Raw genomic sequence first — 114,448 nt, forward strand, 5'->3', positions numbered from 1 at the left:
ACGCGATACGGCCTCGCCCCTGCTGTTCCACCATTCCAGCCGCGTGTTCTACTTCGCCGCCCTGGCGGGCCAGAAGCGCGGCCTGAAGTTCGACGCCGAGCTGCTGTACTGCGGCTGCATGTTCCACGACATGGGCCTGACCCATCAGCACAGCAGCGCCTGCGAGCGTTTCGAAGTGGATGGCGCCAATGCCGCACGCGACTTCCTGTGCGGCCACGGCATCGCCCAGCAGGACATCGATACGGTATGGACCGCCATCGCTCTGCACACCACCCCAGGCATACCCGAGCACATGCACCCGGTGGTGGCGCTGGTGACGGCAGGGGTCGAGATGGACGTGCTGGGGCTGACCCACGGCCAGTACGGCGCTGCCGAGCGCGAAGCCATCGTCAGCGCCCACCCGCGGGGCGAGCACTTCAAGGAAGACATCATCCAGGCCTTCTACGACGGCATCCGCCACAAGCCGCAGACCACCTTCGGCAACGTCAAGGCGGATGTGCTGGCCGACAAGGACCCCGCCTTCAAGCCCGGGAATTTCTGTGCGGTGATTCGCAGCTCGAAGTGGGCGAGCTAGGCACCTGCTCTACAGCGTCACCAGCATGCAGGCCACGGTGATGGCCATGACCCCGGTGGCAATCCACCCAAGCCAGCGCAACCGCGGCGTGATCACGTGCTCGCCCATCGTTTGCGGCCGCGATGCCAGCAGCATCATGACCACCATGATGGGCACGGCGATCACGCCGTTGAGCACTGCCGACCAGAACAGCTCCTTCACAGGGTCGGTGGGCGTGAAGCACAGGATCACCCCACCGCTTCGGCCACGGCACCGTATCGACCCGGATGCGCAGCAGGTGCCGGCGCACCTCGCGCCTTGCCGGCACCTGCTGGCCCGTGGTGGCGTCTTCCATTTCCTGCTCGGCCTGCCAGAAGAACAGGTAGGGGCTGATGGTGGTACCCAGTACCGCCACCACCATCAGCAGGGTGTCATGGTTGAATGCGATATCGGGGAACACGATACCCCGCGCTACCGCGCTCCAGTCCACGTGCACCATGAACGCCACCGCCACGTACGACAGCAGCGCCAGGGTCAGCCATTTGAGCCAGCTGACGTAGGCGCGGTACGGCATGAACACCTGCAGCACCAGGCACAGCAGGCCGAACGTGACGGCATAGATATGCGCCGACCCGCCCACCAGCAAGCGAAGGGCCTCGGCCATGGCTGCGATGTCCGCCAGGTTCAGCGTATTGGCCACCAGCAGCATGCTCACCACGGCCCACAGCATGGAGAAGCCAAACTGTGCGCCGGCTTGCGAATAGGTGGCGATACCGCTCGGATCGTCGTCGGCAGCGCCGGTGATCAACCCGGGCCCAAGCCATCGCAGGCTGCGGCGCAATTTAATTTTCCTGACAGGCTTCATGGCCGCGCCTCGATTCACCTGCGGGGGGTGGGTAAAGTAGGCATAGGCCATGTTATCCTCTACATGATTACTGTTAAAGCGCAAGCATATTTTTGCAAGGAAAACGGGAATGACCTCTTTAGATGACGCGACTCCTTCTTCACATAACGAAAATAAAGAAAAAGTAAAAGTTCTTTTTTTTGGAAGAAGCAAATGCGACGCCACTGACAAAGCTATAAACTTTTTAAATCGTCTAGATTTTGAGGTAACTACTGTTAAGTCAAATGGCAGAGGTGAATCCTTACCTGAAGATATAGATCGGTGGACAGGCGACTACATATTCTGCTTTAGAAGTTTGTTTGTACTTCCTAAAAGGATATTGGAGAGGGCCAAGATAGCGGCGATAAATTTTCACCCGGGCTCAGCAGAATATCCAGGCAGTGGATGCCTTAACTTCGCGCTGTACGAAAACGCGAAGGAGTATGGAGTTACAGCCCATCTTATGAGTGAGAAAGTAGATGATGGCAGCATAATTGAATGTCGCCGATTTCCAATTGTCGCGGGCGACACAGTTGACTCCCTTCTCGAACGTACTCATTTAAAATTGCTGGACTTGTTTCTTGACACGGTAGGGGGCATAGGGACGCTGGGCGATAGCTACATAAAAAGCTCATTGATTAAATCAGGGAATGAAAAATGGAGAGGGGAGGCTCGCCGCATGAAGGAGCTAGATAGACTCTCAACCATAGACATTGGAGTGTCAGCACTTGAACTTGAGCGAATTATCAGAGCGACCCATACTGATTTATTCCCACCAAGAATAATGCTTCACGGGTACGAGTTCGCCCTGCGCTCCCCCAAAAAGAAAACATCTTAACACATCGAAACGAGCCCTATCGTGACCACTACAATCTCCGAAATCCATTTTATCGGCATGCTAAACACACTTTTAATGAGAGGGTACGAGGCATACCAGAATTATCAAAAAAATGGCAAGACCTTCTTGTATGCAAAAATAATCAAAGCCAATAATGAAGCAACCCTAAACCTTATTCTTTCCCATTGCCACCTTATGCCTCCAGAGCAACAAAAAGACTTAATAAAGTTAGTTTCTCATCTGGATGTATGGATTTGCCAGTGGGATGACCTGTATACAAAAAACAACCCTAACCTGACAGATGCCTTCATCTTTGATACCGCCCTAAACTTCCCAAAAGAATCAATGGATCGTTTGGATGCGTACTTTGATTCAAGACTACAAAACAAAAACATCATTTAATCAAAACTGGCGGACATTAGTTATGAACCACACAATAGTGATAGCCGAGGCCGGCGTCAATCATAATGGCGATATGAATATCGCCAAGCGCTTAATTGAAGTTGCAGCCGACGCCGGCGCTGACTATGTAAAATTCCAAACATTCACTGCCAGTGAACTCGTTACAAGCGAAGCGAAACAAGCTGACTATCAAATTAAAAATACTGGCATCAAAGAAACGCAACAAGAGATGATTAGGCGCTTAGAACTTAAACGTGAAGATCACAGCATGCTAATAGAGCACGCTGAAAAATGCGGAACCAAATTTCTTTCCACAGGCTTTGATATAGCCAGCTTAGATTTTCTCAACAGCCTGGGAACCCCATTGTTCAAAATACCATCAGGCGAGATAACCAACCTCCCATACCTCAAGGTAGTTGCAGGCTACAAAAAGCCAATAATTTTGTCGACCGGCATGTCGACGATTGGTGAAATTGAAAATGCGATAGAGGTATTAGAAAAAAACGGGACCAACCTATCGGACATCACGGTTCTGCACTGCACCACTGAATACCCTGCTCCTATTTCAGAAGTCAACTTGAACGTCATGCATACTATCCGCAGGGCCTTTGGAGTAAACGTTGGGTATTCCGATCACACCATGGGCATTGAGGTCCCTATTGCGGCCGTCGCTTTAGGTGCCAGCATCATTGAAAAGCATTTTACGCTAGACCGTACTATGCAAGGGCCAGATCATCCTGCCAGTTTGGAACCGGAAGAACTGAAGCAAATGATCGCGTCTATCCGAAATATAGAGAAAGCACTGGGCGATGGTGTGAAGAGAGTAACGCTTAGCGAACAGAAAAACATTTCTGTCGCTAGAAAATCTCTGGTCGCAGCGTGCGCGATCAAAGAAGGTGAATATTTCACAGAGCAAAACCTAACCGTCAAGAGGCCAGGTATCGGAATTAGCCCGATGCGCTTTGAAGAAGCCCTGTCGAGAAAGGCCAATAGAAATTTTCTACCAGATGAGATTATCGAATTCTAATGCCAATTTTTAAACGTAAAATCTGCGTAGTAACTGGCACTCGTGCGGAGTATGGGTTGCTGCGACACTTGATAAAAGCAATCGACAACTCGAGCGAGTTTGAACTTCAACTAATAGCAACTGGAACTCACCTATCCGAACTATTTGGTTATACCTATAAAGAAATTGAAGCCGATGGGATCACTATAGATTGCACAGTTGATATCGAGCTTGTTGGAGACACCTCACGCGATATTGCTCGATCCACGGCATTGGGTATCACTGGGTTCTCGGAAGCTTATGAGAAATTAAAACCTGATTTAGTGGTAGTTCTCGGAGACAGATTCGAAATACTGTCAGCCTCCGTTTCAGCTATGCTTGCGAGAATCCCAATTGCTCACCTTCACGGCGGTGAGGTAACGGAAGGGGCGATGGACGAGGGCATTCGGCACTCTATTACCAAATTCTCCCAACTCCATTTTGTTGCCAATGAAGAATATAGAAATAGAGTAATTCAACTAGGCGAAGACCCAAAGCACACATTCAATGTAGGCGGTCTTGGTGTGGACGCGATACGTAGAATTAAACTATTAACAAGAAACCAGCTTGAGCATGATTTAGGCTTTACCTTCAAAAAAAGAAACCTCCTAATCACTTTCCACCCTGTTACGCTTGAGGATTCAACTTCTTCGCAGCAGATGAAAGAACTATTATCCGCCCTTTCAAAGCTAAGCGATACACAGCTTATATTTACCATGCCGAACGCCGACACTGATAGTCGAATTCTATTTACGATGATAGAAGACTTTGTTCGGTCAAATGCAAATTCCTGCGTATTTACTTCGCTCGGCCAAGTACGATATTTTTCTTGTGTTTCAGAAGTTGACGGCGTTATCGGAAACTCGTCCAGCGGACTACTCGAAGTGCCATCTTTCAAGAAAGCCACAGTAAATATTGGTGACAGACAGAAAGGCAGGCTTAAAGCATCGAGCATTATTGATTGCGAGCCAAGCGCCGCAGAGATCGGACTTGCCATCAATACCATTTACAGTCCCGACTTCCAGCGAACCCTCAAGCTTGCGGAAAATCCTTATGGTGATGGGGGCGCTGTCGACAAGATCATGGATACGCTTAAAAGCATGTCTTTCAAAGGTCTTATCAAGAAAAAATTCTATGACCTGCCCCCACAAAGCTGAAGACGAGTTACGGACCAATAGCTCGGCCGTGCGCCTGGCACGCCTTCAGCGCAATCAATCCTTGGTCGCCATCGTCGGTAACGGTGACAATGCGTTGAGCGTACGCCGGGTCAAGTCGGGCGCGCGCTCCTCCATGAACCACGCCGATGGCAGAAAACGCCCCGTCAGTGCGGGGCGTTATGCGTCTGGTGAGTGGCGGACTGCGCACTAGTCGGAAGTTGGCTTACTAAGACAAAGTCCGTAGCGTCATACACAATGCCCGCGGCCTGACCGGCAGCTATAGCCCCAGTAGCTTTTTGTCGACTTTGTCGTATTGCTCAATCAACGCTGCGACTAGGCTGGATGTTCCGATGGCTGGCGCTACGGTGCTGGCTACATGGAACGTTATCGGCCGAGCTTCTCCATTTCATTCAGGTAGCGGGTGATCATGTCTTTGACCATGACGCCCTTTCGGTTCGCCTGCCCAAGTGCGCCAGACTCATCCAGCTCCGCACCGCGCTTTCGCGCCTAGGCCTGAGCCGACTGTTTTCGGGCGAAGGTCTGACTCTCTTGGTAGACTTGCACTCCGTAGCGCTTGATGCGGATCTGAGCCGTGTAGCTCATCGTCCCATCCGCCAGTTTTCTTGCCCTGATAGTCGCCATATCGAAAGTGGTACGCGTCAGTTTTGAAGTGGTACACCGTACCACCGACATTCAAAAAACGCCCGAAAACACCCGAAAACATGCCGAACACACGTAGAGCAAAATGGTACAGAACACCCACTCCAGACCAGTAAATTCAAGCCCTGCGTTGTCCCGCCGGTTCAGCGTTGCACCCATGATGGACTGGACCGACCGCCACTGTCGCTTCTTCCTGCGCCTGCTGTCGCGCAATGCCTTGCTCTACACCGAAATGGTCACCACCGGCGCCCTGCTGCATGGCGACGCCGAGCGTTTTCTGCGCCATGACGAAGCCGAGTACCCGCTGGCCCTGCAACTGGGTGGCAGCGTGCCGGCGGACTTGGCCGCCTGCGCCGTACTCGCGCAAAACGCCGGCTACAACGAAGTGAACCTCAACGTCGGCTGCCCCAGCGACCGCGTGCAGAACAACATGATCGGCGCCTGCCTGATGGGCCATCCGGGGTTGGTGGGCGATTGTGTCAAGGCCATGCTCGACGCAGTGCAGATCCCGGTCACGGTCAAGCACCGCATCGGCATCAACGGCCGCGACAGCTACGCCGAACTCTGCGACTTCGTCGGCCAGGTACGCGACGCAGGCTGCCGCAGCTTCACCGTACACGCGCGCATCGCCATCCTCGAGGGCCTCTCGCCCAAGGAGAACCGCGAGATCCCGCCACTGCGCTATGACGTCGCCGCGCAGCTCAAGGCCGACTTCCCGGACCTGGAGTTCATTCTCAATGGCGGCATCAAGACCCTCGCCGAATGCCAGCAGCACCTGCAGACCTTCGACGGCGTGATGCTCGGCCGCGAGGCGTACCACAACCCTTATGTACTGGCCGAAGTCGACCAGCAGCTGTTCGGCAGCGACGCCCCGGCGATCAGCCGCAGCGAAGCGCTGGCCAGGCTGCGCCCGTACATCGCCCAGCACCTGCAGAACGGCGGCGCCATGCACCATGTCACCCGGCATATCCTCGGCCTGGGCCAGGGCTTCCCCGGCGCTCGCAAGTTCCGCCAGCTGCTGTCGGTGGACATCCACAAGAGCACCGACCCCCTGGGCCTGCTCGACCAGGCGGGGCTGCTGCTGGAAGGACGCTAGGAACCTGCGCGCGGCTGGACACTCCAATCGTTACCCTCCCCCGATAGCCTGCCGCACAGCCCTTGAGCGGCCGGCAGCGCTCGGGTAATGTCGTCCAACCGCACAGGACAGAGCACGCTCATGACTTCCAAGCTGGAACAACTCAAGCAGTTCACCACGGTCGTCGCCGACACCGGCGATATCGATGCGATCAGCCGGCTCAAGCCGGTCGACGCCACCACCAACCCGTCCCTGTTGCTCAAGGCCGCCGCCATGCCCGGCTATGCCGAGCTGCTCGATGACGCGCTCAAGCACAGCAAGGGCGACCTGGGCCTTGCCTGCGATGCATTCGCGGTATCGGTGGGCAGCGGAATTCTCAAGGTGATCCCGGGCCGTATTTCCACGGAAGTGGACGCCCGACTGTCCTTCGACCAACCTGCCCTGCTGTCCAAGGCGCGCCAATTGATCGAGTTGTACGACAAGGCCGGCATCGGCCGCGACCGCGTGCTGATCAAGCTGGCCTCCACCTGGGAGGGCATCCGCGCCGCCGAGGTGCTGGAAAAGGAAGGCATCCAGACCAACCTGACCCTGCTGTTTTCCTTCGCCCAGGCGGCTGCCTGTGCCGATGCTGGGGTGTTCCTGATTTCGCCGTTCGTGGGCCGTATCTACGACTGGTACAAGAAATCGACCGGCAAGGAGTATGTCGGGGCCGAAGACCCGGGCGTGAAGTCGGTCACGCGTATTTACGATTACTACAAGGCCAACGGCTACGACACCGTGGTCATGGGCGCCAGCTTCCGCAACATCGGCCAGATCGAGCAGTTGGCCGGCTGCGACCGCCTGACCATCAGCCCTGAGTTGCTGCAGCAGCTCAGCGATGACCAGGGCACCCTGGCGCGCAAGCTCACCCCGGGCAAGGCTGGCGAGCCACGCCTGACACTCGACGAAAGCCAGTTCCGCTGGCTCTCCAACGAAGATGCCATGGCCACCGAGAAACTCGCCGAGGGCATCCGCCAATTTGCGCGGGATCAGGAGAAACTCGAGGCGTTGTTGGCTGCAAAGGCCTGATACAAATATGGTTTGCCAGGCAAGGTGTGAAGGCGGAGCATTAACGGTTTTGCACGCTGGATCTTGCAGACCTCTTCGCCGGCAACGCCGACTCCTACAGGGCTGCACGATACTGTAGGAGCCGGCATTGCCGGCGAAGCGCCGAAGGCGCACCCATCCATCTTCGAGTAATCAATGCCCGAAAACACCCCGCTGCCCCTGGTACTGGCCGGCCCGTTGCTGCGCCGCCTGGAGCCTGCGCGCGTGGTCCTGTGGCTGGTCGGCTCACAGCCGTTGCAGCCCGAACTGCACCTGCAACACTCCACCGAATACACCCTGAGCTGTCAGGTCATCCCCATCGGCCAGCACGCCTTCGTGCACCTGCTCGATATCCAGCTGCACACCCCACTGCCCACCGACGTGCAGATCGACTACGACGTGCTGGTCGGCGGCCAGGGCATCGCCACCTGGGCCCCACACCTGCTGTATGAAGGCGCCCGCCTGCCCAACTTCGTGATACGCGAGCGCCTCGACCAGTTGTTGCATGGCTCGTGCCGCAAGCCGCACCACCCCGCCGCCGATGGCCTGTTGTGCGCCGACCGCCTGCTGGCCGCGCCCCACGCACCCGCCGAGCGCCCGGCACTGCTGATGATGAGCGGCGACCAGGTGTACGCCGACGATGTCGCCGGCCCCATGCTGCGGGCCATCCACGGGCTGATCGAACGGCTGGGCCTGTACCACGAGCACCTGGAAGGCGCCGTGGTGCAGAACAGCGCCGAGCTGTACCGCCACCCGGCCAGCTACTATCACCGTGCCGACCTGCTGCCAGCCCTGGAGAGCAACGAAACCCTGCGCGAGCGCTTTTTCGGCGGCACGCGCAAACCCATCTTCACCAGCAGCAACGCCGACAACCACCTGGTAACCCTGGCCGAGATCATGGCCATGTACCTGCTGGTCTGGTCGCCTGTGCCCTGGACCTTGGTCGACACCCCCATGCCATCAGGCCTGACCACCCAGCGCCAGGCCCGCTACCAGCGCGAACAGCACTGCCTGAAGGGCTTCGTCGAAGGGCTGGATGGCGTGGCGCGGGTACTGGCGCACCTGCCCAGCCTGATGATCTTCGATGACCACGACATCACCGACGACTGGAACCTCTCGGCCCAATGGGAAGAAACCGCCTACGGGCACGCCTTCTCGCGGCGCATCATCGGCAACGCGCTGATCGGCTACATGCTCTGCCAGGGCTGGGGCAACAACCCGGACGTGTTTGGCGAGCTGCTGCAAAGCTGCCAGGCCCTGAGCCACAGCGCCGATGACGACGGCTATTTCGACCGCGCTGCGCAAGATGGCCTGATCAAACAGCTGCTGCGCTTTCAGGAATGGCACTTCGTGCTGCCCACCCAGCCTGCGCTGCTGGTACTCGATACCCGCACACGTCGCTGGCGCAGCGAGAGCAAGCTGCAAAAGCCCTCCGGGCTGCTGGACTGGGAAGCGCTGTGCGAACTACAGCAGGCCTTGCTGGACCACCCCTCGGCCATCATCGTCTCCCCCGCCCCGCTGTTTGGCGTGAAGCTGATCGAAACCATCCAGCGTGTGTTCAGCTGGTGCGGCTATCCGCTGCTGGTGGACGCCGAGAACTGGATGGCGCACCGGGGAGCGGCGCAGGTGATCCTGAATATCTTCCGTCACTCGCGCACGCCAGGGCATTACGTGATCCTCTCGGGCGACGTGCACTATTCCTTCGTTTACGAGGTAATGATTCGTCACAAACGCGGCGCCCCGCACCTGTGGCAGATCACCAGCAGCGGCATCAAGAACGAATTCCCGCGCCGACTGCTCGATGTGTTCGACCGACTCAATCGCTGGCTCTACGCCCCACGATCACCGTTGAACTGGTTCACCAAGCGCCGCCTGATGCAGGTGGTGCCGCGTACACCCGCGCACAGCAAGGCCGGCGAGCGCCTGTGGAACAGCGCCGGGCTGGGCCAGGTGTTCTTCAACGCGCAGGGGCAGCCCGAGCGCATCTTCCAGCTCAACGCCAACGGCGCCCCGCCCACGGAGTTTCCCCGCGAGGCTGAATGAAAAGGTGAGTTCGGCGCCCGCTACAGGGCGCCAGGATCGATCAGGTCCGCTCCAGGGCGTTGACCAGGTCGTGGAAGGCTTCGCGGTTGGAGTCGTTCAGGCCCATGAGGATCTTGTGCGCTTCCAACACCTTGGCGCGCACTACCTCTTCGTTCTGGTCCTGGGACGGCAGATCGGTCAGGCACTCAGGGCACGGGATTGGACGATCGACGATGTTGAACACCTGATCGAAGCCCATCGACTGCAGAAGCCGGGTGATATCGGCATGGGTAGTCACCACCGTGGGCAGCAGGCCGACCTTCTGCCGCGACAGGATCGACAACTTGGCCAGCAGGCCCAGAGTGGTGCTGTCGATACTGTTGGTTTCGGTAAGATCGATGACGATCGCCGAGAAATTCAGCGCCGTGAAGATCTTTTCAATCGTTGCATCCAGCGCCGAACACAGGGTCAGACGCACTTCACCGACGAACTTCAGAACAAAGGTGCCATTCTGCTCGGCAAACTGGATTCTTCCAGTACTCATTGAAGGTTCCTGCTCAACACCATTAGGGCGATATCATCCGGCATCTCCCCAAGCGTAGCCAATTCGAATCGTTGGCGCAGCCCATCCAGGCTGCCACCTGCTGCCTTGATGATTTCAGGCAAGGCAGCCTCCTTATCTTTGAGTGTGTCGCCAGGCAAAAGGTCCAGAATGCCATCAGACAGCAATGTGAGGCTGAACTGCGGCGGCAACTCCAGAACGTGATCCTGGTAGGTGGCCTCGTCGAACAGCCCCACCGGCAGGCCGCGCCCTTCGAGGTACCGGGTGTCGTCCGGGGTGTACAGCACCGGCAACGGCAGATGGCCGCCGATGCTGTAGGTCATCAGGCCGGTATGCTCGTCGATCACGCCGCCCACCATGGTCACGTGCTTGCCCAGCCTGCAATTGATCAGGCCGCGGTTGATATGCCCGAGCACCTCGGACGGCTTGAACTCGGGCAAGGTGCCGGCGCGCTTGAATTCGAACAGCAGGCGCGTGGTCATGAACTTGAGCAGCACAGTCACGAACGCCGAGGAGGCACCATGGCCGGACACATCGGCCAGGTAGAACGCCACGCGTCGCTCGTCGACACGAAAGTAATCGGTGAAATCGCCAGACAGGTACAGAGACGGAATGATCTGGTGTTCGAAACGCAGGTCTCCGGCCTTCCAGGGGTTCTCCGGCAGCATGTTCATCTGCACCTGGCGCCCGGCAGTCTGGTCTTCCTGCAGCAGGTGCAGGCTGGCCTCCAGCTCACGGTTGGCGGTTTCGAGCTTGTCGCGGTAACGCTGGTTTTCCAGTACCAGATGCGCCCGATCCAACGCCCGGCGAACCGAGTGCTCCAGCACTGCCAGGTCTTCCAGGGGCTTGATCAGGTAGTCGGCAGCACCCAGGCGCAACGCTTCGACGGCATCGTTCATCACGCCCGCGCCCGACACCACGATCACCGGCAGGTCGGGGGCACGCTCGGTAACCTGGCGAATCAGCTCCAGGCCGCCCATTTGCGGCATGCGCAGATCGCAGATCACCAGATCAGGCTGTTCCTGCTCGAAGACCTGGAGACCCTGCTGGCCGTTGCTTGCCTGCAGGACGCTGAAGCCGCTGTCTTCCAGGTAGGCGGCGAGGCTCGCACGCACTACATCGTCATCATCGATTATCAGCAGCGTTGCACTGTTTTTCTGCATGTGGGCAAACGGCGCCAGAAATAGGTTGGGGTAGGCGGCCAGGCAAAACGAGGCCCGCTTACTGGATTCACTTCTAGCCACTCTTGCATTTCAGGTGTAGGACAAAAGGCCTGCCCGGCAAATGTCAGAGGTGCCCTGTAAGGCGCAGACGGTACTCCCATCCGCCGGGGGTTTCAAGCATGCACCGATGGTCGCCTGTGCTCTTTACAGCACAAATCACCGGGAGTTATAAAAACCCCTTCTATCGCAACCCAATGGAAGGATGCAGGCATGAGCCAGAACCACGCCGACTATAGCGAGAAGCGTGATTTCATCAGGATGCGGGTAGATACCGACGTTACCCTGATACATGCCGAACAAGTGATTGCGGCGGTGTGCCTGGACCTCTCGAGCAGCGGCATGCAGGTACAGGCAGCGAAAACCTTTCAGGTTGGAGACAACCTCAGCGTCAGCATCGATTCGGACCACCCTTCACTCAAGGGCCTGCACGCCACAACGCAAGTGGTGTGGATTGCCGATCAGCCCCAGGGCCAGCAGAAGCTGGGCCTCAAGATCCTTGCGATGAGCTGAACAGCAGGCATGAAAAAGGCGGCCATGGCCGCCTTTTTCATGCATCACGATCAGAAATCGTCTTTTACATCCCCGTCCTTGACCTTGAACTCGCGGTTCTGCAGGTAGGCGTTGCGGATGAAGCTGTACTTGTCGCCACGGATCATCTTCTCGGCCGACAGCAGGCTGGCACGGGTGTCCACCACGTCCACCGCGATTGCGGTATTGCGGGTGGGCACATGGTCCATGTAACGGTAGGGTTCGGTGTAGGTATCCGGGTACTTGGCGATCGCATCGCGCACGGTGCTCGGCCCAAGCAGCGGCAGCATCACGTACGGGCCACTGCCTACACCCCAATAGCCGAGGGTCTGGCCGAAGTCCTCGTCGCTGCGCTGCAGGCCCATCTTGGTACCCACATCGAAGAAGCCGGCCAGGCCGAAGGTGGTGTTGACGATCAACCGCGCGGTATCCACGCCGGCTGCGTGGGGCTTGAGCTGCAACACGTTGTTGGCAAGGTTGGTCACGTCACCAAGGTTGCGGAACATGTTGTGGATGCCGTCCTCGAGAAACTGCGGCGTCACCCACTGGTAGCCCTGGGCCAGCGGCTTGAGCGCGTAGGTATCGATCGTGTCGTTGAACCGGAAGATCGGCCGGTTGATGCTCTCCCACGGGTCTTCCTCGGTCGCCGCCTGGGCCAGTACCGGCGCCAGCAGCAGGCTCGCGCAGACACAGGCACGGGTCATACGATCGATCACGCCAGCACCGATCCCACGCATAAAATTTCTCCTAGGCAAACATTGCACTGCGCCGGCATCAGGCCGTCGACAGCCAAAAGGAAACAAGTATAAAGCCTCTCTGGCAGATTAGGCAGCTTCCTCCAACCTGCGTCGATATTTTGTGAAAGCCGCCTGAAGGTCATCAAAGTGTCACGCCACGGTCACACCCCGACGTTAGCCTTGCTGGTTATTTCAGGGACGTTGCCATGCCCCATTCCCCCGCCTTCACCGCCGTGCTGTTCGGCCTGCGCGGCTGCCTGGTCGACTTCGGCGCACGATGCCAGGCGCCCGGCAACGCACCGGCCAGGCCTACACCAGGCGCCCTGCCCGCCCTGCACTGGCTGCGGGAACACGGCGTGCCCTGTGCCTGGCTCGACGAACTGCCGGCTGCCCTGGGCCAGCACCTGAGCCAGGCGCTGCCCGCCTGGGTGCGCCGACCGGATACCACCGGCCACGCGCCCTGGCCCGCGCCGGATGCCTGCTGGCACGCCCTGATGCAGCTCAAGGCCGACCGGCTCGATGGCTGCGTGCTGGTCAGCGGCGAGCCGCGCCTGCTGCAGGCCGGGCTCAACGCCGGGCTGTGGACCGTGGGCCTGGCCTCGTGCGGCTCGCTGTGCGGGCTGGACGAGGCTACCTGGCAGGCACTGGAGGAACGCGAGCGCGAACTCAAGCGAGGCAAGGCTACCGTTCACCTGTTCGGGCTGGGGGTGCATTCGGTGATCGACCAGCTGGAACAACTGGCCGATTGCCTGGCCGATATCGGCCTGCGCCGCCTCAAGGGCGAAAAACCCTGATACAGGCACATTGATCAGGGTCATGCAAAGCGGCGCCGGGTGGATTAACCTGAACAGCGAGGCACGGACCTTTCGCCCGCGCGCGGGGTCCATGTCTGAGCCTATTCATAGAGGGAGAACACCCATGCCTGCCCGCGAACTTCAAGCGCAACTCGACGCCCTGCGCGAGCAACTGGAGCAAAACCCACCGCTCTCGGAACAGGAGCGTGTCGAGCTGCACGAACTGATGGCGCAGATCCAAGCGAAAATCGAACTGGAGGCCGTAACCCCGGACAACAACCTGGTCGACGGCGTCAACCTCGCCGTCGAACGTTTCGAAGTCGAGCACCCGGGCCTGACCGCCACCCTGCGCAACATCGTTCAGAGCCTGCAAAGCATGGGCATCTGAACCCTGCGGCAAAAACGAAAGCCCCGTCACACTGGACGGGGCTTTTTCGTTACTGGCGAACCAGGCGCAGGTTCTTCAGGGTGACCGGCCCGGTGCTGCGGTACGGGTTGATGTCCAGCCCGCCCCGGCGCACGTAGCGCGCATACACCGTGAGGGTTTCGGGGTTGAGCAGGCGCTTGAGGTCCAGGTAGATACGTTCCACGCATTGCTCGTGGAAGTCGGCATGCTGACGGAAGCTGATCAGGTAGGTCAGCAGGCTGGCATGATCCAGCGCCGCGCCACGGTAATGGACGGTCACGCTGCCCCAGTCCGGCTGCCCGGTCACCGGGCAGTTGGATTTAAGCAGATGGCTGTGCAGGGTCTCTTCCACCACACGCTCGGCATCGCAGCGCAGCAGCTCCGGTTGCGGCTGCTCGTAGTTGCTGATGCTGACCTCCAGATCATCGATGCAGGTGCCCGGCAGCGCCATCACCCCTTCGCGCTGAACCTCGGCCAGGCTGCGGATACGCACCCCTACCGGCTTGCCGGCTGCCGCAGACAGGTCCTTGACCAGACAAGCCTGCACCGCCTGCGCCGAGGCGAACTCGGTCTGGTTCAGCGAGTTCAGGTACAGCTTGAACGACTTGGACTCGATGATGGCCGGCGAATCGGCCGGGATGGCGAACTCGCCGATGGCCACCACCGGCTTGCCCGAAGGCAGCAGCCAGGACAGCTCGAAGCAGTTCCAGTAATCCACACCCGACCACGGCAACGTTTGCGCGGTGACCCCAAGCTCGGCCCATTTGGCTGCACGCGGGATAGGGAACAGCAGCGACGGCGTGTAGGTGCTGATGTATTCACTGGACTTGCCCAGTGGCGAATGTTCGGCGGCGGGATGCATGGCTCAAACCTGAAGGACGAAATTGGTCTAGTTTATCGGGTTTGCGCGCTGCATTGGTCATTTGGCGATAGTCAGCTTGCCCACCATGCCGGCCTGGTAATGCCCCGGCACGTTGCAGGCGAACTCGATCGGCGTGCTCTGGCTGAAGGTCCAGGTCAGTTCGGCGCGCTTGCCCGGCGCCACCATCACCATGTTCGGGTCGTCATGCTGCATGCCGCCGCTACCCATCGCACCATGATCATCACCGCCATGATTCATGCCGCCATGTCCCATTGCCGAATGATCCATCTGCCCCTGCATGGCGAGCATCTCCTGCTGGTGCCGGGCGTGCATGGCCGCATCCCCCAGGTTGAACTCGTGGGGCACCTGGCCGTTGTTCACCAGCACGAAACGCACCGTTTCGCCGGCCTTGACCTGCAGCGCGCGCGGCTCGAAGTACATGTCGCCCATCACGACCTCCACCGTGCGCGTGGCCTGCGCCGCCGCAGCCGGCTTGCCGAAGGCGTACTCGTGCCCGGGTGCCGCCAGCAGCGGCAGGCTCCACAGCGCCAGGGCGCTCGCGATCATCAAGCGTTTCATCGTGCATCCTCTATCATGTGCAAGCTCATGCCCCGCACTGTAGAAAACTGCCGCTGGCAACCACCTGACGAAAACATTACAACTTTGTCAGCTTTGCCCCGCGCACCCTGCCACAGGGTATAAACCCAGCCCCCAACGCTGCCGAGAAGCCCATGAAACTGTTGATCGTCGAAGACCAGCCCAAGACCGGCCTCTACCTGCGCCAGGGCCTCAACGAAGCCGGCTTCAGCACCGAACTGGCCACCGACGGCGATACCGGTCAGCACCTGGCCCTGAGCGGCGACTACGACCTGCTGATTCTCGACGTGATGCTCCCCGGGCGTGACGGCTGGCAGATTCTGCAGGCCGTGCGCGAGGCCGGCTTCGACACCCCGGTGCTGTTCCTCACGGCCCGCGATGCGGTAGAGGACCGCGTGCATGGCCTGGAACTGGGCGCCGACGACTACCTGATCAAACCCTTTGCGTTCTCCGAACTGCTGGCGCGGGTCCGCACCCTGCTGCGCCGCGGCGCCAGCCCGCCCCAGGAAACCACCCTGAACCTGGCCGACCTGCGCCTGGACCTGATTCGCCGCCGGGTGGAACGTGCCGGGGCACGCATCGACCTCACCGCCAAGGAGTTCGCCCTGCTCGAACTGCTGCTGCGCCGCCAGGGCGAGGTGCTGCCCAAATCGCTTATCGCTTCGCAGGTGTGGGACATGAACTTCGACAGCGACACCAACGTGATCGAAGTGGCGATCCGGCGCCTGCGCCTGAAGGTCGACGATGGCCACGACAACAAGCTGATCCACACCGTGCGCGGCATGGGCTACGTGCTCGAGGAGCGTCCGGCGTGATGCGCAGATTGTCCCTGGGCGCACGCCTGGCGCTGTTGTTCGCCGCCTGCACGGCGGCGGTGTCACTGACGGCGGGGCTCCTGTTCAGCCGGGCCAGCGAGGCGCACTTCATCGAGCTCGATCAGCAGTTGCTCGACAGTCGCCTGTCGGTACTGCGCCAGGCGCTCGTTGGCGTGCACGACCGCCCGAGCCTGGCAGCGCGGCTACCGCTGCTGCGCGGCGAACTGAGCCACCAGGCCGACCTTGCACTGCGCATTCGTGGCAGCGACGGGGCGCAGTGGTTTGCCAGCCGCCCCGGCCTGCCTGACGCACCCGACACACCGGGCCTGAGCACCCTGCGCAGCGAGGGCATGGATTTTCGCAGCCTGTGCGTGGTGCTTGAAGGAGGCAGCCGGCTCACTCTGTTTCTGGATATCACCCACCACCAGCACTTTCTGCAACGCATGCAGCGCCTGATCTGGCTGACGATGGGCCTTTCGGCGCTGGCCACCGCGCTGCTCGGTGCCTGGGCCGTGCGCCGTGGCTTGCGTCCGCTGCGCCGGATGGGCGAGGTGGCAGCCGGCGTTTCGGCGCGCTCGCTGACCACACGCCTGCCCCAGGCCCAGATGCCGCCAGAGCTGGCGCAACTGGCCGGCACCATGAATGCCATGCTCGAACGTCTGGACGATGCCTTCCAGCGCCTGTCGGCCTTCTCGGCCGACATTGCCCACGAGCTGCGCACGCCGCTGTCCAACCTGCTGACCCACACCCAGGTCACCCTCACCCGCCCGCGCAGCCTGGAGGAGTATCGCGAGGCATTGCACGGCAACCTCGAGGAACTGCAATGGATGGCGCAACTGGTCAACGACATGCTGTACCTGGCCAAGGCCGACCACGGCCTGCTGATGCCCAATCGCGAGCCCCTGGCGCTGGACCAGGAGGCCGATGCCTTGATCGAGTACTACGCGCCATTGGCCGAGGATGCACAGATCAGCCTGAGCCGCGAAGGGCTGGCCGAGCTGACGGGAGACCGCAACATGCTGCGACGGGCCCTGTCCAACCTGCTGGACAACGCGCTGCGCTTTACCCCGGCACAGGGCGAGATACGGGTCGAGATTGCGCAGGGTGATGGCAGGGTTCGCCTGGTGGTGGCCAATCGCGGGGCGCCGATCGATGCAGCGCTATTGCCGCGGCTGTTCGACCGGTTCTACCGGGCCGACCCGGCACGCCGGGAAGGCAGCAGCGAACATGCGGGGCTGGGGCTGGCGATCACCCGTTCGATCGTGCAGGCGCACGGTGGGGTGATCAGTGCCGAATCGGCGCAGGGGTGGACGCGGTTCCTGATCGACTTGCCGGAACACAACGCAGCCCTGTAGGAGCCGGCGTTGCCGGCGAATCGGCGCATGCGACATGCCTGAACATGGCCAGGCAGTGTGTCCGCTTCGCCGGAAACGCCGGCTCCTACAAGAGCGGTGGCATCACTCGTACCGCAAGGCGTACGCCGGCTCGACCTGCGAAGCACGCCACGCCGGATACAGGGTGGCCAGAAAGCTCATCACCAACCCCGCCGTGCAGATCAGCGCCACATCGCCCCATTGCAGTTCCGATGGCAGCGTACTGATGAAGTACACGTCCGAGGTAAAGATATGCTGCCCGCTGACCCGCTCCAGCCAGCCGACGATCTGGCTCACATTGAGCGCCGCGATCACGCCGAGCACACCACCGATCAAGGTGCCCACCACACCGATCAGGCTGCCCTGCACCATGAACGTGCCCATGATCTGCGCCGGCGTCGCGCCGATGGTACGCAGGATGGCGATGTCCGCGCCCTTGTCGTTCACCACCATGATCAGGGTGGCAATGATGTTGAACGCCGCCACCGCAATGATCATCATCAGCAGCAGGCCGATCATGGTCTTTTCCATCTTCATGGCACTGAACAGGCTGCCCTGGGTGTGGGTCCAGTCATCGGCACGGTACTGCTCGCCCAGTTCGCCCACTATCGCCCTGGACACCTGCGGCGCGGCATACAGGTCCTTGACCTTGAGCCGCACGCCCTGCACCTGGTTCGGCGCCCAGCGCTGCATGCTCGCCGCATCGGCCATGTGGATCAGGCCCATGGAGCCATCCAGCTCGGCGCCCACCTTGAACACACCGACCACGTTGAGGCGCTGCATGCGCGGGGTGATGCCGCCGGGAGCGGTGCTCACCTCGGGCACGATCAGGGTCAGCTTGTCACCGACCCTGAGGCCAAACCGACGCGCCGTCATCTCGCCTACCACCACGCCGAACTCGCCCGGCTTTAGGTCGTCGAGCCGGCCCTGAACGATGTGGTCGGCCACGATCGAGACCTTGCCTTCCTGCGCAGGGTCGATGCCGCTGATCTGGATCGGCTGCATCGCGCCCTTGTAGGAGAGCATGCCTTCCATCTCGGTCAGCGGCGCAGCGGCCAGCACTTCGGGGTTCTTCAACGCGGCATCGGCCACCGCCTGCCAGTTGTCCAGCGGCTGGGCGCCCAGCACGGCGGCATGCGGCACCATGCCCAGGATCCGCGCACTCATTTCACGCTGGAAGCCGTTCATCACCGATAGCACCACGATCATCGCCAGCACGCCCAGGGACAGGCCGATCATCGAGGTCATCGAGATGAACGAGATGAAGTGGTTGCGGCGCTTGGCACGGGTGTAACGCGCACCGATGAAAATTGACAAGGGTCTGAACATGAACTGAAGCACCCAGGTAAAGAAAAGAGACAAGGGGCCCGCCATGCACGGCGGGCCACCTGTACTGCCAGGTCAGATCGAAACCAGACGCCCGTCTTCCAGGCGCAGCACACGGTCCATCTGCCGCGCCAGGTTGAGGTCGTGGGTCACCACCAGGAACGCGGTCTGCGAGGAGCTGCTCAGCTCCTGCATCAGGTCCTGGATGCCCTGTGCGGTGTGGTGGTCGAGGTTGCCGGTAGGCTCGTCGAGCATCACCAGCCCGGGCCGGTTGACCAGCGCCCGGGCAATCGCCACGCGCTGGCGCTCGCCGCCGGACAGCTCGGATGGCTTGTGCGTCAGGCGATGGCCCAGGCCGACACGCGTGAGCAGCGCCTCGGCACGTTCGCGCGCCTCGGGGATCGGCGTGCGGCCGATCAGCAGCGGCATGCACACGTTCTCCAGCGCGGTGAACTCCGGCAGCAGGTGGTGGAACTGGTAGACGAAGCCCAGTGCGCGGTTGCGCAGCAGGCCACGTGCACGCTCGCCCAGCGCCGACAGCTCTTCACCGGCCAGCCATACGCTGCCCTGGGTCGGGGTATCGAGGCCACCCAGCAGGTTGAGCAAGGTACTCTTGCCCGACCCTGAACTGCCGACGATCGCCACACGCTCACCCGGGTGCAGCTCCAGCTGCAGGCCCGACAACACTTGCACCGACTCCGGGCCTTCCTCGTAGGACTTGCCCAGGTTGCGGCAACTCAGCACTGCTTTATCACTCATGCCCAACTCACTCATAACGTAGCGCCTCCGCAGGCTGGGTGCGCGCCGCACGCCAGGCCGGATACAGGGTGGCGAGGAAACTCAGGACCAGCGCCGCACCGCAGACCATCCACACGTCTTCGGCCATGACCTGGGACGGCAGGTAGTCGATGAAGTACACGTCGGCGTTGAGGAACTTGTGCCCCATCAACCGCTCGAGGCCTGCAATCGCTGCACTCACGTTGAGCGCGGCGGCGATGCCGACCACGGCGCCGATCAGGGTGCCGACCACGCCGATCACGGTGCCCTGCACCATGAAGATGGCCATGATCTGACCCGGCGTGGAGCCCAGCGTGCGCAGGATGGCGATGTCGCCCTTCTTGTCGTTGACCACCATCACCAGGGTGGAAATGATGTTGAACGCCGCCACCGCGACAATCAGCAGCAACAGCAGGCCGATCATGGCTTTTTCCATGCGGATGGCCTGGTACAGGTTGCCGTGGCTGCGGGTCCAGTCACGGGCGTAGAACTCGTGCTCGCCCAGCTTCTGGGCGATGTTCCAGGCCTCGCGGGGTGCCTGGAACAGGTCGTCGAACTTCAGGCGCAGGCCCTGCACCTGGTCGGCCTTCCAGCGGTGCAGGCGCGACAGGTCCGACAGGTTGGTCAGGCCCAGGTAGCCGTCGATCTCGCCGGCGCCCACGTGGAAGATGCCGATCACGGTGAAGCGCTTCATGCGCGGGAACATGCCGGCCGGGGTCACGGTGACCTCGGGGGCGACGAAGGTCAGCTTGTCGCCGATGCCCACGCCCAGCTTGGCTGCGGCCTTGTCGCCGATCATGATGCCGAAGCTGCCCGGCGCCAGCGCGTCGAGCTTACCCTCGCGCACGAAGTCGTCGATGATCGACACCTTGCGCTCTTGCGCCGGGTCAATACCGTTGAGCAGCACCTTCTGTACCTTGCCGTCATGGGTCAGCAGGCCCTGCATCTGGGTGAACGGCGCCACCGCCAGCACCGCCGGGTTCTGCTTTACTGTATCGGCAAGGGCTGGCCAGTCGCTGATCGGCTGTCCGGTCTCGAGAGTGGCATGGGGCACCATGCCCAATACGCGGGTACGCATTTCATGATCGAAGCCATTCATCACCGACAGCACCACGATCATCACCACCACGCCCAGGGCGAGGCCGATCATCGAGGTCAGCGAAATGAACGAGACGAAGTGATTGCGACGTTTGGCACGGGTGTAACGCGTACCGATAAATACGAAAAGAGGTCTGAACATGTCGGGGCTTGTTCGGAGGAAAGAGGAACGTCCTTGTGGCGGGGCTTGAATAGCAGCTTTACACTCAGACCACCGCCGCTACCATGGGTTCGCCATGTCGACATTAGATGAAGAAGATCGCCGCGAATACTACCGTATCGAGGACAGGATCGCACTGGAAATTACCCCTCTGAGCGCCGCCGAGGCCTTGGGCGGCGAGTTGTTGCAAGATGCTTCACCACTCTTCAACCTGCTCAGCGAACTGCACCTGAGCGAGTTCGAGTCCCAGCACCTGCTGCGCCAGCTCAGTGACAAGGACCGCACCCTGGCAGCTTTTCTCAAGGCCCAGAACAAACGCATCGACCTGCTCAGCGCCGTGGTTGCGCAAACCCTGCTGGGGCAGATCGGCGAGGCGCGCCCGGTGACTCTCTCCGAAGGTGGCGTCGAGGTGCACCAGGCCCAGGCCATCACCGCCGGCAGCCGCGTCTCGGTGAAGATGGTGCTGATGCCCCAGGCCCTGGGCCTGCTGCTGCGGGCCAAGGTGACCCACTGCGACAAGGCCGCTGATGGCCTGTTCGACATCGGCGCCGAATTCGTCGAGATGACCGACGCCCAGCGCCAGTTGCTGGCGCGCTATATCCTGCAGAAACAGGCACTGCAACGCCGCCAGGCACTGGAACAGAACACCCCGCCTGCCTCCTGATTTTCCGTCTTGCTTGAAGGAACGAACGTGACCCTGATTTACGGCCACCGCGGCGCCAAGGGCGAAGCCCCCGAGAATACCCTGACCAGTTTCCAGCAATGCCTGAGCCACGGCGTTCGCCGTTGCGAGCTGGACCTGCACCTGTCCTCCGACAACGAGCTGATGGTCATTCATGACCCCAGCCTCAAGCGCACCACCGGCCGTGGCGGCAAGGTGGTGGAGCACAGCGCCGCCGACCTGGTGACCTACGATGCGCGCAAGGGCGGCCCGGGCTGGGTCAACCCCTGCCCGATTCCACGCCTGGAAGAGCTGTTCGAGAAATGTGATTTCGACCACTGGCAGCTGGAGGTCAAGAGTGCCTCGCGCACCCGCGCTGCCACCACGGTGCTGGCGATTCGCGAAATGGCCCAGCGCTTCGGCCTGCTGGACAAGGTCACCATCACCTCAAGCTCGCGGGAGGTGCTGGGCGCCGCCCTGGAGCTGACCCCGGACGTGTCCCGCGGGCTGGTCGCGGAATACACCTGGCTCGACCCGTTGAAGGTCGCGCAGAACTACGGTTGCGAACTGCTGGCGCTGAACTGGACGCACTGCACCCCCGAGCGCCTGGCCAAGGCCCAGCGTCAGGGGTTGCATGTGTCGGTGTGGACAGTCAACGAGCCGGCGCTGATGCTCCGACTCGCCGACTTCGGCGTAGACAGCCTGATTACAGACTTTCCCGGTTTGGCCAGCGCCACCCTCGAGAATCGCTGAAATCGGTCTCCCCGGCCGGCTCAGGCCACCGGCCGGAGCCGCTCAAAAAAGCCGGTTGAGACCGTCGTAGGCGGCAACCCGATAGGCTTCGGCCATGGTCGGGTAGTTGAAGGTGGTGTTGACGAAGTACTTCAACGTGTTCTGCTCGCCCGGCTGGCCCATGATCGCCTGACCGATGTGCACGATCTCCGAGGCCTGGTAGCCGAAGCAGTGCACGCCGAGGATCTGCAGCGTCTCGCGGTGGAACAGGATCTTGAGCATGCCTTGCGGCTCGCCGGCGATCTGCGCCCGGGCCATGCCCTTGAAGAACGCCTTGCCCACTTCGTACGGCACCTTGGCCTGGGTCAGCTCCTGCTCGTTCTTGCCGATCGAGCTGATCTCCGGAATGGTGTAGATGCCGGTCGGCACGTCGTTGACGAAGCGCCAGCTGCCATTGTCGACGATGCTGCCGGCGGCCGAGCGGCCCTGGTCGTGGGCGGCACTGGCCAGGCTTGGCCAGCCGATCACGTCACCGGCACCATAGATGTTCGGCACGCAGGTGCGGTAGGCCTCGTCCACTTCGATCTGGCCACGGCTGTTGACCTTCACGCCGATGTTTTCCAGGCCCAGGCGGTCGGTGTTGCCGGTACGCCCGTTGCACCACAGCAAAGCGTCGGCCTTGATCTTCTTGCCCGACTTCAGGTGCAAGATCACACCGTTGTCCAGGCCTTCGACGCGCTCGTACTCTTCGTTGTGGCGCACGGTGATGTTGTTGTTGCTGAAGTGATAGCTCAGGGCCTGGGAGATTTCCGAGTCCAGGAAGCTCAGCAGCTGGCCGCGGTTGTCCACCAGCTCCACCAGCACGCCCAGGCCGCTGAAGATCGAGGCGTACTCGCAGCCGATGACGCCGGCGCCGTACACGATCAGTTTGCGCGGGGTGTGGCCCAGGCTCAGGATGGTGTCGCTATCGTAGATGCGCGGGTGATGGAAATCGATATCGGCCGGGCGATACGGGCGCGAGCCGGTGGCGATGATGATGTGCTTGGCTACCAGCTTCTCGACCACACCGTTGGCGCAGACCACTTCGATGGTCTGCTCGTCGGCGAAGCTGCCGGTGCCGAAGAACACGTCAACGCGGTTGCGGGCGTAGTAGCCAGTGCGCGAGGCGACCTGCTTGGAGATGACCTTCTCGGCGCTTTTGAGCACGTCGGGGAAGGAGAACCAGCGCGGCTCACCGATGGCCCGGAACATCGGGTTGGTGTTGAACTGCATGATCTGGCGCACCGAGTGACGCAGGGCCTTGGACGGGATGGTGCCCAGATGGGTGCAGTTACCGCCGACCTGGCGACGGCTATCGACCATCGCTACCTTGCGTCCTGCTTTGGCGGCGTTCATTGCCGCCCCTTCTCCTGCCGGGCCGGAACCCAGCACCACTACGTCGTAGTTGTAGACAGCCATGCGTACTCCTTCAGAACAGGCCCGGACGCCAGATTGACCTCCGGGGCTACATCATGCCGCCATCGGCGCCATGCAAAAATTCGGGTGCAGTCTAATCAAGCTTGAACGCCGCGCACATTAACCCTTGGTCGCGTCGTAGGCTATTTTTCTCTGCACTACATGTAGGCCGCCTTGCTGGCGAAGCCTTTCATTTCCCCGCAATGCTGTTGAATGCTGGCGTGGCCCGGGAAACGAACCCACCCTCGACCCGATTCACGAACACTGCCGCAATCCGATGCTCGAGCGCGAAGCGCCAACCCTGCTCCGGGCCCAGGATCAGCAACAGGGTCGAGTACCCGTCAGCCATCAGCGCAGTGGGCGCCAGCACCGTCACCGCCGCCAACGCATGGGCCACCGGGGTGCCCAGGCGCGCATCGAAGGTATGCGAATAACGTTGGCCATTCTCCTCGAAATAATTGCGGTAGTCACCCGACGTGGACACCCCGTACCCCTCCAGCGGCAACACCTGTTGGGCTATCTGCAGATCGTCGCGCGGCAGTTCGAGTGCAATGCGCCAGGCACTGCCATCTGGCTTGCGCCCCATTGCCTTGAGCTCACCGGTAGCTTCCACCAGAAAGCTTTCGACCCCCAGGGCTTGCATCCGTGCCACGATCAGGTCGACCGCATGCCCGGCGGCGATGCTGTTGAAGTCGACCTCGACGCCAGCGTCCTTGCACAGTTGCTGGCCTTCGATACGCAAGTGGGTATACCCCACCCGCTCGCGCACCTGCGCCAGCCGCCGGGCATCGGGCACCTTCTCTTCACGCGCCTGGGGCCCGAAGCCCCACAGGTCGAGCAGCGGCTCCACCGTGAGATCGAAGGCCCCGTCACTCTGGCGCGAGAGCTGCTCACCTACCCGCACAAGCTGCAGCACGTCGGCCGGCATCGCCTGGCAGCGGTTGGCGGGCAACTGGTTGAACTGCCCCACCAGTGAATCGCTGCGGTAGGTGGAGAAGCGCTGGTCGATGCCCTGCAGGATCGCCTCGACCTCCTGCTGCACCTGCCCAGGCGTCGGGCCGCCGGCCTTGCGCACGTACTGCACGGTGTAGCTGCTGCCCATGGTCGGGCCACTGATGCGCTCGATCGAATCCCTGTGCTCGCAACCGGCCAGCAATGCCACCAGGGCAGGCAGCGCAGCCCATCCCTTTTTCACACGACGCCTCCTTTTCTGAAGCCAAAAAAAACGGGAACCCGCAGGCTCCCGTTCTTTCAACGCAACGTAATGCTTAGCGTGGGAACGCTGGCGGGTTGACCCCGGCCATGTCTTCCATCACGCGCACTACCTGACAGCTGTAACCGAACTCGTTGTCGTACCAAACGTACAGTACAACGCGGTTGTCGTTGCAGATGGTGGCCTCGGCATCGACCACACCGGCGTGACGCGAGCCGACGAAGTCGCTGGAAACCACTTCCTGCGAGCTGACGAAGTCGATCTGCTTGTGCAGGTCCGAGTGCATGGCCATCTGGCGCAGGTACTCGTTGATCTCGTCGCGGCTGGTGGCCTTTTCCAGGTTCAGGTTCAGGATCGCCATCGAGACGTTCGGCGTCGGAACGCGGATCGCGTTACCGGTCAGCTTGCCCTTGAGCACTGGCAGCGCCTTGGCGGCGGCAGTGGCGGCGCCGGTCTCGGTGATGACCATGTTCAGCGCAGCGGAACGACCACGGCGGCTGCCCTTGTGGAAGTTGTCGATCAGGTTCTGGTCGTTGGTGTACGAGTGAACGGTTTCGACGTGACCGTTGACGATGCCGAACTTGTCGTTGACTGCCTTGAGCACCGGCACGATGGCGTTGGTGGTGCAGGAAGCCGCCGAGATGATCTTGTCGTCAGGGCTGATGTCGGCGTGGTTGATGCCGTGCACGATGTTCTTCAGCGCGCCCTTGCCCGGTGCGGTGAGGATAACGCGTGCGGCACCCGGGCAGGCCAGGTGCTGGCCCAGGCCGTCGGCATCGCGCCAGACGCCGGTGTTGTCGACCACCAGGGCGTTCTCGATACCGTACTGGGTATAGTCGACTTCGCTCGGGTTCTTCGCGTAGATAACCTGGATCAGGTTGCCGTTGGCGGTGATGGTGTTGTTTTCTTCGTCGATGGTGATGGTGCCATCGAACGGACCGTGCACCGAGTCGCGACGCAGCAGGCTGGCACGCTTGATCAGGTCGTTCTCGGCGCCCTTGCGCACAACGATGGCACGCAGGCGCAGGCCGTCGCCACCACCGGTCTTCTCGATCAGGATACGCGCCAGCAGACGGCCGATACGACCGAAGCCGTACAGGACCACGTCGGTGCCCTTGCGTGCGGAGGCGTTCTGCTGGCCAACCACGTCGGCCATTTCTTCACGCACGAACTGCTCGGCGCTGCGGCCGTTGCCTTCTTGCTTGAACTTGTTGGCCAGCTTGCCCAGGTCGACCGAAGCGGCGCCCAGCTTGAGCTCGCTCATGGCCTTGAGCAGCGGGAATGTCTCGTGGACAGACAGTTCGGTTTCGTCGGTCTGGCGATGACGGGCAAAGCGGTGGGCTTTGAGGATCGCGATCACCGAACGGTTGATCAGGCTACGGCCATAGATCGAGCTCACCACATTGTTATTGCGGTAGAGCTGACCGATAAGCGGGATCATCGCTTCTGCAAGCGCTTCACGATCGATCCACTCACCAAGACACTGGTCGGGCTTCTGAGTCACGGGAACCTTCCACATGTAGGGACAGAAAAAAGGGGCTACATTATGACGCCCCGCGTCGCTTCGAGCAATGAGCGCCTGTCGCCGGCGCCGCACGGCATGATCCGGGCCCCACATTCAGGCGGCTGAAACCTGACAGCAATGCCCCGCGCCCGGTACAATCGGCGTTTTGTCGCAACGCTTGGAGCTCGACCTCCCGTGCCTGTTCTGCGTCTACCTCACCTGCCGGCCAGTGCCGGCAAACACACCTGGGGCAACCTGCCCGGTGCCGCCCTGAGCCTGGCCATCGCCGAGGCCGCCAGCGCCGCGAAGCGCTTCACCCTGCTGCTGACCGCCGACAGCCAGAGCGCCGACCGGCTGGAGCAGGAGCTGCGTTTCTTCGCCCCGGAACTGGCCGTGCTGCCGTTCCCCGACTGGGAAACCCTGCCCTACGACCTGTTCTCGCCGCACCAGGACATCATTTCGCAGCGGATCGCCAGCCTGTACCGGTTGCCGGAGCTGGACCACGGCATCCTCGTGGTGCCGATCACCACCGCACTGCACCGCCTGGCGCCCACGCGCTTTCTGCTGGGCAGCAGCCTGGTGCTGGACATCGGCCAGAAGCTGGATGTGGAACAGATGCGCACGCGCCTGGAGGCCAGCGGCTACCGCTGCGTCGACACCGTGTACGAGCATGGCGAGTTCGCCGTGCGCGGTGCCCTGATCGACCTGTTCCCGATGGGCAGCAAGCTGCCGTACCGCATCGACCTGTTCGATGACGAGATCGAGACCCTGCGCACCTTCGACCCGGAGAGCCAGCGCTCGATCGACAAGGTCGACTCGGTACGCCTGCTGCCGGCCCGCGAGTTCCCGCTGCAAAAAGACGAAGTCACCCGTTTCAAAGCGCGCTTTCGCGAGCGCTTCGACGTGGATTTTCGCCGCAGCCCGATCTTCCAGGACCTGAGCAGCGGTATCGTACCGGCCGGCATCGAGTACTACCTGCCGCTGTTTTTCGAGGAAACCTCGACCCTGTTCGACTACCTGCCGGAAAACACCCAGGTGTTCTCCCTGCCCGGCGTGGAACAGGCCGCCGAGCACTTCTGGAGCGATGTACGCAACCGCTATGAAGAGCGGCGCATCGACCCGAATCGCCCTCTGCTGCCGCCTGCCGAGCTGTTCATGCCGGTGGAAGACTGCTTCGCCCGGCTCAAGGGCTGGCCACGGGTGGTGGTCAGCCAGGACGACATCGACGCCGGCCCCGGCCGCGAGCGCTTTGCCGCGCAGACGTTGCCCAACCTCGCCATCGAAGCCAAGGCCAACCAGCCCCTGGCGGCGCTGTCGGGGTTCCTCGAGCAATTCCCCGGCCGCGTGCTGTTCACCGCCGAATCGGCCGGGCGCCGCGAAGTACTGCTGGAACTGCTCGAACGCCTGAAACTGCGCCCGCAAACCGTCGATGGCTGGCACGAGTTCGTCGCCAGCAAGCAGCGCCTGGCAATCACCATCGCACCACTGGACGACGGCCTGCTGCTGGACGATCCGGCCCTGGCACTGGTTGCCGAGAGCCCGCTGTTCGGCCAGCGCGTGATGCAGCGGCGGCGGCGCGAGAAGCGCAGCGACGTCAACAACGACGCGGTGATCAAGAACCTTACCGAGCTGCGCGAAGGCGCCCCGGTGGTGCATATCGACCATGGCGTGGGCCGCTACCTGGGCCTGGCGACACTGGAGATCGACGGCCAGGCCGCCGAGTTTCTCACCCTTGAATACGCCGAAGGCGCCAAGCTGTACGTGCCGGTGGCCAACCTGCACCTGATCGCGCGCTACACCGGCAGCGACGATGCGCTGGCACCGCTGCACCGCCTGGGCTCCGAGACCTGGCAGAAGGCCAAGCGCAAGGCGGCCGAACAAGTGCGCGACGTGGCTGCCGAGCTGCTCGACATCTATGCCCGGCGCGCCGCGCGCAAGGGCTATGCGTTTGCCGACCCGTCGGTGGACTACGCCACCTTCAGTGCCGGCTTCCCGTTCGAGGAAACCCCGGACCAGCAGTCGGCCATCGAAGCGGTACGCGAGGACATGCTCGCCGCCAAGCCGATGGACCGCCTGGTGTGCGGCGATGTCGGCTTCGGCAAGACCGAAGTGGCCATGCGTGCCGCCTTCATCGCCGTGCACGGCGGGCGCCAGGTCGCGATCCTGGTGCCCACCACCCTGCTCGCCCAGCAGCACTACAACAGTTTCCGCGACCGCTTTGCCGACTGGCCAGTAACTGTCGAAGTGATGAGCCGCTTCAAGTCGGCCAAGGAAGTCGGTGCCGCCGTGGCGGACCTTGCCGAAGGCAAGATCGACATCGTCATCGGCACCCACAAGCTGCTGCAGGACGACGTCAAGTTCAAGGACCTGGGCCTGGTCATCATCGACGAGGAACACCGGTTCGGCGTGCGCCAGAAAGAGCAGCTCAAGGCGCTGCGCAGCGAAGTCGACATCCTGACCCTGACCGCCACGCCGATCCCGCGCACGCTGAACATGGCGGTGGCGGGCATGCGCGACCTGTCGATCATCGCCACCCCGCCGGCACGCCGGCTGTCGGTGCGCACCTTCGTGATGGAGCAGAACAAGAGCACCATCAAGGAGGCGCTGCTGCGCGAACTGCTGCGTGGCGGCCAGGTGTACTACCTGCACAACGACGTGAAGAGCATCGAGAAGTGCGCCGCCGACCTCGCCGAACTGGTACCCGAGGCGCGCATCGGTATCGGCCACGGGCAGATGCGCGAACGCGAACTCGAACAGGTGATGAGCGACTTCTACCACAAGCGCTTCAACGTGCTGATCGCCTCGACCATCATCGAGACCGGCATCGACGTGCCCAGCGCCAACACCATCATCATCGAGCGTGCCGACAAGTTCGGCCTGGCCCAGTTGCACCAGTTGCGCGGCCGCGTGGGGCGCAGCCACCACCAGGCCTATGCCTACCTGCTGACGCCCCCACGCCAGCAGATCACCCCCGACGCCGAAAAGCGCCTGGAGGCCATCGCCAATACCCAGGACCTGGGCGCAGGCTTCGTGCTGGCCACCAACGACCTGGAGATCCGCGGCGCCGGCGAACTGCTGGGTGAAGGCCAGAGCGGGCAGATCCAGGCGGTGGGCTTCACCCTCTACATGGAAATGCTCGAACGCGCCGTCAAGGCGATTCGCAAGGGCACCCAGCCCAACCTCGACCAGCCCCTGGGCGGCGGCCCGGAGATCAACCTGCGCGTACCGGCACTGATCCCCGAGGACTACCTGCCCGACGTGCATGCGCGCCTGATCCTGTACAAGCGCATCGCCTCGGCGGTGGACGAAGATGGCCTGAAGGATCTGCAGGTGGAGATGATCGACCGTTTCGGGCTGCTGCCCGAGCCGACCAAGAACCTGGTGCGCCTGACCCTGCTCAAGCTGCAGGCCGAGAAGCTGGGCATCAAGAAGGTCGACGCCGGCCCGCAAGGCGGACGGGTGGAATTCGAGGCCGAGACCCCGGTCGACCCGCTGGTGCTGATCAAGCTGATCCAGGGCCAGCCCAAGCGCTACAAGTTCGAAGGCGCGACGATGTTCAAGTTCATGGTGCCCATGGAACGCGCCGATGAACGCTTTACTACAGTGGAGGCGCTGTTCGAACGACTCGCCCCGAAACCCGCTTGAAGGATGATCCATGCGTGCAATTCGTAGCTTGACCCTGCTGCTGGCGCTGATTGCGCCGGCCGCCTTTGCCGACAGCCAGTACCAGGTCGAGATGTTCCTGCTGCGCCAGAATGCGGTGCCCGCGATCACCAGCCAGTTCGCCCCGGAAGACTGGCGCCAGGGCGCCAAGGCCCCCAGCGACTACGACGTGCGCAAGCCGGTGCTGACCGCACAGGCCGAAAAGCTGGCCGCCGACAGCAACTACACCGTGCTGCTGCACAAGGCCTGGCAGCAGCAGGTAGGCAGCGAACCGTCGCGGGTTGCCATCAGCGAGGGCCAGGAGCAGTTCGGCCACTTCCCGGTCGAAGGCAATGTCAGCCTCAGGCAGGGCCGTTTCATCGAAGTGCAGGCCAACTTCTGGGTCAACCAGCTCGATGGCAATGGCAGCGTGATCCAGAGCGAACAGCTCAGGCAGGTCAACAGCACGGTGAAGAACAACGAACTGACCTTCCTCGATGGCGGGCACCTGGCGGTCCTGTTCAAAGTGATCGCCGCCGGCACACGCACCACCTCTCCTGCTGAAGCGGAGATGATGGAACAGTAGAGCCATGTCGACCACACTGCAGCGCGCGCTCAAGAGCAAGCTCTGGCGCGAACAATTCGGCCCCAAGACCCTCACCCGAGGGCTTGACTATGCAGACAACAAGCGCGTCAGGCTCGTTTCGGTTGACGACAAGGGCGCGACCACCCTGTGCCACGGGTCCGGCGGCAACCTCTACCGGCAGACCCTGCTGATCGAAGGCGACGTTCACCCCCTCCTGATCGCCACCTGCAGCTGCCCTGTCCGCCAGAACTGCAAGCATTGCGCAGCGGCGCTGTACACCCTGACGGAGCGGCTGACGGCCAACGACTTTCCGCCGCCTCCAGCCACGGCGACCTACCAGAACCAGGTCATCGAAAATGTACCGGCTGTTGCGCACCTCACCCTGGGCAGCTACGAATTCACCGCCTACATGCCCAAGACCGGCAAGATGCAGCGCCAGTTGCAACACCGTGCGGCACTGGCGTTCACCTATGACGGGCAGCGCACCAGCGACAAGAGCAGCAGCGAAGTCATCCGTATCGACGGCAACGTCCGCCAGCGTATCCAGCGTCAGCCAGACGCCGAAAAGGCGCTGCGCCAGACCTTGAAGAAAATGGGCTTCAGCGTTGCCACGCGCCAGAGCAAGGCATTGCCCGACAGCGCCGGCGAAATGCTGCAGATGGCCGACGACCAGGCCTGGCTGCAGTTCGCCCGCACCGGCATCGATACCCTGCGTGCAGCCGGCTGGGAGGTGGAAGTGAGGCCCGACTTCGCCTTCAACCTGCATGACATCGACGACTGGTACGCCGATGTCGAGGAAGCGCCGGGGCGCGAATGGTTCGACCTGGAGCTGGGCATCGTGGTCAACGGCCAGCGCCACAGCCTGCTGCCGATCGTGCTGCACCTGCTGCGCAGCAACCCCGAACTGCTGCGCCCCAGCGAACTGGCCCGGCGCAGCGACGACGAGCACCTGCTGATCGACCTGAACCGCGCCCGCCATGACAGCCCGGCGCTGCGCGTGGCCTTGCCCTACGCACGCATCAAGCCGCTGATGGCCACCCTGGGCGAGCTGTACCTGGGCAATGACAGCGGGCCTTCGCTGCGCCTGGCAGCGCCGGATGCCGCGCGCCTGAGCAGCATCGACGACATGGCGCTGACCTGGCGCGGCGGCGACCGGGTACGCGACTTTGCCCGCCGCCTGCGCGAGTCCAGGCGTACCGACATCGCCGCCCCCGAGGGCCTGAACGCCACGCTGCGACCCTACCAGCTCGAAGGCCTGAACTGGTTGCAGACCCTGCGCGAACTGGAGGTCGGCGGGATCCTGGGCGACGACATGGGCTTGGGCAAGACCCTGCAGACCCTGGCGCACCTGCTCACCGAAAAGAACGCGGGGCGCCTGCAGGGCCCTGCCCTGGCCGTGATGCCGACCAGCCTGATCCCCAACTGGCTCGACGAAGCGCAGCACTTCACCCCGCAGCTGCGCGTGCTGGCCCTGCATGGCCCCGGCCGCACCCGACACTTCGCCGACCTTGACCAGTACGACCTGGTACTGACCACCTACGCCCTGCTGCCCCGCGACCTGGCTCACTTCACCGCGCAGCCCTGGCACCTGCTGATTCTGGATGAAGCGCAGAACATCAAGAACGCCAACAGCAAGGCCGCCGAAGCGGCGCGCGAGATCCAGGCCAACCAGCGCCTGTGCCTGACCGGCACACCGATGGAAAACAACCTGGGCGAACTGTGGTCGATCTTCCACTTCCTGCTACCCGGCTGGCTGGGCGACAGCAAGGCCTTCAGCCGCGATTACCGCACCCCTGTCGAACGCCATGGCGACGTCGAGCGCATGGCGCATCTTGCCGCGCGCATCAAGCCATTCCTGCTGCGCCGCACCAAGGAACAGGTGGCCCGCGAACTGCCGGCCAAGACCGAGATCGTGCATTGGGTGGAGCTGAGCGACGCGCAGCGCGACACCTACGAAACGGTGCGGGTGGCGATGGACAGGAAGGTCCGCGAGGAAATCACCCGCAACGGCGCGGCACGCAGCCAGATCGTGATTCTGGATGCGTTGCTCAAGCTGCGTCAGGTGTGCTGCGATCTGCGCCTGGTCAAAAGCATTGCGCCAAGAACCACCCATTCGGACAAGGGCAAGCTGGGCAGCCTGATGCAGATGCTCGACGAACTGCTCAGCGAAGGGCGACGCATCCTGCTGTTCTCGCAGTTCACCTCGATGCTCGAACTGATCGAGCAGGAGCTGCACAAGCGTGGCGTCCGCTACAGCCTGCTGACCGGTGAAACCCGCGACCGGCGCACCCCGGTGCAGCAGTTCCAGAGCCTGCAGACGCCACTGTTTCTGATCAGCCTCAAAGCGGGCGGCACCGGCCTCAACCTCACCGCGGCCGACACGGTGATCCACTATGACCCGTGGTGGAACCCGGCCACCGAAAACCAGGCCACCGACCGCGCCTACCGCATCGGCCAGGACAAGCCGGTGTTCGTCTACAAGCTGATTACACGGGGCACGGTGGAAGAGAAGATCCAGAAGTTGCAACAGGAGAAGGCAGCGCTGGCTGCAGGCTTGCTGGAGGGGCGTCAGGCGGGGGACTGGAAGCTGGCGGATGAAGACATTGATGCGCTGTTTGCGCCGTTGCCCGGGAAGCGGCAGGCCGCGAAAATTAGTTGAGCCTTTCGCCGGCAAGGCCGGCTCCTACAGGTATCGCAGCACCTGCAGGAGCCAGCCTTGCCGGCGCAGGACCTCAGTCGATCAGTTGCGCATCCTTCAGCGCGCCAAGCGCCTCCAGCCAGCGGGGCTGCTGGCGGTAATCGGTACGCGCAAAACCCTGCCCGCGCATCTGCGCGATTCGCGGCGACGGCCTCACCCTCAACCGCTGCGCCGCGGACAACGCAAGCTCGGCAGCCGCCCGATCATTGCACACCAGGCCCATGTCGCAACCGGCACTCAGCGCCGCCTCGATACGGCTGGCGGCGTCCCCCACCACATGCGCACCGGCCATCGACAGGTCATCGCTGAAGATCACCCCGTCAAAGCCCAGCTCGCCACGCAGAATCTCCTGCAGCCAGCGCCGCGAGAAGCCGGCCGGCTGGTTATCGACCTGTGGATAGATCACGTGCGCCGGCATCACCGCCGCCAGCTGCCCACTCAGGCGTGTGAACGGCACCAGGTCGGCTGCGCGGATCTGCTCCAGGCTGCGCTCGTCGGTGGGTATCGCCACATGCGAATCCGCCTCGGCCCAGCCATGCCCCGGGAAGTGCTTGCCGCAGGCCGCCATGCCCGCCGCGTTCATGCCGCGAATGAAGGCACCGGCAAGCAAGGTGGCGCGCTGCGGGTCACCCTCGAAGGCGCGACTGCCAACCACCGCGCTGCGCTGGTGGTCAAGGTCCAGCACCGGGGCAAAGCTCAAGTCGAGCCCTACCGCCAGCACTTCGGTTGCCATCAGCCAGCCGCAGTGTTCGGCCAGGCGCTCGGCATTGGGGTTGTCGGCAATCGCACGCATCGCGGGCAAGCGCACGAAGCCCTGGCGCAGGCGCTGTACGCGACCACCCTCCTGGTCCACGGCCAGGATCAGGTCCGGGCGCACGGCACGAATCGACGCACTCAGTTCGCGCACCTGGCGCGGGCATTCGATGTTGCGGGCAAAGATGATCAGGCCGGCCACTTCGGGCTGACGCAGCAGGTGGCGGTCTTCGGCAGTCAGCCAGGTGCCGGCCACGTCGACCATCAGGGAGCCTTGCAGGCGGGTACTCATAAATGATCCTTCAGTTGAGGGGCGCGCTCGCCCACTGGGGGCAGGCGGCTTCTTCGATCTGTACCGGGCAATGCACAGGCACCCGGTCGAACAGCGCTACCAGGTCGGCGTTGCGCAGGCGTATGCAGCCGTGGGACAACGGCACACCCATGGGTTCGCTGTCGGGCGTGCCGTGCAGGTAGATATAGCGGCGGAACGTATCCACGGGCCCGAGGCGGTTGCGCCCCGGCTCGCGGCCGCTGAGCCAGAGAATGCGCGAGAGAATCCAGTCGCGCCCAGGGAACTGCGCGTGCAGGTCGGGCGTCCAGACCTCGCCGGTCCAGCGACGCCCGCGCAGCACCGCGCCCTGGGGCAAGCCCGCGCCGATCTTCGCACGCACCTGATGCAGCCCGCGCGGTGTACAACCGGAGCCGTTGTGCTCGCCCGGGCCATTGAGTGCGGTGGACACCGCAAGACGCACCGCCAGTCGCCCCTGGGCGAACCCATAAAGGCACTGGTCGGCGATGGAAATGTGCAGCAAATCGAGAATAGGCATGGGCGCTAGCTTAGCCGAAGCCGGCTGTGCCGCCCAGCCGGGGAATCAGGCCTTTGCCGGCACCGGGGCGTGGCTGGTCTTGCTGCGCGGACGCAACTGCGCCGCCGCCATCGCCTCGTCCGTGACCCCGCTGTCGGCACGCATGCCGGCGGCCAGGAACGGCACCATCAGGCGCATGACCTGCTCGATCGAGGTATTGACCCCGAAATCGGTCTCGGCAATCGCGCGCAGGGCCTTGATGCCCGACATGCTGAACGCTGCAGCGCCGAGCATGAAATGCACGCGCCAGAACAGTTCAAGGGGAGGAATCTGCGGCGCGGCCTCGTTGACCAGCAGCATGTAGCGGCGGAACACCTTGCCGTACATGTCTTCGAGGTAACGACGCAAGTGGCCCTGGCTCTGGCTGAAGGCCAGGCCCAGCAGGCGCATGAAGATCGACAGGTCATTGCCGCTGCGCGGCTGCACCACCAGCGCCTGCTCGACCAGCATCTCCAGCAGTTCTTCAAGGCTGGGCTTGTGCTCGGGGCGCGCCTGGCGCCGCTCGAGCTCACGCTCCAGGCTCTGGCAGAACGGCCCTAGAAAACGCGAGAAGACCGCCTGGATCAGCGCCTTCTTCGAACCGAAATGGTAGTTCACCGCCGCCAGGTTGACGCCGGCCTTGCTGGTGATCAGCCGCAATGAGGTTTCGGCAAAACCTTTTTCCGCGAACAGCTGCTCGGCAGCATCGAGAATGCGTTCAACGGTTTCCGACTGGGCCATGACTACTCCGCGAGACAAACACTTGTTTGAAACATACGTTTCAAGGCAGGGTTCTGTCAAGTACGCACGGGCGTTTTGTGCCCGGCCGGTCATGGTATTGAAGGCAGCGACAAGCCACAAGCCGGAAGCGGCAGGCAGCTGCGGGCACGCTTGGAGCTTGCCGCTTGTAGCTTGCCGCTATCACTGTATATAATCCCAGTCACTGTATAAAAAGACAGAGCGATCGACATGCTAAAACTGACGCCACGCCAAGCTGAGATTCTGGCTTTCATCAAGCGCTGCCTCGAAGACAACGGCTTCCCGCCCACCCGCGCGGAAATCGCCCAGGAACTGGGGTTCAAATCCCCCAACGCCGCCGAAGAGCATCTGAAGGCACTGGCCCGCAAGGGTGCAATCGAGATGACCCCTGGCGCCTCGCGCGGCATCCGCATTCCGGGGCTCGAGAGCAAGCCCGATGAAAACGCCCTGCCCATCATTGGCCGCGTGGCTGCGGGTGCCCCTATCCTCGCCCAGCAGCACATCGAGGAATCCTGCGCCATCAACCCGGCCTTCTTCCACCCCCGCGCCGACTACCTGCTGCGCGTGCACGGCATGAGCATGAAGGACGTCGGCATCGTCGACGGCGACCTGCTGGCCGTACACACCTGCCGCGAAGCGCGCAATGGTCAGATCGTCGTAGCCCGCCTGGGTGACGAAGTCACGGTCAAGCGCTTCAAACGGGAAGGCAACAAGGTCTGGCTGATCGCCGAGAACCCCGAATTCGCCCCTATCGAAGTCAACCTGAAAGAGCAGGACCTGGTCATCGAGGGCTTGAGCGTCGGCGTTATCCGCCGCTAATAAGGAGGCGTCATGCAGTTCCCCCACGTACCACAGCAAGCACAGTTGCCCTTGTTCGAAGCATTCCTGGCCCAGCCGGTACTGCCGCGGGTCAAAACCAGGCAGCCCGCCCGGCAAAGCAACAAGCCGCAGGCATTCAGCGAGCTGTCCTTGCGTGGCGCGCTGGAGCACTGCCAAAGCCTGCTGGCACCGGTGCTACGCGACCTGAGCGAACTGAGTGAAGAGCATGACGCCCGCTGGCTTACCCTGATCGCCCCGCCCGGCAGCCTTACCCAGGCCTGGCTGAGGGACGCAGGGCTCAACCGCGAACGCATACTGCTGCTGCAGCCTCGCGGCAACCAGAGTGCGCTGCAACTGGCCTGTGATGCCCTGCGCCTGGGGCGCAGCCATACGGTGGTCACCTGGTTCAATCCGGTCAGCAACGGCGCCCGCCTGCAACTGACCAATGCTGCCCGTGCGGGTGACGCACAAAGCCTGAATATCCGCCTGGGCTGATACTCGCTGAACGCTCGAAGGGTATGCAGCAGGCTTCCTCAGGACGAGGAAGCCGGATACTGACGGTCAGTGCAGAACCCGTGGGCCTGCATGTTCCTGTTCGATCTCGCCTTCAACCAACTTGCCGGCCATCTGCACACCAACGCTGAGCATGGCCTTGGCCACCTCGACGTGTTGGCCCTGCAGGAACGCCTTGGCATCTTCCGAAAAATCCAGGGTTACCAACGACCCCTCGTCCTCGGCGCGGCGCAACTCGATGCGACCGTCAGGCAACTCTACAATTTCTAGAAAGGACGTGGGCATAAAAGACTGTTCTCCAGGAAAGGCCGGCATTGTACCAGCCACTGGCAGGATCAGCACTCACTCAGACCTTCGCGAAAACGCACCACGAGGCGTTTGAGATTCTGCCGCCAGCTCTCCAGTTCTTCGCGCGACAGCGCTGGCGCCTCGGGTTCATCCAGGCTCACGGCCTGAATCAACGGTTGGGTCACATCACCTTTGGGCGCCTTGGTCGCGACAGGTGGTCGGAACAAATCGGCATAAGCCCTGAGCAGTTGCGCCAGCCAGGTTTCAGGCTGCTCGGCGAGTTCGACCAGTTCAGCCAGCTCGGGAATGGCGATGGTCGCCAGTACTTCACGGCTCAGCAGTTGCTCGGCACGCAGCGCGCCGGCCTGGGGCAAGCGATAATAGCCACCGATCTCATGACACAGCCCCAACAGCGCACCATACAGGTGAAACAGCGCAGACTCCCGCTCGGCCTGGGTCTGCGCCTGGGCGTTCATGGCGCGACTGTCCTGCGCCTTGCCCAGTGCCTCCAGGGCCAGACCGGCGAAATAGATCTTCTGGTTGGTACGGGTATAGAGTTCCTGGGCCATCGAGGCGCGCTCCGAGGGAGTGTGAGGCGGGGGCTCAGTTTCTGTGATGGATCGCAGGCACGCAAGCTGAATCACCGCAGGCGTGAGGCTCAACCGCCCTTGCGGTCATCGTTGCGCGGCAAACCGCCAACCGTGGTTGCAGCCGAGTCTTTCGGCGTGGCCGGGGTGACCGGGCCGTAGATCTTTTCGATGCGCAGGCGGCCACGCTGCCACGCGGGATGAAAGTGCCGCCAATGTGCGTCCTGAGCCGCGGCCAGCAGCTCATGGTCGCCCCGCGTGTCGCCCCAGGCGCGCATGCGGTACTGCGTCAGCACCCCGTAAACCGCCTCCAGGCGCAGAACCTTGGCTTCGCAGCGGCAATTGTCGCCACTGATCCTGCCGGTCAGCACGCCATCGATCACCTCCAGCTCGGTGCCGATCAGCTTGATGCCCAACTGTTCGGCAAAGGGCTTGAGCACCAGCGCCGGCGATGCCGAACAGATCGTCACCTCGGCACCAGAGGCCAGTTCCTGTTTCACCGAAATCACGCCCTGCGGGCGCATCAGCCGGGCCCACGCCTGCGACTTGAACGCCACCGCCCTCTGCGCGACCCATTGCTCTTTCACACCCGCAAGAAACGTCTGGATCAACTGGGCCTTGAGTTCATCGCGGCTGATCCGCCGCCCCAGATAGCGCAGGCTTGGCCAGATCATCCGCAGCATGCGGCGAGCAAAAAAGCCGTTGCCGAAAGCGAACCTCAAAAAAGGTACAAAGCTGTCACGGCGGGTCAGCGTGCCATCGAAATCGAACACCGACAGGATTCTGGCCGACTGCGGCCCTGCTTCCAACATTTCCTGACTCATCTGCTTGCCTCTGCTCGATGGTGTACAGCCCTGGCGGAGAAACGTCCCGATCAAACCTCACAACCGTTCGCTGACATGACTAAAAAAAAGGCTGCGTCCAGGATCACCAGATGCAGCCTCTTGTAGCCGATTCTATCGCTTAGCGCTTGTCTTCCACCTTCCACGCCTTGCCGTCATAGAACGCTCGCCAGCCGGTCGGCTTGCCGTCGACCTCGGTCTGCACATACTGCTCCTTGGTCTTGCGGCTGTAGCGGATCACCGTCGGGCGACCGTCCGGGTCCTTCTTCGGCGCCTCACAGAGGAAGTGATACTTCGGATCGATCTCGTCCTTGTGCGGCACGATCTCCATCACCAGGGGGGCGCGGGTCTCGCGGTTCTTCGGGAACTGGCTGGCGGCCAGGAACAGGCCCGAAGCCCCGTCACGCAACACATAGGTGTCGTTGACCTTCTCGCACTTGAGCTCGGGCATCTTCACCGCGTCCATCTTCGGCGGCGCCGCCTCGCCGCTCTTGAGCAGCTTGCGGGTGTTCTTGCACTCCGGGTTGGTACAGCCGAAGAACTTGCCGAAACGACCGGTCTTGAGCTGCATCTCGCTGCCGCACTTGTCACACTCAAGGCTCGGGCCCTCGTAGCCCTTGATGCGGTAGCTGCCTTCCTCGATCTCGTAGCCCGTGCAATCGGGGTTGTTGCCGCAGATGTGCAGCTTGTGTTTCTCGTCGAGCAGGTAGGCGTCCATCGCCGTGGCGCAGATCGGGCAGCGGTGCTTGCCCAACAGCACGCGCGACTCGGACTCGCCCTCGTCGTCGGCGGCAATCTCGTCACCTGGCACCAGGTTCACGGTGGCCTTGCAACGCTCTTTGGGCGGCAGGCTGTAGCCCGAGCAACCGAGGAACACACCCGTGGAGGCTGTGCGGATCATCATGTGCCTGCCGCATTCCTTGCAGGCAATGTTGGTCGGGGTCGGCTGGTTGGCACGCATGCCCTTTTCGGCATCTTCAGCCAGTTGCAGCTTCTTGCTGAAGTCGCCATAGAACTCGTCCAGCACGTTTTTCCAGTCGCGCTCGCCCTGGGCCACATCGTCGAGGTTCTCTTCCATGCCGGCGGTGAAGCCGTAGTCCATCAGGTTGGAAAAGCTCTCGGACAGACGCTCGGTCACGATGTCGCCCATCTTCTCGGAGTAGAAGCGGCGGTTGTGCAGGGTCACATAGCCACGGTCCTGGATGGTGGAGATGATCGCCGCGTAGGTGGATGGACGACCGATACCGCGTTTTTCCATTTCCTTGACCAGGCTCGCTTCCGAGAAACGTGCCGGCGGCTTGGTGAAGTGCTGGCTCGGGTCGAGCTTGATGAGCTTGAGCACTTCGCCCTGGTTCATTTCCGGCAGTACATCGTCATCGCCCGGCTTGCTCTGCTGCGGCAACACACGGGTGTAACCGTCGAACTTGAGGATACGGCCCTTGGCACGCAACTCGAACTCGCCCGCCGTGACGCTGACGGTGGTCGACAGGTACTGCGCCGGCGGCATCTGGCAGGCCAGGAACTGGCGCCAGATCAGCTCGTACAGGCGCTCGGCATCACGTTCCATGCCGCTGAGCTTGGTCGGGTGCGTGGCCACGTCCGAAGGTCGGATCGCTTCGTGCGCTTCCTGTGCGCCTTCCTTGCTGCCGTAGACGATCGGCGCTTCTGGCAGGTACTTCTTGCCGAACTCGCTTTCGATGTAGCTGCGCGCCATTTCCACCGCATCGACCGAAAGGTTGGTCGAGTCGGTACGCATGTAGGTGATGTAGCCGGCTTCGTACAGGCGCTGGGCCATCATCATGGTCTTCTTCACGCCGAAGCCGAGGCGATTGCTCGCCGCCTGCTGCAGGGTCGAGGTGATGAACGGCGCCGAGGGCTTGCTGCTGGTCGGGCGGTCTTCACGCTTGGCAATGGTGTAGCTGGAAGCCTTGAGCTTCTCCAGCGCGGCCATGGCCTGGGCTTCGTTGAGCGGCTTGAAGGCCTCGCCGTTCTGGCGAGCCACCTCGAAGCGCACCTTGGCGTCCTTGGCAGTACCCAGGTCGGCGTGCACTTCCCAGTACTCTTCGGGGATGAACGCGCGAATCTCGCGCTCACGCTCCACCACCAGCTTCACGGCCACCGACTGCACCCGGCCGGCCGACAGGCCACGGGCGATCTTCTGCCACAGCAGTGGCGAGACCATGTAGCCCACCACGCGGTCGAGGAAGCGACGCGCCTGCTGTGCATTGACACGGTCGATGTCCAGCTCGCCCGGCTGGGAGAAGGCCTCCTGGATGGCCTTCTTGGTGATTTCGTTGAACACCACGCGCTTGTAGCGGCTGTCATCCCCACCAATGGCTTCGCGCAGGTGCCAGGCAATGGCTTCCCCCTCGCGATCCAAGTCGGTTGCGAGATAGATGGTGTCGGCATCCTTGGCCAGGCGGCGCAACTCCTCGATGACCTTTTCCTTGCCCGGAAGGATCTCGTACTTGGCCTTCCAGCCGTGGTCCGGGTCGACGCCCATGCGCGCCACCAGTTGCTTGCGCGCCTTTTCTTTCGGCGACAGCGCGGGTGCCTCGCCGGCAGCAGCCTTGCCGCGCTTGGCAGCAGGCTCCTTGCTGGCGGAACCGCTGGTGGGCAGGTCTCGGATATGGCCGATACTCGACTTCACCACGTACTGGTTGCCCAGGTACTTGTTGATGGTCTTGGCCTTAGCCGGGGATTCCACAATGACCAGCGATTTGCCCATGGATCGGAAAATTCCTGAATAACGAAAATAAAAACACGGCAGGTACCTGACGTGGCACCGCTATATATAGTGGCAACAGAGTGAGGTCAAGCGCCGAAGGTTAGCCCACTTGCGCATCGGCACGCGAAAACAGCTCGGGTTCGGCCTCGACCAAAGCAAAGCGCGGCACGTGCTCGCCGTCAACCTCGACCGACTCGGTGAACATCGAAAGCGGGCGTACCCACAGGCCGAAATCGCCGTACAGGGCCTGGTAGAACACCACCCACTCCTCGGTCTCGGAATGGCGCGCGGCACCGAATACACGATACTCAGGCCCTTTGTAATGCCGGTATACGCCTGGTTGTATCTGCATGCTGCCAACCCTCTTGAAAAAAAATCTGCAAAAAGCAAAAAACCGGGGCACAAGGCCCCGGCTTCCGACAACGAAACGCTTAGATGCGTTCGAAGACGGTGGTGATCCCCTGACCAAGGCCGACGCACATGGTCGAAACACCCAGGGTACCGCCATTCTGCTTCATGACATTGAGCAGAGTGCCGGAAATCCGCGCACCGGAGCAACCGAAAGGGTGACCCAGGGCGATTGCGCCGCCGTGCAGGTTAACCTTCTCATCCATCTTGTCGAGCACTTTCAGATCCTTGAGCACCGGCAGGGCCTGTGCAGCGAAGGCTTCGTTGAGCTCGAAGAAGTCGATATCGGCAATGCTCAGGCCCGCACGCTTGAGGGCTTTCTGGGTTGCCGGCACCGGGCCGTAGCCCATGATCGCAGGGTCCACGCCGGCCACCGCCATCGAGCGGATCACCGCCAGCGGCTGGATGCCCAGGTCCTGGGCACGCTGGGCCGACATCACGATCATGCACGAGGCGCCGTCGGTGATCTGCGAGGAGGTACCCGCTGTCACGGTGCCGCCCTTGGGGTTGAACGCCGGCTTCAAAGCCGCCAGGCTTTCCAGGGTGGTGTCCGGGCGAATGGTTTCGTCGTAGTCGAAGACCTTGAGGAAGCCGTTCTCGTCATAGCCCTGCATCGGGATGATTTCGTCCTTGAACTTGCCTTCGACCGTCGCCTTGTGGGCGAGCTGGTGCGAACGCAGACCGAAGGCGTCCTGCTGCTCACGGCTGATGCCATGCATCTTGCCCAGCATCTCGGCGGTCAGGCCCATCATGCCCGAGGCCTTGGCCGCATACAGCGACATGTGCGGGTTGGGGTCCACGCCGTGCATCATGCTCACGTGGCCCATGTGCTCGACACCGCCGACCACGAACACATCGCCGTTGCCGGTCATGATCGCCTGGGCAGCCGTGTGCAGCGCGCTCATCGACGAACCGCACAGGCGGCTGACAGTCTGGCCGGCCGCAGTGTGCGGGATCTGGGTCATCAGCGAAGCCATGCGCGCGATGTTCCAGCCCTGCTCCAGGGTCTGGTTCACGCAGCCCCAGATCACGTCCTCGACTTCACTCGGGTCGACCTTGACGTTGCGCTCCAGCAGCTTGCTGATCAGGTGTGCCGACATGTCTTCGGCGCGGGTGTTGCGGTGCATGCCGCCCTTGGAGCGGCCCATCGGCGTACGACCGAAGTCGACGATCACGACGTCTCTTGGATTCAAGCTCATACAATATTCTCGCTCTAGTCGTTGGGCGCTTAACCGAAGAAGCTCTGGCCGTTCTTGGCCATCTCGCGCAGCTTCTCGGTGGGGTGGTACAGCGCGCCCAGGTCGGCGTACTGGTCAGCCAGGGCAACGAACGCGGCCACACCGATCGAATCGATGTAGCGCAGTGCACCGCCACGGAACGGAGGGAAACCGATGCCGTAGACCAGGCCCATGTCGGCCTCGGCCGCCGTCTCGACGATGCCGTCTTCCAGGCAGCGCACGGTCTCCAGGCACAGCGGGATCATCATCCAGTTGATGATGTCCTCGTCGCTGACTTCACGCTGCTCGTAGACGATCGGCTTGAGCACTTCGAGCACCGACGGGTCGGCAACCTTCTTCTGCTTGCCGCGCTTGTCGGCCTCGTAGGCATAGAAACCCTTGCCGTTCTTCTGGCCCAGGCGCTTGGCTTCGTAGAGCACGTCGATGGCCGAACGACGGTCATCCTTCATGCGGTCCGGGAAGCCCTCGGCCATCACGTCGCGGCCGTGGTGGCCGGTGTCGATGCCGACCACGTCCATCAGGTACGCCGGGCCCATCGGCCAGCCGAATTTTTCCATGATCTTGTCGATGCGCACGAAGTCCACACCGGCGCTCACCAGCTTGGCGAAACCGCCGAAGTACGGGAACAGCACGCGGTTGACCAGAAAGCCCGGGCAGTCGTTGACCACGATCGGGTTCTTGCCCATCTTCTTGGCGTAGGCAACGGTAGTGGCCACCGCCAGTTCGCTGGACTTCTCGCCACGGATCACTTCCACCAGCGGCATCATGTGCACCGGGTTGAAGAAGTGCATGCCGACGAAGTTTTCCGGACGCTTGAGGGCCTTGGCCAGCAGGCTGATGGAAATGGTCGAGGTGTTGGAAGCCAGGATGGTGTCCGCCTTGACCTGGTCTTCGACCTCGGCCAGCACGGCCTGCTTGACCTTGGGGTTTTCGACCACGGCTTCCACCACCAGGTCCACGTGACCGAAGTCGCCGTAGGACAGGGTCGGACGGATGCCGTTGAGCACTTCAGCCATTTTCGCGGCGGTCATGCGGCCCTTGTCGACGCGGCTGACCAGCAGCTTGGCGGCTTCGGCCAGGCCCTGCTCGATACCGTGCTCGTTGATGTCCTTCATCAGGATCGGCGTGCCTTTGGAGGCCGACTGATAGGCGATGCCGCCACCCATGATGCCGGCACCGAGTACGGCGGCCTGCTTCACGTCCTGGGCGATCTCGTCGTAGGCCTTGGCCTTTTTCTTCAGTTCCTGATCGTTCAGGAACAGGCCGATCAGGCTCTGGGCTGCCGAGGTCTTGGCCAGTTTGACGAAGCCGGCGGCTTCGACTTCCAGCGCTTTGTCACGCCCGAAGTTGGCGGCTTTCTGAATGGTCTTGATGGCTTCGACCGGCGCCGGATAGTTCGGGCCTGCCTGACCTGCCACGAAACCCTTGGCGGTCTCGAAGGCCATCATCTGCTCGATGGCGTTGAGCTTGAGCTTTTCCAGCTTCGGCTGGCGCTTGGCCTTGTGGTCGAGCTCGCCGCTGATGGCGCGCTTGATCAGTTCCAGGGCAGCTTCCTGAAGTTTCTCCGGGACCACCACTGCATCGACGGCACCGACTTTCAGTGCGTCTTCAGGGCGGTTCTCCTTGCCGGCGGCAATCCATTCGATGGCATTGTCGGCGCCGATCAGGCGCGGCAGGCGTACGGTACCGCCGAAGCCCGGGTAGATGCCCAGCTTGACTTCAGGCAGGCCGATCTTGGCCTTGGTCGACATGACGCGGAAGTCGGCCGCCAGGCACATTTCCAGGCCGCCGCCCAGCGCGATGCCGTTAATGGCGGCAACGGTCGGTACATCGAGATCTTCGAAATCGCTGAAGATTCTGTTGGCTTCGAGGTTGCCTGCAACCAGCTCCGCATCCGGCAGCTTGAAGTTGTCGACGAATTCGGTGATGTCGGCGCCGACAATGAACACGTCCTTGCCGCTGCTGACGATCACACCTTTGATCGACGCATCTGCCTTGATGGTGTCTACGGCCTGACGCAACTCATTCAGGGTAAGACGGTTGAACTTGTTGACGGACTCACCCTTGAGGTCGAACTTCAGTTCGACGATGCCGCTTTCAAGAGCCTTAACCGTGATGGCTTTACCTTCGTAAATCATCAACTGATCTCCACGATATGGAAGCTGAACTGTACACGCCGAACGCTGGCACGAAATTCGGCACCAGGCACACCCGTCAGCGCGATAGTCGGGATTCTGCGAGCGTCATGTGACATACAAACGCTCAATTCATACGCCCGTTTGATTTGGGTACGGACACATTCACCGAAAAGCCTGCCGTTGTCAAATACCCAAAAGCACGAGCAAAACGCGACTTTACGGTCATTTTGAGCGAAGGGGTGCGGGTTCAGCCTGTAGGTGATTGGCCATCATTCATGCAGGTGATCGGCCATGGATACGCACGAGAGAGGCGGCGAAGGGATAAAGCGCAGCTACACTGAGGGCATCGAAGAAGTTTCCGGCCTGCCTGGCCTTTTTTATTCAGTTGCCGGCCCCGCCATGGGGCTGGCCCTGGCGGTCAATCACACGACTCACGGGTCACGCCAGCGCCTTGAGCAACCGGGCAATGTCCTGCAACGCTGCGGCATCCCCCTTCTCTCCCCAGCACAACGCTATCATCTGCGGGTTTGCCTCGACCTTGTAGACACTCGCCGGCAGGCGCGACAGGTGCTCGAGCACGCGCGCATCTTCGCAGGGCTCGCGCCACTGGTTGAGCCACACCCCTGGTGTCACCTGCCAGTAGCTCCAGCTGTCGGCATGCCCGCGACGGCGCGCGCAATGATACTGCGCGCAGGTATGCGGCGGCTCTTCGGGCAGCCAGTGCGGCCAGGTCTGCGGGGTGAGCTGCATGGCCAGCCCCATGCGCCGCGCCTCCAGGCGCAGGGCCATGCGCCCGCTGGTGCGACGCGAGGGCAACAGCCAGACCATGGGGCTGAGCATCAGCGCAAGGATTGACACTACTACCCAGAACGTCATATCTGTTATTCCTATAAAGACTTTGCAAATGAGCTGGTTAGCCGACATCGATGCGATCAGCCTGAAACCGACCATACTTTAACTATCGCGATTGTCAGGAGAGCCCTCATGCCCTACGAACACATTCTGGTCGCCGTCGACCTGACCGAAGAATGCGACCCGGTGATCAAGCGCGCTCGCGAGCTGGCCACGCCCAACGGCACCAAGGTTTCCCTGGTACATATCGTCGAGCCCATGGCCATGGCCTTCGGCGGCGACGTGCCGATGGACCTGTCGCAACTGCAGCAGCAACAGTTCGACCAGGCCAAGGAGCGCATGGACCGCCTGTTCAACAAGTATCCGGAGATCAACCGCGGCGATTCCCACCTGACCTACGGCCAGCCTCGCCAGGAGATTCACCAGTTGGCCAAGGACCAGAAGTGCGACCTGATCGTGGTCGGCAGCCATGGCCGCCACGGCCTGGCGCTGCTGCTGGGCTCCACCGCCAATGACGTGCTGCACGGCGCACCGTGCGATGTGCTGGCGGTACGCCTGCAGAAGAAGGCCGACTGATACCAGAAGGCCCGCTGTTGGACACAGCGGGCCTTCTTCATATCAGCTGTCGAGCTCGGCCCAACGCTCCACCAGTGTGTCCAGCTCGCCCTGCAGCTTCTCGAGGCTGGCCAGCACGGCGGTGGTCTGGTCGATTGGCCGCTGATAGAAGCCTGCATCGGAAATCTCTGCCTGCACCGCAGCCATCTTCTGCTCCAGGGCATCGATCTGCCCCGGCAGCGCCTCCAGCTCGCGCTGCAGCTTGTAGCTGAGCTTCTTCTTGCCTTCATTGACCACCGGCGCTGCCGCAGGCTCGGGTGCAACGGCCTCGACCACCGCACTGTTGAGCTCGGACTTGCCCGACTTGCTTTCGGTCACGCCGAGCAGCTTGGGCGAACCGCCCTGTCGAATCCAATCCTGATAGCCGCCCACGTACTCACGCACCTTGCCCTCGCCTTCGAACACCAGGGTGCTGGTGACCACGTTGTCGAGGAACGCCCGGTCGTGACTGACCATCAGCACGGTGCCCTTGAAACCCGCCAGCACCTCTTCGAGCAGCTCCAGGGTTTCCACGTCCAGGTCGTTGGTCGGCTCGTCGAGCACCAGCAGGTTGGCCGGCTTGCTGAACAGCTTGGCCAGCAGCAGGCGCGCACGCTCGCCACCGGACAACGCCTTGACCGGCGTGCGTGCACGCTGGGGGCTGAACAGGAAGTCGCCCAGGTAGCTCAGTACGTGACGGTTCTGCCCATCGATCTCGATGAAGTCACGGCCTTCGGCCATGTTCTCGATCACGGTCTTTTCCAGGTCAAGCTGATGGCGCAACTGGTCGAAGTAGGCCACTTCGAGACGCGTGCCCGACTCCACCTTGCCCGAGCTTGGCTCCAGGTCGCCCAGCATCAGCTTGAGCAGCGTGGTCTTGCCGGTACCGTTGGCACCCAGCAGGCCGATACGGTCCTCGCGCTGCAGGACCATCGAGAAATCCTTGACCAGGTAAGGGCCATCGGGGTGGGCGAAGCTGACGTTTTCCAGCACCATCACCTGCTTGCCGGACTTTTCCGCCACGTCGAGCAGGATGTTGGCCTTGCCCTGGCGCTCGCGACGCTCGCTGCGTTCCACACGCAGTGCCTTGAGGGCGCGCACGCGGCCTTCGTTGCGGGTACGCCGGGCCTTGATGCCCTGGCGGATCCACACCTCTTCCTGGGCCAGTTTCTTGTCGAACAGCGCGTTGGCAGTCTCTTCGGCAGCCAGCGCAGCTTCCTTGTGCACCAGGAAGCTGGCGTAGTCGCCGTTCCAGTCGATCAACCCGCCACGGTCCAGTTCGAGGATGCGCGTGGCCAGGTTCTGCAGGAAGGAACGGTCGTGGGTAATGAACAGCACGGCACCGCCAAAGCCGCTCAGGGCATCTTCAAGCCAGGCGATGGCGCCGATGTCCAGGTGGTTGGTCGGTTCGTCGAGCAGCAGCAGGTCGGGCTCGGACACCAGCGCCTGGGCCAGCAGCACACGCCGACGCCATCCACCGGACAGCTCGGCCAGGGTCTTGTCGGCCGGCAGTTGCAGGCGGCTCAGGGTGCTGTCGACCAGTTGCTGCAAGCGCCAGCCATCGCGCGCCTCCAGGTCGCTCTGCACGTGCATGAGCTTTTCCAGGTCGGCGTCGGTGTGAATGTTCTGGCTCAGGTGGTGATACTCGGCGAGCAATGCACCGACACCGTCCAGGCCTTCGGCAACCACATCGAACACGGTGCGCCCGTCGGCCACCGGCAGTTCCTGCGGCAGCTCGCCGATCTTCAGGCCCGGGGCACGCCACACATCGCCTTCGTCGGGCTTCTGGTCGCCCTTGACCAGGCGCAGCATGCTCGACTTGCCCGTGCCGTTGCGGCCGATGATGCAGACCCGCTCACCACGGGCGATCTGCCAGGACACCTTGTCCAGCAACGGCATGGCGCCGAACGCAAGGGACACATCGCTTAATTTGAGCAGGGTCATGATCTTCTCCAAAAACCGGGGGCGCATTCTACCTGAGTTGCGCCTGCTTCACATTAAGCGCGACCGGCGTGCCGACCGCAGTCCTGCATTACATGCCGATACAAGCACAATGCTTTCTTCCGCCCCCGGCAAACGGCTAAGCTTAAGCACGTAATCCCACCAGTGCTGGCGCCGCCGACACTCGTTTTGGTCAAACTGTCCGGAAGTATCATGCGCCGCAGCCTGCTCAGCCTCGTATCCTGTCTGCTTTTTTCCGCCACCGCGGCCAGCACCGTCCAGGCCGCCGACCTCACCCAGCAACGCCAGTACTACGATGAAGCCAAGCGTGCCCTGGCCAAGGGCGACAGCGGCCCTTACCGCCGTTACGAACAGGCCCTGCGTGATTATCCGCTGGAGCCTTACCTGGCCTACGACGAACTGACGGCGCGCCTCAAGAGCGCCAGCAACGCCGAGATCGAGAAGTTTCTTGCCGAGCATGGCGACCTGCCCCAGGCCAACTGGATGAAACTGCGCTGGTTGCGCTGGCTGGCAGAGCGCGGCGACTGGCAACCCTTCGTCAAGTACTACGACCCCAAGCTGAACTTCACCGAGCTCGACTGCCTCAACGGCCAGTATCAGCTCAGCCACAACCTGCGCGCCGAGGGCTACGCCACCGCCGACAAGCTGTGGCTGGTGGGCAAGTCGCAGCCGGCGGCCTGTGACGTGCTGTTCGACCGCTGGGCCGCCGAGGGCCAGCTGACCGAACAGAAGCGCTGGGAGCGCATCAAACTCGCGGCCCAGGCGCGCAACTACGCCCTGGCCAACACCCTGATCAAAGGCCTGAACACCCTGGGCCCGCAAGGCCGCCTGCTGGTGGATGTGGCGCAGAAGCCCGAACTGCTCAACAACCCCGGGCGCTTCACCCCGGTCAACGAAGCGATGTCCGACGTGGTCAGCCTGGGCCTGCGCCGCCTGGCGCGCCAGGACCCGGAGCGGGCCATGGCGCTGCTCGACGACTACGCCAATCGCATGCATTTCTCCCGCGACGAGAAGGTGGCGATCGCCCGCGAAATCGGCCTTACCCTGGCACGGCGCTACGACCCCCGCGCCCTGGGCCTGATGACCCAGTACGACCCCGAGCTGCGCGACAACACCGTGACCGAATGGCGCCTGCGCCTGCTGCTGCGCCTGGGCCGCTGGGAAGATGCCTACGAGCTGACCAAACGCCTGCCCCAGGACCTGGCCACCACCAACCGCTGGCGCTACTGGCAGGCGCGCAGCCTGGAGCTGGCGCAGCCGAAGAACCCGCAGATTCCACTGCTGTACAAGACGGTAGCGCGAGAACGCGACTTCTACGGGTTCCTGGCCGCCGATCGTGCACAGACCCCCTACCAGCTCAACAACAAGCCGCTGGTGCTCAGCCAGCAACTGATCAACAAGGTACGCAACACGCCCGGCGTGCGGCGCGCGCTGGAATTCCATGCCCGCGGCCAGATCGTTGACGGGCGCCGCGAGTGGTACCACGTCAGCCGTCATTTCAGCCGCGACGAGATGGTCGCCCAGGCGCGCCTGGCCTATGAAATGCGCTGGTACTTCCCGGCCATCCGCACCATCAGCCAGGCCCAGTACTGGGACGACCTGGATATCCGCTTCCCGATGGCCCACCGCGACACCCTGGTACGCGAAGCCAAGGTACGCGGCCTGCACTCGAGCTGGGTATTCGCGATCACCCGCCAGGAAAGCGCCTTCATGGACGATGCCCGTTCCCACGTGGGTGCCAGCGGCCTGATGCAGCTGATGCCGGCCACCGCCAAGGAGACGGCGCGCAAGTTCAACATCCCGCTGGCTTCGCCGGCGCAGGTACTGAACCCGGACAAGAACATCCAGCTGGGCGCCGCCTACCTGAGCCAGGTGCACGGCCAGTTCAACGGCAACCGGGTGCTGGCCTCGGCCGCCTACAACGCCGGCCCCGGACGCGTGCGCCAGTGGCTGCGCGGCGCCGATCACCTGAGCTTCGACGTATGGGTGGAGTCGATTCCGTTCGACGAGACCCGCCAGTACGTGCAGAACGTGCTGTCGTATTCGGTGATCTACGGGCAGAAACTCAATTCACCGCAGCCACTGGTGGATTGGCACGAGCGGTTTTTCGACGATCAGTAAGCGGTGATCAGCGCTTCGCCGGCAACGTCGAAGCGCAACCTTGTGGAGGCGACGGTGCGTGTGCAGGGGCCAGCCTTGCTGGCGAAGCGGCCCGTCGCTATTCCAGCACCTCGACCGCCATGCCCACCTCCAGCATGCCCTCGCCGTCGGCCACCAGGTTCTGGCCGAACAGCACATCCCCCTCCTTCTGCCGATAGGTCTTGAGCGTGGTCAAGGGTTCGCGATCGGGGCTGCGCTCGCCGGTCTGCGGGTCGAGGGTGGTGAGGATGCAGCGCGTGCACGGGGAAAGCACCCGAAAGGTCTGCTGGCCAATGCGAATGCGCTTCCAGCCATCCTCGGCATATGCCGCACTGCCCTCGACCACCAGATTGGGCCGAAAGCGCAGCATCTCCAAGGGGCGCCCAACCCGCTGTACCAGGTCGTCGAGCGACGCCTGGCCGATCAGCAGCAAGGGGAAACCATCGGCGAAGGCCACACGGTCGCTGTTCTCACCGTAGCCGGCCGGCAGATAGCGGGTACGCGGCTCGGGCACATGCACCAGGCGCACCGGTTTGCCGATGAAGCGGCTCAACCAGTCGGCCGCCGCATCGCCTGCATCCGGTACGCGCAGGGTGTCGCGCCAGATGGTCGCCCCACACAGATTGGCGTCCGCTTGCGGCACCGCCACCTGCAAGGGGTCAAAACCCGGGGCACTGAGCACCAGACCGCCATCGGCGTCGTACAGCGCCGATAACTGGCTCATCTGCGGGTAGGCGCGCTGGGTCAGGAAACGTCCGTTGTCCTGCTCCACCAGCATCCAGCGCCGGTCACCCAGCAAGCCCAGCAGGCCGCACGGCGACTGGCCCAGGGCTTGCGCCTGGGCCGACTTGAGTGGGTAACGATACAACGCGCTCAGACGCATGGGCCGGCTCCGGATGATAAAGGCGCAAGCTTACACCGAGGGCCGGGCAACCGCTGCCCGGCAGTCGATAACGGCTCAGACGGTCGCTTCGTCCAGCATCAGGCGCTGGCGCACCACATCCACCAGCTTGTCGGGCTGGAACTTGGACAAAAAGTTGTCACAACCGACCTTCTTCACCATCGATTCGTTGAAGCTGCCCGACAAGGACGTGTGCAGCACCACGTACAGGCTGCGCAGGCGCGGGTCGTTGCGGATCTCGGTGGTCAGGCGGTAGCCGTCCATTTCCGGCATTTCGGCATCGGTGAAGACCATCAGCAACTTCGAGCACACGTCCTCACCGGCATCCGCCCAGCCTTTGAGCAGGTTGAGTGCCTTGAGGCCATCGCTGGCCACATGCATCTTCACCCCCAGCTGGCTCAGGGTTTCACGCAACTGCGCCAGGGCCACGGTGGAGTCGTCCACCAGCAGCACCTCCCGCCCTCGCGCCTGCGCCAGTACCGGGTCTTCCAGCTTGTCGCGGGACACCTTGGCGTTGTACGGCACGATTTCGGCCAGTACTTTCTCCACGTCGATGATTTCTACCAGTTGCTCGTCGACCTTGCTGATGGCCGTCAGGTAATGCTGACGCCCGGCACTGGTGGGCGGCGGCATGATCGCCTCCCAGTTCATGTTGACGATACGGTCCACGCCTCCCACCAGGAACGCCTGCACCGAGCGGTTGTACTCGGTGACGATGATGGTGCTGTTGGGCCCCGGCTCCAGTGGGCGCATACCGATGGCCTGGGACAGGTCGATCACCGGCAGGGTCTGCCCACGCAGGTTGACCACGCCGCACACATACGCATGGCGTTGCGGCATCAGGGTCAACTTGGGCATCTGCAGCACTTCCTGCACCTTGAACACGTTGATCGCGAACAGTTGGCGCCCGGCCAGGCGAAACATGAGGATTTCCAGACGGTTCTCGCCTACCAGCTGCGTCCTTTGGTCTACCGTGTCGAGAATGCCAGCCATTAAACAACCCCCAGGCGTGTCGCAAAAATTGAATTATCAACCGTGTATCGGCCGCGTTCGTCTTGGCTTGACCCCCCAAAATAAAATGCTGCGGGGGGCATTGATGTCACTTTAGCATCATGGTTTACTGCGCTAACAGTTTTGCAGTCGCGGCAGGTCATCAGCGATCACACCAAGCCAATGCCATCAGGGAAACCCCTAGCCACAATCGGGCGAGACCTGATGTTCGCAATATCCTTTAGCCATTAATGTGACGCCATTCTCATTGCATGAATGGAGTCAGGCTTTTGCTCGCTACTGCCTTGTTGTCCACAACCAATGCTAGCGTCTTGCCAAAACACCGGCTCCAGGGCGTTTCAGCCCCCATCCGCAGTCTGCGCCTGGCAGGAAACGACTGATGTCCGACACCACTGCGGACATCAGCGCCCTACACGACTTTCAGGTCGATGCCCACGTACTGCTGACCCGCGCTCAGGAGTGCCTGTCGCACCTTGACCTGATCGGCCACGATACCGACGCGTGCGACTGCCTGCTGAACACCCTCGGCACACTGGCCGAGCGTGCCCACCTGCAGGCCCAGACGCAGATCGCCGACTTCTGTCGCCAACTCTGTCATGTGCTCGAACCGCAGCAATGCCGCGCGCGCCTGCACGCTGCACTGCCCAAGCTGAAAGCCTGCCTGAGCCTGCTGGCCTGGCAGCTTGAACTGATCGACCCGCACACCGGCCAATTGAACCTCGACCCCCAGGAGCAACTGGCCTTGCTGGAGGAACTGGAACAGACCTTCCGGCAGTTGCACGCAGAACCGGCCAAGGCGACCGCCACACCCGCCGCCCCTGCACCCGCCCTGGGCACATGAAGTTGCACAACTAACCGGCGTGGGAAATTTCCCCGCCGCACATCATTTCAAAGCACTTTCCCACAACACTAAGCATTAACTTACGCGTGGGCGGCGAGTTTCTGTCAGCTGTATACAAAAACAATATCAGCGCATATAGGACAAGTTGTGTATCGCCACCAGTGATAGCAAAGTGCTAGACTTTGCACCATCCGGAACGACCGTACCAGCCCGTAAAACTGACAGTTCGGACATCTTTCACGCCCCGCGACCATTTCCAAGCGAAGTGATACTATGCCCGACGCAAATTGCACACCGACAATGCACGGTGCTGAAGTTTGGCGTTTTCAGCACACTTGAAATCGTCTGATTCCAGTGTTGGCAAAACTGCACAAAGTTAAATCCAGGCGTTGCCCCAAACGCCTGTTGGGCGATATTCGACCGGCTTTCAACAGCGATACTTCAGTGGCTTCATTCCCTATGCTCTCAAGCCTCAAGACACTCAAGCGCGGCCCTCCGGGCGCTTCTCTGCTGCATTGGCTGAGCGCCCTGCTGTGCCTGGTGTCGGCGGCGGCCAACCTGTACCTGTACCTGCGTGCGGCACCGATGCCCGGCAGCCTGCTGGCACTGCAGCTGGCCGCCCTGCTCGGAATTGGCTGGCAATTGCGCCAGGCCGCGCGCTCGATCGCCATGCGCCCCCAGGAGCTGGCCCACCGCCTGCTCGAGGTGCAGGAGAGCGAACGCCAGCGTCTGAGCCGCGAACTGCATGACGATATCGGCCAACTGCTGACAGCCGCCAAGCTGCAGGCAGACTGGCTGCAACGGCGCATGCCGGCCGACCTGCAGGAACACTGCGCCACATTGCGCAGCACCCTGGACGACACCCTGGCCAACGTGCGTGATGTGTCGGCGATCCTCAACCCACGCCAACTGGCCAGCCTGGGGCTTGAAGCGAGCCTGCGCGCGCACCTGCTGCGCACCCTGGAAAACACCGACGTGCACTGGAGCCTGGAGTGCAGGCAGCGCCTGGGTGGCATTCCGGAAGACATGGCCATCGCTGCCTTTCGCATTACCCAGGAAGCCGTCACCAACATTCTGCGACACGCCCGGGCGCGCAACCTGAGCGTGCGCATCGAGCGCACCCCCGAAGGCCTGGCACTATCGATCAGCGACGACGGCCAGGGCTTCACGCCTGCTGCCGCCCCCGGCGAGGAGGGCCAGCGCGGCATGGCCGGCATGAGTGAACGGGTCAACCTGCTCAATGGCCGGCTGAGCGTGAACAGCCAACCCGGCCAGGGCACCCACATCGACGTACTGTTCCCCTGGCCACCGCGTGCCCGTGAACGCGCCAATACAAGTAAACCCCATGATCTGTAATCTGTTGCTGGTGGATGACCACTCCCTGATTCGCGCCGGCGTACGCGCCCTGGTCGCCGACATACCCGGCTACGCCGTGGTAGGCGAGGCCAACGACGGTAGCCAACTGCTCGAACTGGTGCAGCGCCTGGACCCGGATATCGTGCTGCTGGACATCTCGATGCGCTCGACCGGGGGCCTGGAGGCCCTGGGCCGCCTGAAGGCTGCTGGCTGTCGCAGCAAGGTGCTGATCCTGTCGATGCACACCGACCCCGAGCTGATCATGCGCGCACTGGAAATCGGCGCCCATGGCTACCTGCTCAAGGACACCACCGCCACCGAACTGGAGCAGGCACTGGCCGCGCTGCGCAGCGACGAGCGCTACCTGAGCCCGGCCATCGCGCATACCGTGATCAACCAGGCGTTACTGCGCGCCCAGAGCAGCAAGCCCGAGGCCGTCGAGAACCACAACCTCACGGCGCGCCAGCTGGAAATCCTGCGCCTGATCGTGCGCGGCAAATCCACCCGTGAAATCGCCAACGGCCTGGGCCTGAGCATCAAGACCGTCGAGACCCACCGCTCGCAGATCATGAAACGCCTGCAGATCTACGACGTGGCGGGCCTGGTGCTGTTCGCCGTGCGCGAACAGATCATCAGCCTGGACGACTGAGCAGCGGCGACTCGGCGGGCAGGTGCACGCGCAGCGCCCCCGGCAGCGCACTGAAGCGCCAGCTGTCGCCTTGCAGCGGCTCGCCATCGAGGTTGATGTCCAGGCCTTCGGCGCTCTTGATCTCGACCCACGGCAGGCGCGCGCGAACAAACAGATTGTCCAGCCCCAGGCCCTCGCTCAGCAGGTCACGCAAAGTGCCGACCACCTCCTGCGGCGCCGGCAGGATGCTGATATCGAGCAGCCCGTCGTCCACCTGCGCCTGCGGGCACAGCACATGCCCGCCGCCGGCCTGGCGGCCGTTGCCGATTCCCAGGGCCAGCAACTGACCTTGCCAGTGAAAATCCGGACCTTGCAGCTCCACCGAGGCCGCACGCAGCTCGCTGAAACGCGACAGCCCGGTGAACAGATAGGCCGCGGCACCGATCACCTTCTTCAGGTCCTCGGAAGTGCTGGCCGTGACCTGGCTGCCGAAACCGCCGGTGGCCATGTTGAGGAACACCTGCCCGCCCACCTCGCCCAGGTCGATCGCCCGCGCCGGCAACTCCAGCAGGTTCAGAGCCTGGTCCGGCTCCAGCGGCACACCGGCAGCCCGTGCGAAATCGTTGGCGGTACCCAGCGGCAATAGCGCCAGGCTGGCATCACCCCGGGCCTGGGCCAGCGCCTCTGCCACATCGCGCAGGGTACCGTCGCCACCACCGGCCACCAGATGCGGGTACCCCGCCGCCAGCGCCTCGTGCACCAGGCGCTGGGCATCGCCCCCCTCCCAGGTGAGTCGAACATCGAGCTGCCAGCCGCGCTCGCGCAAGCCCATTACCGCCGCGCGCACCTCGTCGTTCATGGCCTGCTTGCCATGCAGAATCAACAATGCCCTGCGCTCACCCATAACTGCTCCCCCGCATTGATCACCGCCGACGGCGGTGCCGCGTCAGATGACGCCCGTGTATATCGACCGATTACAACACGGTTCCGTTGCATGCGGACCACGTCAAAAACAGCGCTTTCACACAATTGCCATTGAAAGATTCTCAATCGATGTGCATCATTCGACAAATATTTGGCCTTCACGGACGATGCCAGTGATAAAAGTCACTTTTTTGACTCATTGAGCAAAGCGCCTGCCAGGTTCACCTTTTCCCTGTTATCACACCGCCTAGCGGTGCCCAGAACACGAGGCTGAGTGAAATGAGCACACTGATCCCTTGCATCATTGCCGGTGGAGCCGGCACCCGATTGTGGCCGGTTTCACGCGAGGCCATGCCCAAGCCCTTCATGCGCATGCCCGATGGCCAGAGCCTGCTGCAGAAAACCTTCCTGCGTGCCTGCGCACTCAAGGATGTGGCCCGCGTACTCACCGTCACCAATCGCGAAGTGTTCTTCCGCACCCAGGATGAATACCGCCAGCTCAAACAGCCCGGCATCGCGCTGGACTTCATTCTCGAGCCCTGCGGGCGCAACACGGCCCCGGCGATTGCCGCCGCCGCCCTGCACTGCGCCCGTGAATACGGCGAAGACGCCCACCTGCTGGTGCTGCCCGCCGACCACCTGATCACCGACCAGGCAGCCTTCGAAGAGGCCGTGGAGCGCGCCCGCGCCCTGGCCGAGCAAGGCTGGCTGACCACCTTCGGCCTGGTGCCCACTCAACCGGAAACCGGCTTCGGCTACATCGAGAAGGGCCAGGCCCTGGATGCCCATGGCTATCGCGTGGAGCGCTTCGTCGAAAAGCCGAACGCAGAGACCGCCCAGCGCTATGTCGAGGGCGGCCAGCACCTGTGGAACGCCGGCATGTTCTGCATGCGTGCAGATGCCATCCTGCGCGAGCTGCAGCAGCACGCACCGCAGGTTCTGGATGCGGTCGGCGAATGCCTGGGGCTGAGCCAGAGCAAACAGGGCAGCAACAGCCTGCAACTGGAACTGGATGCCACCAGCTTCGCGCAGGTTGCCGACATCTCCATCGACTACGCCGTGATGGAGCGTTCCACCCAGGTGGCAGTGCTGCCCAGCCAGTTGGGCTGGAGTGACATCGGCTGCTGGCGGGCGGTGCGCAGCCTGGCCCAGGGCGATGCCCAGGGCAACCAGTGCAACGGCGAGACCGTGCTGCACGACGTGAGCAACTGCTACATCGATTCGCCTCGCCGCCTGGTGGGCGCCATCGGCCTGGACAATCTGATCATCATCGACACCCCCGACGCCCTACTGATCGCCGACGCGAGCCGCAGCCAGGAGGTCAAGCTGATTGCCCAGCAGCTCAAGCGCCAGGACCACGACGCCTATCGCCTGCACCGCACCGTGACGCGCCCCTGGGGCACCTACACCGTGCTCGAGGAAGGCCCGCGCTTCAAGATCAAGCGCATCATGGTACGCCCGCAGGCCTGCCTGTCCCTGCAGATGCACCATCACCGCAGCGAACACTGGATCGTGGTCAGCGGCATGGCCTGCGTGACCAACGGCGAAGAGGAATTTCTGCTCGACACCAACGAGTCGACCTTCATCAAGCCGGGGCGCGAGCATCGCCTGAGCAACCCCGGGGTGATCGATCTGGTAATGATCGAGGTGCAAAGCGGCGAATACCTGGGCGAGGACGACATCGTGCGCTTTACTGATATCTATGGACGCGCCCCGGCAGCAGCGATCGGCTGAGGCCCGCCAGGCGCGTTTTCGCATTCAGCCTGTCGACGCCCCTGCGGCAAGAGAGGAAGTGGGTCATGCGCGTACTCTGGACACTGCCTTACCTGCCCTGGCCCACCACCAGCGGCAGCAAGGCCCGGCAATACCACCTGTTGCGTGGCCTGGCTGAACGCGGGCACAGGATCACGCTGCTGGTGCACTCGAAAGTTCCGCTTGGCGAGGCAGCCCGACAGGCACTGGAGCCACTGCTCGAGCGCCTGATCGTGTTGCCGCGAAGGCCTTTGCGCAGCCCGCTCAACCTGCTGGCGGCGCTGTACGTCGGCTACCCGATGCGGGCCAGCACCAACGGCCTGGCGCCCCACCTGCGCCACTGCTTCGAAACGTTGCTGCGCGAGCAGTGGGATGTGATCCAGATCGAGCACAGCTACAGTTTCCAACCCTTCGAAAAGGCCCTGCAAGCCAGCGGCCTGCCTTTCATGGTCAGCGAGCATCATGTGGAGTCGGACACCGGCGCGGTGTGCCAGGACCGCCTGCCCCTGTGGCTGCGCCCGTTCAACAGCTTCGACCGCTGGCGCTACCGGCGCTGGGAGTCGCGGGTGCTGCGCCAGGCCAGCGAAGTGGTGGCCGTCAACCCGCGCGATGCCGAACAGATCCGCCAGTTCACCGGCCGCCCTGCCGAGGTGGTGATCAACGGCGTGGACTACGAGTACTACCAGCACATCAGCGCCTGCCCGCACAGCCAGCGCCTGCTGCTGGTGGGCAACTTCGAATACGGCGCCAACCTGGAGGCGCTGGAGTGGGCGCTGGAGGAGATCCTGCCGCAGGTATGGCTGAGCAACCCGGCCGTGCGCCTGGCGGTGGTCGGACATGCCCTGCCCACCCAGTGGAAGCTGCGCTGGAACGACCCGCGCATCGAATGGATCGGCTACCTGCCCGACCTGCGTGAGCTGCAACGCCACTCGGCGCTGTTCTTTGCCCCGCTGCGCCATGCCGGCGGGTGCAAGATCAAGTTGCTCGAGGCCATGGCCGCAGGCCTGCCGGTGGTCACCACCACCCAGGGCGCAGCGGGGTTGGCAGTGCGCAACGGCGAGCATTACCTGGGTGGGGACGACACCGACACGCTGGCACTGATCATCACCCGCCTGCTGAGCCACCCGACACGCATGCAGCAGTTGTCCGATGCCGCGCGCCAGTTCGTGCGCGAGCAGCATGACTGGAGCAGGGCCGCCGCGCAGCTGGAGAGCGTGTATGCGCGCCTCGCCGCGCAGGCCCCACTGGGCAACGACAGGGTTGCCCGGGGCCTGCTGCCGTCAGCCGAGTAGCTCGCTGAGGGGGATGAACTGCACGCTGTCGCCCTTGCCGGGCGCAGTGCCCTCGCGCACCTCCACCAGGCCCTCGGCCCACGCGGCGCTGCGCAGCACACCCGAGCTCTGGTTCTTGTAGATCAGCGCCTGGCCCTGCTCCATGCGCGCGCGCAGGTATTCGCGGCGATTGCCTGGCTTGGGCCAGTCGAAACCGGCAGGCACGCTGAACTGCAGCGGTGTCACGTCCTGCACACCCTGGCGGCGCAACAGGTACGGCCGGGTGAGCAGGCCGAAGGTGACCAGGGTCGACGCCGGGTTGCCTGGCAGGCCGATCACCGGCACCCCGCGAAAATGCCCGAAGGTCAGCGGCTTGCCGGGCTTGATCGCAAGCTTCCACAGCGACAGCTCACCTTCTTCGCGCAGGGCGATACCCAGGTAATCGGCCTCGCCCACCGATACACCACCGGTGGACAGAATCAGGTCGACGTCCTTGAGCTGGCCCAGGCGCTCACGGGTCAACGCCAGATCATCGGGCAGGATGCCGGCGTCCTTCACCTCGCAGCCCAGGCGCTGCAGCCAGCTGACCAGCAGGCGCCGGTTGCTGTTGTAGATCTGCCCGGGGCCCAGGGGCAGCCCCGGCTCGACCAGTTCGTCGCCGGTGGAAAGCACCGCCACCCGCACCTTGCGCACTACCGACAGCACCGCGCAGCCGAGCGAGGCAGCCAGGCCCAGCTCGACCGGCCCGAGGCGGGTCCCGGCGTCCAGCACGGTTTCACCTGCCCGGGTTTCCTGGCCCTGCGGGCGCACGTTGAGCCCGGCACTGAGCGGCTCGGTGAAACACACGCGTTGATCGGGCTGAACGTCGGCGTTCTCCTGCATCTCGACGCAGTCGGCCCCTGCCGGCAGCGGCGCACCGGTAAAGATGCGCGCACAGGTACCCGGCTCCAGAGGCGCAGGCGCCTGCCCGGCCTGAATGCGCTGGCTCACCACCAGCGGCGTGCCCTGCCAGTCGGCGTGGTGCAGTGCGTAGCCGTCCATGGCGCTGTTGGGCCAGGGCGGCAGATCAAGGCCGGCGACCAGCGCCGTGGCCAGCACACGGCCCTCGGCAGCAGCCAGTGGCACCTCTTCGCAGTCTTCGATGCGCGCCGCTTCGGCCAGCGCCAGCAAGCGCTCCAGTGCCTGCTCCACGGGCAGCAGCGGCTTTGCCGCAACAGGCTCAGCCACGGCTTTCACACGGCGCCGCCTGCTTGAGGTGCGCGACGAAATTGCACGGGCGATGGCGTACATCCAGTTGCTCGGCAAGAATCCCGTCCCAGCCGGTGCGTACCGCGTTGGTCGAGCCGGGCAGGCAGCACACCAGCGTACCATTGGCCAGCCCGGCCAGGGCGCGGGACTGCACGGTGGAGGTGCCGATATCGGCCAGGGAGATATGCCGGAACAGTTCACCGAAGCCGTCGACCTGCTTGTCGAGCAGGCAACCGACCGCCTCGGGGGTGCTGTCGCGGCCGGTGAAGCCGGTGCCGCCCGTGATCAGTACCACCTGCACCTGCTCGTCGGCGATCCAGGTAGCGACCTGCGCGCGAATCTTGTAGAGGTCGTCCTTGAGCAGTACACGGGCGGCCAGCGCGTGGCCGGCAGCAGTCAGGCGGTCGACGAACACCTGGCCGGAGGTATCGGTTTCCAGGGTGCGGGTATCGCTGACGGTCAGCACGGCAATGTTCAGCGGCACGAACGGTACATCAGCCTTGGCTTTCATGAGGAGGGTGAATCCATGACAGGGAAAGAATGCCGCCAGTTATATCACAGCCCTCCCCGCGCCCGCCCGCCAGCGGCCGATTGCATTGTTCCCGATCAATGACGCGGTTCAGCCGCTATGCTCAAGTTGCGAGGAACTTGCTGGGACGCGATGCGTCTCAATGACATGACCCGCAACTTCCCCCTCAATGGAGAAAGAATATGATTCAACGGACCCTCCCCGCTTTCCTGCTCGCCCTGGGCCTGGGCACCCTCGCCGGGTGTGCTTCGCCTACCGTGATCACGCTGAATGACGGACGTGAGATCCAGGCGGTCGACACCCCCAAGTACGATGAAGATTCGGGCTTCTATGAAATCGAACAGCTCGACGGCAAGAGCACCCGGATCAACAAGGACCAGGTCCGCACCGTGAAAGAGCTGTAAAAGGCAGTACAGACGGCAAGCTTCAGGCCCCTCGCCGGGGCTTGCCGGTCGCGTTTTTTTTTGAGTAGAATTTTGTCATCGGAGTGTAGCGCAGCCAGGTAGCGCGTCTCGTTCGGGACGAGAAGGCCGCAGGTTCGAATCCTGTCTCTCCGACCAGATCGGCAGAAACCACAAAGCCCGCTTTTGCGGGCTTTGTGGTTTCTGGCTGTACTGCATCCGCTGTGGCTCAAACCCGCCCCCACAAGGATGTCAAGCATCCGGCGGGGGCGGGCTCGATCCGCGAAGCGTCAACCCGACGTTACTGCGCGGCCACCGCCGTCTCGTCCGGCAGCACCGGCACGAACAGCAGGTTCAGGCGCGAGCTGCTCCACTCACGGGTCTTGTTGGTCAGCTCGAGGTTGTTGTTGAGCTTCTGACCAAAGGTCGGCACGATCTGCTTCAGCTTGGCCTGCCATTCAGGGGTCTTGATACGGTCCTTGAAGGTCTTTTCCAGCACGGTCAGCATGATCGGTGCGGCGGTGGAGGCACCTGGCGAGGCGCCCAGCAGCGCGGCGATGGTGCCGTCCTGCGAAGCCACCACCTCGGTACCGAACTGCAGGATGCCACCGTGCTCGGGATCCTTCTTGATCACCTGGACGCGCTGGCCGGCCTGCAGCAGTTTCCAGTCTTCGTTCCTGGCGTTGGGGAAGTACTCGCGCAGGGCATGCATGCGGTCTTCGAAGCTCAGCATCAACTGGCCCATCAGGTAGGTGCTCAGGTCGATGTTGTCGATACCGGCATGGGTCATCGGCATGATGTTGTGGGTAGTCAGTGCCGAGAACATGTCCAGCAGCGAACCGTTTTTCAGGAACTTGGTGGAGAAGGTCGCGAACGGGCCGAACAGCAGCACTTCCTTGCCATCGATGACACGGGTGTCCAGGTGCGGTACAGACATCGGCGGCGCACCGACCGAGGCCTTGCCGTACAGCTTGGCCTTGTGACGTTTGACGATGTCCTGGTTGTCGGTCATCAGGAACTGGCCGCCCACCGGGAAGCCGGCATAGCCGTCAGCTTCCGGGATGCCGGACTTCTGCAGCAGCTTGAGCGCGCCACCACCGGCACCGATGAACACGAACTTGGCCTTGACGCTGGTTTCGACGCCCTTGTTGGCGAGGTCGGCAACCACCACGGTCCAGGTGTTGTCGGCGTTGCGCACGATGTCGCGCACTTCGTGCGAGGTGTGCAGCTTGACGTTGTCATGCTGGGTCAGCGAAGCGAACAGCTGGCGGGTGATCTCGCCGAAGTTCACGTCGGTACCGATCGGCATGCGCGTTGCGGCAATCTTCTGGTCGGCGGCACGGCCTTCCATCACGATCGGCACCCACTTCTGGATCTGCGCGTGGTCTTCGGAGTACTCCATGCCACGGAACAGCGAACTGTGCTGCAGGGCCGCATGACGTTTCTTGAGGAACTCGACGTTCTTGTCGCCCCACACAAAGCTCATGTGCGGCACGTTGTTGATGAACGAGGTCGGGTTGTTCAGCACCTTCTGCTCGACCTGGTAGGCCCAGAACTGCTTGGAGATCTCGAACTGCTCGTTGACGCCCACCGCCTTGCTGATGTCCATCGAACCGTCAGCCGCTTCGCTGGTGTAGTTCAGCTCGCAGAACGCAGAGTGGCCGGTACCGGCGTTGTTCCAGGCGTTGGAGCTTTCCTCGGCCACCTTGTCCATGCGCTCGTACACGTCGATGGACCAATCCGGCTCCAACTCGTTGAGGTAGGTCCCCAGGCTTGCACTCATGATGCCGCCGCCGATCAGCAGCACGTCGACGGTCTTTTCCGGTTCACTGGGCTTGGAGCAACCCATGACGCTCAGACACAGGAGCGTCAGCAGGATTTTTTTCATAGTTCAATCCAATTGAAGTGAAGTGAAGTGATTGGCAATGACCATCACGCCCGCAGTGCACGCCCGTCTCTTGTGGTTCTGCGCGCGCAGGCCATGGCTCAAGGCATGGCGTCCAGGCCTTCGAGGCTGGCTGGCGGCTGGGGTATCGAGGGTGCGGGGAACGGTCTGACGCCATGGCTGCCGTAGCAGCCCTGAATGTTTCGCAAGGCTTAAGCCTGGGTCGCCTTAAGCAGAAAGCGGGCCAACTTGCACAAGACCAACGGCTAATAGCTAGGACCTGTGGTCGCACCCCATCGTTGATGGTTTTGCTGGCGACAATCCGCCACATTGCCCGACATAAAGGCCGGCAGGTGGCGGATTTCCCCCGGTCAGGCCCGCAGGCGCGCCGTCACCTCGCCCAACCGACCCGACAGGTCGTGCAAGTGCTGCCCGGCCTGCTCGGTCCGCTGCACCGCGCCCTGATTGGCGGTGGCGATGCGGGTGATCTCCACCAGGTTGCAGGACATGTCTTCGGCCACGCTGGTCTGTTCCTCGGCGGCGGTGGCGATCTGGCGGTTCATGTCGCGGATGGCCTCCACCGCCTGGGTGATGCGCTGCAACATGGCACCGGCACGCTGTACCTGTTCGCCCCCCTCCTCGCTGCGGGCCTGGCCGTTCTCGATGGCCTTGACCGCCTCCAGCGCGCCCGACTGCACGGCGCTGATGATCTGGTTGATCTCGGCGGTGGACGCCGCCGTGCGCTGGGCCAGGTTGCGCACCTCGTCGGCCACCACCGCGAACCCGCGCCCGGCCTGGCCGGCACGGGCCGCCTCGATGGCAGCATTGAGCGCCAGCAGGTTGGTCTGCTCGGCGATAGCGCGGATCACCTCCAGAACCTTGCCGATACGGGCGCTGTCCTGTTCCAGATGGCGAATCACCGCCGCCGTGCCGGCGATGTCCCGGTTGACCGCGTCGATGGTGGCAATGGTCGACTGCATCACCTGCTCGCCGGCCTGGGCACTGTGGTCGGCATCATCCGCGGCGCGGGCCGCGTCCGCTGCATGGCGGGCCACCTCCTGGGCAGTGGCGGACATTTCCTGCATGGCCGTGGCCACCTGGTCGGTCCGCTGGAACTGGTCTTCGGTGCCCCGCGCCATGCCGCCGGCCAGGCTGCGCAGCTCGCCGCTGGCGGACTCCAGCTCCCGGGCGTTGTCCTGCAGGCGCCCTACCGTGTCGGCCAGAAAATCGCGCAAGGTATTGGCAGCCACCGCCAGGCGCCCCAGCTCGTCATGGCGCCCGCAGGCCACGCGGGCATCGAAGCGGCCCTGGCTCAGGTGTGCCACGTATTCGATCAGGCGTCGAATCGGCTCGATCAGGCTGCGATCAACCAGCCACAGGCTCAGCAGCGCAATCAGCAGCGCCGAGCCGAGCATCACCAGCAGCCCCAGCCACACCGTACGCTGCGCGCGGGCATCGATGGCCGCCGCCTGCACCTGGGCATCGGCACGCAACTGGCTGACCAGTTCGCTCATCTGTTCACTGGCCGCGCGGTCCACGCCCTTCACTGCCTGGTCCCCGACAGCGGGGTCGGCCCCTGCCGCGATGAACGCATCGCGACCGCGGGCGTAGGCAGCGCCCAGTTGCGCGTGGCTGTCCTTGAGTGCCTGCAGACGCGTTCTGAGCCCCGCATCGTCGGCGTTGGTCCGCACCAGCTGGGCCAGCAGCGCCTGCACCTGCTGTTCACGCGCCGAAAACTGCTGCCAGTACTTGTCCCGCTCGACCGGCTGCTTGCCGCGCAGCAATACGTTCTTCCATTCCTGCACCTGCACCTTGAACTGCAGGTTGGCTTCGTCGATCAGTTGCGAAGCCAGTATCGGCCCCTCCACCAGCTGGCCATAGCCGCGCACGCTGGCCGACAGGAACTGAAAGCACACCAGGGCGATCAGCAACATCGCCAGCAGGCTGCCAGCCAGCAGGGCGAGAATTTGCAGCCGCAGGGATTTACGCACGAACATCGCAAGGGTCTCGGAACAAGAGGATAGGAAAGCTGGCGCGCCACCTGCCGCACCAGTCAAAGACGTCCTTGTCCTCGTTCACCGGGCAAAAAAAAGCTGCCATCGAGCGATGGCAGCAAACTGCATTGAGCATTACGCAACAGCTGATCCGATACTCTCAGGGGATTGCTACAGAAATGTTACAGACGTACAAAATCTGTAACATTTCCTTCATGCGCTGGTGAACTGCAAGGCGGCAAGCCGCGCATACAGCGGGTTCTCGGCAATCAGCTGGCGATGGGTGCCCACCGCGACCAGCCGGCCCTGGTCGATCACGGCGATACGGTCGGCGTGCTGCACCGTGGCCAGGCGATGGGCGATGACCAGCGTGGTGCGCCCGGCCATGAGGGCTGGCAAGGCCTGCTGGATCAGGTGCTCGCTTTGTGCGTCGAGGGCACTGGTGGCCTCGTCCAGCAGCAGGATCGGCGCGTCCACCAGCAGCGCCCGGGCAATGGCCAGGCGCTGGCGCTGACCACCGGAAAGCCCAAGCCCGGCATCGCCAAGGTGCGTCTGGTAGCCCTGGGGCAACTGCAGGATGAATTCATGGGCATGCGCGCTGCGCGCCGCTGCCTCGACCTCGGCACTGGTAGCCTCGGCACGCCCGTAGCGGATGTTGTCTTCGACCGTGCCGAAGAACAGCGCCGGGTTCTGCGCAACCAGTGCGAAATGCCGACGCAGGTCCTGCGGGTCGAGCCGGGTCAGTGGCTGGCCGTCGAGCAGTATCTGCCCCTGCTGCGGGTCGTAGAAGCGCAGCAGCAGGTCGAACAGCGTCGACTTGCCCGCCCCCGAAGGCCCGACCAGGGCCAGGGTCTCGCCAGGCACCACCGTCAGGCTCAGGCCGTCGATAGCCGCCGGGGTGGGCCGCGAGGGGTAGGCAAAATGCACCTCCTGCAGTTCGAGGCGGCCACTGACCCTGGGAGGCAGGCGCTCCAGCCCTTCGTCGGGGGCGTGGATCTCGCTGCGTGCCGCCAGCAGCTCGGCGATCCGCTCGGCTGCGCCCGCGGCCCGTTGCAGCTCGCCGATCACTTCGCTGAGGGTGCCGAAGGCGCTGCCGACGATCAGGCTGTAGAACACGAACGCCGCCAGCTCGCCGCCGGAAATACGCCCGGCGATCACGTCCATGCCACCGACCCACAGCATCACACCGACCGCCCCGAGCACCAGCACGATCACCAGGGTGATCAGCCAGGCGCGCTGCACGATTCGCTGGCGAGCGGTGGTAAAGGCAGCCTCCACGGTCAGGCCGAAACGCTGCTGGTCACGGGCCTGGTGGTTGTAGGCCTGCACGGTCTTGATCTGGCCGAGGGTTTCGGCCACGTAGCTGCCCACGTCGGCGATGCGATCCTGACTCTGGCGCGACAGGCCGCGCACCCGCCGGCCGAAGATCAGGATCGGCGCCAGCACCAGCGGCAAGGCCAGCACCACGATACTGGTGAGCTTGGGGTTGGTGACAAACAGCAGCACGATGCCGCCCAGCACCATCAGGGCATTGCGCAGGAACAGCGAGAGCGAAGAGCCGATCACCGATTGCAGCAGCGTGGTGTCGGTGGTCAGGCGCGACTGGATCTCCGAACTGCGGTTGCTTTCGAAAAAGCCCGGGTGCAGGTAAACCAGGTGGTCGAACACCTGCTGGCGTATATCCGCCACGCACCGCTCGCCGATCCACGACACCAGGTAGAAACGACTGAAGGTACCCACCGCCAGTGCCAGCACCAGCAACATGAACAGGCCGATGGACTGGTTGAGCAGGTGTGGCGACTGGGTCATGAAACCCTGGTCCACCAGCAGGCGAATGCCCTGGCCCATGGACAGCGTGATACCCGCAGTGACCACCAGCGCCAGCAGTGCGGCCATGGCCTGTTTGCGGTAAGGGCGAATGAAACGCCAGGCCAGGCGCAGGGCCTGGCGCTGGCGAGCAGAAAGAAGGCTGGGCATGAAGGTCTTCGTTTATCCGGAGTATGCAGGTCAGCCTACACCCGACCACCGGTCAGGCGCCAAGGAACTCTGCAGCGCGTGGGGCATCACTGACAAGACCAGGCAACAAGTTCACTAGAGCGTTTCGTTCTAAAGTGCCGCTGGAGATTTGTCTGACTTTCTGTTGGACTGGAGGTGTGACAGGGCTGTCATGGTGCGGTCATGTCGCGGATCTAGTCTGAGCTTGCAACCTGATGAGGAGACAGGAAATGAGCTTGCAAAACAGCAATACCCAAGCGCAACGCCCAAGCCATCCGAACCCGGCGTGCGGGTCGATCATCGATGCCCAGGGTCGGGAAATCGAGATCACCGAAGACATGATCAGAAAAGCCTGCGAGGACCTGGAGAAAAGCCGGGTAGAGCTCGCCAAGAAAGCCTGACCCCTATTCAAATCAACCCGGCCCTGGTGCCGGGTTTTTTATGCCTGGTGTAAAGCCCGCTTCGCCGGCAAGGCCGGCGCCTGCAGGGAGACCCGTTGCCGGCCGGCGAAAGCAGTACCTCACACCAACAGGCCACCCAACGCCTTGACCATCTGCTGCAACTGCGGCGCATCACCCTCGATGCGCACCATCAGCCCCTCGATCTCGCGCCGCGGCGGGTACTGTTTGCGCAACACATCGAAGGCCGCGCGCTGGGCCTGCGGGTCACGGTCAAGGCTGCGACGAAAATCCGCATCGTCGCGGCGCGGGTCGTACACCGCACGGCACAGTGTGGCCAGAGCCCAGGCCGGATCGGTTTCGGCCTGCAGGCTGAGCTGCGCCAGCCATGGGCGCGGCAGCAGGTCGGCCAGGCGCACCGTTTCGGCCTCGCCCCGCCAGGCGCAGAACGCCTGGTAGATCTGCGCCGTGCCGCGCTGCTTGCCATCCAGGCTGTAGCCGGCGATATGCGGGGTGGCAATCACGCACAGGTCGGCCAGCGCCTGATCGACCTGCGGCTCGCCCTCCCACACATCCAGCACCGCCTGCACATCGTCACGCGCCTGCAGCAGGCTGCGCAATGCCGCATTGTCGACCACCGGGCCGCGGCTGGCGTTGATAAGCCAGGCGCCGGGGCGCAGTTGCGCCAAGCGCTCGGCGTCCAGCAGGTGCCAGGTCGAATGCTCGCCGCCCTTGGTCAAGGGCGTGTGCAGGCTGATCACATCGCACTCGGCCAGCACCTGCTCCAGGCTCACGTAGTCACCCCCCTCCTGCGCCTGGCGCAACGGATCGCATACCCGTACCGCCCAGCCCAGCCCGCGCAGCACCTCCACCAGACGCCCGCCGACTTCACCGGAGCCAACCACCCCGTAGGTGCGCCGCGCCAGGTCTGCGCCATCCAGCTCGGCCAGGGTCAGCAGGCTGCCCAGCACATAATCCACCACGCCCCGCGCATTGCAGCCCGGCGCGCTGGACCACTGGATACCGGCCTGGGCAAAGTAGTCCAGGGCCAGGTGATCGGTGCCGATGGTGCAGGTGCCGACGAAGCGCACCTGGCTGCCTTCGAGCAGGGCCTGGTCGACGTTTGTCACCGAGCGCACCAGCAATACATCGGCGTCCTGCACGCAGGCGCGGTCGATGCTGCGGCCCGGGTAACGGCGGATCTCGCCGAAGCCTGCGAAGAAGGCATCGAGCAGCGGTATATTCTCGTCGGCAACAATCAGCATGGCGCTCTCCTGTAAGGGAGCGCAGTGTAGGCCCATACGCCCGGCTCGATCCAGCCGAGATAAAGCCCGCCGGTGTATTTCCTGACCCATGCGTCAAGGCGTAGACTAGGCGGTTTTCCGCGCCTTTATTGTGGACATCCGCCCCGTGACACAGTCGAACACCGCTATCACCCGCCTCTCCCGCCCAGCCAGGGTCGGCACTGAAGTACGCAGCCTGCTGCAGTTGGCCACGCCGATCATCATCGCCCAGCTGGCCACCACCGCCATGGGCTTCGTGGATGCCGTGATGGCTGGCCGGGTCGGCCCGCGCGACCTGGCAGCGGTTGCCCTGGGCAACTCGATCTGGGTACCGGTGTTTTTGCTGATGACCGGCATCCTGCTGGCCACCACGCCCAAGGTGGCGCAGCGCTTCGGTGCCGGTCAGCATGCCGAGATCGGCCCGCTGGTGCGCCAGGCCCTGTGGCTGGCCGGCGTGGTCGGCCTGGGCGGTTGCGACCTGCTGCTCAGCGCCGAGCCGGTACTGCACCTGATGAAGGTCGACCCGGAACTGATCGCACCGTGCATGGGCTACCTGCAAGGCATCGCCTTCGGCCTGCCGGCGGTGGCGCTGTACTACGTGCTGCGCTGCAGCAGCGACGGCCTGGGCCGTACCCGGCCGAGCATGGTGATCGGGCTGAGCGGGCTGATGCTGAACATCCCGCTGAACTACGTGTTCATCTACGGCCACCTGGGCGTGCCAGCCATGGGCGGCGTGGGCTGCGGCTGGGCCAGCGGCATCGTGATGTGGTTCATGGCCCTGGCCATGGCGCTGTGGGTCGGCCGTGCAGCGGCCTATCGCCCGGCCCAGGTGTTCGCCCGTTTCGACTGGCCGCAATGGTCGGTGATCAAGCGCCTGCTCACGGTCGGCCTGCCGATCGGCATCGCGGTGTTCGCCGAATCGAGCATCTTCGGCGTGATTGCCCTGTTGATCGGCAGCCTGGGCTCCACCGTGGTGGCCGGGCACCAGATCGCCCTGAACGTGAGTTCGCTGGTGTTCATGATCCCGTACTCGCTGGGCATGGCGGTAACCGTGCGGGTCGGCCAGGCCATCGGTGCCGGCGACCCGCGCCAGGCGCGCTTTGCCGCCGGGGTGGGCATGGGTACGGCGCTGGCCTACGCCTGCTTTTCGGCCAGCCTGATGCTGTTGCTGCGCGAGCCTATCGCCAGCATCTACACCACGGACCTGGCGGTGATCCAGATCGCCTCGATGCTGATCGTGTATTCGGCGCTGTTCCAGTTCTCGGACGCGATCCAGGTGACTGCGGCCGGCGCCTTGCGCGGCTATCAGGACACCCGCGTGACCATGATCCTGACCCTGTTCGCCTATTGGGGCATCGGCCTGCCGGTGGGCTACCTGCTGGGGCTTACCGACCACTTCGGGCCGGCCAGCGGCCCCAGCGGGCTATGGGAAGGCCTTATCGTGGGGCTGACCTGTGCGGCGCTGATGCTGTCGGTGCGCCTGGCGCGCAGCGCACGCAAGCGCATCCGCCAGCAGCGCCGGGGTTAGGCGAGCTTCTTGCGGATCCAGTACAGGTAGGTGCCGGCATCTTCCTGCTGCTGCACCAGTTCATGGTCCAGAAACACACAGAACTTGGGGATGTCGCGGCGGGTCGAGGGGTCGGTGGCAATCACCTTGAGCAGGCCGCCGGGCGCCAGGTCGCGGATGTGCTGGTGCAGCATCATGACCGGCTCGGGGCAGTTGAGGCCGGTGGCATCCAGGGTGGCGTCGGGGGTGAGGTCGGTCATCAGGTACTCCGGGGTCAGCGGTTGTTCGGTGTTGATTGAAGGCCTTGCCGGCGAAGGCCTCAACGCGGTTTCAGATCCAGACGACGCAGGTGACACGTCACCTCTTCACGGTCGTGATACAGCTGCTTGCAGCCGATCGACACCTTGACCTTGCGCGCCTTGAATCCGTCCTCGATACGCTCGAGCAGCCGCCGCACCTCGGCATAGCGCTGCTTCATCGGCAGCTTGAGGTTGACCACCGCCTCGCGGCACAGCCCTTCCCCCAGCCAGGTTTCCAGCAGCGCTGCGCTGCGCGCCGGCTTCTCGACAATGTCGCACACCATCCAGTCCACGGTCTGCCTGGGCTTGTAGGTAAACCCGTCGGCCATCAGGTGCTGCACCAGCCCGGTATCCATCAGGCTCTCGGCCATCGGCCCGTTGTCGATCGCGGTCACCAGCATGCCGCGCTTGACCAGCTGGTAGGTCCAGCCACCCGGTGCGGCGCCCAGGTCGACCCCGGTCATGTCGCCAGACAGGCGCTGCTCCCACTGCTCACGCGGGATGAAGTGGTGCCAGGCCTCCTCGAGCTTGAGGGTCGAACGGCTCGGCGCCTCGCGCGGAAACTTCAGGCGCGGGATGCCCATCGGCCACATCGCCGAGTTGTCCGCTGCGGCCAGCCCCACGAACACGCGCCGGCCACTGACGAAGGTCAGCAGCAGACGCGGCCTGGCCGGGTCGTCAACCAGCCGGCCAGCCTTGCTCAAGGCCTTGCACAACGGCGCCTCGAACTTGCGGCAGAAGGTCGACAGCTCTTTGCCGTCATTGGTGTCCATCACCTCCAGCCACACGCTGCCACACACCGGGTAGGCGGCCAGGTGCTCGAGCAGCACGCTGATACGGTCGGTTTCGGGCAACTCGACGAAGCTGCCGCGGGCCCACTGGCGCGGAAAGATCAGCTGCTTGAAACGCAGCTCGCGCATCAGGCGCTCGGCGCCCTCGGCGTCGTTGCACACGAACTCGGCACAGGCGCTCTGCGGCTTGCCCTTGGCATAACCGGCAACCCCCAGGCGTGCGGCATGCTCGGCGATCTCGGCGCACACTTCACCCTCGAAACCGGGCCGGCAATGCATAAACAGGGTATTCATCAACTACTCCAGAACGGCTGGCCTGCACGCCAACCCTGACCGGGCGCAACACCTGCACACGGCAAATCGGCGAATGATAAAGCAGTTTAGGAACTGGCGACACGCCCCGCCGGTCCAGTACATGGTCAGGTCCGCCAAACAGGGCTAACCTGACCGCTTAGCCAGGTCCGTGCCGTGCGGACCGTCACAGAGGCGGTGAACTGGCGACTGCAAGGATGATTGCCAGGCACCGACGCAGAAGGAGTTGGCAGATGCCCTCGCTCGACAGCCTGAAAACCCTCAAGACCCTGACGGTGGAGAACCGTGAATACCATTACTACAGCCTGACCGAGGCCGCCCGCAGCCTCGGCGACCTGCAGCGCCTGCCGATGTCGCTCAAGGTGCTGCTGGAAAACCTGCTGCGCTGGGAAGACGGCAAGACCGTCACCGGCCAGGACCTGCACGCCCTGGCCGAGTGGCTGCAGCAGCGCCGCTCGGACCGCGAGATCCAGTACCGCCCGGCACGGGTGCTGATGCAAGACTTCACCGGCGTGCCCGCCGTGGTCGACCTGGCCGCCATGCGCGCCGCCATGGCCAAGGCCGGCGGCGATCCGCAGCGCATCAACCCGCTTTCCCCGGTCGACCTGGTGATCGACCACTCGGTGATGGTCGATCGCTACGCCACCGCGCAGGCCTTCGGCGAGAACGTCGACATCGAGATGCAGCGCAACGGCGAACGCTATGCGTTCCTGCGCTGGGGCCAGAACGCCTTCGACAACTTCAGCGTAGTGCCGCCGGGCACTGGCATCTGTCACCAGGTCAACCTGGAGTACCTGGGCCGCACCGTGTGGACCCGCGAGGAAGACGGACGCACCTATGCCTTCCCCGACACCCTGGTCGGCACCGACTCGCACACCACCATGATCAACGGCCTGGGCGTGCTGGGCTGGGGCGTGGGCGGCATCGAGGCAGAGGCGGCCATGCTCGGCCAGCCGGTGTCGATGCTGATCCCCGAGGTGATCGGGTTCAAGCTAACCGGCAAGCTGCGCGAAGGCATCACCGCCACCGACCTGGTGCTGACCGTGACGCAGATGCTGCGCAAGAAGGGCGTGGTGGGCAAGTTCGTCGAGTTCTACGGCGACGGCCTGGCCCAGTTGCCCCTGGCCGACCGCGCGACCATTGCCAACATGGCGCCGGAGTACGGCGCCACGTGCGGTTTCTTCCCGGTGGACGACGTGACCCTGGACTACCTGCGCCTGTCCGGTCGCCCCGCCGCCACCGTGCAACTGGTGGAGGCCTACTGCAAGGCCCAGGGTCTGTGGCGCGAGGCGGGCCAGGAGCCGGTGTTCACCGACACCCTGGCACTGGACATGGACGAAGTCGAAGCCAGCCTGGCCGGGCCCAAGCGCCCGCAGGACCGTGTGGCGCTGTCCCAGGTGGCCCAGGCATTCAACAACTTCATCGGCTTGCAACTGAAGGTCTCGACCAAGGAGGTCGGGCGCCTGGAAAGTGAAGGGGGCGGCGGCGTCGCGGTGGGCAATGCCGACCAAGCCGGCGAAATCGAATACGAGCACGAGGGCGCCAATCACCTGCTCAAGGACGGTGCCGTGGTGATCGCCGCGATCACCTCCTGCACCAACACCTCCAACCCCAGCGTGATGATGGCTGCCGGGCTGGTGGCCAAGAAGGCCGTGGAAAAGGGCCTGCAGCGCAAGCCCTGGGTCAAGACCTCACTGGCCCCCGGCTCCAAGGTGGTGACCGACTACTACAAGGCGGCCGGGCTGACCCCTTATCTGGATGCCCTGGGCTTCGACCTGGTCGGCTACGGCTGCACCACCTGCATCGGCAACTCCGGCCCGCTGGCCGAGCCGATCGAAAAGGCCATCACCCAGGCCGACCTTACCGTCGCCTCGGTACTGTCGGGCAACCGCAACTTCGAAGGCCGGGTACACCCGCTGGTCAAGACCAACTGGCTGGCGTCGCCGCCGCTGGTGGTGGCCTACGCCCTGGCCGGCAGCGTGCGCGTCGACCTGTCCAGCGAGGCCCTGGGCCTGGGCAAGGACGGCAAGCCGGTGTATCTGCGCGACATCTGGCCCAGCCAGCAGGAAATCGCCGAAGCCGTGGCCAAGGTCGATACCGCGATGTTCCACAAGGAATATGCCGAGGTGTTTGCCGGCGACGCACAGTGGCAGGCCATCGAGGTGCCGCAGGCAGCGACCTATGTGTGGCAGGAGGACTCCACCTATATCCAGCATCCGCCCTTCTTCGACGACATCACCGGCCCGCTGCCGGTCATCGAAGACATCCACGGCGCCCGGATACTCGCGCTGCTGGGCGATTCGGTGACCACCGACCACATCTCGCCCGCCGGCAACATCAAGGCCGACAGCCCGGCCGGACGCTACCTGCGCGACAAGGGCGTGGAGCCGCGGGACTTCAACTCCTACGGCTCGCGTCGCGGCAACCATGAGGTCATGATGCGCGGCACCTTCGCCAACATCCGCATCCGCAACGAGATGCTCGGTGGCGAGGAAGGCGGCAACACGGTGCATGTGCCCAGCGCCGAGAAGCTGGCGATCTATGACGCGGCCATGCGCTACAAGGACGAAGGTACACCACTGGTGGTGATCGCCGGGCAGGAATACGGCACCGGTTCCAGCCGCGACTGGGCCGCCAAGGGCACCAACCTGCTGGGGGTCAAGGCGGTACTGGCCGAAAGCTTCGAGCGTATCCACCGCTCCAACCTGGTGGGCATGGGCGTGCTGCCCCTGCAGTTCGCCGAGGGCCAGACGCGCAAGACCCTGGGGCTGACCGGCCATGAGCGCATCGACATTCTCGGCCTCAGCCAGACCCAGGTGCAGCCACGCATGACGCTGACCCTGCGCATCACCCGCGAAGACGCATCGACGCAGCAGATCCAGGTACTGTGCCGCATCGATACGCTCAACGAAGTGGAGTACTTCAAGGCTGGCGGCATTCTGCACTACGTGCTGCGCCAGTTGATCGCGAGCTAGCCTGAAGCAGGCCCGGCGCCGTTGCGCCGGGCCTGCATTGGCCCGCCGTGTGGCCACTGAGTTCGACCTGAACCAGAGGCACTGTGCGGCGTTGCCCGCCTGCTACCTGCCCCCGCGTGAACACCAGGTCACTAGCTGACTAACATGACAAATATATGAAAGAATGCAAACAAGTTGCTTGACTTTGCAGCCTTTCAACTACAACACGAACAGCTAAGGCACCTTGAGCCGGATCAATATTCTTTAAATATCCATTCAATAAAAACGCCTGTCTGCCGATACACCACGAAAGCCTTCCGGATAGAACAGCTTATGCGTAACAATCAGCCGATTACCCAGCGCGAACGGACTTTCCCTGCCCAACAACGTCTGATATCGACCACCGATGCCAAGGGTGTGATCACCTACTGCAACGATGCGTTCGTCGAGATCAGCGGCTTTTCGCGGGAGGAGCTCATTCGTGCGCCACACAACCTGGTCCGGCACCCGGATGTGCCGCCGGCTGTGTTTGCGCATATGTGGAGTACGCTCAAGCAGGGCCTGCCGTGGATGGGCATCGTCAAGAACCGCTGCAAGTCGGGTGATCATTACTGGGTCAACGCCTACGTCACCCCCATCTTCGAGAACAACCAGGTAGTCGGCTACGAGTCGGTGCGGGTCAAGCCCAGCGCCGAACAGATCCGTCGCGCCGAGGCGCTGTATCACCGCATCAATCAGGGCAAGCCACCCATTCCGCGCCGCGACCGCTGGCTGCCGGTACTGCAGGACTGGCTGCCGTTCATCCTGGTCAGCCAGGTCGGCTTCCTGATCGGCAGCTGGCTGGGCCACTCCTGGGGCTTCGCCGTGGCGGCCGCCCTGTCGGTACCGCTGGGGCTGCTGGGCCTGAGCTGGCAGCAGCGTGGCCTCAAGCGCCTGCTGCGCCTGGCCGAACAGACCACCTCCGACCCGCTGATCGCGCAGATGTACACCGACAGCCGCGGCGTGCAGGCTCGCCTGGAAATGGCCATGCTCAGCCAGGACGCGCGCCTCAAGACCTGCCTGACCCGCCTGCAGGACACCGCCGAGCACCTCAACGAGCAGGCCCGCCAGTCCGACACCCTGGCCCACAACAGCTCCTCGGGCCTGGAGCGCCAGCGCGTGGAGACCGAGCAGGTGGCCGCTGCCGTCAACCAGATGGCCGCCACCACCCAGGAAGTGGCCAACCACGTGCAGCGCACCGCCGATGCCACCCAGGAAGCCAACCGCCTGACCGGGCGCGGCCGCGACATCGCCGGCGAAACCCGCGATGCGATCCAGCGTCTGTCGGCTGCCGTGGGCGAAACCGGCCTGACCGTGACCCAGCTGGCCCGCGACAGCGACGAGATTGGCGGCGTGGTCGATGTGATCAAGGGCATTGCCGACCAGACCAACCTGCTGGCGCTCAACGCCGCCATCGAAGCGGCACGCGCCGGTGAAATGGGCCGCGGCTTCGCCGTAGTGGCCGACGAAGTGCGTCAGCTGGCGCAGCGCACCAGTGAATCGACCGGGCAGATCCACGGCCTGATCGCCAAGCTCCAGCAAACCGCCAGCAATGCCGTACAGACCATGGAAACCGGCCATCGCCAGGCCGAGGAAGGTGTGGCACGGGTGATGGAAGCCGACCAGGCGCTGGTGGGCATCAGCGAGGCGGTGGCCAACATCACCGACATGACCACGCAGATTGCCGCCGCTACCGAAGAGCAGACCGCAGTGGCCGATGAAATCAGCCGCAACATCAGCACCATCGCCCAGCTTGCCGACCAGACCTCCGAGCAGGCCCAGCATTCGGCGCTGCTCAGCGAGGAACTGACCCTCACCGCCACCACCCAGTATTCCCTGGTGGAGCGCTTCAACCGTTGACCCGGTGGCGCACAACCTCTGGTTGTGCGCCCACAGCGGTCTACCAGTCCAGTGTCAGCCGGCTTTCGAAGTAGCGCTCCTGCCCATCGAGCGGGTCGTTGAAGCGCAGGTTGTGGGCCAGCAGCTTGAGTGGCCTTGCGTAGTCATCGGGGCCCTGCACGATCTGCGGGTAGAACGGATCATTGCAGATACTCGCCCCCAGCGCCGTCATGTGCACCCGCAACTGGTGGGTCTTGCCAGTGACCGGTGACAGGCCGTAGCGCCACCACTCGCCGTTTTTTTCCAGAACCCGGGCAATGGTTTCGCTGTTGCTGACGCCGGGCACCTCCTGCATGCGAAAGAACGGCTCGCCATTTACCAGCCGGCTCTTGTGCACCCGCGGGAACTCCAGCTGCGGCAAGGCGCGGGCAATGGCCTGGTAGTGCTTGTCGATCTGTCGGGTGGGAAACAGCTGCTGATAGGCCGAACGGCTTTGCGGGTTGGCCGAGAACAGCACCAGGCCCGCCGTGTGCCGGTCGATGCGGTGCAGTGGCACCAAGTGCGGGTTGTCGAGCCGGCGAATCAAACGGCGCAGCAACGTGTGTTCGACATATTCGCCAGTGGGCGTCACCGGCAGAAAGTGCGGTTTGTCGGCCACCACCAGGTGCTCGTCGACGTGCAGGATATGCTCCTGCACCGGGATCGGCTTTTCGTTGGGTACTTCGCGAAAATAGTGGATACGCAGGCCTGGCTTGTAGGCAAGGCCCACGTCAATCGGCGCGCCCTGGGCATCCAGCACCCGCCCACGGGCGATGCGATCGAGCCATTGTTCACGGCTGATCGCCTTGAAGTGGTCGCACAGGCAGTCGAGCACGGTGGCCCAACTGCCCGGTGGCAGGCAGACAGTGCTGGCCTGGTGCTGGGCCGGATCGAAAGGGACACTCATGGACATGCTCGCCAGTTGGGGGCCGTCCATTATCCGGCATGCCTGCCGGCTCAGCCAGCCCGGGTTGCCGCAGCCTCGGTAAACTCCTTGAGCCAGCGCAGCACATCCACCGCCTCCCAGCGGCCCGGATCGTACAACGCATACATCAGGCCCTGATAACCGACCACATCCAGCGCCCGGTGGTAACCGGCGCGCTGGAACAATGCCTCTATCTCGGCAAAGCAGGTATTGAAGTGGATCTTGCTGAAAGGGGTCTTGCCCTCGGTGACCAGGCCATCGAGGCGCAATTCGAGCACGGCCTCGCGCACCTGTTCGACAGCCATGCGGTTGACGCTGTATTTCAATTGTTCGACGTTGACCATCGTCCGGCCCCTCTGGCGCAAGCGCTCACCCGATTACTGTATTTGCATACAGTGTATGAATGAACAGTACTCACTGCAACCCCGGCAGGTAGCCGGTACCCTCGCGCACCGTCAGCACCTGCTTGCGCCCTGCCCCTTCGGCGATGGCCAGGTGAACCCAGCGGTCGAACTCCAGAATGAGCTGGTCGAACGCCAGACCGCTGTCCAGGATACGTTGCGCCACCACCAGGGGTGAAAGCGCCGCCACGCTGATATCGGCTGCCAGCCCGAGGGTATGCGCACTGCCGCTCACCCCGCCGACACGACGGTTGAGCTCGTTGCTGCGGTAGGCACTGTTGACGCGGATGGGATGCCCGAGCAGGCTGCGTACCTGCTCCAGGGTCTGGCTCAGACGGCGCAGGTTGGCCAGGGCATCGGGGCCGGGCTGGTTGGTCAGGCCTTCACGTCGGGCAGTTTCGGAAGCAGTCAGTTCTTCCAGTGTGAAATGCGGACTCAGGTGCATGGTTCGCCACTCCTTGGCGGATGAGACTTCGTCACGGGTGTATGCTGCGCTGGCGATTCTCCAACAGCACCTGCGCCGTTGCATCACAGATTGTGCATCGGCATGTGAACACCCCGCTGGCGACGCTCAGCTCAGAAACGCGACCACCTGCTCGGTATCGAACGGCCAGAGCAGCTCGGCACCGGAGTCACAGCGACGCAGCACCGGAATCAGCAGGCCGTAGCGCTCGACATCGGCCGGATCATCGGCAATATCGACCAGCTCGACCAGCAGCCCGTGCTCGACAAGCGGCATCAGAATGGCCTCGGCCACCTCGCACAGGTGACAGCCCAGGGTGCCGAGCAGTTGAGTTTCAGGAAGCATGGGAAGTACCGTGAAACGTGAAAAGCGGACCCGTATTCTAGGCCCGTACACCTGGCGGGTCGAGACACCAACGACTGACCTGGGTCAGCCTGCGTGGCCTCGAGCGCTGTAGACTGACAAATTTTTTTGCGCCCGTCGGCATTGCAATGGAGTGTATTGAGTGTTTGCCAACCTGCTGATCATCCTGGCCTCGTCACTGGTGGTCATCGCCATTTTCCGGCGCCTGCAATTGCCCCCCGTGCTGGGCTACCTGTGCGTCGGCCTGTTCGTCGGCCCCACCGCCCTGGACTGGGTCAATGAAAGCGAAGAACTGCCCGACCTCGCCGAAATGGGCGTGGTGTTCCTGCTGTTTTCCCTGGGCCTTGAATTCTCTCTGAGCAAGATGCTCGCCCTGCGCCGCGTGGTCTTCGGCCTGGGCAGCCTGCAGGTGATCTGCTCGGCGCTGCTGCTGGCCGGCCTGCTGGGGCTGCTTGGCATGCCGGCCGGGGCTGCCCTGCTGCTGGGCGGCGGCCTGGCGCTGTCGTCCACCGCCATCGTCAGCAAGGAGCTCACCAGCCTCGGCGAAATCTTCAGCAGCCACGGCCAGAACGCCATTGGCGTGCTGCTGTTCCAGGACGTGATTGCGGTACTGCTGCTGACCCTGGTGCCGGTGTTCGCCGGCCAGGGCGGCCAGGCCTGGTACTGGGCGCTGCCGCTGACCCTGGGCAAGACCGTGATCCTGTTCATCGGCCTGCTGCTGGCCAACCGCTGGCTGCTGCCGCGCCTGTTCCACGAGGTGGCCCGCTCGCACTCGGCCGAGCTGTTCGTGCTGCTGGCGCTGGTGATCGTGCTGCTGACCGCCTGGCTTACCCACCTGCTGGGCCTGTCTCCGGCACTGGGGGCGTTCCTCGCCGGGATGCTGCTGGGCGAAAGCAACTATCGCCACCAGATCGAAGCCGATATCCGCCCCTTCCGCGACATCCTGCTGGGGCTGTTCTTTGTCAGTATCGGCATGCTCATCGACCTGCAACTGTTTGCCAGCCACGGCCTGGAAATCCTCGGCCTGACCCTGGCCCTGCTGGCCATCAAGGGCGTGGTGGTGGCGGTGCTGGTCAAGCTGCGCGGCAGCGACAGCGAAACCGCCTGGCGCAGTGGCGTGGCCCTGGCCCAGGGCGGCGAGTTCTGCTTCGCACTGATGGCGCAGATGCAACAGACCAGCCTGCTGCCCGAAGACCTCGGGCACCTGCTGCTGGCCGCCACCTTCTGTTCGATGCTGGTCACCCCGCTGATGCTGCGCGGCGCTCCGGCGCTGGCCGCCCGCCTGCATCGCAAACCCAACCAGGAGGTGCAGCTCGAAGAGATCCAGGCACAAAGCGCCTCGCTCAGCGGGCACGTGCTGATCTGTGGTTATGGCCGGGTAGGCCAGTCCATCGGGCGCTTCCTGCGGCGCGAACATCTGGCCTTCATTGCCCTGGACGACGACCCGGTCAGGGTGCAGGAGGCCGCCGCCGGCGAGCAGCGCGTGCACTACGGCGACTCGCGGCGCGGCGAACTGCTGGCGGCCATCGGCCTGGAGCGTGCCCGGCTGCTGGTGATCGCGGTGGACAAGACCGATGTCGCCATGAGCGTGCTCAAGGCCGCCCGTCACTTCAACACCCAGGTGCCGATCCTGGTGCGCACCCGCGACGACAGCCTGCGCGACGAACTGCGCGCCGCAGGTGCCACGGCGGTGGTGCCGGAATTGCTGGAGTCCAGCCTGATGCTCGCCTCCCATGCCCTGGTGATGCTCGGCGTACCCCAGGAGCGTGTACAGCAGCGTATCGACGAGGTGCGCCAGAGCCGCTATCGCCTGCTGCACGGGTTCTACCAGGGGGCGCAGACCAGCCCGGTCGACAGCGAAGGCCTGCCCAAGGTCATGCTGCATGCGGTCAACCTGGGCGCTGATGCCTATGCCTGCGGTCGCCCGCTGACCGAGCTGGGCCTGGACCTGCTCGGGGTGGAAGTACAGGCCGTGCAGCGCGATGGCGAGGAAGTGGCCCTGGCCACCGATACCTGCCTGCATGCCGGTGACGCGGTGCTGCTGAGCGGCCCCTCCAACGCCATCGATGCCTGCCAGGCCCGACTGCTGACCGGGCGCTAGCGGCTGCCGTGCGCACTACCCTGGCCCGCCATGTGGGGGCCGGGGGCGCGAATGCAGCGCTGACGTGGAGTTTTTTCCGGGGTTTGTCGTGGATTGGGTTATGGTTTATCGACCGGCCGTCGTTTCGCGCCCTGATCTGGCGCGGCCGCCCGGCCTGCTGCACCAAGGCAAGGCAAATGCTGTACCACTGCCGATTGCACTGAACCTTACGCAGCGCTCGGCACTCGAAATGCCAGACGCCCACTTGACACGGAGAGACCCATGGCCCGCAAAACTGCAAAAGACATCCTTCAGGCAGACTTCGAAATCCTGGTACAGGATGCTGAAAAACTGCTGGAGCACTCCGCGACCCTGGCCGGCGATCAGGCCGACGAGTTGCGCAGGCAGATCGAGGAAAGCGTGTCGCGTGCCCGCGAGACCCTCAAGCAGACCCAGGACTCGGTACGTGAACGCAGCCAGGCTGCACTCAGCGCCACCGAAGACTACGTGCAGTCCAACCCCTGGCAATCCGTCGGCATTGCCGCTGGCGTGGGCTTTCTGATCGGCCTGCTGGCCAGTCGTCGCTGAGGTACGGGGTATGGAAACCGAAACCACCGGCTCGTCTTCACGGCGCCTTGGCGCCGCCATCCTTGGTCTGCTGCACGGCCACGTCGAACTGTTCGGCATCGAACTGCAGGAACAGAAGGCGCGCACCCTGAGCCTGCTGCTGTTCGCCGGGCTGGCCCTGGTGTTCGCCCTGCTGTTGCTGACGGCCTTGTCGGCGCTGCTGCTGATTCTGCTGTGGGACAGTTATCGCCTGGCCGGCATCATCGGCCTGTGCGTGTTCTACAGCCTGGCGGCGGTGTTCTGCGGGCTGCGCCTCAAGGCAGCGGTGTTCGACGAGTCCTCGCCGTTCCATGCCACCCTCGAAGAACTTGCCAAGGACCGGGAGCGCCTGTTGCCATGAGCCTGCCTGAATTGCCGCAAACCACCGACCGCCGCGAACTGCGCAAGGCCCTGGTACGCCTGCGCCTGGAAATGCGTCGCCAGGAAATCCGCCACGAATCCGGGCAACTGCTCAAGCCGCTGACACGCCTGCGCGGGGTGGGCGACTCCCTGCAAGGCGGGCTGCAGGGCGGCCTGGGCATCAAGCACGCACCCCTCTGGGGTATCGGCGCCGTGGTGCTGCTGGGCTTTCTGACCGGCAAGGGCGCACGCAACGGCAGCCTGACACGGCTGGCCGGCGTGGGCAGCAGCCTGACGCCGCTGATACGCCTGTTCATGCAGTCAAGGCGCTGAACGCAAACTGGCTGCATTCTTGCAATACGAGGCGGCGGGCCGCAGGCTTGCCGTGCTGAGCATCCGGCCAGCCGTCTCGTAAAAACAAGGAGCCGCCGTGTACGACGGGCACCCGCTCGCCTGCTATCAACCCTTCATCGATACGTCCACTGGCCGCATCGCCGGTATCGAAGCCCTTGGCCGACTGGTTCAGGCCGACGGCCAGCTGCGCTCGGTCGGCCCGCTGTTCATTGACCCGCAAATGCCCACCGCAGCCCTGCGCACCCTCGATCGCACGCTGCGCGGCCAGGCCCTGGCAACCTTCAGCCAGGCACCGGGCGACTGGTTTCTGAGCCTGAACATCTCGCCCCGCTGGATCAGCGAGCTGACTGCCGACGAACCCTTGCCCAGCCTGATGCAGGTACGTCAGCACGGCATCGATCCACGCCGGGTGGTCTTCGAGATCACCGAACAGGGCGGCGACCTGCAGCGCCTGGCCGATGTGGTCACGCGCTATCGCCAGGCCGGCGCGCGCATCGCCATCGATGATTTCGGCGCCGGCTACTCGCAGCTGGACCGGGTGCTGGCGCTGCAGCCAGACATTCTCAAGCTCGACATGCGCCTGTTCCAGGCCGCCGCCCGCGGCGGGCCCAGCAGCGAAGTGGTCAAGGCCCTGGCCCAGATGGCCGAGAAGACCGGGTGCTGGATCATTGCCGAAGGCGTCGAGAACGAGGCCGAGCTTGACTTCGCCCTGGAATGTGGCGCGCGTTACCTGCAGGGCCACCTGTTCGCCCAGGCCCAGGCCGGTTTTTTCGCCAGCGATGCATTCGTCACTCGCTTCGGCCACCTGCGCGAGCGCTACGTGCAGGGCAAGCTGGACGAGCGCGCACGGCTGATGCAGCGCCGCCAGCAACTGGCCGAACTGATGCCCCGGCTGCAGGCCTGGGCGCAGGCCCAGGCCTCGGTCGAACAGTTGCCGAACCTGCACGCCTACCCTTGGGTGCTGCGGTTTTTTCTGTGTGACCGGCACGGCACCCAACTCACCCCCAATCTGGAATGGCACGGCCAGCACTGGCACGTGAACAACGGCTACCAGGGCCACAACTGGTCATGGCGGCCCTACTTTTATCACCTGCTGGCCGAGGGCTGGGATGAGCGCCGGTTGATCCTGTCCAGCACCTACCGCGACGCCACCACCAACCAGTACTGCATGACCGCCGGCCAGTTCTTCGACGACGGGCGCCGCCTGCTGCTGATCGACCTGGATGCCGATGGCCTCTGAGGGTTGCGGCCACGTCCGGGACACGGGAAGCTAGGGGCCTGCCCCGCACTGGAGAACCGGCCTTGGACTGGCACACACTGCTTACCCGCGAACGCCTCGGCAAAACCCTGCACAGCCCCGAAGAACTCGGGCGCAGCCCCTTCCACAAGGACCACGACCGGATCATCTTCTCGGGTGCCTTTCGCCGCCTGGGGCGCAAGACCCAGGTACACCCGGTCACCAGCAACGATCACATCCACACGCGCCTGACCCACTCGCTGGAGGTCAGTTGCGTGGGCCGCTCGCTGGGCATGCGGGTGGGCGAGACACTGCGCGACAGCCTGCCGGACTGGTGCGCGCCCAGCGACCTGGGCATGGTGGTGCAGTCTGCCTGCCTGGCCCACGATATCGGCAACCCGCCGTTCGGCCACTCCGGCGAGGACGCAATCCGGCACTGGTTCCAGCAGGCCGCCGGACGCGGCTGGCTGGATGCGATGAGCGATGCCGAACGGGGCGACTTCCTCAATTTCGAAGGCAATGCCCAGGGCTTTCGCGTGTTGACCCAACTGGAGTATCACCAGTTCGATGGCGGCACGCGCCTCACCTACGCCACCCTGGGCACCTACCTCAAGTACCCCTGGAGCGCCCGCCACGCCGATGCCCTGGGCTACAAGAAGCACAAGTTCGGCTGCTACCAGAGCGAGCTGCCGCTGCTGGAGCAGATCGCACGCAAGCTGGGCATGCCACAACTCGAGCCGCAACGCTGGGCCCGGCACCCGCTTGTGTACCTGATGGAGGCCGCCGACGATATCTGCTATGCGCTGATCGACCTGGAAGACGGCCTGGAAATGGAGCTGCTCGACTACGCCGAGGTAGAAGCGCTGCTGCTGGGGCTAGTGGGTGACGACCTGCCGCAAACCTACCGCCAGCTGGGCCCCGGGGATTCGCGCCGGCGCAAGCTGGCGATCCTGCGCGGCAAGGCGATCGAGCACCTGACCAACGCCGCCGCACGGGCATTCGTCGAGCAGCAGCAAGCCTTGCTGGCCGGCACCCTGCACGGCGACCTGGTCGAGCACATGCACGGCCCGGCCAAGCGCTGTGTGCTGCAGGCCAAGGACATGGCGCGCAAGAAGATCTTCCAGGACAAGCGCAAGACACTGCATGAAATCGGTGCCTACACCACGCTGGAGATTCTGCTCAATGCATTTTGCGGCGCAGCGCTGGAACAGCACGGCGGACGCACGCCATCGTTCAAGCACCGGCGCATCCTTGACCTGCTGGGCAACAATGCGCCCGACCCCAACAGCACATTGCACAGCGCCTTCCTGCGCATGATCGACTTCATCGCCGGCATGACCGACAGCTATGCCAGCGAAATGGCCCGCGAAATGACCGGGCGTTCAAGCCCGATCTGATACAGTTGACCCGATCAATACGCTGCAACTTCCACGTATGTAACGTAGGCGATTGCAGCCGTATTGATTAGTGCGCAAAACGTTATAGCGCGCTTGAAAATCAACTATTTGTAGCTTTGCGCCCAACTTATTGTAGGAATTTTCCCATATTAAGTTTGAGCGCAAATCTATTTACGTGCACGCCTTCCAACTGGGCTATGGTGCGGCTTCTTTATGGCCCCTACCTGGAAGGTGATTATGCACTCCGTATTTATTGTCGACGATCATCCCGTCATTCGCCTGGCTGTACGCATGTTGCTGGAGAACGAGGGTTATCGGGTCACCGGCGAATCCGACAATGGCGTGGACGCCATGCAGATGACCCGCGAAACCGTGCCCGACCTGATCATCCTCGACATCGGCATCCCCAAGCTGGACGGCCTGGAAGTGCTGTCACGCTTCAACAGCATGGCCGTGCCGATGAAGGTTCTGGTGCTGACTGCGCAATCACCCGTACTGTTTGCAACACGCTGCATGTTGTCGGGCGCCTGCGGTTATGTATGCAAGCAGGAGGACCTCAGCGAGTTGCTCAGTGCCATCAAGGCGGTACTTTCCGGTTACAACTATTTCCCCAGCCAGGCAATAAACCCACTTCGCCATCAGGACAGCGGCGACAGCGAGATGGAACTGTTCAAGACCGTCAATGATCGCGAACTGATGGTTCTGCAACTGTTTGCCCAGGGCAAGAGCAATAAGGAAATTGCGTCCGGCATGTTTCTCAGCAATAAAACCGTGAGCACCTATAAAAAACGCCTGATGCAGAAACTCAAGGCCAACTCGCTGGTGGAACTGATCGAGATGGCCAAACGCAACGCGCTGGTATGAGTGCGAGCATGGCCAAACGTCTTCTGTTGTTCTGCCTGCTGTTCGCCGGGGCCTGTCTCGCCCCTTCGCTCTGCGCCAACGAACCCGGCGAGCGCAGCTACGAGCTGCTCAGCCGCAGCGGCCTGGCGGCCATGGCTGTAACCCCCACACCGGCCCAGGCCGACTGGCTCGACAAGCATGACGTGCTGGTACTGGGCACTTCAGCACCGGACTACGCGCCGTTCGACATCACCGCCAGTGGCCGCGATTACGAGGGCCTGACCGCCGACTACGCCGGCCTGATCGGCAATACCTTGAACCGGCCCATTCGGGTCAAGCGCTTCGCCAACCGCGACAAGGCCCTGCAAGCCCTGATAGACGGGCACATCGACCTGCTGGGAAGTGCCAATGGCTACGATGCCGCCCTCCCCGAGGTGGCCCTGTCGCGCCCCTATGCCGAAGACCTGCCGGTGCTGGTCACCCGCGAAAATGAAACCCGGGCACTGGACAACGGCCTCAAGGGGCTGCGCCTGAGCGTGGTTGCCCATTACCTGCCATTGAGCGAGGTTCGCGCCACCTACCCCAACGCCACGGTGCAGACCTACAGCTCCTACCACAATGCCCTCAACGCGGTGGCCTTCGAACAGGCCGACGTGTTCCTGGGGGACGCCTTGTCGACCTATTACCAGATCAACCAGGGCTACCTGAAAAACCTCAAGATGGTGAACTTCGGCAAACACGAGCCTGTGGGCTTCAGCTTCGCCCTGCGCGCCGACAACCCGCTGCTGCTCGAGCTGGTCAATACCACCCTGGACGCGGTCACCAGCGCCATGCGCACCAGTATCTTCCAGCGCTGGAGCATCGGCGACGGCATGCTGCTGACTGATCGCAAGCTGCAACTTTCCCCACGCGAACAACGCTGGCTGGCGGCACACCCGGTGGTGCGCGTGGTGGTGGACGAAAACGCCGCGCCGCTGTCGTTCTACGACAGTGCCAACAACCTGCGAGGTATCGTTGCCGACCTGCTCGAGCTGATCCGTCTGCGCACCGGCCTGCGTTTCGAGATCCATCGCAGCGCCGGCATCAGCGACATGATCGACCAGTTGCACCAGGGTCGCGCCGACGTCATCGCCACCATCACGCCCAGCACACAGCGCGAAGCCACCCTGAACATCAGCCGGCCCTACCTGGAGAACGCCTACGTGCTGGTCACGCGCAAGGGCGAGGACGAACCTGCATCGCTGCGCCAGCTGTATGGCAAGCGCCTGGCCGTGACCCGCGGCAGTACGCTCAACGACGGGCTGCGCATTCGCCATGGCGGCATCGAGCTGGTTGAAACGGAAAGCCCCGCAGCCTCCGCCGAACTGCTGTCGCGTCACCAGGTCGACGGCATGGTCACCGCGCTGATCAATGCCAATTTCAGGCTCACCACCCAAAAGCATCTGATCATCCGCGCCAACATCGGCGACGAGCCGGCGACCTACTCCATGGCCACCGCCCAGGGCGCCGACGAACTGACCTCCATCCTCGACAAGGCCCTGCTTAGCATCCCGCCCCAGGAGCTGGGCGCAATCAATGGCCGCTGGCGCGATTTCAGCGGCGAACCCAGCTCCTACTGGCAAAGCCACCAGCGCTTCATCATCCAACTGGTGCTGGGCACCGGCCTGCTGCTGATCCTGTCGCTGGCCTGGAACGGCTGGATGCGTCGCCAGATCAAGAAGCGCGAGCAGATCGAGCGCGCCCTGGGCGACCAGCTCGAGTTCATGCGGGCGCTGGTCAACGGCACGCCGCACCCGATCTACGTGCGTGACCGCCAAGGCCTGCTCAAGAGCTGCAACGACAGCTACCTGCAGGCCGTTGAGGCGCGCGCCGAAGAGGTACTGGGCAAGTCCATCCACGATGCGCCGCTCACCGATGCCGACAATGCCAGTCAGTTTCAGGCGGACTACCAGCAGGTGATGAACGAAGGCCTGCCATTGATCGTCGACCGCCCCATGATGCTGAAGAACCGCGAGCTGACCATCTACCACTGGGTACTGCCGTACCGCGACTCGCTGGGCGAGGTACAGGGCATCATCGGCGGCTGGCTGGACATCAGCGACCGCCGCCAGCTGATCCAGGAACTGCGCCAGGCCAAGGAGCAGGCCGATAACGCCAACCGCGCAAAAAGCAAGTTCCTGGCCACCATGAGCCACGAGATCCGTACCCCCATGAACGCGGTGATCGGCATGCTCGAGCTGGCACTCAAGCGCGCCGATGCCGGGCACCTCGACCGTCCCGCCATCGAGGTGGCCTACAGCTCGGCCAGGGACCTGCTGTCGCTGATCGGCGATATCCTTGACATCGCGCGTATCGAGTCCGGCCACATGAGCCTGAGCCCCCAGCGCGTCAACCTGGGTGAGCTGGTGGAGTCGGTGGGTCGGGTGTTCGAGGCCCTGGCCCGGCAGAAGGACCTCAGCCTGAGCCTGGTCATCGACGAGAGCGCCTGCCGCGACGTGCTGCTCGACCCGCTGCGCTTCAAGCAGATCCTCTCGAACCTGGTCAGCAACGCGATCAAGTTCACCGACCAGGGCCAGGTACGCGTGGACCTGGCCCTGCAACCGGGGGCCGGGCCCGATACCCTGCAACTGCTGCTCTCGGTCAGCGACAGCGGTATCGGCATCAGCGCGACCGACCAGCAGTACCTGTTCCAGCCCTTCGCCCAGGTCGCCCCCGACAGCCCGCTGGCACGCAGCGGCACCGGCCTGGGCCTGGTCATCAGCCGCAGCCTGTGCGCCATGATGGGCGGCCAGCTGACGCTGCACAGCGAACCGGGCACCGGGACCGAGGTGAAGATCAGCATGCCGCTGACGGGGCTGGCAGCCTGCGAGAAGCTCGCCGACCCCGTGCCCCAGCCGACCTTGCCGGCGCCGGCGGTGAAGGTGCTGGTGGTCGACGACCACCCGGCCAACCTGCTGCTGATGGGCCAGCAGCTGGACTTTCTCGGCGTGCAGCACACCAATGCCGAAAGCGGCCTGAGTGCGCTGCAGGCATGGCGCCTGGAGCCTTTCGACGTGTTGATCGTGGACTGCAACATGCCGCAGATGGACGGCTACCAGTTGGCCCAGGCCGTACGCGAGGAAGAGCGCATACTCGGGCGCGCGCCCTGCACCATCCTGGCCTACACCGCCAATACCCAACCTGAAGTGCGTGATCGCTGCCACGCCGCGGGCATGAACGACTGCCTGCTCAAACCCATCACCCTGCATGAACTCAGCCAGCGCCTGAACGACGCTCCCCTGTCGGCAGGCCGCGCCCGTGGTGACATGCCCCTGATCGACCTGATGGGGCTGGGGCCGATCATCGGCAACGACCCAGGCGAACTGCGCCGCCTGCTCGAACAGTTGCTCAGTTGCGCCCCGATCGACCGTCAGCAGCTGCTCGACGCCGATACTCGCGGCTCGCCGGCAATACTCAGGGACGCTGCACACAAGGTGCTGGGGGTGGCGCGCATGGTGCAGTCCGAGGCGCTGATGCTGGCCTGCGAACGGCTGGAAGCGGCGTGCGAGGACGCTGCGCCAGAACCTGTGCTCAGGCGACGCAAACGGCAGGTACTAAGGGCAATGAACGAGGTGGATCAGGCGTTGCGCGATACGCTGGAGGCGCTGTCGCAGCCCACGGGAACGGGGCCGATGCAGGGGTAGAACGCAAGCGGCAGCCACCAGGGCTGCCGCTTTGACGAGGTATCAGCTAGCCGGGTTGACCGGCTTTTCCGGATACCAGGCATCCAGCAACGGGCTGACTTCGATCTTGGTCAGCTCGCTGCGGCCTTTGAGCCATGCCTGCACTGCAGCACGCTGCTCTTCGGTGACCGAGCCACGATCTGCCTTGCAGACCAGACCGAAGTCGTCGCCGCCGACGTAGTCCAGGCCGTTGGCATCCATGGCTTCATCCAGGAAGGCGTCGAGGAAAGCGTCAATGGCTTCGTCGGACAGGTCTTCCTTGAACTCCAGGTTCAGTTCGAAACCCAGCTCCTGGAACTCGTCTACACACAGTTTTTTACGCAGACGGCGGGAACGGTTGGTCGCCATGAAACAATCCTCTTAAGTAATAACGCGCGGCACTTTACCAGTTCCACCGCGAAACTGCCTGAATAAAACCCGAAAAATCGCCGCACTGACAGGCATTGTTAGGCACATGGGCAGCATGCGTGGTGCATAATGCGCGCTATATTTTTCCATACCGGGGCCGTCACCCTATTGCGCTCTGGTTTTTTTCACCCCTCGCCTGCAGGGTTTCAGTGCAAATGACCACATCTCTACGTTCACTGCTGTTCGCCGGCCTGCTGCTGCCACTGGCCATGCCGGCCCACGCCGCCCCCGTCAACACCACCCTTTCGCCCAAGGTGCAACAGGCCCTCAAGACCAACAAGCTCGACGGCTCCGCGCTGTCGCTGGTGATGCTGCCGCTCAATGGTCCGGGCACACCCACGGTGTTCAACGCCGATGTGTCGGTCAACCCGGCCTCGACCATGAAACTGGTCACCACTTATGCCGCGCTGGAAATGCTCGGCCCGACCCACCAGTGGAAAACCGAGTTCTACACCGACGGCACCCTGAGCAACGGCACCCTCAACGGCAACCTGTACCTCAAGGGCGGCGGCGACCCCAAGCTGAACATGGAAAAACTCTGGCTGCTGATGCGCGACCTGCGCGCCAACGGCGTACAGACCATCAATGGCGACCTGGTGCTGGACCGCAGCCACTTCGTGCAGCCCCAGCTTCCCCAGTTCAACGACGACGGCGGCGATGAAAACAAGCCGTTCCTGGTCAAGCCCGACTCCCTGCTGGTCAACCTCAAGGCCTTGCGCTTCGTGGCACGCAACGATGGCGGGAAGGTCCTGGTATCGGTAGAGCCGCCCATCGCCAGCATCCGCATCGACAACCAGGTCAAGGCGGTACCGGGCAACCAGTGCAAGGGCGAAGTGCGCTACAACCCGGTGACCCAGGCCGACGGCGTCAGCGTGGTGGTCAGCGGCCAGTTGGCTGACGGCTGCAACTCCCAGACCTACCTGGCACTGCTCGACCACCAGACCTACGCCGCCGGCGCGGTACGTGCCATCTGGAACGAACTGGGCGGGCGCATCATGGGGGCTGACCGGGTTGCCGAAGTTCCCAAGAGTGCACGCCTGCTGGCCCGCGCATTCTCCCCGGACCTGGTGGAGGTGATCCGCGACATCAACAAATACAGCAACAACACCATGGCCCAGCAACTGTTCCTGAGCCTGGGCGCGCAGTACCGCACCGATGCCGACGGCGACGATGCCCGTGCCGCACAGCGCGTGGTGCGCCAGTGGCTGGCGAAGAAAGGCATCACCGCGCCGCATCTGGTCATGGAGAACGGTTCAGGGCTGTCGCGTGCCGAGCGTGTCAGCGCCAGGGAAATGGCCACCCTGCTGCAGGCAGCCTGGAAGAGCCCCTACGCTGCCGAATTCATCAGTTCCATGCCGCTGACCGGCATGGACGGCACCATGCGCAAGCGCCTCAAGCGCACCGCCATGACCGGTGAAGCACACATCAAGACCGGCACCCTGAATACGGTGCGTGCCATCGCCGGCTTCAGCCGCGACAGCAACGGCAACACCTGGGCGGTGGTGGCAATTCTCAACGACCCCAAACCCTGGGGCGCCTCGGCAGTGCTCGACCAGGTGCTGCTGGACCTGTACCGCCAGCCAAAGCTCAACAGCAGTACCGCAGCGCTGCAACCCTGAGCCGGGCTCAGGGCTCCACCCGGGCGTGCGGGCGGTGGCTGCAAGGTAGCCACCCCCCACACGCCTGATCACATCCTGCGCGTCATCAGCGCGCCTGGATGCGCCATGCGCGGTGGATCTTGCTGTTGCGCGCGAAATCCGGGTCCAGGGTCTGGGCGGTGATCTCCTCGACCGCGTAACGCTCCTGCAGGTGTTCGTCGAGCTGGAACTTGCGGAAGTTGTTGGAGAAATACAGCACGCCACCCGGTGCCAGGCGCGCAACGGCCAGGTCAAGTAGCTCCACATGGTCACGCTGTACGTCGAACACCCCTTCCATGCGCTTGGAGTTGGAGAAGGTCGGCGGGTCGATGAAGATCAGCTCGTACTCCTCGCGGCAGGCCTGCAGCCACGCCATCACGTCGCCCTGCTCCAGGCGGTTCTTGTCCGAGAAGCCGTTGAGCGAGAAGTTGCGCCGCGCCCAATCCAGGTAGGTTTTCGACAGGTCGACGCTGGTGGTGCTGCGCGCGCCACCCTTGGCCGCATGCACGCTGGCCGTGGCGGTATAGCAGAACAGGTTGAGGAAGCGTTTGCCGGCCGCCTCGCGCTGGATGCGCATGCGCATCGGGCGATGGTCGAGGAACAGCCCGGTATCGAGGTAGTCGGTCAGGTTGACCAGCAGCTTGACGCCACCTTCGCTCACCTCGGTGAACTGACCCTGGCTGCTCTGGCGCTCATACTGCTTGGTGCCGGATTGCCGCTCGCGCCGCTTGATCACCACGCGGCTCTGGTCGATGTTCAGCGCCTGGGGGATCGCCGCCAGGGCATCGAACAGACGCGCCTGGGCTTTTTCCGGGTCGATCGAGCGCGGCGCGGCGTACTCCTGAACATGCACCCAGTCATGGTAGAGGTCGATGGCCAGCGCGTATTCCGGCATGTCGGCATCGTAGACGCGGTAGCAGGTGATGTTCTCGCGCTTGGCCCACTTGCCCAGTTGCTTGAGGTTCTTCTGCAGGCGGTTGGCGAACATCTGCCCGCCTTCGCTCAGACGCGCCGGCTCGCTGGCGACTGAAACCACGGGCTCGCTCGGCTCGCTGCCCCGCTCGCGCTCTGGCTGACGACGCTCGCCGGTGACGAACTGATCGGGCTGCACCCTGATCAGCAGCAGCTTGCACGGCAGCGCGCCGTTCCAGAAGGCGTACTGCTTGTGGCTGCGAATACCCATGCGCTTGCCCAGATCGGGCGCGCCGGTGAATACCGCCGCCTCCCAGTTCAGGCAGGCCTGGCGCAGGCGTTCACCCAGGTTCTGGTAGAGATACAGCAGGCTGGCTTCATCACCCAGACGCTCACCGTAGGGCGGGTTGCAGATTACCAGGCCCTTCTGGTTCTGGTCGGGACGCGGCTCGAAGCTGCCCACTTCGCCCTGGTAGATCTTGATCCAGTCGCTCAGGCCCGCACGCTCGACGTTGTTGCGCCCTGGCTGGATCAGCCGCGGATCGGCCTCGTAGCCGCGGATCCACAGCGGCGGACGTGCCAGCCCGGCTTCGGCGCGCGCCTTGGCCTCGTCGTGCAGCTTGCGCCACAGCGCCGGCACGTGACCCAGCCAGGCGCTGAAGCCCCAGCGCTCGCGGCGCAGGTTCGGCGCGATATCGGCGGCAATCATCGCCGCCTCCACCAGGAAGGTACCCACACCGCACATCGGGTCGGCCAGCGCGCCGCCCTGGGCAGCAATACGCGGCCAGCCGGCACGGATCAGCACGGCAGCGGCAAGGTTTTCCTTCAGTGGCGCAGCCCCCTGCTGCAGACGGTAGCCTCGCTGGTGCAGGCTGTGGCCGGACAGGTCCAGGGACAGAATCGCCTCGCCGCGTTCCAGGCGCAGGTGCACACGCAGATCGGGGTTGAGCTTGTCTACCGAAGGCCGCTCGCCCGCCGCGTTGCGCAGCTTGTCGACGATGGCATCCTTGACCTTGAGCGCGCCGAAGTGGGTGTTGTCGATGCCCGAGCCGTGCCCGCTGAACTCCACAGCCAGGCTGCCAGTGGCTTCCAGGTGATCCTGCCAGTCGACGGCGTTGACCCCGTCATACAGGTCATCGGCGTTCTTCATGTTGAAGCGCTTGAGCACCAGCAGTACGCGGTTGCCCAGACGCGACCAGAGGCACAGGCGATAGGCGGTTTCCATGTCGGCTTCGCCGCGAATGGCCGAGGTGTGCTCTCGCACATCCTCCAGGCCCAGCCCACGGGCTTCTTCGGCAAGCAGGCCTTCCAGGCCCTTGGGGCAGGTGAGATAGAGTTCGAAACGGTCCGACATGAGTAATCCAAGCCTTGAGCAATAGGTGAAAAGGCAAGCGCATCGCCCCTTCGCTGTTTGATCGAACGCCTTCCAGCAGGCGTTCGAATGGCGCTGACATGGCGCCGGGCCGCCGGACAACGGCCATTTACCCCAGGGTAAAAAGGCTTTGATCGTCCGGCAGAATGAAAAATTCTAGTAAAACTGCGACTTTTTATGACCCTTCGTCGTTTTGAGCCCCTGCGTTGGAAGTGATTCTCAACGATGGCGTTCTGACCTGAGCCATGAGCAAAGCCTGATCATAGCTGGCTTTGCCTTCATTTCGCCGCTGAAGCAATTTTTTACTTATCCCCTGACCCTTGGAAAGGTTACGTCCTTATGACAAAACGATCATTCACACTGTGACCTGCATTGGTTAGAACTCGTATCAGGTTGTCCTGCAACGGGGCAACACTTCCAGCTCGCCACGCCGGCAGCGAGCGCATAACCGGCAGAACGACTCTGCCCGGCCTCAGCCGAGGCCGACGGGACATTACAGTCAACAAGTGAGGGCAACACCCTATGAGAAGACTTAAGCGTGATCCGTTGGAAAGAGCATTTTTACGTGGCTACCAATATGGGGTCACCGGCAAATCCCGCGAGCTTTGCCCTTTTACTCTACCGTCAGTACGCCAAGCCTGGGTCAACGGCTGGCGCGAGGGACGTGGCGACAACTGGGACGGTATGACCGGCACTGCGGGTATCCATAGACTCAACGAACTTCACGCCGTTGGCTGAACGAGGATCTGAATTCTAGTCACCATGCACGCTCTATCCGAGCGGCGGGCTGCGGCCCAGGGGCCCCTTTTGAGGGGCCCTTTTTTATGCCCGCTCAGCGTGGCCCCATAGCGGCGATGGCGTCCACCGACTCGCGAATCAGCGCAGGCCCCTTGTAGATGAACCCGGAGTAGATCTGCACAAGGCTTGCACCGGCTGCGATCTTCTCGGCGGCGTGCTTGCCTTCGGTGATACCGCCTGCTGCGATGATCGGCAGCTTGCCACCCAGTTCGGCGGCCAGCATGCGCACCGTGTGGGTACTCTTGTCGCGTACCGGGGCGCCCGACAGCCCACCGGCCTCGTCAGCATGCGCCAGGCCTTCCACACCTTCGCGGCTGAGGGTGGTGTTGGTCGCGATCACTGCGTCCATGCCAGTGGCCAGCAAAGCCGAAGCCACCTGTGCGGTTTCCTCATCGCTCATGTCCGGGGCAATCTTGATGGCCAGTGGTACGCGCTTGGCATGGGTCAGGGCCAACGCCTCACGGCGCTCGGCCAGGGCCTGGAGCAGTTGCTTGAGCGAATCGCCAAACTGCAGGCTGCGCAGGCCCGGGGTGTTGGGCGAACTGACGTTGACGGTGACGTAGCTGGCGTGACCGTAGACCTTCTCCAGGCAGATCAGGTAATCGTCCACTGCCCGCTCCACCGGGGTATCGAAGTTCTTGCCGATATTGATGCCCAGCACGCCATGGTAATTGGCCGCACGCACACGCTCGAGCAGATGGTCGACGCCCAGGTTGTTGAAGCCCATGCGGTTGATGATCGCCTCGGCTTCAGGCAGGCGGAACAGCCGTGGCTTGGGATTGCCTGGCTGCGGGCGCGGGGTGACTGTGCCGATCTCGACGAAACCGAAGCCCAGTTGAGCGAAGCCGTCGATGGCAGCACCGTTCTTGTCCAGCCCCGCTGCCAGCCCGACCGGGTTGGCGAACTGCAAGCCCATGACGGTTACCGGCAACTGCGCCGGCGCCTTGGTCAACAGCCCGTTGAGGCCCAGGCGCCCACCTGCACCGATCAGGTCCAGCGACAGGTCGTGGGAGGTTTCCGGGGACAGTTTGAACAGCAGCTGGCGGGCCAGGGTATACATGGGCAGGCTTAGCTCGAGGTGTGGGAAGGCAGCGATTATAGCGGTGCAGCCGCCACGAAGACAGGCCCGCGTACGCCTCGCACCCACCGCCCGATCAAATCGCAGGCAAAGAAAAGCCCGGCCGGAGCCGGGCTTTTCTCAAGCGTCAGACCAATTACTTGGCTTGGGCTTCTACTTGAGCTTCAACGCGACGGTTGACAGCGCGACCAGCTTCGGTGGCGTTGTCAGCTACCGGACGGGTCTCACCGTAGCCAACCGATTCAACGCGGTTCGACTCAACACCGTACTGGTTGGTCAGAACCTGCTTCACGGCGTTTGCACGACGCTCGGACAGCTTCTGGTTGTAAGCGTCAGGACCGACGGAGTCAGTGTGACCTTCAACAGTGGTGGTGGTGGATGGGTACTGCTTCATGAAGTCAGCCAGGTTCTTGATGTCGCCGTAGCTGTTTGGCTTGACGACCGACTTGTCGAAGTCGAACTTGACGTCCAGCTCTACACGAACGACTTCAGCAACAGCCGGGCAGCCATCAGCGTCAACGGTGACGTTGGCTGGGGTGTCAGGGCACTTGTCGACGTTGTCGCACACGCCGTCGTTGTCGCTGTCGGAGCAGACTTCAGCTACTGGAGCTGGCGCAGGAGTCGGTGCAACCTTGCCACCGCTACCACCGAAGTTCAGACCCAGACCCAGGGATGGGCCCCACTCGGTGTTGCCGTTGTCGATGTTGTACATCGCTTCAACGCCAGCACGGGCGAACAGGTTGTCGGTGATGTACCACTTGGCGCCAGCGCCCAGGTTGGCGAAGGTGGAGTGATCGCGACCGTTACGGGTAGCTTGGCCCAGGCTCTCGTGAGCGAAACCAGCCGATACGTAAGGACGGATTGCGTCACCAACGGTACCCAGGTGGTAGGTGGCGTCCAGCTTGGCCTTGGAACCTTTGATGTCCTTGTTGAACACGTCGCCACGAGCGTTGTGAGTCTCGTTGTAGCCCAGGTCCAAGGACACGTCGTCGGTCAGGAAGTAACCGAGGCGAACACCAGGATTGGTGCCGTCGTTCTTGAAGTTACGCTCGCTGTCGTAGTACTGCTTGGTGACGTTGCCTTCAATTTCGACTGCGCCTTGGCCTTGTGCCAGAGCGCCGAAGGAAGTTGCGGCAACAAAAGAACCAATGGCCAAGCCCAAGGTGTTTTTCAATTTCATCCGTTAAATCCCCATCTGGTGATTGTTAAGTAGTCCCACCAAACCCGGGGGACAACTCGTCGACAAGTTTAGCAGACCTTGTCGATACGTTAGAGATATTTGCGACTCACTAAGTTTCGGTGAGGCCCGCAAATTTCTCGCGTAGCTTGTCGAGCGCACGCTTGTAGCGCATTTTCGTGGCGCTCAGGCCCATGTGCATGATGTCGGCGATCTCCTGGAACTCCAGCTCTGCGACAAATCGTAGCACCAGGATTTCGCGGTCGATCGGGTTCACATGAACCAGCCATTTATCCAGCCCGCCTTTCTCTTCCGGTTTGGGGGCCTTCTCTTCAGAGGCCTCCTCGAGTGGATCGAGACTTAGCGCATCCATCAAACGACGTTTGCGCCGCTCCTTGCGGTACTGGGTGATGCATTCGTTGTAGGTGATGCTGTAGAGCCAGGTCTTGAATTTCGACTTGCCTTCGAAATTCTTCAGGCCGTACAGCACCTTCAACATCACCTCCTGACAGACATCGTCAGCATCCCGATCGTTCCCCAGATAACGTGCACACACGTTAAAAAGGGTCCGCTGGTAGCGCCGCATGAGCTCTTCATAGGCGCGAGTAACATGAAAAAGCTCCTCATGCGAACGCGCCACCAACTCCTCATCAGTGAGCTCGCGGGGGTCGTAACGCATGGGCAGCGAGTGAACTTTATTCAAAACAAATCTGGCCGACAGTCAGGTCATTGTCGCCGCTCGCCCTGCCTGGGCGATTTTGCGGCGGCATACATTAGCAGGATTTGCCCGGTTAGCGGCTACTGACCCGCTGCTCCAGGAGGATCCGGTTCGACAGCGATACCAGTTCACCCTCGTCGGTGAGCACGGTCGTCTTGACCGTGCCGATCTCTTCGATCTGCCCCTCGACCTCGCCAATCTGGACCTGCTGGCCGACCTGATAGAGCTCACGTACGTAAATTCCAGCCAGGATCTGCCCGGCGATTTCACGGCTGCCCAGGCCCATGGCCAGCGCAACTGCCAGACCAACGGTAATCAACCCGATGACAATCACGTGGTTGAGCAGGTCGGTCTTGACCTCCAACTGGCTGATGGCCACCGAAATGCTGATGATGATGACCAGGCCCTGGGCGATACGCCCGACCCCTGCGGCGTATTCCAGGCCGATGCCCTCGGCGGCACCGCGCACCAGGCCGTTGACGATCTGGGCCAGCAGCACACCGGCCAGCAGCACCAGCGCACCGCCAAACACCTTGGGCAGGTACAGCGCCAGCATGTCCAGGGTCGCCGAAACACGTTCAAGCCCCAGGGATTCGGCGGCCGAAACCAGGAAGATCAGCAGCACGAACCAGTAGACGATCTTGCCGATCAGCGTCGAGATCGGCACCTGGATGCCCACCCGGCTGAGCATCTTGGTCAGGCCGGTGCCGCCCATCAGGCGATCCAGGCCAAGCTTGGCCAGCAGCTTGGACAACAGGGTATCGAGCAGCTTGGCAACCACAAAGCCCAGCAGCACCACCACCAGCGCCCCAAACAGGTTGGGGATGAAGTTGGCGACTTTGGTCCACAAGGCGGTCATCGCCGCCACCAGGCTCTGGGTCCAGAGATCAAGTTCCATAATCAATCAGCCTTATCAGCTTTACGGGCAGAAGCGTTACGACGCACCGGCGCGACATGCGCCGAGCCATTGTTCACGGCGATCATCAGCGCCTGGCTCCAACGGCCGAGCAGGCTGAACAGATCGCCCGCGCCGACCTGACGGTTGGCGGTCTTGAGGACCCGGCCCAGGCAGGCGTCGTCGTCGCGGTCTTTGCCGGACGGCGAGGCCTTGAGCAGGTCCCGCAGGGATTCTTCAAACGGATCGTGCATGGGCACCTCGCGCAATGTCTGTCAAAGACGAGACGCTCATAGGGCGGGTCACATGAACAATCTGCGCAAATGTTGTAGGAAATTTCAAGAAAGTGCCCCTATACCCAGCGAAGACGGCGAAACAGCCACCATTGGCCCAGGGCCAGCACGAGCACCAGCAAGCTGGCATAAAGGAAGCCATAGGGGTTTTCCGAACCCGGAATGCCCCCCACGTTGATGCCCAGCAAGCCGGTCAGAAAGCTCATGGGCAGGAAGATACAGGTGATGATTCCGAAGCGGTACATGGTCTTGTTCATGCGTTCGCTCAGGCGCCGGTCCTCGCTTTCAAGCACCAGCGCCACGCGCTCGCGGGTCAGTTCCAGCTCTTCGAGGTAGCGGATCAGGCTGTTGTTGAGCTCGTTCCAGTAGTCGGCATCGTCCGGCGCGAACCATGGCCATTTGTTGCGCGCCAGCTGCGCATAGATTTCCCGCTGCGGCGCCAGGAACCGACGCAGGCCGGCGGCGCGCCGCCGCATCTGCTGCAGGCTGCCGTGCTCAGGCGTATACCGTTCGTCGGATTCGAGTTTTTCTTCCTCTTCATCCACCACTTCGGACAGGTCCGACACCAGCGCCTGGACCTTTTCGGTCAGCAACTGGGCCAGGCTCAGCAACAGCTCGGAGGCCGTGGTCGGGCCACGCCCCTCGTCCAGTTGCTGAAGCAGCTCGTCGGTGGCCCGCAGCGGCCGCAGGCGCAGCGAAATCACCCGCTGCGCCTGGGCGAAGATGCGCACCGACACCATGTCTTCGGGTTCGGCGCCCGGGTTGAGGTTGACCCCGCGCAGAAACAGCAACATCTGCGCATCCGGTAAAGGCACCAGGCGCGGCCGGGTGTTTTCCTCCAGCAGCAGGTCACAGGCGAAGGGGCTCAGGCCGCTGTCATGGCGCAGCCAGGTCTGGGTTTGCGGGTGGCTGCGATCCCAGTGCAGCCACAGGCTCTGCTCCGGCTGCAACTGCAGATCGTCCAGTTCGGTTCGAGCGATCGAACGCGCACCGCCCTTGCCATCGAGTACCAGGGCATGCACCAGCCCCCACTGCGCGTTTTCTTCCTCGAACATCCCTACCCCACGCACCGTCAGCGAAAATTACTCGGGCATCTTCAACGGGCTGGGCGACACGATGACACCGTTGTTGTCAGCGTACACGTACTCCCCCGGCCGGAAGGTCACACCAGCGAACGTGACCACCACATTCAGGTCACCAATGCCGCGCTTGTCGGTCTTCATCGGGTGGCTGGCCAGCGCCTGCACACCCAGATTGGTTTGCGCCAGCGCATCCACGTCACGCACGCAACCGTAGATCACCAGCCCTTCCCAGCCATTCTTGGCGGCCTTCTCGGCAATCATGTCACCCAGCAGCGCCCGGCGCAGCGAACCGCCGCCGTCGACCACCAGCACCTTGCCCTTGCCATCCAGGTCGGCTTGCGCCTTTACCAGCGAGTTGTCCTCGAAGCACTTGACGGTGACGATCTGACCGCCGAACGAATCGCGGCCGCCGAAGTTGCTGAACATCGGCTCCAGCACCTGCACCAGGTCCGGGTAGACGTCACACAAGTCGGGGGTAAGGTAATGCATGGGAAACTCCTGTCGATGGCCAATTGAATGGAAAGCGGATTTCACACGTTCACTGAAAAGACGAAGCCGGCGCACCGGCGTTTAACCAAGGCTACACGCCGACGGGCTGCGGGTCACCTGTCTCGGCCGGGGCCAGCATGGCCTGCGGGTCGCTCAGCCAGCGCTCCACCAGCGGCCACACCTGGGCCTGGGCCGGTTTGCTGACCAGCATATCGACATGACCGAAATTGTCGAAGCCTTCCTCGCGCCCCAGCCGCACGAAACGCTTGTGCTCGCTGCCTATTTGCTCGAACAACTTGCGACAGGCCCACACCGGGTCCTGGTGATCTCCGGCCCCAGCCACCGCCAGCACTGGCACGCGCACCTCGGCAAGCCCGGCCCACCAGTCGCTCTGCTTGTCGCCAAAGCGTCCGAACAGGCCGAACCAGCGCATGCTTTCCAGCGCCAGGCCGATGGGCTCATCTTCGGGCCCGCGCTTGAGCCGCGAACCTGACAGGTGTGCAAAGCGCTTGAGCAGCAGGCGCCCGCCCCACTCCACCGGTGGGATTTTCAATGGCCAGTAGGTACGGCTGACCTGAGTGCCGAAAAAGGCCGCACTGGCGACCTGCTCCTGGGCCAGGTAAGCCCCGCCCAATGCTGCCGCCAGCGTGGTACCGCCCAGCGAGTGGCCAAGCCAGTGCGGGGTGCGCCCGCTCACCTCGCACACGAACGCGGCAATTGCCGGCAGATCGTAACGGGCATAGTCCGCCACACGGTTGTGGCGGTAGTCGCGGTTGCGGGGTGACAGCCCATGGCCGCGCATTTCCGGTATCCACACGTCGAAACCGGCGCGTGCCAGGGTCGCGCCCAGGCCGATACCGCGCGGCGAGAACCAGAAGCGCCGGTTGGAAAAGCTGCCATGCAACAGGATGACCGGGGCACCGCGCACCTCGCTCTGGTCGGCCATGCCAAGGCGTGTCAGCGCCAGCTCGACCGTACGGTCGGGGCTGTTGCCGGCCTTGAGCCGATACACATCTTCGCTGAGGTCGCCGCGCCGCTCGGCACTGAGCAGGGCAACGGGAAAAAGAGTACTGCTGCTTTGCATAGGTTACTTGCACAAAAAAGGGCGAGCCCATCACTGGATCACGCCCTGAAAATCCGTTGAAGCGGCCGCCCGACGCCTCCTGGCTGGCGGCCGCTCCTCTTCAGCGCATCAGGCCTGGGCCTGGCCCTCGGCCAGGAAGAACCAGGTTTCGAGCACCGAGTCAGGGTTCAGCGAGACGCTTTCGATGCCCTGCTCCATCAGCCACTTGGCCAGGTCAGGGTGATCGGACGGGCCCTGGCCGCAGATACCGATGTACTTGCCGGCCTTGTTGCAGGCCTGGATGGCGTTGGCCAGCAGCTTCTTGACCGCAGGGTTACGCTCGTCGAACAGGTGCGCAATGATGCCGGAGTCGCGGTCCAGGCCCAGGGTCAGCTGGGTCAGGTCGTTGGACCCGATGGAGAACCCGTCGAAGTACTCGAGGAACTCATCGGCCAGGATCGCGTTGGAGGGCAGCTCGCACATCATGATCACACGCAGGCCGTTGACGCCACGGCCCAGGCCGTTCTCGGCCAGCAGGTCGACCACCTGGCTGGCTTCGCCCAGGGTGCGTACGAACGGCACCATGATCTCGACGTTGGTCAGGCCCATTTCGTCGCGCACGCGCTTGAGTGCACGGCACTCGAGCTCGAAGCAGTCACGGAACGATTCGCTGATGTAGCGCGAGGCGCCACGGAAGCCCAGCATCGGGTTTTCTTCTTCCGGCTCGTACAGCTTGCCGCCGATCAGGTTGGCGTACTCGTTGGACTTGAAGTCCGACAGGCGCACGATGACCTTCTTCGGCCAGAACGCTGCGGCCAGGGTGCTGATGCCCTCGACCAGCTTCTCGACGTAGAAACCGACCGGATCGCCGTAGCCGGCAATGCGCTTGTCGACGCTTTCCTTGAGCTCGGCCGGCAGGCCGGCATAGTTGAGCAGTGCCTTGGGGTGCACGCCGATCATGCGGTTGATGATGAATTCCAGGCGCGCCAGGCCGACACCGGCGTTGGGCAGCTGGGCAAAATCGAATGCGCGATCCGGGTTGCCGACGTTCATCATGATCTTGAACGGCAGGTCGGGCATGGCATCCACCGAGTTCTGGCGAATGTCGAAGCCCAGCTCGCCTTCGAAGATGAAGCCGGTATCGCCTTCGGCGCACGACACGGTCACGCCCTGGCCATCCTTGAGCAGCTGGGTGGCGTTGCCGCACCCGACCACCGCTGGAATGCCCAGTTCACGGGCAATGATCGCGGCGTGGCAGGTACGCCCGCCACGGTTGGTGACAATGGCGCTGGCGCGCTTCATCACCGGTTCCCAGTCCGGGTCGGTCATGTCGGACACCAGCACGTCGCCGGGCTGGACCTTGTCCATCTCCGAAACGTCCTTGATGATCCGCACCTTGCCGGCGCCGATGCGCTGGCCGATGGCACGGCCTTCCACCAGCACGGTGCCGGTTTCCTTGAGCAGGTAGCGCTCCATGACGTTGGCCTGGGCGCGGCTCTTCACGGTTTCAGGGCGCGCCTGCACGATGTACAGCTTGCCGTCGTCACCGTCCTTGGCCCACTCGATGTCCATCGGGCACTTGTAGTGCTGCTCGATGATCATGGCCTGCTTGGCCAGCTCGCTGACCTCTTCGTCGCTCAGGCAGAAACGGGTGCGGTCGGCCTTGTCGACATCGACGGTCTTGACCGAACGACCGGCCTTGGCCTCGTCGCCGTAGATCATCTTGATGGCCTTGCTGCCCAGGTTGCGGCGCAGGATGGCCGGGCGCCCGGCTTGCAGGGTGCCCTTGTGCACGTAGAATTCGTCGGGGTTGACTGCGCCCTGCACGACGGTTTCGCCCAGGCCGTAGGCGCCGGTGATGAACACCACGTCACGGAAACCCGACTCGGTGTCCAGGGTGAACATCACGCCGGCGGTGCCGGTTTCTGAACGCACCATGCGCTGCACGCCGGCCGACAGGGCCACCAGCTTGTGGTCGAAGCCCTGGTGCACGCGGTAGGAAATGGCGCGGTCGTTGAACAGCGAGGCGAACACTTCCTTGGCCGCGCGGATCACGTTGTCCACGCCGCGGATGTTCAGGAAGGTTTCCTGCTGCCCGGCAAACGAGGCGTCCGGCAGGTCTTCGGCAGTGGCCGAGGAACGCACGGCGACAGCCATGTTCGGGTTGCCCTGGGACATTTCGGCGAAGGCGGTACGGATTTCGGTGTTCAGCCGCTCGGGGAATTCGGCTTCCATGATCCACTGGCGGATCTGTGCGCCGGTGCGGGCCAGGGCATTGACGTCATCCACATCCAGCGCGTCGAGGGCGGCATGGATCTGGGCGTTCAGGCCGCTCTGCTCGAGAAAGTCACGATACGCCTGAGCCGTAGTGGCAAAGCCGCCGGGGACCGATACACCGGCGCCCGCGAGATTACTGATCATCTCTCCGAGGGATGCGTTCTTGCCCCCCACATGCTCTACATCATGGACGCCGAGCTTATCGAGGGAAACTACGTACTCTACCAAGGTGATCTCTCCACTAACTGTGTTGGAAAAGCTCATGACGCCGGTCAGTTCGCTGTGACCGTACCGGGCGTTTGTGGCCTGGACCTGGAAAATAAGTGAGAATGCCGACCAGGGATGTTCGGCAAACCGAACGTATCATATCCAAGAATCGTCACCAGCTTAAGGCCCAAGGCGCAAATGAAACGATCTGCTTTCTTTATTTCCGACGGCACCGGCATCACTGCCGAAACGCTGGGACAAAGCTTGTTGGCACAATTCGAGAGCATCGGGTTCAACAAGTTCACGCGACCGTACATCGACACCGTGGACAAAGCGCGCACTATGGTACAGCAAATCAATACCGCCGCAGAACGCGACGGCGTGCGCCCGATCATCTTCGACACCATCGTCAACCAGGATATTCGCGAGATCCTGGCTACCTCCAACGGCTTCATGATCGACATCTTCTCGACCTTCCTGGCGCCGCTGGAACAGGAGCTGACCGCCCATTCGTCGTATTCGGTGGGCAAATCGCACTCGATCGGCGGCAACTCCAACTACATGGAGCGCATCGAGGCGGTGAACTTCGCCCTGGACAACGACGACGGTGCGCGCACCCACTACTACGACAAGGCCGACCTGATCCTGGTGGGCGTATCGCGCTGCGGCAAGACCCCCACCTGCCTGTACATGGCCATGCAGTTCGGCATTCGCGCAGCCAACTACCCGCTGACCGAAGACGACATGGAGCGCCTGCAACTGCCACCGGCCTTGAAGAACCACCAGCACAAGCTGTTCGGCCTGACCATCGACCCCGACCGCCTCACTGCCATTCGCCACGAGCGCAAGCCCAACAGCCGCTACGCCAGCTTTGCCCAGTGCGAGTTCGAGGTGCGCGAAGTGGAGAACCTGTTCCGGCGCGAGAACATTCCCAACATCAACTCCACGCATTTTTCGGTGGAAGAGATATCCGCCAAGATCCTGGTGGAGAAAGGCGTGGAGCGGCGCTTCAAGTAAGGCGCCCGGCCGGCCTTGCCGGCGCAATGGCCCACCCCGCCAAAAGAAAGCCCCGGCACAGGCCGGGGCTTCTTTTTACCTGCTACACACTCACGACGGCACCGCCGCCGACTGCCCGCTCAGCGCCAGGTCAACCAGCTCGCGGTTGGCCACCGCGTACATGGCGTAATCGGTGCCGGTGGCCGCACGCAGCTCATCGAGCATCGCGCGCCAGCGCTCCACCATCACCGCATGCTGCGCCAGCCACAAGGCTACCCGCGCATCCATGTCGGCAGGCGCATCGACCATCTGCAACACGGAGATGGTGATGGCGCGCTGCTGCAGGTCGATGTCATCGCGAAACGCTTCACGTGCCAGTGCCTGCCAGTTGTTCTCCACCGGCAGATTGCTGATTTCCTGCAGGTACCAGGTCAGGTCCAGTGCGCTGCCCACGGCGAAGAACACCTTGGCCACCTCGGCCGGGTCCTGGCCGGTCACATCGGAAGCCTCGATGATCGGCAACAGGGTGTACAGGTGCGTAGTGCCAGCCACCATGCGCGCCAGCAGCTCCGGCACGCCGGCTTCGACGAAGCCCTGGTAGCGGGTCATCCAGCGCTCGCGGGTCGGCCCCTCCAGCAGTTCGTCCAGCTTGAGCCCCAGCGCCGCGATCTTGGGCCCGAAGTGGGCCACGTCACGCCCGGCATCCTGCTCGTTGCGACGGCTGCGCAGGAACCAGCGGGTGGCCCGGCGGCCCAGGCGCATCAGCTCGTCCATCAGCGTCAGCTGCACTTCGGCGGGCACCAGGTAGTCCAGCGCCTCGATCTGGCGGAACCAGTGCGGCAGGTGGAAGATGTCGCGCACGATCACGTAGGCACCGGCCACGTTCGCCGGACTCATGCCCGTGGACTCCTTGAGCCGCTGCACGAAGGTGATGCCCATGTTGTTGACCAGGTCGTTGGCGATCTGGGTGCTGACGATCTCGCGCTTGAGGCGATGGCGACGCATGGCCTCGGCGAACTTGTTCACCAGCGACGGCGGGAAGGCCGTCTCCATGTCGCGGGTCAGGTAGTCGTCATCCGGCACCAGCGACTGCAGCAGGGCTTCCTTGAGGTCGATCTTGCTGTACGAGATCAGCACCGACAGCTCGGCCCGGGTCAGGCCCTGGTTGGCCGCAATGCGCTCGGCCAGTTGCTCTTCGGTAGGCAGGAACTCGATGGCCCGGTCCAGCTTGCCGCGACTTTCCAGGTCGGCCATCAGGCGCTTGTACTCGGAAATCCGCTCACGCGCCCGGCGCGCCGCCAGCGACAGTGCCTGGGTCTGCTTGTAGTTGTTGCCCAGCACCAGCGCAGACACTTCGTCGGTCATGCTGCCCAGCAACTGGTTGCGCTGCTTCTCGGTCATGTCACCGGCCTGCACCACCTCGTTGAGCAGGATCTTGATGTTGACCTCGTGGTCGGAGCAGTCCACGCCACCGGCGTTGTCGATGAAGTCGGTGTTGGTCGCGCCGCCGTTGAGGCCGAACTCGACCCGACCCAGCTGGGTCATGCCCAGGTTGCCGCCCTCGCCCACCACCTTGCAGCGCAGCTCGTTGCCGTCCACGCGCAACGCGTCGTTGGCCTTGTCGCCCACATCGGCGTGGCTCTCTTCGCTGGACTTGACGTAGGTGCCGATGCCGCCGTTCCACAGCAGGTCGACCGGCGCCTTGAGCAGCGCATTGAGCAGCTCGGTCGGGGTCAGCTTGTCGGCCTCGATGGCAAAGCGTTCCTTCATCTGCGGGCTGATGGCGATGCTCTTGGCACTGCGCGAGAAGATCCCGCCACCTTCGGACATGATGCTGGTGTCGTAGTCGCTCCAGGCCGACCGCGGCAGGTCGAACAGGCGCTTGCGCTCGGCAAAGCTGCTGGCAGGCTCCGGGTTCGGGTCGATGAAGATATGCAGGTGGTTGAAGGCGGCCACCAGTTGCAGCTTGTCTGACATCAGCAGGCCGTTGCCGAACACGTCGCCGGCCATGTCGCCCACACCGACCACGGTGATCGGGTCCTGCTGCACGTTGATGCCACGCTCGCGGAAATGGCGCTGCACGCCAACCCACGCACCACGGGCGGTAATCCCCATCTTCTTGTGGTCGTAGCCGGCCGAACCGCCCGAGGCAAAGGCGTCGCCCAGCCAGAAGCCGTAGTCGATGGCGATGCCGTTGGCGATATCCGAGAAGGTCGCGGTGCCCTTGTCGGCCGCCACCACCAGGTACGGGTCGTCATCGTCGTGACGCACCACGTTGACCGGCGGCACCAGCACGCCGTCCTTGAGGTTGTCGGTAATGTCCAGCAGGCCGGAAATGAAGATGCGGTAGCAGGCGATGCCTTCGGCCTGGATATCGTCGCGGCTGCCGCCCAGCGGCAGCCGGCGCGGCAGGAAGCCACCCTTGGCACCTACCGGCACGATCACCGAGTTCTTCACCTGCTGCGCCTTCACCAGGCCCAGCACTTCGGTGCGGAAGTCCTCTTCGCGGTCCGACCAGCGCAGCCCGCCGCGTGCCACGTTGCCAAAGCGCAGGTGCACGCCCTCGACCCGCGGCGAATACACGAAGATCTCGAACTTGGGCACCGGTTTGGGCAGCTCGGGAATCAGCCTTGGGTTGAACTTGAAGCTGAAGTACGACTTGGCCTGTCCATTGGCGTCGGTCTGGTAGAAGTTGGTGCGCAGGGTGGCCTTGATCAGGTCCAGGTAGCGACGCAGGATGCGGTCTTCGTTGAGCACCTGCACGTCGTCCAGCGCGCTCAGGATCGCCTGTTCCAGGCGTTGCTGCTTGTCGTCCAGGTCATCCCCGGCCAGCTTGCGCGCCAGGTAGAAGCGGGTCTTGAACAGCCGGGTCAGCTCGCGGGCGATGTCGGTATGGTTGTTCAGGGTGCTGGCGATGTAGCCCAGGTCGAAGCCCAGGCGAATCTGCTTGAGGTAGCGGGCATAGGCGCGCAGCAGCGCCACGTCGCGCCACGGAAGGCCGGCGGTCAGCACCAGACGGTTGAACGCATCGTTTTCGGCGTCGCCGTTGACGATGTGCACGAAGGCATCCTGCAGGGTGTCGTTGAGCTGCTGGATATCCAGGTTCAGGCCTTCGCTGTAGGTGAAGGCAAAGTCATGAATCCAGAATTCGCGGCCATTGCTGTGGCGAAGGCGGTACGGGAACTCGCCCAGTACGCGCAGGCCCAGGTTTTCCAGGATCGGCAGCACGTCCGACAGCGCCAGCGGGGTGTCGGCGTGGTACAGCTTGCAGTGCAGCTGCTGTTTGCCGGCCTGGGTCAGCGGCTGGTAGAAGCTCATCACCAGCGGCTTGCTGTCGGACAGGGTCAGCAGGTGCTGCATGTCCACCACCGCCGAATGCGCGGCAAAGCGCTCGCGGTAGCCGGCCGGGAAGCCTTTGGGGAAGTCGGCCAGCACATTGGTGCCCTGGGCCTCGCCGAAGCTCTCGACGGTCAGGCTGGCATAGTCGTCCTGCCACGAACGGCAGGCCTGCACCACTTCGTTTTCCAGCTGCTGGGGGTCGATGTCGATGCGGTTTTTCGGATCGACCCGCAGAATCAGTTGCACGCGGGCCAGCACCGACTCGGAGAAGAAGGTCCAGAACTCGCAGTCGCTGGCCTTCAGGCGCTCCATCAGCACCTGCTGGATCTTCTGGCGCACCTCGGTGGAATAGATGTCGCGCGGCACATAGGCCAGGCAATAGCAGAAGCGCCCGTAGGGGTCCTTGCGCAGGAACACGCGAATCTTGTTGCGCTCCTGGATCTGCACGATCGACATCACGGTGCTGAACAGCTCATCCACCGGGGTCTGGAACAGGTCGTCGCGCGGCAGCACCTCGAGTACCTGGGCCAGCTCCTTGCCCAGGTGGGCCTTGGCGTCGAAGCCCGAACGGCGCTCCACTTCGGCGACCTTGCCGCGAATGTACGGGATCACCCGCACACTTTCGCCATACACCGACGAGGTGTACAGGCCCATGAAGCGGCATTCCTTGATCACCTTGCCGTCGGCGTCCAGCTGGCGGATCGACACGTAGTCCGGGTAGGCCGGGCGGTGCACGCGGCTGGGGTGCGCGGCCTTGGCGAACGACAGCAGCAGCGGCTCGTTGAGGTAATTGACGGCGTAGTCTTCGATGCGCAGGTCGTCGGCGCTTAGGCCGCTGCGCAGGCGGCGGGTCAGGCCGAGGAAGGACTGCTCGTCATACTCCAGCTGGCCGCCCTGGGCGTCGGCCTTGACCACGAACTCTTCGTAGCCCAGGAAGGTGAAATGGTTGCTCACCAGCCATTGCAGGAAGCTCTTGACCTCGTCCTTCTCGGCAGCGGCCGGGGCGTAGGCCGTGTGGTCGATCAGCTCGAGCAGCTCGCGCACCTTGGCCTTCATCGGCTCGAAATCGGCCACCACCACGCGCACTTCGGCCAGCACCTGCTCCAACTCGCGGGCCAGCAGGTTGAGCTCGGCGGCATTGGCGCAGCGGTCGATCTCCAGGTACATCAGCGATTCCTGCAGGATGCCCTCACCCTGGGTGCCCTTGGGCAGAATCTCCAGCAGCTCGCCCTTGGCCCCGCGACGCACGCTGAGCACGGTGGTCTGCAGGGTATGGATGCTGTAGCCGCGGCGGTTGAGCTCGGTACGCACCGAGTCGACCAGAAACGGCAGGTCATGGTGCAGCACTTCCACGGCCGTGTGGGTGGACTGCCAGCCGTGGCGTTCGTAATCGGGGTTGTAGACCCGAACCTGGGGTTCGGTGTGGTCGAAGCGTTCGATGATGCGCCAGGCCGAGAGGGTGCAGCCGGCCAGGTCGGAGAGGCGACGCTGGGTCAATTCGTCAAGAGAGATGATGCCAAAGAACTGCTCGGCAAACAGCGCCACTTGTGGCAGTGCCTGTTCCCCGATGTGCTGCGCCAGGGCCGCCTGCAGTTGATGCTGGAAGTCGGCTTTGCTGGCTGCGGTGAAAAACGCCATCTGTGGTACTCCGCTTGGGCTTGTTATTGAGTGAAGCGTCGCGCACATGCCGTCATGCTCGGATCAACCATAGCCAACCACACGCTGGGTGTCGTCGGGTTGTCCATCGACAGGGCAGCTTAACGACTGGCCGGTCACCCCTGCTTGCGATGCTGCGACATATTCGGTCAATCAGCGGCAGGCGGCGATTTATCCATTGACCGAAGACTGGCACACTCGCGTTTCACTTCTTGACCACCGAGCCGTCCATGCAACTGACCACCCCCCTGCTCTTCGCCACCCCCTGCGATGATGAAGAAGACAACATGGCCACCCTGTGCTGCCACAGCGACAAGGGCCAGATGTTCCTCATGACCCGCTACCCGGACGAAGACACGGTGGACATCACCCTGGATGACGAACCGAGCACACTGGACGGCATCAAGGTCACCCTCAGTGCCAGGCGCCTGCTGATCGAAGTGGCGCCGGGAGACGCCGACGTGTTCAACGGCGCCGATCATCTGGAAATCACCCTCAGCAGCGACGGCACCGACCTCGCCGAAGTCGAGCAGACCCTGCAGAACATCCTCAAGGGCACCGGCACCTACGTCAGCGAGCTGTAACCCCGTCAAGGAGCCCCCATGCCCCAGCCGATCTTCGACGCCCACTGCCACATCATCGACCCGCGCTTCGCGCTGGTGCCCAACAACGGCTACCTGCCCGAGGCCTTCACCACCGAAGACTACCTGGCGGCCGTCACGCCGCTGGGCATCTGCGGCGGCGCGGTGGTGTCGGGCTCGTTCCAGGCCTTCGACCAGGGCTACCTGCTGGCCGCCTTGAAACAGCTGGGCCCAGGCTACGTGGGGGTGACCCAGGTGCCGGCCGGCATCAGCGATGCCGAGCTGCTCGCGCTGGATGCCGCCGGCGTGCGTGCGCTGCGCTTCAACCTCAAGCGCGGCGGCTCGGCGCAGGCCGATCAGCTCGAAGCCATGGCCCTGCGCGTGTTCGAGCTGGCCGGCTGGCACGTCGAGCTGTACGTCGATTCGCGCGAGCTGGGCGAGCTGACCCCGCTGCTGCGCCGCTTGCCGGCGGTAAGCATCGATCACCTGGGCCTTCGCCGCGAAGGCCTGCCGGCGCTGCTGCAACTGGCCGAGGCAGGTGTGCGCATCAAGGCCTGCGGCTTTGGCCGGGTCGATTTCGACGTGGCCAAAGCCCTGCGCGACATCGATGCCGCCAACCCCCACGCCCTGATGTTCGGCAGCGACCTGCCCTCCACCCGCGCACCGCGCCCGTTCGACCCGGCCGATATCCAGCTGATCCGCCACACGCTGGGCAGCGCCAGTGTCGAGCGCGTGCTGTGGGGTAACGCACGGGCGTTCTATCGCCTGCAACCCCAGGCACAATCTTGACAACATGCGGCTGCACGGGCATTGTCTGACAACCTGACCTACTGGCTTTATCCTTCATGCTCGAGCTTCAACGCCCCGACACCCTGGTGGAACGCGTCGTCAGCGCCATCCGCACCGAGATCGATTCGGGGCGCCTGGCTGCCGAAGCACGCCTGCCCACCGAGCAGCAACTGGCCGAACAGCTGAATGTCAGCCGCTCGGTGGTGCGCGAGGCGATCTCCCAGCTCAAGGCCGATGGCGTACTGATCGCCCGGCGCGGGCTGGGCTCGTACATTTCGCAGAATCCGACCGGCACGGTGTTCCGCTTCCCCAGCAACAACGGGCGCAGTGCCGACCTGGTGCAGATGTTCGAAGTGCGCCTGTGGATCGAAACCCAGGCCGCTTCGATTGCCGCCCAGCGCCGCGACCAGGCAGACCTGGCGCGCATGGCCAAGGCCCTGCAGGAGATGATCGACAAGCGCAGCCAGTTCGACGTGGCCGCGGCTGCCGACGTGGAGTTTCACCGCGCAATTGCCGAAGCCAGCAAGAACGACTACTTCGTCGCCTTCCATGACTTTCTGCGCGGCCAGCTGGCTGCCGCGCGCAAGACCGCGTGGGAGAACTCGGCGGCGCATTCGGTAGGCGGCTCGGCCGACGCCAATCGCGAACACCAGGCGCTGTACCAGGCGATTGCCGACGGTGACCGCCAGCGCGCCGCGGCCTGCGCCGAAGCGCACCTGCGGGCCTCGGCCAAACGCCTGAAGCTGGACCTGCCAGCCATGGAATGAACATCACGTGACGGGCGCTGCGGGTCAGCGCCCTTTTCTTCGCACTACTTAGTCTGACAACCTGATAACCAGATAAGAATACTAAGGTGACCCCTGCATGATTTACGACTACTGCATCATCGGCGGCGGCATCGTCGGCCTCGCCACCGCCATGGCGCTGCTCAAGCGCCAGCCTGGCGCCTCGCTGGTCATCCTGGAGAAGGAAACCACACTGGCCCGGCACCAGACCGGCCACAACAGCGGGGTCATCCACGCCGGCATCTACTACGCACCCGGCAGCCTCAAGGCCGACCTGTGCAAGCGCGGCGCCCAGGCCACCAAGGACTTCTGCGACACCCACGCCATCAAGTACGAGGTGTGCGGCAAGCTGCTGGTGGCGTCCAACCCGCTCGAGGTGCAACGCATGCAGGCGCTGTACGAGCGCTCGCAACAGAACGGGCTGAAGGTCGAGCGCCTGGATGCCGCCGAACTGCGCCGTCGTGAGCCGAACATCGTCGGCCTGGGCGGGCTGTTCCTCGATGCCACCGGCATCGTCGACTACAAGCAGGTGTGCCAGGCCATGGCCAAGGTCATCCAGGCCGCCGGCGGCGAGATCTGCCTGGACACCCGCGTGGCGGCGATCGCCGAAAGCGGCGACAGCGTCACCATCAGCAGCGAAGACCGCGTATGGCGCGCCAGGCAACTGGTCGCCTGCGCCGGCCTGCAGTCGGACCGCCTGGCGGCGCTGGCCGGGGTCAGGATCGACCACCAGATCATCCCGTTTCGCGGCGAATACTTCCGCCTGCCAGCCACCAAGAACCAGATCGTCAATCACCTGATCTACCCGATCCCCGACCCGGAGCTGCCGTTTCTGGGCGTGCACCTCACCCGCATGATCGACGGCAGCGTCACTGTCGGGCCGAATGCGGTGCTGGGCCTGGGCCGCGAGAACTACGGCAAGTTCTCGATCAACTGGCGCGACGTGGCGCAGTACGCCCGCTTCCCCGGCTTCTGGAAAACCCTGTGGAACAACCTCGGTTCGGGCACCACCGAGATGAAGAACTCGCTGTTCAAGCGCGGCTACCTGGAACAGTGCCGCAAATACTGCCCTTCGCTCGAGGTCGACGACCTGCTGCCCTACGAGGCGGGCATCCGCGCCCAGGCAGTGATGCGTGACGGCACCCTGGTGCACGACTTCCTGTTCGCCGAGACCCCGCGCATGGTCCACGTGTGCAACGCACCGTCGCCGGCAGCCACCTCGGCCATCCCGATCGGCGAAATGATCGCCGACCGCCTGCTCACACCACGCTGATCCGCATTGCTGCACGGGCGCCCGCCGCCCGCTTGAAAATAACTACAAAGACCAACAAGGAATCTCTCGATGTCGGTACATGAAGCGGTCACCTCCGCAACCGAAACCCCGGAACAGAACAGGAAGCGCCTGCGCAAGGTCGCGGCGGCCACCATCTTCGGCTCGATGCTGGAGTGGTACGACTTCTACCTGTACGCCACCATGGCGGCCATCGTGTTCTCGAAGATCTTCTTCGACGCCAGCAACCCTCAGGTTGCCTCGCTGCTGGCCTTCTCCACCTTTGCCATCGGCTTTATCGCGCGCCCGTTCGGCGGCGTGCTGTTCGGCTACCTGGGCGACCGCTTCGGGCGCAAGCAGGTACTGGTGGTGACCTTCTGCATGATGGGCCTGTGCACCACCCTGATCGGCCTGATCCCCAGCTACGCCAGCATTGGCATCTGGGCGCCGATCATCCTGGTGCTGGTGCGCATCATCCAGGGCCTGGGCGCGGGCGCCGAGCTGTCCGCCGCGGCCGTGACCAGCTACGAACATGCCAGCGAAGGCAAGCGCGGCAGTCAGGGTGCCTGGCCTGCGCTGGGGCTCAACCTGGGCCTGCTGCTGTCGTCGCTGACCGTGTACCTGCTGACCATGAACGGCAACGACTTCCTGCTCTCGGGCGGCTGGCGCATCCCGTTCATCTGCAGCATCGTGCTGGTGGGCGTGGGCTTCTGGGTACGCCGCAGCATTCCGGAAACCCCGCA

At 63.3% G+C, this 114,448-nt stretch carries 99 protein-coding genes, 1 tRNA gene and 3 pseudogenes (2 of these 103 only partly in view); 49 read left to right on the plus strand and 54 right to left on the minus strand.

Going from position 1 to position 114,448, the window contains the following annotated elements:
* Positions 1-574, plus strand: partial view of an HD domain-containing protein gene (locus LOY33_RS17105; RefSeq protein WP_258659436.1) — the 3' portion only. The gene continues 68 nt to the left of window position 1, outside the view; 574 of the gene's 642 nt are visible here — the last part of the coding sequence; its start codon lies off the left edge, out of view; the stop codon is at positions 572-574.
* Here LOY33_RS17105 and LOY33_RS17110 read toward each other — a convergent pair.
* Positions 522-1,469 carry an NRAMP family divalent metal transporter gene (locus LOY33_RS17110; RefSeq protein WP_258659437.1) on the minus strand — a complete coding sequence of 316 codons (948 nt, stop codon included), beginning with the start codon at positions 1,467-1,469 and terminating at the stop codon, positions 522-524. The genes LOY33_RS17105 and LOY33_RS17110 overlap by 53 nt on opposite strands.
* Positions 1,470-1,527: 58 nt before the next feature.
* On the opposite strand from LOY33_RS17110, the gene LOY33_RS17115 reads away from it, so the two are divergent.
* Genes LOY33_RS17115 through neuC form a run of 4 tightly spaced genes read left to right on the plus strand, consistent with a single transcriptional unit; the run spans position 1,528 to position 4,878 of the window.
* Positions 1,528-2,274, plus strand: coding sequence for a formyltransferase family protein (locus LOY33_RS17115; protein ID WP_258659438.1), 747 nt, complete (start codon positions 1,528-1,530; stop codon positions 2,272-2,274).
* Between the two features lie 21 nt (positions 2,275-2,295).
* Positions 2,296-2,676: a hypothetical protein gene (locus tag LOY33_RS17120; protein ID WP_258659439.1), complete on the plus strand. Its 381-nt coding sequence runs from the start codon at positions 2,296-2,298 to the stop codon at positions 2,674-2,676.
* On the plus strand, positions 2,633-3,703 hold the full coding sequence (gene neuB, locus LOY33_RS17125; RefSeq protein WP_274096684.1) for an N-acetylneuraminate synthase: 1,071 nt from the start codon (positions 2,633-2,635) through the stop codon (positions 3,701-3,703). Before LOY33_RS17120 ends, neuB begins: the two co-directional genes overlap by 44 nt.
* On the plus strand, positions 3,703-4,878 hold the full coding sequence (gene neuC, locus LOY33_RS17130) for a UDP-N-acetylglucosamine 2-epimerase (RefSeq protein WP_258659440.1): 1,176 nt from the start codon (positions 3,703-3,705) through the stop codon (positions 4,876-4,878). Before neuB ends, neuC begins: the two co-directional genes overlap by 1 nt.
* Before the next feature lie 7 nt (positions 4,879-4,885).
* Here the strand turns inward: neuC and LOY33_RS17135 are convergent.
* Together LOY33_RS17135 and LOY33_RS17140 are read right to left on the minus strand one after the other, a co-directional pair.
* Positions 4,886-5,023 (minus strand): annotated as a pseudogene (locus LOY33_RS17135) (lysis protein); the annotation flags it as partial.
* Positions 5,024-5,274: 251 nt separating this feature from the next.
* Positions 5,275-5,520 (minus strand): annotated as a pseudogene (locus LOY33_RS17140) (site-specific integrase); the annotation flags it as partial.
* A 103-nt stretch (positions 5,521-5,623) separates the two neighbouring features.
* Here LOY33_RS17140 and dusA point away from each other — a divergent pair.
* The 3 genes from dusA to LOY33_RS17155 all read left to right on the plus strand — a co-directional run bounded on the left by dusA (position 5,624) and on the right by LOY33_RS17155 (position 9,742).
* Positions 5,624-6,634 carry a tRNA dihydrouridine(20/20a) synthase DusA gene (gene dusA / locus LOY33_RS17145; protein WP_258659441.1) on the plus strand — a complete coding sequence of 337 codons (1,011 nt, stop codon included), beginning with the start codon at positions 5,624-5,626 and terminating at the stop codon, positions 6,632-6,634.
* Between the two features lie 120 nt (positions 6,635-6,754).
* Positions 6,755-7,681 (plus strand): transaldolase, encoded by a 927-nt coding sequence (gene tal / locus LOY33_RS17150; RefSeq protein ID WP_043864539.1) that lies wholly within the window; start codon positions 6,755-6,757, stop codon positions 7,679-7,681.
* A gap of 174 nt (positions 7,682-7,855) precedes the next feature.
* Complete coding sequence (locus tag LOY33_RS17155) at positions 7,856-9,742, plus strand: alkaline phosphatase D family protein (protein ID WP_258659442.1); 1,887 nt, start codon at positions 7,856-7,858, stop codon at positions 9,740-9,742.
* 40 nt (positions 9,743-9,782) lie between these two features.
* Here the strand turns inward: LOY33_RS17155 and rssC are convergent, their stop codons facing one another.
* Positions 9,783-10,265: an anti-sigma factor antagonist RssC gene (gene rssC / locus LOY33_RS17160; protein ID WP_043864541.1), complete on the minus strand. Its 483-nt coding sequence runs from the start codon at positions 10,263-10,265 to the stop codon at positions 9,783-9,785.
* On the minus strand, positions 10,262-11,446 hold the full coding sequence (rssB, locus tag LOY33_RS17165; RefSeq protein ID WP_043864542.1) for a two-component system response regulator RssB: 1,185 nt from the start codon (positions 11,444-11,446) through the stop codon (positions 10,262-10,264). Before rssB ends, rssC begins: the two co-directional genes overlap by 4 nt.
* Positions 11,447-11,716: 270 nt before the next feature.
* Between rssB and LOY33_RS17170 the strand changes: the two genes are divergently transcribed.
* Positions 11,717-12,016: a PilZ domain-containing protein gene (locus LOY33_RS17170; protein WP_043864543.1), complete on the plus strand. Its 300-nt coding sequence runs from the start codon at positions 11,717-11,719 to the stop codon at positions 12,014-12,016.
* Positions 12,017-12,066: 50 nt separating this feature from the next.
* On the opposite strand, the gene LOY33_RS17175 is transcribed toward LOY33_RS17170, so the two are convergent.
* Positions 12,067-12,771 carry a VacJ family lipoprotein gene (locus tag LOY33_RS17175; RefSeq protein ID WP_043864544.1) on the minus strand — a complete coding sequence of 235 codons (705 nt, stop codon included), beginning with the start codon at positions 12,769-12,771 and terminating at the stop codon, positions 12,067-12,069.
* A gap of 206 nt (positions 12,772-12,977) precedes the next feature.
* Between LOY33_RS17175 and LOY33_RS17180 the strand changes: the two genes are divergently transcribed.
* Both LOY33_RS17180 and LOY33_RS17185 read left to right on the plus strand, forming a co-directional pair.
* Positions 12,978-13,565, plus strand: coding sequence for a hypothetical protein (locus LOY33_RS17180; protein WP_054916180.1), 588 nt, complete (start codon positions 12,978-12,980; stop codon positions 13,563-13,565).
* Between the two features lie 124 nt (positions 13,566-13,689).
* Positions 13,690-13,953, plus strand: a complete 264-nt coding sequence (locus LOY33_RS17185) for a DUF4404 family protein (RefSeq protein ID WP_043864546.1) — start codon at positions 13,690-13,692, stop codon at positions 13,951-13,953.
* A 49-nt stretch (positions 13,954-14,002) separates the two neighbouring features.
* Here the strand turns inward: LOY33_RS17185 and queF are convergent, their stop codons facing one another.
* Together queF and LOY33_RS17195 are read right to left on the minus strand one after the other, a co-directional pair.
* Positions 14,003-14,833, minus strand: coding sequence for an NADPH-dependent 7-cyano-7-deazaguanine reductase QueF (queF, locus tag LOY33_RS17190; protein WP_054916181.1), 831 nt, complete (start codon positions 14,831-14,833; stop codon positions 14,003-14,005).
* Positions 14,834-14,890: 57 nt separating this feature from the next.
* On the minus strand, positions 14,891-15,412 hold the full coding sequence (locus LOY33_RS17195) for a plastocyanin/azurin family copper-binding protein (RefSeq protein WP_043864548.1): 522 nt from the start codon (positions 15,410-15,412) through the stop codon (positions 14,891-14,893).
* Positions 15,413-15,564: 152 nt separating this feature from the next.
* Between LOY33_RS17195 and LOY33_RS17200 the strand changes: the two genes are divergently transcribed.
* Both LOY33_RS17200 and LOY33_RS17205 read left to right on the plus strand, forming a co-directional pair.
* Complete coding sequence (locus tag LOY33_RS17200; RefSeq protein WP_043864549.1) at positions 15,565-16,245, plus strand: heavy metal response regulator transcription factor; 681 nt, start codon at positions 15,565-15,567, stop codon at positions 16,243-16,245.
* Positions 16,242-17,600 carry a heavy metal sensor histidine kinase gene (locus tag LOY33_RS17205; RefSeq protein ID WP_078479607.1) on the plus strand — a complete coding sequence of 453 codons (1,359 nt, stop codon included), beginning with the start codon at positions 16,242-16,244 and terminating at the stop codon, positions 17,598-17,600. Before LOY33_RS17200 ends, LOY33_RS17205 begins: the two co-directional genes overlap by 4 nt.
* 102 nt (positions 17,601-17,702) lie before the next feature.
* Here LOY33_RS17205 and LOY33_RS17210 read toward each other — a convergent pair whose 3' ends face one another.
* The 3 genes from LOY33_RS17210 to LOY33_RS17220 all read right to left on the minus strand — a co-directional run bounded on the left by LOY33_RS17210 (position 17,703) and on the right by LOY33_RS17220 (position 20,961).
* Positions 17,703-18,947, minus strand: a complete 1,245-nt coding sequence (locus LOY33_RS17210) for a lipoprotein-releasing ABC transporter permease subunit (protein ID WP_043864660.1) — start codon at positions 18,945-18,947, stop codon at positions 17,703-17,705.
* Positions 18,948-19,019: 72 nt separating this feature from the next.
* Positions 19,020-19,703 (minus strand): lipoprotein-releasing ABC transporter ATP-binding protein LolD, encoded by a 684-nt coding sequence (gene lolD, locus LOY33_RS17215; RefSeq protein WP_173925058.1) that lies wholly within the window; start codon positions 19,701-19,703, stop codon positions 19,020-19,022.
* A 7-nt stretch (positions 19,704-19,710) separates the two neighbouring features.
* Entirely contained in the window at positions 19,711-20,961 is a 1,251-nt protein-coding gene (locus tag LOY33_RS17220; protein ID WP_258659443.1) for a lipoprotein-releasing ABC transporter permease subunit, read from the minus strand.
* A 94-nt stretch (positions 20,962-21,055) separates the two neighbouring features.
* On the opposite strand from LOY33_RS17220, the gene LOY33_RS17225 reads away from it, so the two are divergent.
* Positions 21,056-21,643 carry a PilZ domain-containing protein gene (locus LOY33_RS17225; RefSeq protein ID WP_043864553.1) on the plus strand — a complete coding sequence of 196 codons (588 nt, stop codon included), beginning with the start codon at positions 21,056-21,058 and terminating at the stop codon, positions 21,641-21,643.
* 27 nt (positions 21,644-21,670) lie between these two features.
* Positions 21,671-22,393, plus strand: a complete 723-nt coding sequence (locus tag LOY33_RS17230) for a glycerophosphodiester phosphodiesterase (RefSeq protein WP_043864554.1) — start codon at positions 21,671-21,673, stop codon at positions 22,391-22,393.
* Positions 22,394-22,435: 42 nt separating this feature from the next.
* Here the strand turns inward: LOY33_RS17230 and sthA are convergent, their stop codons facing one another.
* The 3 genes from sthA to LOY33_RS17245 all read right to left on the minus strand — a co-directional run bounded on the left by sthA (position 22,436) and on the right by LOY33_RS17245 (position 26,559).
* Positions 22,436-23,830 (minus strand): Si-specific NAD(P)(+) transhydrogenase, encoded by a 1,395-nt coding sequence (sthA, locus tag LOY33_RS17235; protein ID WP_043864555.1) that lies wholly within the window; start codon positions 23,828-23,830, stop codon positions 22,436-22,438.
* A 187-nt stretch (positions 23,831-24,017) separates the two neighbouring features.
* The gene (locus LOY33_RS17240) at positions 24,018-24,929 is read right to left on the minus strand and encodes an FAD:protein FMN transferase (RefSeq protein WP_100633411.1); all 912 of its coding nucleotides are present in this window, start codon (positions 24,927-24,929) and stop codon (positions 24,018-24,020) included.
* Between the two features lie 166 nt (positions 24,930-25,095).
* Positions 25,096-26,559, minus strand: coding sequence for a glyceraldehyde-3-phosphate dehydrogenase (locus tag LOY33_RS17245; RefSeq protein ID WP_043864557.1), 1,464 nt, complete (start codon positions 26,557-26,559; stop codon positions 25,096-25,098).
* A 180-nt stretch (positions 26,560-26,739) separates the two neighbouring features.
* Here LOY33_RS17245 and mfd point away from each other — a divergent pair, with 180 nt between their 5' ends.
* Genes mfd through LOY33_RS17260 form a run of 3 tightly spaced genes read left to right on the plus strand, consistent with a single transcriptional unit; the run spans position 26,740 to position 33,431 of the window.
* Positions 26,740-30,189 carry a transcription-repair coupling factor gene (gene mfd / locus LOY33_RS17250; protein WP_043864558.1) on the plus strand — a complete coding sequence of 1,150 codons (3,450 nt, stop codon included), beginning with the start codon at positions 26,740-26,742 and terminating at the stop codon, positions 30,187-30,189.
* 10 nt (positions 30,190-30,199) lie between these two features.
* Entirely contained in the window at positions 30,200-30,772 is a 573-nt protein-coding gene (locus LOY33_RS17255) for a CsiV family protein (protein ID WP_043864559.1), read from the plus strand.
* A 4-nt stretch (positions 30,773-30,776) separates the two neighbouring features.
* Positions 30,777-33,431, plus strand: coding sequence for a DEAD/DEAH box helicase (locus LOY33_RS17260; RefSeq protein ID WP_058541330.1), 2,655 nt, complete (start codon positions 30,777-30,779; stop codon positions 33,429-33,431).
* Positions 33,432-33,504: 73 nt separating this feature from the next.
* Here the strand turns inward: LOY33_RS17260 and nagZ are convergent, their stop codons facing one another.
* The 3 genes from nagZ to LOY33_RS17275 are packed head-to-tail and all read right to left on the minus strand — an operon-like array spanning position 33,505 to position 35,809.
* A complete protein-coding gene (gene nagZ, locus LOY33_RS17265) occupies positions 33,505-34,503 on the minus strand; it encodes a beta-N-acetylhexosaminidase (protein WP_173925092.1) in 999 nt (332 codons plus the stop codon).
* A 22-nt stretch (positions 34,504-34,525) separates the two neighbouring features.
* Entirely contained in the window at positions 34,526-35,050 is a 525-nt protein-coding gene (locus tag LOY33_RS17270) for a L,D-transpeptidase (RefSeq protein WP_177333000.1), read from the minus strand.
* A 45-nt stretch (positions 35,051-35,095) separates the two neighbouring features.
* Complete coding sequence (locus tag LOY33_RS17275; protein WP_043864562.1) at positions 35,096-35,809, minus strand: TetR/AcrR family transcriptional regulator; 714 nt, start codon at positions 35,807-35,809, stop codon at positions 35,096-35,098.
* A gap of 228 nt (positions 35,810-36,037) precedes the next feature.
* On the opposite strand from LOY33_RS17275, the gene lexA reads away from it, so the two are divergent.
* Complete coding sequence (gene lexA / locus LOY33_RS17280) at positions 36,038-36,646, plus strand: transcriptional repressor LexA (RefSeq protein WP_043864563.1); 609 nt, start codon at positions 36,038-36,040, stop codon at positions 36,644-36,646.
* Between the two features lie 12 nt (positions 36,647-36,658).
* Entirely contained in the window at positions 36,659-37,141 is a 483-nt protein-coding gene (sulA, locus tag LOY33_RS17285) for an SOS-induced cell division inhibitor SulA (protein WP_054916190.1), read from the plus strand.
* A 66-nt stretch (positions 37,142-37,207) separates the two neighbouring features.
* Here the strand turns inward: sulA and LOY33_RS17290 are convergent, their stop codons facing one another.
* From LOY33_RS17290 to LOY33_RS17325, 8 genes are all read right to left on the minus strand, one after another.
* Complete coding sequence (locus LOY33_RS17290) at positions 37,208-37,444, minus strand: hypothetical protein (protein WP_043864565.1); 237 nt, start codon at positions 37,442-37,444, stop codon at positions 37,208-37,210.
* Positions 37,445-37,494: 50 nt separating this feature from the next.
* Positions 37,495-38,016 (minus strand): DUF6586 family protein, encoded by a 522-nt coding sequence (locus LOY33_RS17295; RefSeq protein WP_043864566.1) that lies wholly within the window; start codon positions 38,014-38,016, stop codon positions 37,495-37,497.
* An 89-nt stretch (positions 38,017-38,105) separates the two neighbouring features.
* Positions 38,106-38,858, minus strand: a complete 753-nt coding sequence (locus LOY33_RS17300; protein WP_058541331.1) for an HAD-IB family hydrolase — start codon at positions 38,856-38,858, stop codon at positions 38,106-38,108.
* A 139-nt stretch (positions 38,859-38,997) separates the two neighbouring features.
* Positions 38,998-41,604, minus strand: a complete 2,607-nt coding sequence (topA, locus tag LOY33_RS17305; RefSeq protein WP_043864567.1) for a type I DNA topoisomerase — start codon at positions 41,602-41,604, stop codon at positions 38,998-39,000.
* Between the two features lie 100 nt (positions 41,605-41,704).
* Positions 41,705-41,956 (minus strand): DUF1653 domain-containing protein, encoded by a 252-nt coding sequence (locus LOY33_RS17310; protein WP_054916193.1) that lies wholly within the window; start codon positions 41,954-41,956, stop codon positions 41,705-41,707.
* Between the two features lie 79 nt (positions 41,957-42,035).
* Positions 42,036-43,211: an acetyl-CoA C-acyltransferase FadA gene (gene fadA / locus LOY33_RS17315; protein ID WP_043864569.1), complete on the minus strand. Its 1,176-nt coding sequence runs from the start codon at positions 43,209-43,211 to the stop codon at positions 42,036-42,038.
* Between the two features lie 29 nt (positions 43,212-43,240).
* Positions 43,241-45,388 carry a fatty acid oxidation complex subunit alpha FadB gene (gene fadB / locus LOY33_RS17320; RefSeq protein ID WP_043864570.1) on the minus strand — a complete coding sequence of 716 codons (2,148 nt, stop codon included), beginning with the start codon at positions 45,386-45,388 and terminating at the stop codon, positions 43,241-43,243.
* 438 nt (positions 45,389-45,826) lie between these two features.
* Positions 45,827-46,264: a hypothetical protein gene (locus tag LOY33_RS17325; protein WP_043864571.1), complete on the minus strand. Its 438-nt coding sequence runs from the start codon at positions 46,262-46,264 to the stop codon at positions 45,827-45,829.
* Between the two features lie 108 nt (positions 46,265-46,372).
* Here LOY33_RS17325 and LOY33_RS17330 point away from each other — a divergent pair, with 108 nt between their 5' ends.
* Positions 46,373-46,816: a universal stress protein gene (locus LOY33_RS17330; protein WP_043864572.1), complete on the plus strand. Its 444-nt coding sequence runs from the start codon at positions 46,373-46,375 to the stop codon at positions 46,814-46,816.
* Between the two features lie 42 nt (positions 46,817-46,858).
* On the opposite strand, the gene LOY33_RS17335 is transcribed toward LOY33_RS17330, so the two are convergent.
* Complete coding sequence (locus LOY33_RS17335; protein ID WP_043864573.1) at positions 46,859-48,778, minus strand: ATP-binding cassette domain-containing protein; 1,920 nt, start codon at positions 48,776-48,778, stop codon at positions 46,859-46,861.
* Between the two features lie 210 nt (positions 48,779-48,988).
* Between LOY33_RS17335 and LOY33_RS17340 the strand changes: the two genes are divergently transcribed.
* Positions 48,989-50,917, plus strand: a complete 1,929-nt coding sequence (locus tag LOY33_RS17340; protein ID WP_043864574.1) for a transglycosylase SLT domain-containing protein — start codon at positions 48,989-48,991, stop codon at positions 50,915-50,917.
* Positions 50,918-51,014: 97 nt separating this feature from the next.
* Here the strand turns inward: LOY33_RS17340 and LOY33_RS17345 are convergent, their stop codons facing one another.
* Together LOY33_RS17345 and LOY33_RS17350 are read right to left on the minus strand one after the other, a co-directional pair.
* Positions 51,015-51,818 carry an MOSC domain-containing protein gene (locus tag LOY33_RS17345; protein ID WP_258659444.1) on the minus strand — a complete coding sequence of 268 codons (804 nt, stop codon included), beginning with the start codon at positions 51,816-51,818 and terminating at the stop codon, positions 51,015-51,017.
* Positions 51,819-51,893: 75 nt separating this feature from the next.
* Positions 51,894-52,829, minus strand: a complete 936-nt coding sequence (locus LOY33_RS17350) for a chemotaxis protein CheV (RefSeq protein ID WP_043864576.1) — start codon at positions 52,827-52,829, stop codon at positions 51,894-51,896.
* A gap of 397 nt (positions 52,830-53,226) precedes the next feature.
* Between LOY33_RS17350 and LOY33_RS17355 the strand changes: the two genes are divergently transcribed.
* The 3 genes from LOY33_RS17355 to LOY33_RS17365 all read left to right on the plus strand — a co-directional run bounded on the left by LOY33_RS17355 (position 53,227) and on the right by LOY33_RS17365 (position 55,693).
* Complete coding sequence (locus LOY33_RS17355) at positions 53,227-53,688, plus strand: histidine kinase (protein WP_258659445.1); 462 nt, start codon at positions 53,227-53,229, stop codon at positions 53,686-53,688.
* 459 nt (positions 53,689-54,147) lie between these two features.
* Positions 54,148-55,044 (plus strand): sensor histidine kinase, encoded by an 897-nt coding sequence (locus LOY33_RS17360; protein WP_043864578.1) that lies wholly within the window; start codon positions 54,148-54,150, stop codon positions 55,042-55,044.
* Positions 55,034-55,693 carry a response regulator transcription factor gene (locus LOY33_RS17365; RefSeq protein ID WP_043864579.1) on the plus strand — a complete coding sequence of 220 codons (660 nt, stop codon included), beginning with the start codon at positions 55,034-55,036 and terminating at the stop codon, positions 55,691-55,693. Before LOY33_RS17360 ends, LOY33_RS17365 begins: the two co-directional genes overlap by 11 nt.
* Here LOY33_RS17365 and yegS read toward each other — a convergent pair.
* Positions 55,677-56,576: a lipid kinase YegS gene (gene yegS, locus LOY33_RS17370; RefSeq protein ID WP_043864580.1), complete on the minus strand. Its 900-nt coding sequence runs from the start codon at positions 56,574-56,576 to the stop codon at positions 55,677-55,679. The genes LOY33_RS17365 and yegS overlap by 17 nt on opposite strands.
* Positions 56,577-56,875: 299 nt before the next feature.
* Between yegS and LOY33_RS17375 the strand changes: the two genes are divergently transcribed.
* A complete protein-coding gene (locus LOY33_RS17375; RefSeq protein WP_043864581.1) occupies positions 56,876-58,330 on the plus strand; it encodes a mannose-1-phosphate guanylyltransferase/mannose-6-phosphate isomerase in 1,455 nt (484 codons plus the stop codon).
* Positions 58,331-58,395: 65 nt separating this feature from the next.
* Entirely contained in the window at positions 58,396-59,640 is a 1,245-nt protein-coding gene (locus LOY33_RS17380; RefSeq protein ID WP_043864582.1) for a glycosyltransferase family 4 protein, read from the plus strand.
* Here the strand turns inward: LOY33_RS17380 and glp are convergent.
* Positions 59,629-60,855, minus strand: coding sequence for a gephyrin-like molybdotransferase Glp (glp, locus tag LOY33_RS17385; protein WP_043864583.1), 1,227 nt, complete (start codon positions 60,853-60,855; stop codon positions 59,629-59,631). The genes LOY33_RS17380 and glp overlap by 12 nt on opposite strands.
* Positions 60,839-61,378, minus strand: a complete 540-nt coding sequence (moaB, locus tag LOY33_RS17390) for a molybdenum cofactor biosynthesis protein B (RefSeq protein ID WP_043864584.1) — start codon at positions 61,376-61,378, stop codon at positions 60,839-60,841. The genes glp and moaB overlap by 17 nt, the downstream gene beginning before the upstream one ends.
* Before the next feature lie 200 nt (positions 61,379-61,578).
* On the opposite strand from moaB, the gene LOY33_RS17395 reads away from it, so the two are divergent.
* On the plus strand, positions 61,579-61,800 hold the full coding sequence (locus LOY33_RS17395; RefSeq protein ID WP_043864585.1) for a YgdI/YgdR family lipoprotein: 222 nt from the start codon (positions 61,579-61,581) through the stop codon (positions 61,798-61,800).
* A 79-nt stretch (positions 61,801-61,879) separates the two neighbouring features.
* Positions 61,880-61,956, plus strand: a tRNA-Pro gene (locus LOY33_RS17400).
* 142 nt (positions 61,957-62,098) lie between these two features.
* Here LOY33_RS17400 and mqo read toward each other — a convergent pair.
* The 4 genes and pseudogenes from mqo to LOY33_RS17415 all read right to left on the minus strand — a co-directional run bounded on the left by mqo (position 62,099) and on the right by LOY33_RS17415 (position 67,653).
* The gene (gene mqo / locus LOY33_RS17405) at positions 62,099-63,685 is read right to left on the minus strand and encodes a malate dehydrogenase (quinone) (RefSeq protein WP_258659446.1); all 1,587 of its coding nucleotides are present in this window, start codon (positions 63,683-63,685) and stop codon (positions 62,099-62,101) included.
* A 368-nt stretch (positions 63,686-64,053) separates the two neighbouring features.
* Positions 64,054-64,821, minus strand: coding sequence for a methyl-accepting chemotaxis protein (locus LOY33_RS26120; RefSeq protein WP_408980706.1), 768 nt, complete (start codon positions 64,819-64,821; stop codon positions 64,054-64,056).
* Between the two features lie 162 nt (positions 64,822-64,983).
* Positions 64,984-65,679 (minus strand): annotated as a pseudogene (locus LOY33_RS26125) (methyl-accepting chemotaxis protein); the annotation flags it as partial.
* Positions 65,680-65,889: 210 nt separating this feature from the next.
* The gene (locus LOY33_RS17415) at positions 65,890-67,653 is read right to left on the minus strand and encodes an ABC transporter transmembrane domain-containing protein (protein WP_210014563.1); all 1,764 of its coding nucleotides are present in this window, start codon (positions 67,651-67,653) and stop codon (positions 65,890-65,892) included.
* 248 nt (positions 67,654-67,901) lie between these two features.
* On the opposite strand from LOY33_RS17415, the gene LOY33_RS17420 reads away from it, so the two are divergent.
* Complete coding sequence (locus LOY33_RS17420; RefSeq protein ID WP_167400204.1) at positions 67,902-68,072, plus strand: PA1571 family protein; 171 nt, start codon at positions 67,902-67,904, stop codon at positions 68,070-68,072.
* Between the two features lie 119 nt (positions 68,073-68,191).
* On the opposite strand, the gene pdxB is transcribed toward LOY33_RS17420, so the two are convergent.
* On the minus strand, positions 68,192-69,334 hold the full coding sequence (pdxB, locus tag LOY33_RS17425; protein WP_258659448.1) for a 4-phosphoerythronate dehydrogenase PdxB: 1,143 nt from the start codon (positions 69,332-69,334) through the stop codon (positions 68,192-68,194).
* A gap of 145 nt (positions 69,335-69,479) precedes the next feature.
* On the opposite strand from pdxB, the gene LOY33_RS17430 reads away from it, so the two are divergent.
* Positions 69,480-70,880 carry an MATE family efflux transporter gene (locus LOY33_RS17430; RefSeq protein WP_408980657.1) on the plus strand — a complete coding sequence of 467 codons (1,401 nt, stop codon included), beginning with the start codon at positions 69,480-69,482 and terminating at the stop codon, positions 70,878-70,880.
* Here LOY33_RS17430 and tusA read toward each other — a convergent pair.
* On the minus strand, positions 70,877-71,119 hold the full coding sequence (gene tusA, locus LOY33_RS17435; protein ID WP_043864590.1) for a sulfurtransferase TusA: 243 nt from the start codon (positions 71,117-71,119) through the stop codon (positions 70,877-70,879). The genes LOY33_RS17430 and tusA overlap by 4 nt on opposite strands.
* Before the next feature lie 59 nt (positions 71,120-71,178).
* On the minus strand, positions 71,179-72,243 hold the full coding sequence (rlmM, locus tag LOY33_RS17440) for a 23S rRNA (cytidine(2498)-2'-O)-methyltransferase RlmM (RefSeq protein WP_043864591.1): 1,065 nt from the start codon (positions 72,241-72,243) through the stop codon (positions 71,179-71,181).
* A 251-nt stretch (positions 72,244-72,494) separates the two neighbouring features.
* On the opposite strand from rlmM, the gene acnA reads away from it, so the two are divergent.
* Both acnA and LOY33_RS17450 read left to right on the plus strand, forming a co-directional pair.
* Entirely contained in the window at positions 72,495-75,236 is a 2,742-nt protein-coding gene (gene acnA / locus LOY33_RS17445) for an aconitate hydratase AcnA (protein ID WP_100633159.1), read from the plus strand.
* Positions 75,237-75,548: 312 nt separating this feature from the next.
* Positions 75,549-77,114 carry a PAS domain-containing methyl-accepting chemotaxis protein gene (locus LOY33_RS17450; protein WP_043864593.1) on the plus strand — a complete coding sequence of 522 codons (1,566 nt, stop codon included), beginning with the start codon at positions 75,549-75,551 and terminating at the stop codon, positions 77,112-77,114.
* 40 nt (positions 77,115-77,154) lie between these two features.
* Here the strand turns inward: LOY33_RS17450 and LOY33_RS17455 are convergent, their stop codons facing one another.
* The 4 genes from LOY33_RS17455 to LOY33_RS17470 form a co-directional block, all read right to left on the minus strand.
* Positions 77,155-78,039 carry a pseudouridine synthase gene (locus LOY33_RS17455; protein ID WP_043864664.1) on the minus strand — a complete coding sequence of 295 codons (885 nt, stop codon included), beginning with the start codon at positions 78,037-78,039 and terminating at the stop codon, positions 77,155-77,157.
* Between the two features lie 50 nt (positions 78,040-78,089).
* Positions 78,090-78,401, minus strand: a complete 312-nt coding sequence (locus LOY33_RS17460; RefSeq protein ID WP_043864594.1) for a hypothetical protein — start codon at positions 78,399-78,401, stop codon at positions 78,090-78,092.
* Between the two features lie 70 nt (positions 78,402-78,471).
* Positions 78,472-78,903 (minus strand): D-Ala-D-Ala carboxypeptidase family metallohydrolase, encoded by a 432-nt coding sequence (locus LOY33_RS17465; RefSeq protein WP_058541337.1) that lies wholly within the window; start codon positions 78,901-78,903, stop codon positions 78,472-78,474.
* Positions 78,904-79,029: 126 nt separating this feature from the next.
* A complete protein-coding gene (locus LOY33_RS17470; protein ID WP_043864595.1) occupies positions 79,030-79,266 on the minus strand; it encodes a glutaredoxin family protein in 237 nt (78 codons plus the stop codon).
* Positions 79,267-79,426: 160 nt separating this feature from the next.
* On the opposite strand from LOY33_RS17470, the gene LOY33_RS17475 reads away from it, so the two are divergent.
* The 8 genes from LOY33_RS17475 to LOY33_RS17510 all read left to right on the plus strand — a co-directional run bounded on the left by LOY33_RS17475 (position 79,427) and on the right by LOY33_RS17510 (position 89,844).
* A complete protein-coding gene (locus LOY33_RS17475; protein WP_258659449.1) occupies positions 79,427-81,385 on the plus strand; it encodes a monovalent cation:proton antiporter family protein in 1,959 nt (652 codons plus the stop codon).
* Between the two features lie 261 nt (positions 81,386-81,646).
* Positions 81,647-81,952, plus strand: a complete 306-nt coding sequence (locus tag LOY33_RS17480) for a YqjD family protein (RefSeq protein ID WP_043864597.1) — start codon at positions 81,647-81,649, stop codon at positions 81,950-81,952.
* Between the two features lie 10 nt (positions 81,953-81,962).
* Positions 81,963-82,331: a phage holin family protein gene (locus LOY33_RS17485; protein WP_043864598.1), complete on the plus strand. Its 369-nt coding sequence runs from the start codon at positions 81,963-81,965 to the stop codon at positions 82,329-82,331.
* Entirely contained in the window at positions 82,328-82,663 is a 336-nt protein-coding gene (locus LOY33_RS17490) for a hypothetical protein (RefSeq protein ID WP_043864599.1), read from the plus strand. The genes LOY33_RS17485 and LOY33_RS17490 overlap by 4 nt, the downstream gene beginning before the upstream one ends.
* Before the next feature lie 97 nt (positions 82,664-82,760).
* Positions 82,761-83,924, plus strand: a complete 1,164-nt coding sequence (locus LOY33_RS17495) for an EAL domain-containing protein (protein ID WP_258659450.1) — start codon at positions 82,761-82,763, stop codon at positions 83,922-83,924.
* Positions 83,925-83,986: 62 nt separating this feature from the next.
* Positions 83,987-85,318 carry a deoxyguanosinetriphosphate triphosphohydrolase gene (locus LOY33_RS17500; protein ID WP_054916205.1) on the plus strand — a complete coding sequence of 444 codons (1,332 nt, stop codon included), beginning with the start codon at positions 83,987-83,989 and terminating at the stop codon, positions 85,316-85,318.
* Positions 85,319-85,555: 237 nt separating this feature from the next.
* Positions 85,556-86,182 carry a response regulator transcription factor gene (locus LOY33_RS17505; protein WP_043864602.1) on the plus strand — a complete coding sequence of 209 codons (627 nt, stop codon included), beginning with the start codon at positions 85,556-85,558 and terminating at the stop codon, positions 86,180-86,182.
* An 8-nt stretch (positions 86,183-86,190) separates the two neighbouring features.
* Positions 86,191-89,844 (plus strand): transporter substrate-binding domain-containing protein, encoded by a 3,654-nt coding sequence (locus LOY33_RS17510; RefSeq protein WP_258659451.1) that lies wholly within the window; start codon positions 86,191-86,193, stop codon positions 89,842-89,844.
* A gap of 42 nt (positions 89,845-89,886) precedes the next feature.
* On the opposite strand, the gene LOY33_RS17515 is transcribed toward LOY33_RS17510, so the two are convergent.
* Complete coding sequence (locus tag LOY33_RS17515) at positions 89,887-90,231, minus strand: YggL family protein (protein WP_043864604.1); 345 nt, start codon at positions 90,229-90,231, stop codon at positions 89,887-89,889.
* A 215-nt stretch (positions 90,232-90,446) separates the two neighbouring features.
* Here LOY33_RS17515 and dacB point away from each other — a divergent pair, with 215 nt between their 5' ends.
* Complete coding sequence (dacB, locus tag LOY33_RS17520; RefSeq protein WP_043864605.1) at positions 90,447-91,910, plus strand: D-alanyl-D-alanine carboxypeptidase/D-alanyl-D-alanine-endopeptidase; 1,464 nt, start codon at positions 90,447-90,449, stop codon at positions 91,908-91,910.
* Between the two features lie 85 nt (positions 91,911-91,995).
* Here the strand turns inward: dacB and rlmKL are convergent, their stop codons facing one another.
* Entirely contained in the window at positions 91,996-94,194 is a 2,199-nt protein-coding gene (gene rlmKL, locus LOY33_RS17525) for a bifunctional 23S rRNA (guanine(2069)-N(7))-methyltransferase RlmK/23S rRNA (guanine(2445)-N(2))-methyltransferase RlmL (protein ID WP_078479588.1), read from the minus strand.
* A 540-nt stretch (positions 94,195-94,734) separates the two neighbouring features.
* Here rlmKL and rmf point away from each other — a divergent pair.
* Positions 94,735-94,950, plus strand: a complete 216-nt coding sequence (gene rmf, locus LOY33_RS17530) for a ribosome modulation factor (protein ID WP_078479587.1) — start codon at positions 94,735-94,737, stop codon at positions 94,948-94,950.
* A 94-nt stretch (positions 94,951-95,044) separates the two neighbouring features.
* Here the strand turns inward: rmf and LOY33_RS17535 are convergent, their stop codons facing one another.
* From LOY33_RS17535 to ppsA, 9 genes are all read right to left on the minus strand, one after another.
* Positions 95,045-96,070 (minus strand): quinone-dependent dihydroorotate dehydrogenase, encoded by a 1,026-nt coding sequence (locus LOY33_RS17535; protein ID WP_043864607.1) that lies wholly within the window; start codon positions 96,068-96,070, stop codon positions 95,045-95,047.
* Positions 96,071-96,224: 154 nt separating this feature from the next.
* Entirely contained in the window at positions 96,225-97,268 is a 1,044-nt protein-coding gene (locus LOY33_RS17540; RefSeq protein ID WP_043864608.1) for an OmpA family protein, read from the minus strand.
* A gap of 109 nt (positions 97,269-97,377) precedes the next feature.
* A complete protein-coding gene (gene sigX, locus LOY33_RS17545; protein WP_010223317.1) occupies positions 97,378-97,944 on the minus strand; it encodes an RNA polymerase sigma factor SigX in 567 nt (188 codons plus the stop codon).
* Positions 97,945-98,056: 112 nt separating this feature from the next.
* Positions 98,057-98,881, minus strand: coding sequence for a mechanosensitive ion channel family protein (locus LOY33_RS17550; RefSeq protein WP_043864609.1), 825 nt, complete (start codon positions 98,879-98,881; stop codon positions 98,057-98,059).
* Positions 98,882-98,883: 2 nt separating this feature from the next.
* A complete protein-coding gene (locus LOY33_RS17555) occupies positions 98,884-99,132 on the minus strand; it encodes a hypothetical protein (RefSeq protein ID WP_043864610.1) in 249 nt (82 codons plus the stop codon).
* A gap of 98 nt (positions 99,133-99,230) precedes the next feature.
* On the minus strand, positions 99,231-100,226 hold the full coding sequence (locus LOY33_RS17560; RefSeq protein WP_043864611.1) for a zinc transporter ZntB: 996 nt from the start codon (positions 100,224-100,226) through the stop codon (positions 99,231-99,233).
* A 27-nt stretch (positions 100,227-100,253) separates the two neighbouring features.
* Positions 100,254-100,742: a ribonuclease E activity regulator RraA gene (rraA, locus tag LOY33_RS17565; RefSeq protein ID WP_258659452.1), complete on the minus strand. Its 489-nt coding sequence runs from the start codon at positions 100,740-100,742 to the stop codon at positions 100,254-100,256.
* A 91-nt stretch (positions 100,743-100,833) separates the two neighbouring features.
* Complete coding sequence (locus tag LOY33_RS17570; RefSeq protein ID WP_043864613.1) at positions 100,834-101,826, minus strand: alpha/beta fold hydrolase; 993 nt, start codon at positions 101,824-101,826, stop codon at positions 100,834-100,836.
* Between the two features lie 108 nt (positions 101,827-101,934).
* Entirely contained in the window at positions 101,935-104,310 is a 2,376-nt protein-coding gene (gene ppsA / locus LOY33_RS17575; protein ID WP_043864614.1) for a phosphoenolpyruvate synthase, read from the minus strand.
* A 177-nt stretch (positions 104,311-104,487) separates the two neighbouring features.
* Here ppsA and LOY33_RS17580 point away from each other — a divergent pair, with 177 nt between their 5' ends.
* Positions 104,488-105,306: a pyruvate, water dikinase regulatory protein gene (locus LOY33_RS17580; protein WP_043864615.1), complete on the plus strand. Its 819-nt coding sequence runs from the start codon at positions 104,488-104,490 to the stop codon at positions 105,304-105,306.
* Between the two features lie 90 nt (positions 105,307-105,396).
* On the opposite strand, the gene LOY33_RS17585 is transcribed toward LOY33_RS17580, so the two are convergent.
* Complete coding sequence (locus LOY33_RS17585; RefSeq protein ID WP_258659453.1) at positions 105,397-110,262, minus strand: NAD-glutamate dehydrogenase; 4,866 nt, start codon at positions 110,260-110,262, stop codon at positions 105,397-105,399.
* Between the two features lie 248 nt (positions 110,263-110,510).
* Here LOY33_RS17585 and LOY33_RS17590 point away from each other — a divergent pair, with 248 nt between their 5' ends.
* The 5 genes from LOY33_RS17590 to LOY33_RS17610 all read left to right on the plus strand — a co-directional run.
* The gene (locus LOY33_RS17590; protein WP_043864617.1) at positions 110,511-110,864 is read left to right on the plus strand and encodes a hypothetical protein; all 354 of its coding nucleotides are present in this window, start codon (positions 110,511-110,513) and stop codon (positions 110,862-110,864) included.
* A gap of 18 nt (positions 110,865-110,882) precedes the next feature.
* Positions 110,883-111,650, plus strand: a complete 768-nt coding sequence (locus LOY33_RS17595) for an amidohydrolase (protein WP_104572779.1) — start codon at positions 110,883-110,885, stop codon at positions 111,648-111,650.
* A gap of 56 nt (positions 111,651-111,706) precedes the next feature.
* Positions 111,707-112,417: a FadR/GntR family transcriptional regulator gene (locus LOY33_RS17600; protein WP_043864619.1), complete on the plus strand. Its 711-nt coding sequence runs from the start codon at positions 111,707-111,709 to the stop codon at positions 112,415-112,417.
* Positions 112,418-112,514: 97 nt separating this feature from the next.
* Positions 112,515-113,708 (plus strand): L-2-hydroxyglutarate oxidase, encoded by a 1,194-nt coding sequence (lhgO, locus tag LOY33_RS17605; RefSeq protein WP_054916212.1) that lies wholly within the window; start codon positions 112,515-112,517, stop codon positions 113,706-113,708.
* Positions 113,709-113,777: 69 nt separating this feature from the next.
* A protein-coding gene (locus LOY33_RS17610; protein WP_258659454.1) for an MFS transporter crosses the window boundary here: on the plus strand, positions 113,778-114,448 show its 5' portion. Its footprint extends 658 nt past the window's final position; only the first 671 of its 1,329 coding nucleotides appear in the window; its start codon is at positions 113,778-113,780; its stop codon lies off the right edge, out of view.

This window comes from Pseudomonas sp. B21-036, assembly GCF_024748925.1.
In the GTDB taxonomy this organism is placed as follows: domain Bacteria; phylum Pseudomonadota; class Gammaproteobacteria; order Pseudomonadales; family Pseudomonadaceae; genus Aquipseudomonas; species Aquipseudomonas palmensis.

What these genes read in the sequence shown, in the direction of transcription:
- sthA (WP_043864555.1), bottom strand. Translation starts at nt 23,830, where the DNA reads ATGGCTGTCTACAACTACGACGTAGTGGTGCTGGGTTCCGGCCCGGCA.
- dacB (WP_043864605.1), top strand. Translation starts at nt 90,447, where the DNA reads ATGACCACATCTCTACGTTCACTGCTGTTCGCCGGCCTGCTGCTGCCA.
- LOY33_RS17535 (WP_043864607.1), bottom strand. Translation starts at nt 96,070, where the DNA reads ATGTATACCCTGGCCCGCCAGCTGCTGTTCAAACTGTCCCCGGAAACC.
- rlmM (WP_043864591.1), bottom strand. Translation starts at nt 72,243, where the DNA reads ATGAATACCCTGTTTATGCATTGCCGGCCCGGTTTCGAGGGTGAAGTG.
- lhgO (WP_054916212.1), top strand. Translation starts at nt 112,515, where the DNA reads ATGATTTACGACTACTGCATCATCGGCGGCGGCATCGTCGGCCTCGCC.
- LOY33_RS17600 (WP_043864619.1), top strand. Translation starts at nt 111,707, where the DNA reads ATGCTCGAGCTTCAACGCCCCGACACCCTGGTGGAACGCGTCGTCAGC.
- LOY33_RS17225 (WP_043864553.1), top strand. Translation starts at nt 21,056, where the DNA reads ATGTCGACATTAGATGAAGAAGATCGCCGCGAATACTACCGTATCGAG.
- LOY33_RS17335 (WP_043864573.1), bottom strand. Translation starts at nt 48,778, where the DNA reads ATGACCCTGCTCAAATTAAGCGATGTGTCCCTTGCGTTCGGCGCCATG.
- LOY33_RS17300 (WP_058541331.1), bottom strand. Translation starts at nt 38,858, where the DNA reads ATGAGTCAGGAAATGTTGGAAGCAGGGCCGCAGTCGGCCAGAATCCTG.
- LOY33_RS17195 (WP_043864548.1), bottom strand. Translation starts at nt 15,412, where the DNA reads ATGAAACGCTTGATGATCGCGAGCGCCCTGGCGCTGTGGAGCCTGCCG.
- pdxB (WP_258659448.1), bottom strand. Translation starts at nt 69,334, where the DNA reads ATGCTGATTGTTGCCGACGAGAATATACCGCTGCTCGATGCCTTCTTC.
- rraA (WP_258659452.1), bottom strand. Translation starts at nt 100,742, where the DNA reads ATGCATTACCTTACCCCCGACTTGTGTGACGTCTACCCGGACCTGGTG.
- LOY33_RS17360 (WP_043864578.1), top strand. Translation starts at nt 54,148, where the DNA reads ATGCTCTCAAGCCTCAAGACACTCAAGCGCGGCCCTCCGGGCGCTTCT.
- sulA (WP_054916190.1), top strand. Translation starts at nt 36,659, where the DNA reads ATGCAGTTCCCCCACGTACCACAGCAAGCACAGTTGCCCTTGTTCGAA.
- LOY33_RS17490 (WP_043864599.1), top strand. Translation starts at nt 82,328, where the DNA reads ATGAGCCTGCCTGAATTGCCGCAAACCACCGACCGCCGCGAACTGCGC.
- sigX (WP_010223317.1), bottom strand. Translation starts at nt 97,944, where the DNA reads ATGCGTTACGACCCCCGCGAGCTCACTGATGAGGAGTTGGTGGCGCGT.
- LOY33_RS17465 (WP_058541337.1), bottom strand. Translation starts at nt 78,903, where the DNA reads ATGCACCTGAGTCCGCATTTCACACTGGAAGAACTGACTGCTTCCGAA.
- LOY33_RS17470 (WP_043864595.1), bottom strand. Translation starts at nt 79,266, where the DNA reads ATGCTTCCTGAAACTCAACTGCTCGGCACCCTGGGCTGTCACCTGTGC.
- LOY33_RS17515 (WP_043864604.1), bottom strand. Translation starts at nt 90,231, where the DNA reads ATGGCGACCAACCGTTCCCGCCGTCTGCGTAAAAAACTGTGTGTAGAC.
- LOY33_RS17175 (WP_043864544.1), bottom strand. Translation starts at nt 12,771, where the DNA reads ATGCGTGGGATCGGTGCTGGCGTGATCGATCGTATGACCCGTGCCTGT.
- LOY33_RS17345 (WP_258659444.1), bottom strand. Translation starts at nt 51,818, where the DNA reads ATGCGTCTGAGCGCGTTGTATCGTTACCCACTCAAGTCGGCCCAGGCG.
- LOY33_RS17115 (WP_258659438.1), top strand. Translation starts at nt 1,528, where the DNA reads ATGACCTCTTTAGATGACGCGACTCCTTCTTCACATAACGAAAATAAA.
- neuB (WP_274096684.1), top strand. Translation starts at nt 2,633, where the DNA reads ATGCGTACTTTGATTCAAGACTACAAAACAAAAACATCATTTAATCAA.
- LOY33_RS17450 (WP_043864593.1), top strand. Translation starts at nt 75,549, where the DNA reads ATGCGTAACAATCAGCCGATTACCCAGCGCGAACGGACTTTCCCTGCC.
- LOY33_RS17180 (WP_054916180.1), top strand. Translation starts at nt 12,978, where the DNA reads ATGCCCCATTCCCCCGCCTTCACCGCCGTGCTGTTCGGCCTGCGCGGC.
- LOY33_RS17330 (WP_043864572.1), top strand. Translation starts at nt 46,373, where the DNA reads ATGCCCTACGAACACATTCTGGTCGCCGTCGACCTGACCGAAGAATGC.
- LOY33_RS17580 (WP_043864615.1), top strand. Translation starts at nt 104,488, where the DNA reads ATGAAACGATCTGCTTTCTTTATTTCCGACGGCACCGGCATCACTGCC.
- tusA (WP_043864590.1), bottom strand. Translation starts at nt 71,119, where the DNA reads ATGACCGACCTCACCCCCGACGCCACCCTGGATGCCACCGGCCTCAAC.
- LOY33_RS17420 (WP_167400204.1), top strand. Translation starts at nt 67,902, where the DNA reads ATGAGCTTGCAAAACAGCAATACCCAAGCGCAACGCCCAAGCCATCCG.
- neuC (WP_258659440.1), top strand. Translation starts at nt 3,703, where the DNA reads ATGCCAATTTTTAAACGTAAAATCTGCGTAGTAACTGGCACTCGTGCG.
- dusA (WP_258659441.1), top strand. Translation starts at nt 5,624, where the DNA reads ATGGTACAGAACACCCACTCCAGACCAGTAAATTCAAGCCCTGCGTTG.
- LOY33_RS17455 (WP_043864664.1), bottom strand. Translation starts at nt 78,039, where the DNA reads ATGAGTGTCCCTTTCGATCCGGCCCAGCACCAGGCCAGCACTGTCTGC.
- LOY33_RS17395 (WP_043864585.1), top strand. Translation starts at nt 61,579, where the DNA reads ATGATTCAACGGACCCTCCCCGCTTTCCTGCTCGCCCTGGGCCTGGGC.
- rmf (WP_078479587.1), top strand. Translation starts at nt 94,735, where the DNA reads ATGAGAAGACTTAAGCGTGATCCGTTGGAAAGAGCATTTTTACGTGGC.
- LOY33_RS17570 (WP_043864613.1), bottom strand. Translation starts at nt 101,826, where the DNA reads ATGCAAAGCAGCAGTACTCTTTTTCCCGTTGCCCTGCTCAGTGCCGAG.
- LOY33_RS17350 (WP_043864576.1), bottom strand. Translation starts at nt 52,829, where the DNA reads ATGGCTGGCATTCTCGACACGGTAGACCAAAGGACGCAGCTGGTAGGC.
- LOY33_RS17505 (WP_043864602.1), top strand. Translation starts at nt 85,556, where the DNA reads ATGCACTCCGTATTTATTGTCGACGATCATCCCGTCATTCGCCTGGCT.
- LOY33_RS17415 (WP_210014563.1), bottom strand. Translation starts at nt 67,653, where the DNA reads ATGCCCAGCCTTCTTTCTGCTCGCCAGCGCCAGGCCCTGCGCCTGGCC.
- LOY33_RS17585 (WP_258659453.1), bottom strand. Translation starts at nt 110,262, where the DNA reads ATGGCGTTTTTCACCGCAGCCAGCAAAGCCGACTTCCAGCATCAACTG.
- LOY33_RS17255 (WP_043864559.1), top strand. Translation starts at nt 30,200, where the DNA reads ATGCGTGCAATTCGTAGCTTGACCCTGCTGCTGGCGCTGATTGCGCCG.
- LOY33_RS17200 (WP_043864549.1), top strand. Translation starts at nt 15,565, where the DNA reads ATGAAACTGTTGATCGTCGAAGACCAGCCCAAGACCGGCCTCTACCTG.
- LOY33_RS17375 (WP_043864581.1), top strand. Translation starts at nt 56,876, where the DNA reads ATGAGCACACTGATCCCTTGCATCATTGCCGGTGGAGCCGGCACCCGA.
- LOY33_RS17510 (WP_258659451.1), top strand. Translation starts at nt 86,191, where the DNA reads ATGGCCAAACGTCTTCTGTTGTTCTGCCTGCTGTTCGCCGGGGCCTGT.
- rssC (WP_043864541.1), bottom strand. Translation starts at nt 10,265, where the DNA reads ATGAGTACTGGAAGAATCCAGTTTGCCGAGCAGAATGGCACCTTTGTT.
- LOY33_RS17485 (WP_043864598.1), top strand. Translation starts at nt 81,963, where the DNA reads ATGGAAACCGAAACCACCGGCTCGTCTTCACGGCGCCTTGGCGCCGCC.
- LOY33_RS17310 (WP_054916193.1), bottom strand. Translation starts at nt 41,956, where the DNA reads ATGCAGATACAACCAGGCGTATACCGGCATTACAAAGGGCCTGAGTAT.
- LOY33_RS17295 (WP_043864566.1), bottom strand. Translation starts at nt 38,016, where the DNA reads ATGGCCCAGGAACTCTATACCCGTACCAACCAGAAGATCTATTTCGCC.
- LOY33_RS17220 (WP_258659443.1), bottom strand. Translation starts at nt 20,961, where the DNA reads ATGTTCAGACCTCTTTTCGTATTTATCGGTACGCGTTACACCCGTGCC.
- LOY33_RS26120 (WP_408980706.1), bottom strand. Translation starts at nt 64,821, where the DNA reads ATGGCGCGGGGCACCGAAGACCAGTTCCAGCGGACCGACCAGGTGGCC.
- LOY33_RS17560 (WP_043864611.1), bottom strand. Translation starts at nt 100,226, where the DNA reads ATGTTCGAGGAAGAAAACGCGCAGTGGGGGCTGGTGCATGCCCTGGTA.
- LOY33_RS17325 (WP_043864571.1), bottom strand. Translation starts at nt 46,264, where the DNA reads ATGACGTTCTGGGTAGTAGTGTCAATCCTTGCGCTGATGCTCAGCCCC.
- LOY33_RS17590 (WP_043864617.1), top strand. Translation starts at nt 110,511, where the DNA reads ATGCAACTGACCACCCCCCTGCTCTTCGCCACCCCCTGCGATGATGAA.
- fadA (WP_043864569.1), bottom strand. Translation starts at nt 43,211, where the DNA reads ATGAGCTTGAATCCAAGAGACGTCGTGATCGTCGACTTCGGTCGTACG.
- rlmKL (WP_078479588.1), bottom strand. Translation starts at nt 94,194, where the DNA reads ATGTCGGACCGTTTCGAACTCTATCTCACCTGCCCCAAGGGCCTGGAA.
- LOY33_RS17365 (WP_043864579.1), top strand. Translation starts at nt 55,034, where the DNA reads ATGATCTGTAATCTGTTGCTGGTGGATGACCACTCCCTGATTCGCGCC.
- LOY33_RS17110 (WP_258659437.1), bottom strand. Translation starts at nt 1,469, where the DNA reads ATGGCCTATGCCTACTTTACCCACCCCCCGCAGGTGAATCGAGGCGCG.
- LOY33_RS17555 (WP_043864610.1), bottom strand. Translation starts at nt 99,132, where the DNA reads ATGCACGATCCGTTTGAAGAATCCCTGCGGGACCTGCTCAAGGCCTCG.
- LOY33_RS17460 (WP_043864594.1), bottom strand. Translation starts at nt 78,401, where the DNA reads ATGGTCAACGTCGAACAATTGAAATACAGCGTCAACCGCATGGCTGTC.
- LOY33_RS17340 (WP_043864574.1), top strand. Translation starts at nt 48,989, where the DNA reads ATGCGCCGCAGCCTGCTCAGCCTCGTATCCTGTCTGCTTTTTTCCGCC.
- LOY33_RS17260 (WP_058541330.1), top strand. Translation starts at nt 30,777, where the DNA reads ATGTCGACCACACTGCAGCGCGCGCTCAAGAGCAAGCTCTGGCGCGAA.
- LOY33_RS17380 (WP_043864582.1), top strand. Translation starts at nt 58,396, where the DNA reads ATGCGCGTACTCTGGACACTGCCTTACCTGCCCTGGCCCACCACCAGC.
- LOY33_RS17595 (WP_104572779.1), top strand. Translation starts at nt 110,883, where the DNA reads ATGCCCCAGCCGATCTTCGACGCCCACTGCCACATCATCGACCCGCGC.
- LOY33_RS17240 (WP_100633411.1), bottom strand. Translation starts at nt 24,929, where the DNA reads ATGGGCAGCAGCTACACCGTGCAGTACGTGCGCAAGGCCGGCGGCCCG.
- rssB (WP_043864542.1), bottom strand. Translation starts at nt 11,446, where the DNA reads ATGCAGAAAAACAGTGCAACGCTGCTGATAATCGATGATGACGATGTA.
- LOY33_RS17290 (WP_043864565.1), bottom strand. Translation starts at nt 37,444, where the DNA reads ATGCCCACGTCCTTTCTAGAAATTGTAGAGTTGCCTGACGGTCGCATC.
- LOY33_RS17550 (WP_043864609.1), bottom strand. Translation starts at nt 98,881, where the DNA reads ATGGAACTTGATCTCTGGACCCAGAGCCTGGTGGCGGCGATGACCGCC.
- tal (WP_043864539.1), top strand. Translation starts at nt 6,755, where the DNA reads ATGACTTCCAAGCTGGAACAACTCAAGCAGTTCACCACGGTCGTCGCC.
- LOY33_RS17275 (WP_043864562.1), bottom strand. Translation starts at nt 35,809, where the DNA reads ATGGCCCAGTCGGAAACCGTTGAACGCATTCTCGATGCTGCCGAGCAG.
- LOY33_RS17540 (WP_043864608.1), bottom strand. Translation starts at nt 97,268, where the DNA reads ATGAAATTGAAAAACACCTTGGGCTTGGCCATTGGTTCTTTTGTTGCC.
- moaB (WP_043864584.1), bottom strand. Translation starts at nt 61,378, where the DNA reads ATGAAAGCCAAGGCTGATGTACCGTTCGTGCCGCTGAACATTGCCGTG.
- queF (WP_054916181.1), bottom strand. Translation starts at nt 14,833, where the DNA reads ATGCATCCCGCCGCCGAACATTCGCCACTGGGCAAGTCCAGTGAATAC.
- LOY33_RS17270 (WP_177333000.1), bottom strand. Translation starts at nt 35,050, where the DNA reads ATGCCTATTCTCGATTTGCTGCACATTTCCATCGCCGACCAGTGCCTT.
- yegS (WP_043864580.1), bottom strand. Translation starts at nt 56,576, where the DNA reads ATGGGTGAGCGCAGGGCATTGTTGATTCTGCATGGCAAGCAGGCCATG.
- LOY33_RS17170 (WP_043864543.1), top strand. Translation starts at nt 11,717, where the DNA reads ATGAGCCAGAACCACGCCGACTATAGCGAGAAGCGTGATTTCATCAGG.
- LOY33_RS17155 (WP_258659442.1), top strand. Translation starts at nt 7,856, where the DNA reads ATGCCCGAAAACACCCCGCTGCCCCTGGTACTGGCCGGCCCGTTGCTG.
- lexA (WP_043864563.1), top strand. Translation starts at nt 36,038, where the DNA reads ATGCTAAAACTGACGCCACGCCAAGCTGAGATTCTGGCTTTCATCAAG.
- LOY33_RS17185 (WP_043864546.1), top strand. Translation starts at nt 13,690, where the DNA reads ATGCCTGCCCGCGAACTTCAAGCGCAACTCGACGCCCTGCGCGAGCAA.
- topA (WP_043864567.1), bottom strand. Translation starts at nt 41,604, where the DNA reads ATGGGCAAATCGCTGGTCATTGTGGAATCCCCGGCTAAGGCCAAGACC.
- acnA (WP_100633159.1), top strand. Translation starts at nt 72,495, where the DNA reads ATGCCCTCGCTCGACAGCCTGAAAACCCTCAAGACCCTGACGGTGGAG.
- LOY33_RS17245 (WP_043864557.1), bottom strand. Translation starts at nt 26,559, where the DNA reads ATGTGGAAGGTTCCCGTGACTCAGAAGCCCGACCAGTGTCTTGGTGAG.
- LOY33_RS17355 (WP_258659445.1), top strand. Translation starts at nt 53,227, where the DNA reads ATGTCCGACACCACTGCGGACATCAGCGCCCTACACGACTTTCAGGTC.
- LOY33_RS17480 (WP_043864597.1), top strand. Translation starts at nt 81,647, where the DNA reads ATGGCCCGCAAAACTGCAAAAGACATCCTTCAGGCAGACTTCGAAATC.
- LOY33_RS17210 (WP_043864660.1), bottom strand. Translation starts at nt 18,947, where the DNA reads ATGTTCAGACCCTTGTCAATTTTCATCGGTGCGCGTTACACCCGTGCC.
- mqo (WP_258659446.1), bottom strand. Translation starts at nt 63,685, where the DNA reads ATGAAAAAAATCCTGCTGACGCTCCTGTGTCTGAGCGTCATGGGTTGC.
- fadB (WP_043864570.1), bottom strand. Translation starts at nt 45,388, where the DNA reads ATGATTTACGAAGGTAAAGCCATCACGGTTAAGGCTCTTGAAAGCGGC.
- lolD (WP_173925058.1), bottom strand. Translation starts at nt 19,703, where the DNA reads ATGAGTGATAAAGCAGTGCTGAGTTGCCGCAACCTGGGCAAGTCCTAC.